At 59.6% G+C, this 103,815-nt stretch carries 101 protein-coding genes, 1 rRNA gene and 1 pseudogene (1 of these 103 cut by a window edge); 41 read left to right on the top strand and 62 right to left on the bottom strand.

Translation table 11 applies throughout. The features are described from left to right. Both HDE75_RS21155 and HDE75_RS21160 read left to right on the top strand, forming a co-directional pair. Positions 1 to 748, top strand: the end of a protein-coding gene (locus HDE75_RS21155; RefSeq protein ID WP_183680181.1) for a beta strand repeat-containing protein. 1,565 nt of this gene lie to the left of the window's left edge; only the last 748 of its 2,313 coding nucleotides appear in the window; its start codon lies beyond the left edge, outside the window; its stop codon occupies positions 746 to 748. 11 nt (positions 749 to 759) lie between these two features. After that, on the top strand, positions 760 to 1,905 hold the full coding sequence (locus HDE75_RS21160; protein ID WP_183680183.1) for an OmpA family protein: 1,146 nt from the start codon (positions 760 to 762) through the stop codon (positions 1,903 to 1,905). Positions 1,906 to 1,958: 53 nt separating this feature from the next. On the opposite strand, the gene HDE75_RS21165 is transcribed toward HDE75_RS21160, so the two are convergent. The 11 genes from HDE75_RS21165 to tyrS form a co-directional block, all read right to left on the bottom strand. Continuing rightward, entirely contained in the window at positions 1,959 to 2,417 is a 459-nt protein-coding gene (locus tag HDE75_RS21165; RefSeq protein ID WP_183680387.1) for a YaiI/YqxD family protein, read from the bottom strand. A gap of 32 nt (positions 2,418 to 2,449) precedes the next feature. After that, positions 2,450 to 3,505: a Holliday junction branch migration DNA helicase RuvB gene (gene ruvB, locus HDE75_RS21170; protein WP_183680186.1), complete on the bottom strand. Its 1,056-nt coding sequence runs from the start codon at positions 3,503 to 3,505 to the stop codon at positions 2,450 to 2,452. Between the two features lie 7 nt (positions 3,506 to 3,512). After that, entirely contained in the window at positions 3,513 to 4,091 is a 579-nt protein-coding gene (ruvA, locus tag HDE75_RS21175; protein WP_183680187.1) for a Holliday junction branch migration protein RuvA, read from the bottom strand. 34 nt (positions 4,092 to 4,125) lie between these two features. Next, entirely contained in the window at positions 4,126 to 4,665 is a 540-nt protein-coding gene (ruvC, locus tag HDE75_RS21180; RefSeq protein WP_183680189.1) for a crossover junction endodeoxyribonuclease RuvC, read from the bottom strand. Positions 4,666 to 4,785: 120 nt separating this feature from the next. Further along, positions 4,786 to 6,372, bottom strand: a complete 1,587-nt coding sequence (purH, locus tag HDE75_RS21185; protein WP_183680191.1) for a bifunctional phosphoribosylaminoimidazolecarboxamide formyltransferase/IMP cyclohydrolase — start codon at positions 6,370 to 6,372, stop codon at positions 4,786 to 4,788. Positions 6,373 to 6,469: 97 nt separating this feature from the next. Continuing rightward, positions 6,470 to 6,703, bottom strand: coding sequence for a helix-turn-helix domain-containing protein (locus HDE75_RS21190; protein ID WP_008445162.1), 234 nt, complete (start codon positions 6,701 to 6,703; stop codon positions 6,470 to 6,472). Positions 6,704 to 6,816: 113 nt separating this feature from the next. Beyond that, a complete protein-coding gene (gene dusB / locus HDE75_RS21195; RefSeq protein ID WP_183680193.1) occupies positions 6,817 to 7,860 on the bottom strand; it encodes a tRNA dihydrouridine synthase DusB in 1,044 nt (347 codons plus the stop codon). A 139-nt stretch (positions 7,861 to 7,999) separates the two neighbouring features. Further along, positions 8,000 to 8,644, bottom strand: coding sequence for a histidine phosphatase family protein (locus HDE75_RS21200; RefSeq protein WP_183680195.1), 645 nt, complete (start codon positions 8,642 to 8,644; stop codon positions 8,000 to 8,002). A gap of 6 nt (positions 8,645 to 8,650) precedes the next feature. Continuing rightward, entirely contained in the window at positions 8,651 to 9,313 is a 663-nt protein-coding gene (locus HDE75_RS21205) for a YbhB/YbcL family Raf kinase inhibitor-like protein (protein WP_183680197.1), read from the bottom strand. A gap of 40 nt (positions 9,314 to 9,353) precedes the next feature. After that, positions 9,354 to 9,800 carry a D-aminoacyl-tRNA deacylase gene (gene dtd / locus HDE75_RS21210; protein WP_183680199.1) on the bottom strand — a complete coding sequence of 149 codons (447 nt, stop codon included), beginning with the start codon at positions 9,798 to 9,800 and terminating at the stop codon, positions 9,354 to 9,356. Continuing rightward, positions 9,797 to 11,062: a tyrosine--tRNA ligase gene (gene tyrS / locus HDE75_RS21215; protein WP_183680201.1), complete on the bottom strand. Its 1,266-nt coding sequence runs from the start codon at positions 11,060 to 11,062 to the stop codon at positions 9,797 to 9,799. The genes dtd and tyrS overlap by 4 nt, the downstream gene beginning before the upstream one ends. A 151-nt stretch (positions 11,063 to 11,213) precedes the next feature. Between tyrS and HDE75_RS21220 the strand changes: the two genes are divergently transcribed. Beyond that, on the top strand, positions 11,214 to 12,581 hold the full coding sequence (locus tag HDE75_RS21220) for a M23 family metallopeptidase (RefSeq protein WP_183680203.1): 1,368 nt from the start codon (positions 11,214 to 11,216) through the stop codon (positions 12,579 to 12,581). A 93-nt stretch (positions 12,582 to 12,674) separates the two neighbouring features. Continuing rightward, entirely contained in the window at positions 12,675 to 13,766 is a 1,092-nt protein-coding gene (locus tag HDE75_RS21225; protein WP_183680205.1) for an anhydro-N-acetylmuramic acid kinase, read from the top strand. A gap of 77 nt (positions 13,767 to 13,843) precedes the next feature. Here HDE75_RS21225 and erpA read toward each other — a convergent pair whose 3' ends face one another. The 5 genes from erpA to rplM form a co-directional block, all read right to left on the bottom strand. Continuing rightward, entirely contained in the window at positions 13,844 to 14,206 is a 363-nt protein-coding gene (gene erpA / locus HDE75_RS21230) for an iron-sulfur cluster insertion protein ErpA (protein ID WP_183680207.1), read from the bottom strand. Between the two features lie 92 nt (positions 14,207 to 14,298). Further along, positions 14,299 to 14,688, bottom strand: coding sequence for a bactofilin family protein (locus tag HDE75_RS21235; protein ID WP_183680209.1), 390 nt, complete (start codon positions 14,686 to 14,688; stop codon positions 14,299 to 14,301). 95 nt (positions 14,689 to 14,783) lie between these two features. Continuing rightward, entirely contained in the window at positions 14,784 to 15,821 is a 1,038-nt protein-coding gene (gene argC / locus HDE75_RS21240) for an N-acetyl-gamma-glutamyl-phosphate reductase (protein ID WP_183680212.1), read from the bottom strand. 177 nt (positions 15,822 to 15,998) lie between these two features. Then, entirely contained in the window at positions 15,999 to 16,391 is a 393-nt protein-coding gene (gene rpsI, locus HDE75_RS21245; protein ID WP_038496320.1) for a 30S ribosomal protein S9, read from the bottom strand. Positions 16,392 to 16,400: 9 nt separating this feature from the next. Next, entirely contained in the window at positions 16,401 to 16,829 is a 429-nt protein-coding gene (gene rplM, locus HDE75_RS21250; protein WP_010393282.1) for a 50S ribosomal protein L13, read from the bottom strand. A gap of 224 nt (positions 16,830 to 17,053) precedes the next feature. Here rplM and HDE75_RS21255 point away from each other — a divergent pair, with 224 nt between their 5' ends. Continuing rightward, positions 17,054 to 17,482: an OsmC family protein gene (locus HDE75_RS21255; protein ID WP_183680214.1), complete on the top strand. Its 429-nt coding sequence runs from the start codon at positions 17,054 to 17,056 to the stop codon at positions 17,480 to 17,482. Between the two features lie 160 nt (positions 17,483 to 17,642). Here HDE75_RS21255 and coq7 read toward each other — a convergent pair whose 3' ends face one another. Together coq7 and HDE75_RS21265 are read right to left on the bottom strand one after the other, a co-directional pair. Continuing rightward, positions 17,643 to 18,287, bottom strand: coding sequence for a 2-polyprenyl-3-methyl-6-methoxy-1,4-benzoquinone monooxygenase (gene coq7 / locus HDE75_RS21260; RefSeq protein WP_183680216.1), 645 nt, complete (start codon positions 18,285 to 18,287; stop codon positions 17,643 to 17,645). Positions 18,288 to 18,374: 87 nt separating this feature from the next. After that, positions 18,375 to 18,806, bottom strand: a complete 432-nt coding sequence (locus tag HDE75_RS21265; protein WP_183680218.1) for a hypothetical protein — start codon at positions 18,804 to 18,806, stop codon at positions 18,375 to 18,377. Between the two features lie 153 nt (positions 18,807 to 18,959). On the opposite strand from HDE75_RS21265, the gene HDE75_RS21270 reads away from it, so the two are divergent. The 4 genes from HDE75_RS21270 to HDE75_RS21285 all read left to right on the top strand — a co-directional run bounded on the left by HDE75_RS21270 (position 18,960) and on the right by HDE75_RS21285 (position 25,604). After that, entirely contained in the window at positions 18,960 to 19,739 is a 780-nt protein-coding gene (locus HDE75_RS21270; protein WP_183680221.1) for an ATP-binding cassette domain-containing protein, read from the top strand. Between the two features lie 4 nt (positions 19,740 to 19,743). Then, positions 19,744 to 20,940 (top strand): ABC transporter permease, encoded by a 1,197-nt coding sequence (locus tag HDE75_RS21275; protein ID WP_183680223.1) that lies wholly within the window; start codon positions 19,744 to 19,746, stop codon positions 20,938 to 20,940. 182 nt (positions 20,941 to 21,122) lie between these two features. Then, positions 21,123 to 22,016, top strand: a complete 894-nt coding sequence (locus tag HDE75_RS21280) for an ABC transporter ATP-binding protein (protein ID WP_183680225.1) — start codon at positions 21,123 to 21,125, stop codon at positions 22,014 to 22,016. A gap of 9 nt (positions 22,017 to 22,025) precedes the next feature. Then, positions 22,026 to 25,604, top strand: a complete 3,579-nt coding sequence (locus HDE75_RS21285) for an ABC transporter permease/M1 family aminopeptidase (protein WP_183680227.1) — start codon at positions 22,026 to 22,028, stop codon at positions 25,602 to 25,604. Between the two features lie 60 nt (positions 25,605 to 25,664). On the opposite strand, the gene HDE75_RS21290 is transcribed toward HDE75_RS21285, so the two are convergent. Further along, positions 25,665 to 26,039 carry a hypothetical protein gene (locus HDE75_RS21290; protein WP_183680229.1) on the bottom strand — a complete coding sequence of 125 codons (375 nt, stop codon included), beginning with the start codon at positions 26,037 to 26,039 and terminating at the stop codon, positions 25,665 to 25,667. 289 nt (positions 26,040 to 26,328) lie between these two features. On the opposite strand from HDE75_RS21290, the pseudogene HDE75_RS21295 reads away from it, so the two are divergent. Beyond that, positions 26,329 to 26,970, top strand: a pseudogene (locus HDE75_RS21295) (transposase). A gap of 184 nt (positions 26,971 to 27,154) precedes the next feature. Here HDE75_RS21295 and HDE75_RS21300 read toward each other — a convergent pair. The 5 genes from HDE75_RS21300 to HDE75_RS21320 all read right to left on the bottom strand — a co-directional run bounded on the left by HDE75_RS21300 (position 27,155) and on the right by HDE75_RS21320 (position 31,978). After that, on the bottom strand, positions 27,155 to 27,478 hold the full coding sequence (locus HDE75_RS21300; protein WP_183680231.1) for a hypothetical protein: 324 nt from the start codon (positions 27,476 to 27,478) through the stop codon (positions 27,155 to 27,157). A 351-nt stretch (positions 27,479 to 27,829) separates the two neighbouring features. Next, positions 27,830 to 29,293, bottom strand: coding sequence for a catalase (locus HDE75_RS21305; RefSeq protein WP_183680233.1), 1,464 nt, complete (start codon positions 29,291 to 29,293; stop codon positions 27,830 to 27,832). A 101-nt stretch (positions 29,294 to 29,394) separates the two neighbouring features. Beyond that, complete coding sequence (locus HDE75_RS21310) at positions 29,395 to 30,051, bottom strand: DsbA family protein (protein WP_183680235.1); 657 nt, start codon at positions 30,049 to 30,051, stop codon at positions 29,395 to 29,397. Between the two features lie 42 nt (positions 30,052 to 30,093). Further along, a complete protein-coding gene (locus HDE75_RS21315; RefSeq protein ID WP_183680236.1) occupies positions 30,094 to 30,960 on the bottom strand; it encodes an MBL fold metallo-hydrolase in 867 nt (288 codons plus the stop codon). A 97-nt stretch (positions 30,961 to 31,057) separates the two neighbouring features. Then, on the bottom strand, positions 31,058 to 31,978 hold the full coding sequence (locus HDE75_RS21320) for a LysR family transcriptional regulator (RefSeq protein ID WP_183680238.1): 921 nt from the start codon (positions 31,976 to 31,978) through the stop codon (positions 31,058 to 31,060). A 97-nt stretch (positions 31,979 to 32,075) separates the two neighbouring features. On the opposite strand from HDE75_RS21320, the gene HDE75_RS21325 reads away from it, so the two are divergent. From HDE75_RS21325 to HDE75_RS21355, 7 genes are all read left to right on the top strand, one after another. After that, positions 32,076 to 33,098: an NADP-dependent oxidoreductase gene (locus HDE75_RS21325; protein WP_183680240.1), complete on the top strand. Its 1,023-nt coding sequence runs from the start codon at positions 32,076 to 32,078 to the stop codon at positions 33,096 to 33,098. After that, positions 33,095 to 33,559: a hypothetical protein gene (locus tag HDE75_RS21330; RefSeq protein ID WP_183680242.1), complete on the top strand. Its 465-nt coding sequence runs from the start codon at positions 33,095 to 33,097 to the stop codon at positions 33,557 to 33,559. The genes HDE75_RS21325 and HDE75_RS21330 overlap by 4 nt, the downstream gene beginning before the upstream one ends. A 275-nt stretch (positions 33,560 to 33,834) precedes the next feature. Next, positions 33,835 to 34,263 (top strand): cupin domain-containing protein, encoded by a 429-nt coding sequence (locus HDE75_RS21335; RefSeq protein ID WP_183680244.1) that lies wholly within the window; start codon positions 33,835 to 33,837, stop codon positions 34,261 to 34,263. A 197-nt stretch (positions 34,264 to 34,460) separates the two neighbouring features. Continuing rightward, positions 34,461 to 35,171 (top strand): hypothetical protein, encoded by a 711-nt coding sequence (locus HDE75_RS21340; RefSeq protein WP_183680246.1) that lies wholly within the window; start codon positions 34,461 to 34,463, stop codon positions 35,169 to 35,171. Positions 35,172 to 35,261: 90 nt separating this feature from the next. Further along, a complete protein-coding gene (locus HDE75_RS21345) occupies positions 35,262 to 36,707 on the top strand; it encodes an alkaline phosphatase (RefSeq protein WP_183680247.1) in 1,446 nt (481 codons plus the stop codon). Positions 36,708 to 36,735: 28 nt separating this feature from the next. Then, the gene (locus HDE75_RS21350) at positions 36,736 to 38,163 is read left to right on the top strand and encodes an alkaline phosphatase (RefSeq protein ID WP_183680249.1); all 1,428 of its coding nucleotides are present in this window, start codon (positions 36,736 to 36,738) and stop codon (positions 38,161 to 38,163) included. A gap of 76 nt (positions 38,164 to 38,239) precedes the next feature. Continuing rightward, on the top strand, positions 38,240 to 38,941 hold the full coding sequence (locus HDE75_RS21355) for a hypothetical protein (RefSeq protein ID WP_183680251.1): 702 nt from the start codon (positions 38,240 to 38,242) through the stop codon (positions 38,939 to 38,941). A 74-nt stretch (positions 38,942 to 39,015) separates the two neighbouring features. Here HDE75_RS21355 and HDE75_RS21360 read toward each other — a convergent pair whose 3' ends face one another. The 3 genes from HDE75_RS21360 to dprA form a co-directional block, all read right to left on the bottom strand. After that, a complete protein-coding gene (locus tag HDE75_RS21360) occupies positions 39,016 to 41,676 on the bottom strand; it encodes a DNA topoisomerase III (RefSeq protein ID WP_183680253.1) in 2,661 nt (886 codons plus the stop codon). A gap of 316 nt (positions 41,677 to 41,992) precedes the next feature. Further along, positions 41,993 to 42,457 carry a Smg family protein gene (locus HDE75_RS21365; RefSeq protein ID WP_183680255.1) on the bottom strand — a complete coding sequence of 155 codons (465 nt, stop codon included), beginning with the start codon at positions 42,455 to 42,457 and terminating at the stop codon, positions 41,993 to 41,995. 94 nt (positions 42,458 to 42,551) lie between these two features. Further along, positions 42,552 to 43,667 (bottom strand): DNA-processing protein DprA, encoded by a 1,116-nt coding sequence (gene dprA, locus HDE75_RS21370; protein ID WP_183680257.1) that lies wholly within the window; start codon positions 43,665 to 43,667, stop codon positions 42,552 to 42,554. A gap of 377 nt (positions 43,668 to 44,044) precedes the next feature. Here dprA and def point away from each other — a divergent pair, with 377 nt between their 5' ends. Together def and fmt are read left to right on the top strand one after the other, a co-directional pair. Further along, the gene (gene def, locus HDE75_RS21375) at positions 44,045 to 44,587 is read left to right on the top strand and encodes a peptide deformylase (protein WP_183680259.1); all 543 of its coding nucleotides are present in this window, start codon (positions 44,045 to 44,047) and stop codon (positions 44,585 to 44,587) included. A gap of 26 nt (positions 44,588 to 44,613) precedes the next feature. Continuing rightward, positions 44,614 to 45,570 (top strand): methionyl-tRNA formyltransferase, encoded by a 957-nt coding sequence (fmt, locus tag HDE75_RS21380; protein WP_183680261.1) that lies wholly within the window; start codon positions 44,614 to 44,616, stop codon positions 45,568 to 45,570. A gap of 71 nt (positions 45,571 to 45,641) precedes the next feature. Here fmt and HDE75_RS21385 read toward each other — a convergent pair whose 3' ends face one another. Further along, the gene (locus tag HDE75_RS21385) at positions 45,642 to 48,131 is read right to left on the bottom strand and encodes a hypothetical protein (RefSeq protein WP_183680263.1); all 2,490 of its coding nucleotides are present in this window, start codon (positions 48,129 to 48,131) and stop codon (positions 45,642 to 45,644) included. Between the two features lie 674 nt (positions 48,132 to 48,805). Between HDE75_RS21385 and metH the strand changes: the two genes are divergently transcribed. Both metH and HDE75_RS21395 read left to right on the top strand, forming a co-directional pair. Continuing rightward, complete coding sequence (gene metH, locus HDE75_RS21390; RefSeq protein WP_183680266.1) at positions 48,806 to 52,600, top strand: methionine synthase; 3,795 nt, start codon at positions 48,806 to 48,808, stop codon at positions 52,598 to 52,600. Positions 52,601 to 52,715: 115 nt separating this feature from the next. Then, positions 52,716 to 53,087, top strand: coding sequence for an SPW repeat protein (locus HDE75_RS21395; RefSeq protein WP_183680268.1), 372 nt, complete (start codon positions 52,716 to 52,718; stop codon positions 53,085 to 53,087). A gap of 58 nt (positions 53,088 to 53,145) precedes the next feature. Here HDE75_RS21395 and HDE75_RS21400 read toward each other — a convergent pair whose 3' ends face one another. The 8 genes from HDE75_RS21400 to rsmB all read right to left on the bottom strand — a co-directional run bounded on the left by HDE75_RS21400 (position 53,146) and on the right by rsmB (position 61,402). Beyond that, positions 53,146 to 54,426: an EAL and HDOD domain-containing protein gene (locus HDE75_RS21400; protein ID WP_183680270.1), complete on the bottom strand. Its 1,281-nt coding sequence runs from the start codon at positions 54,424 to 54,426 to the stop codon at positions 53,146 to 53,148. A gap of 149 nt (positions 54,427 to 54,575) precedes the next feature. Next, entirely contained in the window at positions 54,576 to 55,346 is a 771-nt protein-coding gene (locus HDE75_RS21405) for a class II glutamine amidotransferase (RefSeq protein WP_183680272.1), read from the bottom strand. An 87-nt stretch (positions 55,347 to 55,433) separates the two neighbouring features. Further along, positions 55,434 to 55,691: a BTH_I0359 family protein gene (locus HDE75_RS21410; RefSeq protein WP_183680274.1), complete on the bottom strand. Its 258-nt coding sequence runs from the start codon at positions 55,689 to 55,691 to the stop codon at positions 55,434 to 55,436. 147 nt (positions 55,692 to 55,838) lie between these two features. Continuing rightward, positions 55,839 to 56,240 carry an SRPBCC family protein gene (locus HDE75_RS21415; protein WP_183680276.1) on the bottom strand — a complete coding sequence of 134 codons (402 nt, stop codon included), beginning with the start codon at positions 56,238 to 56,240 and terminating at the stop codon, positions 55,839 to 55,841. Between the two features lie 30 nt (positions 56,241 to 56,270). Then, a complete protein-coding gene (locus tag HDE75_RS21420) occupies positions 56,271 to 56,993 on the bottom strand; it encodes a response regulator (RefSeq protein ID WP_183680278.1) in 723 nt (240 codons plus the stop codon). 113 nt (positions 56,994 to 57,106) lie between these two features. After that, positions 57,107 to 59,380, bottom strand: coding sequence for a sensor histidine kinase (locus tag HDE75_RS21425; RefSeq protein WP_183680280.1), 2,274 nt, complete (start codon positions 59,378 to 59,380; stop codon positions 57,107 to 57,109). Continuing rightward, positions 59,380 to 59,886: a DUF4390 domain-containing protein gene (locus HDE75_RS21430; protein ID WP_260174238.1), complete on the bottom strand. Its 507-nt coding sequence runs from the start codon at positions 59,884 to 59,886 to the stop codon at positions 59,380 to 59,382. Before HDE75_RS21430 ends, HDE75_RS21425 begins: the two co-directional genes overlap by 1 nt. A gap of 97 nt (positions 59,887 to 59,983) precedes the next feature. Continuing rightward, positions 59,984 to 61,402 carry a 16S rRNA (cytosine(967)-C(5))-methyltransferase RsmB gene (gene rsmB / locus HDE75_RS21435; protein ID WP_183680282.1) on the bottom strand — a complete coding sequence of 473 codons (1,419 nt, stop codon included), beginning with the start codon at positions 61,400 to 61,402 and terminating at the stop codon, positions 59,984 to 59,986. A 432-nt stretch (positions 61,403 to 61,834) separates the two neighbouring features. On the opposite strand from rsmB, the gene argS reads away from it, so the two are divergent. The 7 genes from argS to HDE75_RS21470 are packed head-to-tail and all read left to right on the top strand — an operon-like array spanning position 61,835 to position 68,038. Further along, the gene (gene argS / locus HDE75_RS21440) at positions 61,835 to 63,544 is read left to right on the top strand and encodes an arginine--tRNA ligase (protein WP_183680284.1); all 1,710 of its coding nucleotides are present in this window, start codon (positions 61,835 to 61,837) and stop codon (positions 63,542 to 63,544) included. Positions 63,545 to 63,564: 20 nt separating this feature from the next. Beyond that, positions 63,565 to 64,296 (top strand): SPOR domain-containing protein, encoded by a 732-nt coding sequence (locus tag HDE75_RS21445; protein ID WP_183680285.1) that lies wholly within the window; start codon positions 63,565 to 63,567, stop codon positions 64,294 to 64,296. A gap of 9 nt (positions 64,297 to 64,305) precedes the next feature. Further along, positions 64,306 to 64,977: a thiol:disulfide interchange protein DsbA/DsbL gene (locus HDE75_RS21450; protein WP_183680287.1), complete on the top strand. Its 672-nt coding sequence runs from the start codon at positions 64,306 to 64,308 to the stop codon at positions 64,975 to 64,977. Positions 64,978 to 65,001: 24 nt separating this feature from the next. After that, on the top strand, positions 65,002 to 65,793 hold the full coding sequence (locus HDE75_RS21455) for an SDR family oxidoreductase (protein ID WP_183680289.1): 792 nt from the start codon (positions 65,002 to 65,004) through the stop codon (positions 65,791 to 65,793). Between the two features lie 11 nt (positions 65,794 to 65,804). Continuing rightward, entirely contained in the window at positions 65,805 to 66,596 is a 792-nt protein-coding gene (locus HDE75_RS21460; RefSeq protein ID WP_183680291.1) for a biotin--[acetyl-CoA-carboxylase] ligase, read from the top strand. A 3-nt stretch (positions 66,597 to 66,599) separates the two neighbouring features. After that, the gene (locus HDE75_RS21465) at positions 66,600 to 67,355 is read left to right on the top strand and encodes a type III pantothenate kinase (protein ID WP_183680293.1); all 756 of its coding nucleotides are present in this window, start codon (positions 66,600 to 66,602) and stop codon (positions 67,353 to 67,355) included. Then, positions 67,349 to 68,038, top strand: a complete 690-nt coding sequence (locus tag HDE75_RS21470; protein WP_183680294.1) for an SPOR domain-containing protein — start codon at positions 67,349 to 67,351, stop codon at positions 68,036 to 68,038. Before HDE75_RS21465 ends, HDE75_RS21470 begins: the two co-directional genes overlap by 7 nt. On the opposite strand, the gene HDE75_RS21475 is transcribed toward HDE75_RS21470, so the two are convergent. From HDE75_RS21475 to HDE75_RS21500, 6 genes are all read right to left on the bottom strand, one after another. Continuing rightward, entirely contained in the window at positions 68,039 to 69,079 is a 1,041-nt protein-coding gene (locus HDE75_RS21475) for a septal ring lytic transglycosylase RlpA family protein (protein ID WP_183680296.1), read from the bottom strand. It lies immediately after the preceding gene. Positions 69,080 to 69,109: 30 nt separating this feature from the next. Then, positions 69,110 to 70,225 (bottom strand): rod shape-determining protein RodA, encoded by a 1,116-nt coding sequence (gene rodA / locus HDE75_RS21480; RefSeq protein WP_183680298.1) that lies wholly within the window; start codon positions 70,223 to 70,225, stop codon positions 69,110 to 69,112. A gap of 67 nt (positions 70,226 to 70,292) precedes the next feature. Further along, positions 70,293 to 72,263, bottom strand: a complete 1,971-nt coding sequence (mrdA, locus tag HDE75_RS21485; protein WP_183680300.1) for a penicillin-binding protein 2 — start codon at positions 72,261 to 72,263, stop codon at positions 70,293 to 70,295. Between the two features lie 14 nt (positions 72,264 to 72,277). Further along, positions 72,278 to 72,790, bottom strand: a complete 513-nt coding sequence (mreD, locus tag HDE75_RS21490) for a rod shape-determining protein MreD (protein ID WP_183680302.1) — start codon at positions 72,788 to 72,790, stop codon at positions 72,278 to 72,280. Continuing rightward, positions 72,787 to 73,848, bottom strand: a complete 1,062-nt coding sequence (mreC, locus tag HDE75_RS21495) for a rod shape-determining protein MreC (RefSeq protein WP_183680304.1) — start codon at positions 73,846 to 73,848, stop codon at positions 72,787 to 72,789. Before mreC ends, mreD begins: the two co-directional genes overlap by 4 nt. 103 nt (positions 73,849 to 73,951) lie before the next feature. Further along, on the bottom strand, positions 73,952 to 74,995 hold the full coding sequence (locus tag HDE75_RS21500; protein ID WP_010393186.1) for a rod shape-determining protein: 1,044 nt from the start codon (positions 74,993 to 74,995) through the stop codon (positions 73,952 to 73,954). Positions 74,996 to 75,347: 352 nt separating this feature from the next. Between HDE75_RS21500 and gatC the strand changes: the two genes are divergently transcribed. The 6 genes from gatC to HDE75_RS21530 all read left to right on the top strand — a co-directional run bounded on the left by gatC (position 75,348) and on the right by HDE75_RS21530 (position 81,652). Continuing rightward, positions 75,348 to 75,650, top strand: coding sequence for an Asp-tRNA(Asn)/Glu-tRNA(Gln) amidotransferase subunit GatC (gene gatC, locus HDE75_RS21505; protein WP_183680306.1), 303 nt, complete (start codon positions 75,348 to 75,350; stop codon positions 75,648 to 75,650). 55 nt (positions 75,651 to 75,705) lie between these two features. Beyond that, positions 75,706 to 77,190 carry an Asp-tRNA(Asn)/Glu-tRNA(Gln) amidotransferase subunit GatA gene (gene gatA / locus HDE75_RS21510; RefSeq protein WP_183680308.1) on the top strand — a complete coding sequence of 495 codons (1,485 nt, stop codon included), beginning with the start codon at positions 75,706 to 75,708 and terminating at the stop codon, positions 77,188 to 77,190. Beyond that, entirely contained in the window at positions 77,160 to 78,707 is a 1,548-nt protein-coding gene (gene gatB, locus HDE75_RS21515; protein ID WP_260174250.1) for an Asp-tRNA(Asn)/Glu-tRNA(Gln) amidotransferase subunit GatB, read from the top strand. The genes gatA and gatB overlap by 31 nt, the downstream gene beginning before the upstream one ends. Before the next feature lie 186 nt (positions 78,708 to 78,893). Beyond that, complete coding sequence (locus HDE75_RS21520; protein WP_183680312.1) at positions 78,894 to 79,277, top strand: BlaI/MecI/CopY family transcriptional regulator; 384 nt, start codon at positions 78,894 to 78,896, stop codon at positions 79,275 to 79,277. Next, positions 79,274 to 80,521, top strand: coding sequence for a M56 family metallopeptidase (locus tag HDE75_RS21525; protein ID WP_183680314.1), 1,248 nt, complete (start codon positions 79,274 to 79,276; stop codon positions 80,519 to 80,521). Before HDE75_RS21520 ends, HDE75_RS21525 begins: the two co-directional genes overlap by 4 nt. A 93-nt stretch (positions 80,522 to 80,614) precedes the next feature. Further along, on the top strand, positions 80,615 to 81,652 hold the full coding sequence (locus HDE75_RS21530; protein ID WP_183680316.1) for an oxidoreductase: 1,038 nt from the start codon (positions 80,615 to 80,617) through the stop codon (positions 81,650 to 81,652). A 3-nt stretch (positions 81,653 to 81,655) separates the two neighbouring features. On the opposite strand, the gene HDE75_RS21535 is transcribed toward HDE75_RS21530, so the two are convergent. From HDE75_RS21535 to HDE75_RS21555, 5 genes are all read right to left on the bottom strand, one after another. Next, the gene (locus HDE75_RS21535) at positions 81,656 to 82,006 is read right to left on the bottom strand and encodes a hypothetical protein (RefSeq protein ID WP_260174237.1); all 351 of its coding nucleotides are present in this window, start codon (positions 82,004 to 82,006) and stop codon (positions 81,656 to 81,658) included. Continuing rightward, on the bottom strand, positions 81,979 to 82,437 hold the full coding sequence (locus HDE75_RS21540; RefSeq protein WP_183680318.1) for a carboxypeptidase-like regulatory domain-containing protein: 459 nt from the start codon (positions 82,435 to 82,437) through the stop codon (positions 81,979 to 81,981). The genes HDE75_RS21535 and HDE75_RS21540 overlap by 28 nt, the downstream gene beginning before the upstream one ends. A gap of 108 nt (positions 82,438 to 82,545) precedes the next feature. Continuing rightward, positions 82,546 to 82,737: a YqaE/Pmp3 family membrane protein gene (locus tag HDE75_RS21545; RefSeq protein ID WP_183680320.1), complete on the bottom strand. Its 192-nt coding sequence runs from the start codon at positions 82,735 to 82,737 to the stop codon at positions 82,546 to 82,548. A gap of 101 nt (positions 82,738 to 82,838) precedes the next feature. After that, on the bottom strand, positions 82,839 to 83,717 hold the full coding sequence (locus HDE75_RS21550) for a lysophospholipase (RefSeq protein ID WP_260174236.1): 879 nt from the start codon (positions 83,715 to 83,717) through the stop codon (positions 82,839 to 82,841). Between the two features lie 17 nt (positions 83,718 to 83,734). Further along, positions 83,735 to 84,628, bottom strand: a complete 894-nt coding sequence (locus HDE75_RS21555; protein ID WP_183680322.1) for a LysR substrate-binding domain-containing protein — start codon at positions 84,626 to 84,628, stop codon at positions 83,735 to 83,737. A 124-nt stretch (positions 84,629 to 84,752) separates the two neighbouring features. Between HDE75_RS21555 and HDE75_RS21560 the strand changes: the two genes are divergently transcribed. Further along, the gene (locus tag HDE75_RS21560) at positions 84,753 to 85,496 is read left to right on the top strand and encodes a sulfite exporter TauE/SafE family protein (protein WP_183680324.1); all 744 of its coding nucleotides are present in this window, start codon (positions 84,753 to 84,755) and stop codon (positions 85,494 to 85,496) included. Continuing rightward, complete coding sequence (locus HDE75_RS21565; RefSeq protein WP_183680326.1) at positions 85,496 to 85,735, top strand: GNAT family N-acetyltransferase; 240 nt, start codon at positions 85,496 to 85,498, stop codon at positions 85,733 to 85,735. The genes HDE75_RS21560 and HDE75_RS21565 overlap by 1 nt, the downstream gene beginning before the upstream one ends. On the opposite strand, the gene pyrE is transcribed toward HDE75_RS21565, so the two are convergent. Further along, on the bottom strand, positions 85,732 to 86,394 hold the full coding sequence (pyrE, locus tag HDE75_RS21570) for an orotate phosphoribosyltransferase (RefSeq protein WP_183680328.1): 663 nt from the start codon (positions 86,392 to 86,394) through the stop codon (positions 85,732 to 85,734). The genes HDE75_RS21565 and pyrE overlap by 4 nt on opposite strands. A gap of 100 nt (positions 86,395 to 86,494) precedes the next feature. Between pyrE and HDE75_RS21575 the strand changes: the two genes are divergently transcribed. Beyond that, positions 86,495 to 87,271, top strand: coding sequence for an exodeoxyribonuclease III (locus tag HDE75_RS21575; protein WP_183680330.1), 777 nt, complete (start codon positions 86,495 to 86,497; stop codon positions 87,269 to 87,271). 54 nt (positions 87,272 to 87,325) lie between these two features. On the opposite strand, the gene HDE75_RS21580 is transcribed toward HDE75_RS21575, so the two are convergent. The 13 genes from HDE75_RS21580 to HDE75_RS21640 form a co-directional block, all read right to left on the bottom strand. After that, positions 87,326 to 88,237 (bottom strand): pseudouridine synthase, encoded by a 912-nt coding sequence (locus tag HDE75_RS21580; protein ID WP_183680332.1) that lies wholly within the window; start codon positions 88,235 to 88,237, stop codon positions 87,326 to 87,328. 1 nt (position 88,238) lies between these two features. Then, a complete protein-coding gene (locus HDE75_RS21585; RefSeq protein ID WP_183680334.1) occupies positions 88,239 to 89,141 on the bottom strand; it encodes a M48 family metallopeptidase in 903 nt (300 codons plus the stop codon). After that, positions 89,122 to 90,378 carry an AmpG family muropeptide MFS transporter gene (locus HDE75_RS21590; protein ID WP_183680336.1) on the bottom strand — a complete coding sequence of 419 codons (1,257 nt, stop codon included), beginning with the start codon at positions 90,376 to 90,378 and terminating at the stop codon, positions 89,122 to 89,124. The genes HDE75_RS21585 and HDE75_RS21590 overlap by 20 nt, the downstream gene beginning before the upstream one ends. Next, on the bottom strand, positions 90,378 to 90,989 hold the full coding sequence (gene metW, locus HDE75_RS21595; protein WP_183680338.1) for a methionine biosynthesis protein MetW: 612 nt from the start codon (positions 90,987 to 90,989) through the stop codon (positions 90,378 to 90,380). The genes HDE75_RS21590 and metW overlap by 1 nt, the downstream gene beginning before the upstream one ends. Further along, positions 90,986 to 92,188, bottom strand: coding sequence for a homoserine O-succinyltransferase MetX (gene metX / locus HDE75_RS21600; protein WP_183680340.1), 1,203 nt, complete (start codon positions 92,186 to 92,188; stop codon positions 90,986 to 90,988). The genes metW and metX overlap by 4 nt, the downstream gene beginning before the upstream one ends. Before the next feature lie 136 nt (positions 92,189 to 92,324). Further along, a complete protein-coding gene (gene ptsP, locus HDE75_RS21605) occupies positions 92,325 to 94,067 on the bottom strand; it encodes a phosphoenolpyruvate--protein phosphotransferase (protein ID WP_183680395.1) in 1,743 nt (580 codons plus the stop codon). Positions 94,068 to 94,111: 44 nt separating this feature from the next. Continuing rightward, positions 94,112 to 94,381, bottom strand: a complete 270-nt coding sequence (locus tag HDE75_RS21610) for an HPr family phosphocarrier protein (RefSeq protein WP_183680342.1) — start codon at positions 94,379 to 94,381, stop codon at positions 94,112 to 94,114. A 93-nt stretch (positions 94,382 to 94,474) separates the two neighbouring features. Further along, positions 94,475 to 94,879: a PTS sugar transporter subunit IIA gene (locus tag HDE75_RS21615; RefSeq protein ID WP_183680344.1), complete on the bottom strand. Its 405-nt coding sequence runs from the start codon at positions 94,877 to 94,879 to the stop codon at positions 94,475 to 94,477. Positions 94,880 to 94,894: 15 nt separating this feature from the next. Further along, positions 94,895 to 95,845 (bottom strand): glutathione synthase, encoded by a 951-nt coding sequence (gene gshB, locus HDE75_RS21620; RefSeq protein ID WP_183680345.1) that lies wholly within the window; start codon positions 95,843 to 95,845, stop codon positions 94,895 to 94,897. A 109-nt stretch (positions 95,846 to 95,954) separates the two neighbouring features. Beyond that, on the bottom strand, positions 95,955 to 97,253 hold the full coding sequence (gshA, locus tag HDE75_RS21625; protein ID WP_183680347.1) for a glutamate--cysteine ligase: 1,299 nt from the start codon (positions 97,251 to 97,253) through the stop codon (positions 95,955 to 95,957). Positions 97,254 to 97,466: 213 nt separating this feature from the next. Then, a complete protein-coding gene (locus HDE75_RS21630) occupies positions 97,467 to 99,011 on the bottom strand; it encodes an ammonium transporter (protein WP_183680349.1) in 1,545 nt (514 codons plus the stop codon). An 11-nt stretch (positions 99,012 to 99,022) separates the two neighbouring features. Further along, entirely contained in the window at positions 99,023 to 99,361 is a 339-nt protein-coding gene (locus tag HDE75_RS21635) for a P-II family nitrogen regulator (RefSeq protein WP_010393464.1), read from the bottom strand. A gap of 11 nt (positions 99,362 to 99,372) precedes the next feature. Continuing rightward, on the bottom strand, positions 99,373 to 100,143 hold the full coding sequence (locus tag HDE75_RS21640; protein ID WP_183680351.1) for a TorF family putative porin: 771 nt from the start codon (positions 100,141 to 100,143) through the stop codon (positions 99,373 to 99,375). Between the two features lie 280 nt (positions 100,144 to 100,423). Between HDE75_RS21640 and HDE75_RS21645 the strand changes: the two genes are divergently transcribed. From HDE75_RS21645 to HDE75_RS21660, 4 genes are all read left to right on the top strand, one after another. Continuing rightward, positions 100,424 to 100,672: an accessory factor UbiK family protein gene (locus HDE75_RS21645; protein WP_183680353.1), complete on the top strand. Its 249-nt coding sequence runs from the start codon at positions 100,424 to 100,426 to the stop codon at positions 100,670 to 100,672. A gap of 99 nt (positions 100,673 to 100,771) precedes the next feature. Continuing rightward, on the top strand, positions 100,772 to 102,289 hold the full coding sequence (locus HDE75_RS21650; RefSeq protein ID WP_183680355.1) for a YifB family Mg chelatase-like AAA ATPase: 1,518 nt from the start codon (positions 100,772 to 100,774) through the stop codon (positions 102,287 to 102,289). 42 nt (positions 102,290 to 102,331) lie between these two features. Continuing rightward, a complete protein-coding gene (locus HDE75_RS21655; RefSeq protein ID WP_183680357.1) occupies positions 102,332 to 102,877 on the top strand; it encodes a hypothetical protein in 546 nt (181 codons plus the stop codon). 199 nt (positions 102,878 to 103,076) lie between these two features. Further along, complete coding sequence (locus HDE75_RS21660) at positions 103,077 to 103,421, top strand: DUF1840 domain-containing protein (RefSeq protein WP_183680359.1); 345 nt, start codon at positions 103,077 to 103,079, stop codon at positions 103,419 to 103,421. 61 nt (positions 103,422 to 103,482) lie between these two features. On the opposite strand, the gene rrf is transcribed toward HDE75_RS21660, so the two are convergent. After that, positions 103,483 to 103,595 (bottom strand): 5S ribosomal RNA (gene rrf / locus HDE75_RS21665). Between the last annotated feature and the right edge of the window lie 220 nt (positions 103,596 to 103,815).

A 103,815-nucleotide genomic window follows, 5' to 3' on the forward strand; every position in this document is an offset into this window, starting at 1 on the left:
GAGCTCGGGCAGCATCGCCAACGCCACCGTACTGAACACGGGTATCGCCACCGGTGTGGCGGCCGGCACCAGCACCATCACCGCCACGGCGGGTGGCCATTCTGGCAGTGCGCTGCTGACCGTGACCGCTGCCGCCATCCCGCCCGTGCTTAATCCCATCGATCTCGGCCGCGCGGCGTCCTTCGGCGTGCTGGCAGGAACTTCGATCACGAATAACTCGGGCGGCACCACCCTCATCACCGGCGATGTCGGCTCCCCTTCGCAAACGGTCGACCCGACCCAGGCAGCCGGCTTCAATAACTACAAATCAGGCGCGATCCTGGCCGGCGCCATGACCGACCTGCAAGCGGCGATTACCGATGGCAACAGCCGCAACTGCGACGTCAGCTTTGCCGGCGGCGTTGACCTCGGTGGCTTGACCTTTGGCCCAGGCGTGTATTGCTATGCTGGCGCGATCAGCATCACCGGTACGGTGACGCTCAACGGTCCTGGCGTGTATATCTTCCGCACGGCATTGACCCTGAACTCGACCGTCAACTCGGTTGTCGCCCTGAACAACGGCGCCACTGCCGACAACCTTACCTGGCTGCCTGTCGGCCCGACCACCCTGGCCGCGAACAGTGTCTTCAAAGGCAATATCCTGGGCCAGTCCGCTGCCATCACGGTGGGCGACAACACCACTTTGCTCAACGGCCGCGTGCTGACGGCTGCCGCCGTTACCCTGCGCAACAACCAGATCACCAAATAAACGGGATGACTATGACGATCGCAAAAACACTGGGCGCCCTGGGCGTGATGACCGGCGCGCTGCTGGCAGCGCAAGCGGCGCAAGCGCAGGACAACACCTTTATCAACCCGGACTGGGCCAACAGCGCCTGGTACATCGGCGCGGGCGTGGGCCAGTCGCGCGCCACCATCGACGAGCCACGGCTGCGCGCCAGCCTGGCCGCGAATGGCGAAACGGTGACAGGTTTCAGTAAGGACCAGCGCGATACCGGCTATAAACTGTTTGTCGGCCGACAGCTGAACCAATACCTGGCCGTGGAAGCGGGCTATTTTGATCTGGGCAAGTTCGACTTCAAGTCGACCACCAGCGGCAACGGCGCGCTGAACGGTGAAGCGGGCTTTCGCGGCGTGAACCTGGACTTGCTGGGCCAGTTGCCGCTGTCCCAGCGTTTGTCCCTGCTGGGCCGGGTCGGCATGCATTACAGCAAGACAAATACCGAGTTCGGCGGCAATCGCCTGCTGGGATCGGCGAATACGCAAGCGGGCGAGCGCAAGCTCAATGCCAAGCTGGGCCTGGGCCTGGAATACAAATTCAGCGAAGCGCTGGCCTTGCGCGGTGAAGTCGAGCGTTATCGCCTGAACGACGCCGTCGGCAACCGCGGCGATGTCGACCTGTATTCGGTCAGCCTGGTCTACAAGCTGGGCCGCCCGGCCAGCGCCACGCCGGCCTACCAGCCGCCGCCACAGGAAGCGGCGCCAGCCCCTGTCGTCATGCCGGCGCCAGTCATCGTGGCCAAGCCGGCGCCGGCCCCCGTATCGGAAAAAGTCAGTTTTGCCTCCGAAGCCCTGTTCGATTTCGACCAGTCAATCATCAAGCCGCAAGGCAAGCTGGCGCTGGACAAGCTACTGGGCCAGCTGCAAGGCATGGATCTGGAAGTCATCGTTACAGTGGGCCACACGGATGCCGTCGGTTCAGACGCCTATAACCAGGGCCTGTCGCTGCGCCGCGCCAATGCCGTCAAGGCGTATCTGGTGATGCAGGGCGTGGATGGCAGCCGCGTCTATACGGAAGGCAAGGGCAAGACGCAGCCGGTGGCCGACAATAGCAGCAGCGCCGGCCGCGCCGCGAACCGCCGTGTGACGGTGGAAGTGGTGGGGACGCGTAAGGTTGCGAACTAAATCGAACCATGCATGAAAAAACCGGCTTGCGCCGGTTTTTTTTCCCCTGGCGATTACGCCAGCTTGCGGTGGTGCTTGCTTAAATGCCTATCCAGGCTATTGGCAAAACTTTGCCGGTCCGACTGGCTGAACGCGGCCGGCCCACCCGTATCGACGCCGCCGCTGCGCAGCTCTTCCATGAAGGCGCGCATGGTCAATTGCTGGGCGATATTGTCCTCGGTATAAAACTCGCCACGCGGGTTCAGGGCAAAACCACCCTTCTTCAATACATCGGACGCCAGCGGAATATCGCCGGTGACCACCAGGTCGCCGGGATTGAGCAGGCGCACGATTTCCTGGTCCGCCACGTCTGCGCCGGACGGTACTTGCACCGTGCGGATAAAGCGCGACGGCGGCACGCGCAAGCCCTGGTTCGCCACCAGGGTCACGGACAGTTCCAGACGGTCGGCCACGCGGTACAGGATCTCCTTGATGACGACGGGACAGGCGTCGGCGTCGACCCATATCTGCATAGCCGGCATGCCCTCCAGGCTCGCCTCGGGCATCACACTTCCCACGCTTCGCCGTTCGGGCCGATGCGCGGTGCGGCCACGCCAAAGTGTTGATAAGCAGCTGGCGTGGCGACCCTGCCACGCGGCGTGCGCTGCAAGAAACCTTGCTGTATCAGATACGGTTCCAGCACGTCTTCGATGGTGTCGGCTGCTTCGCCGATGGCTGCCGCCAGGTTGCCGATGCCGACCGGGCCGCCGCCAAACTTGAACAGCACGGCTTCCAGCAGCTTGCGGTCCATCACGTCGAAACCGACGGAATCGACGTCGAGCATGGCCAGTGCGCGGTCGGCCACCAGCTTGGTGATCTCGCCATTACTTTTTACTTCGGCGAAATCGCGCACGCGGCGCAGCAGGCGGTTGGCGATACGGGGCGTGCCGCGCGCGCGCCGGGCCACTTCATGCGCGCCTTCCGCATCGATCGGCGCCTTTAACAGCGCCGCGCTGCGGCTGACGATCTTGGTCAGCTCGCTGGTGTTATAAAACTCCAGGCGCGCGACGATGCCGAAACGGTCGCGCAGCGGATTGGTCAGCATGCCGGCGCGCGTGGTGGCGCCCACTAATGTAAACGGCTGCAAATCGAGTTTCACGGAACGGGCGGCCGGGCCTTCGCCGATCATGATATCGATCTGATAATCCTCCAGCGCCGGATACAGAATCTCTTCGACCACCGGTGACAGACGGTGGATTTCATCGATGAACAGCACATCGTTCGCTTCCAGATTGGTCAAAATAGCCGCCAGATCACCGGGACGCTCCAGCACGGGGCCGGATGTCTGGCGCAGGTTGACGCCCATTTCGCGCGCAATGATGTGGGCCAGGGTCGTCTTGCCCAGGCCAGGCGGACCAAACAGCAAGGTATGGTCGAGCGCTTCCTTGCGCTGGCGCGCCGCCGTAATAAAAATTTCCAGCTGGTCGCGGATTTTTTCCTGCCCCACGTACTCATCGAGCTGCTTGGGCCGCAAGGCCCGTTCGATCGCCTCTTCGTTATGCGAAATAGGCGCGGCATCGATGATGCGCTGTTCCGTGAAAATATCAGTCTGGATGCTCATGCTCGCCCTAGCCTTTCGACAGCGCTTTCAGCGCCAGTTTGATGCCGTCCGAGACACCGGTGCCGGCTGGCATGTTTTTCACGGCTGCCAGCGCTTCCTTCTCCGAGTAACCGAGCGCCAACAAGGCGTTCAGGATATCCGAGTGCGCATCGGGCGCAGCATGCGCACCCAGCGGGCCCAGATCCGCACCGATCTTGCCCTTCAGTTCCAGCAGCAAACGCTCAGCCGTCTTCTTGCCGATGCCGGGCACTCTCACCAGGCGGCCCGAGTCTTGCAAGGTAATCGCCTGCGCCAGGTCGGCGATCGTCATGCCGGACAGGATAGACAAGGCCATGCGCGCGCCCACGCCCGTGATCTTGATCAACTGGCGGAACACGGCCCGTTCGGCGGCATTGCCAAAGCCGAACAGCAAATGCGCATCTTCGCGGATGGCCTGGTGCGTGAACAAGACCACTTTTTCACCCACATGGGGCAGATTGTAAAACGTGCTCATCGGCACATCGACTTCATAGCCGACACCCTGGCAATCGACCAGCAATTGTGGCGGATTTTTTTCAAGCAAAGTACCGGAGAGACGGCCTATCATCGTGTGTTCCTAAATAATTATGAGTAATGTTACTTTAACCGACCAGGCGGCCACGCTTCATGCGCAATCCCTGCAATTGCGGCGCCACCGTACTCAGCATGGCCAAGGTATCGACGCTGTTGGCATGACAGATGGCCACGCCCAGCGCATCGGCCGCATCGCTGCCGGGCAAGCCTGGCAGTGTCAGCAGCCGGGAAACCATATCCTGGACTTGTTCCTTGGCCGCCTTGCCATGGCCCGTGACGGCTTGCTTTACTTGCAGCGCCGTGTATTCGGCCACCGGCAAATCCGCATGGACCAGCGCGCAGATGGCGGCGCCACGCGCCTGGCCCAGCAGCAAGGTCGATTGGGGATTAACGTTGACGAAGACTTTTTCGATGGCGGCGCAATCGGGTTGATAGGTGCGCACAATTTCGCCCACGCCCTGCAGGATGATCTTCAGGCGTGGCGGCAATTCGCCCTCGGACGCCGTCTTGACGGTACCCGACGCGATATAGCGCAGCTTGTTGCCGAGTTTTTCGATGACCCCGAAGCCCGTGGTGCGCAGGCCAGGATCGATGCCGAGAATAATCATCGCCAGATTCTATAATGAATACGGCAGGCACCGGTGGAAACCGGTGCCTGCCGTAAAGTTAGCGCTCGCCTGGGGTCAGACGGGGACGCCGAGTCCCGTCGGGTCTGACCCCGGCATTTATTAATGGCGGAAGTGACGCGTACCCGTGAGCAACATCACCACGCCGCGCTCGTCCGCTGCATCGATCACTTCCTGGTCGCGCATCGAGCCACCCGGGTGGATGACGCAGGTCGCGCCCGCATCAACGACAACGTCGAGGCCGTCGCGGAACGGGAAGAAGGCGTCCGACGCCACCACCGAACCGGCCAGCGACAAGCCGGCGTTTTGCGCCTTGATCGAAGCGATGCGGGCCGAATCGATACGGCTCATCTGGCCAGCGCCCACGCCCAAGGTCATGTTATTGCCGCAGAAGACGATGGCGTTCGATTTGACGAATTTCGCCACTTTCCAGGCAAACATCAGGTCTTGCAATTGCTGTTGTGTCGGTTGCAGCTTGGTCACCACGCGCAAGTCGCCGATGGCAACGTTTTTAGCATCCGGCGCCTGCACCAGCAAACCGCCGCCGACACGCTTGAAGTCCATCGCATTGACGCCGGCGCCGAGCGGGATTTCCAGCATGCGCACGTTTTGCTTGCTCGACAGGATCTGTTTCGCTTCGGCCGAGAAAGATGGCGCGATCAGCACTTCCACGAACAGCTTGGCGATCTCGCCGGCGGTGGCGCCGTCGAGTTCGGTATTGAAAGCGATGATGCCGCCAAAGGCCGAGGTCGGGTCCGTTTGCAGGGCGCGTGCATAGGCTTCTGCTGCATTCTTGCCCAGGGCTACGCCGCATGGGTTGGCGTGCTTGACGATCACGCAGGCGGCGCTTTGCTCGAAACCGCCCAGGCTCTTCACGCATTCCCAGGCTGCATCGGCGTCAGCGATATTGTTGTACGACAATTCCTTGCCTTGCAACTGGCGGTAATTGGCCAGCGCGCCTTCGGTCGTGACCAGGTCGCGGTAGAAGGCGGCGCTCTGGTGCGGGTTTTCACCGTAACGCATGTCTTGCACTTTTTCAAATGCCACGTTCAGGGTTTGCGGGTAGGCGCCACGCTCGGCGTGTACCTTGGTCGGGCCCAGGCTGGTCAGGTAATTGGTGATGGCGCCATCGTATTGCGCCGTGTGCGCAAAGACTTTTTTCGCCAGCATGAAACGGGTGTCATAGCTGACCGTTCCAACTGCACCGTCAGCGGCCTTGATTTCTGCCAGCACGACGTCGTAGTCCGATGGATCGCAGATCACGACCACGTCCTTGTGGTTCTTGGCTGCCGAACGCAGCATGGTCGGGCCGCCAATATCGATGTTCTCGATCGCGTCTTCCAGGGTGCAGCTATCCTTGGCCACCGTGGCCTGGAACGGGTACAGGTTGACCACCACCATGTCGATGGTCGGCATGTCGTGCTCGACCAGTTTCGACATATGCTCAGGGAAATCGCGGCGCGCCAGGATACCGCCATGCACTTTCGGGTGCAGGGTTTTTACGCGGCCATCGAGCATCTCGGGGAAACCCGTGTAGTCGGCGACTTCCGTCACGGGAACACCGTTGTCTGCCAACAATTTGGCGGTGCCGCCAGTCGACAGGATGTTGACGCCGAGGGTAGACAGGGCGCGCGCAAAATCGAGGACGCCGGTCTTGTCGGAAACGGAGATGAGAGCTTGTTTGATCATGGCTGAGGCTAGGTGGTTAAGTGTTCTTGGCGAATGCGCAGGACCCCTTCAGGCCACTGCGGCGGATTCAAATCTTGGCGTCACTTGCAAGCCAGCATTACAGCAAACCGTGCTCCTGCAATTTCTTGCGCAAGGTATTGCGGTTAATGCCCAGCATTTGCGCGGCATGCGACTGGTTGCCATCGGCGCGTGTCATCACGACTTCCAGGATGGGCTTTTCCACGGTCAACACGACCATGTCGTAGATATTCGATGCTTGCTGTTCGCCCAGGTCATTGAAGTAATCTTCTAGACTTTTCTGTACGACTTCCTGAATGCTTTCTTTGCTCATTTTGCTGTTCAACCGGCTAATTAATTTGTCGTGATGCTGTCAATCATGACGTCATCATCCGCGTAACGCGAGGCGTTCGCCCTGGTTCTGTCTTATCTTCTTGTCTTGTCTTCTTATACTGCTGCTGCGGCTGCTTCTATCAAACCGCTATCGCCAACTTCGGAGAGGCGGTATTGTAACCGTTCGCCAAATTTCCATTGCGACTCAAAAAATTGATCGACGGCCAGCAACTGCGCGTCCGTCGACTCCAGCAAATTCATTTGCTGCCGGAACTCTTCACCGCCTTCCAGGTCTTTCACATACCAGCCGATATGCTTGCGCGCCGTGCGCACGCCGAGGAATTCACCATAAAACGCATAATGGGCGCGCAAATGCTCATCCATCAGGGTGCGCACTTCATCCACATACGGCGCCGGCAACAAAGTGCCGGTGCGCAAGAAATGGTCGATTTCGCGGCAAATCCACGGCCGGCCCTGCGCTGCGCGGCCTATCATGACGGCGTCCGCCCCCGTCTGGTCCAGCACATAACGGGCCTTTTGCGGGCTGGTGATGTCGCCGTTGGCGACCACCGGGATACCCACCGATGCTTTCACGGCGGCAATAGTTTCGTACTCGGCGTCGCCCTTGTAGCCATCGGCCCGCGTGCGGCCATGCAGGGTCAGCATCTGGATGCCAGCCTGCTCGGCGATACGGGCAATTTTCAGGGCATTCTTGTTTTCACGGTTCCAGCCCGTGCGAAATTTCAAGGTGACGGGCACATCGACGGCATTGACCACCTCGTGCAAAATCTTTTCCACCAGGCTTTCGTTTTGCAACAAGGCCGAACCGCACCAGCTGTTGCAGACCTTTTTCACCGGGCAACCCATGTTGATATCGATGATCTGTGCGCCACGGTCCACATTGAACCTGGCGCAATCGGCCAGGTCTTGCGGATCGGCACCGGCGATCTGCACGGCTTTCGGCTCCATCTCACCATCGTGGTCGGTGCGGCGCGAACTTTTTTCCGTCGCCCATAGACGCGGATTCGACGCCGCCATTTCCGACACGGCATACCCTGCGCCCAGCTGCTTGCACAACTGGCGGAATGGCCGATCCGTCACGCCCGCCATGGGAGCGACGAAAACGTTGTTACGCAGAATGTGAGGGCCGATTTGCACTGAGGGAACCTGAAGGGGACGGAGGAACCTGCTATTTTAACCGATTATCTGCCTAAATAATAAGCACTATTTTTCATGGCACAGTGCGTCTGGGCGGAAAACGTCTTGTGCAAAGCAGCAAAATAGTCGCCTGCCAACCTTAGCCCAGCTCGTCCATCGCGGGCGTTTGCAAATGCTCCACATCGCCCCACTGCAGCAGATGCAATTGGCCATCGGCAAATGAAAAACGGTTCACGCTGGCATTTTTTACCTGGAAGTCGCGCGGGCTGTCGAGCGACATGCCGACCGCTGCCCGGTACGCGCATTCGAGCACGCCACCGTGGGCCACGATGGCGATGGTCTGGCCCGCATAGCGGCTAGCCCACTCGGCGATGGCGCCCGTGCTGCGCGCATAGAACTGGCGAAAGCTCTCGGCCTGGCGCTCGCCCGATGGCATCACGGCATCGATCTGGCGCGCCTGCCATTGTGCATATTCATGCGGGTAGCGCGCGGCGATATCGGCATACAGCAAGCCTTCAAAAGCGCCATAACAGCGTTCGCGCAGCAGCGCATCCGTCTGTACGGGCAGATCTTGCAAGCCGGCAATGGCTTGCGCCGTTTGCTGCGCGCGCGACAAGTCGCTGGCGATCACGGCCGTCAATGGCTCGTCTGCCAGCGCCTGGCCCAGCGCGGCCGCTTGTGCCAGGCCCGCAGGATTGAGGGCGATGTCGATATGGCCCTGCAGGCGGCGTTCCGCATTCCAGGCCGTTTCGCCATGGCGTATCAATAAAATCGTGGTGGTCATGAAGTCTTATTTTTTGAGGGTAGAGGCCACGGCGGGATTCAGGGAATAAGCGGCGATCAGCTGCGCTTCATCGATGATATGGCCATAGATGGCGTCGTGCGCATCGCGCGCCGTGAAGCGTTCAGGCAAGGCCAGTTGCGGCACATCGAGCGCATACAGGCGAAAGATGTAGTGGTGCAAACGCTCGTCATTCCACGGCGGACAAGGGCCATCGTAGCCATGATAGTCGCCCGCCATGGCCGGGTCGCCGCTAAACCATAAGGTGTAATCGTTGATACCCTGACGCAACTGGTACGGGCCGCTGCCATCGAGCCAGCCGACCGTGGCCGCCTGCTTGCCGCGCGCCGTGACGCCGCTGGAAAACTTCCCGGCATCGAGAGCACCCATTGCAGAAGGAATATCGAGCAGGCTCCAGTGAAAAAAATCGCCGCGTGGCGCTGTCAAGGGCAGCATGCTGTCGGCACGGTTGGCCAGGCTAGTCTCTTGCGGCGCATCAGGGTCCAGGCAGAACAGGGCCAGCGATTCGGTGCCGTTCGGCACGTCATCCCAGGCCAGATGCGGATTACGGTTGCCCGCCAGGCGTACGCGATTGACCGGATCGATCTCGGCAAACGCGCACTCGGCGGGCATCAGGCCGCCATCACGGAATGTTTCGCTCCACAATTTCATCTGCCCATCTCCCTTTATTATTGTATTTTTTAGCACCGCTTTATTTGCCGCTCACCTGCAGCCAAAAGGTGACAGGGCCGTCGTTTGTCAGCGACACTTGCATATCGGCACCAAACTGTCCGGTCTGCACTGTCGCATGACGGCTGCGCGCCTGGCGCACGACATGTTCAAACAGACGCAAGCCATCTTGCGGGGCAGCTGCTGGCGTGAACGATGGCCGCGAACCGGACTTGGTGTCGGCCGCCAGGGTGAACTGGGGCACCAGCAGCAAGCCGCCAGCCACGTCCGTCACGCTGAGGTTCATCTTGCCGGCGTCGTCGGAAAATACGCGGTAGGCCAGCAGCTTGGTCAGCAGGGCGTCGGCGTCTCTTTCCGTATCGCCCCGCTCCGCGCACAGCAGCACCATCAAGCCGGCATCGATGGCGCCGATGGTGGCGCCATCGACCACCACCTTTGCCTGGGTGACTCTTTGCAGCAGCGCGATCATGCCGTCAAAGTGACGCGAGCAAACTTGCGCTTGCCAACTTGCAGCACGAATACGCCAGTCTCGACTTTCAATGCCTTGTCGCTGATGACGGTGCCGTCGATGCGCACGCCGCCCTGATCGATCATGCGCGCCGCCTCCGAGACGGATGGGCACAGGCCAGACTGTTTCAGCAATTGCGCAATCGCCAGCGGACCGCCAGCCAGGCTCACTTCCGGCACGTCGTCAGGGATACCGCCTTTCGAGCGGTTGACGAAGTCGGCCAGCGCATCTTCGGCCGCTTGCTGCGAGTGGAAGCGGGCAACGATTTCTTGCGCCAGAGCCACTTTCGCATCGCGCGGGTTGCGCCCTTCTTCCACTTCGCGTTTCAGCTGCGCCAGTTCGGCGATCGAGCGCCACGACAGCAGCTCGTAGTAGCGCCACATCATGACGTCGGAAATACTCATCAGCTTGGCGAACATGGTGTTGCCAGGTTCCGTGATGCCGATGTAGTTATTCTTCGACTTCGACATTTTCTCGACGCCGTCCAGGCCTTCGAGCAGCGGCATGGTCAGGATGCACTGCTGTTCCTGGCCGTACTGCTTTTGCAGTTCGCGGCCCACCAGCAGGTTGAACTTCTGGTCGGTGCCGCCCAGTTCCAGGTCCGACTTCAGGGCCACCGAATCGTAGCCTTGCATCAGCGGGTACAGGAATTCATGCACGGAAATCGGCACGCCCCCCTGGAAACGCTTGGTGAAGTCGTCGCGCTCGATCATGCGCGCCACCGTGTAGTGCGAAGCGAGCTGGATGATGCCGCGCGCGCCCAGCGGATCACACCATTCCGAGTTATAGCGAATTTCCGTCTTGCTCGCGTCCAGTACCAAAGATGCTTGCGCAAAGTACGTCATCGCGTTAATCTCGATCTGTTCTTTTGTCAACGGTGGACGCGTGACGTTGCGGCCCGATGGGTCGCCGATCATCGACGTGAAATCGCCGATCAGGAAAATGACTTGATGGCCGAGGTTTTGCAACTGGCGCATCTTGTTCAGTACCACGGTATGGCCCAGGTGCAAATCGGGTGCGGTTGGGTCCAGGCCCAGTTTGATGCGCAAAGGCACGCCAGTCTGTTCGGAACGGGCTAATTTTTGCGCAAATTCGCTTTCGATCAAGAGTTCGTCGACGCCACGCTTGGTAATCGCGAGGGCTTCTTGTACTCTGTCCGACAGCGCAAGCGCCGGTTGAGTGGCGTTAGCCTTGGCAGGCGATGCGGTGGTGTTGATTTCCATAAAATTTGACAGTAGATCTCAAAATGGTAGTAGGTTTGCGGAGTTTGTTATAATGCCCGATCCCATCAATCTTGCCGTATGAAAACGAAACAAAATAACAATAAAGAGCGCTAGTTCAGGCATCGTTCAAGGGCAAATTTTAACTGATTGCATGAACCCTATACATAAAATCACAGGCTCGCGCCTGTACACACAGCTGGCGACGACCCGCAAAGCACGCATTATCGGCGTCTCTGCGGTGCTGCTCGCCGTGGTCGCCTTTGGCGCCGCTGGTGTTGCTCCACTGGCGCCCGACGCGTCCGACCTGCCGGTCAAGTCGATTGCCCAGAACCTGGAAATGCCCGATCTGTCGGCGCAAATCTCGGCAATGGAGCAGGTAGACCAGAATTTCACCCACGAAGAAAAAGTCCGCGCCGGCGATACCCTCGCTACCTTGCTGACCCGTCTTGGCGTGGATGATGCGGCTGCCACCAACTTCATCAAGTCCGACAAGGTCGCGCGCGGCGTGATGTTGCTGAAAACAGGCAAGCGCGTGCAAGCGCAAACGGCCGAAAACGGCGAGCTCAACTGGCTACGCGCCACCCTCGTCGACAGCACGGATAAATCGGTCAAGAACATCCTGATCACCCGCAAAGGTGACAAGTTCGTGGCCTCGGAAGTACCAGCCCAGCTGGAACGCCGCGTTGAAATGCATGCCCGCAAGATCAATTCCACCCTGTTTGCCGCCATCGATTCCAGCCTGGACGGTACCCGCCTGCCAGATTCGATTTCTGCTCAAATCGTGGAAATGTTCTCGACCAATATCGACTTCCGTTCCGATATCAAGCGCGGCGACAGCTTCAACGTGGTCTATGAAACATTCTGGCAAGATGGCGAATTCGTACGAGCGGGCCGCATCCTGGCCGGCGAATTCACCAACCGCGGCAAGACCTACCAGTCCGTATGGTTCGAAGACCCAGCCAGCAAACAAGGCGGCGGTTATTACAGCTTCGACGGCAAGTCCCTCAAAAAAGCCTTCCTCAAATCCCCACTGGAATTCTCCCGTATCTCGTCCGGCTTCTCCATGCGTGTGCACCCGATTTCCGGCAACTGGAAACAGCACAAGGGCATCGATTTCGCCGCAGCAACGGGTACGCCTATCCGCGCTTCCGGCGATGGCGTGGTGGACTCGGTCGGCATGCAAAATGGTTATGGCAACGTAGTCGTCCTGAAACACTGGGCCAACTACAGCACCGCTTACGCCCACATGAGCCGCTTCGCAGCCGGCCTGAAAAAAGGCCAGCGCGTCAGCCAGGGCGATGTGATCGGTTATGTCGGCACCACCGGCTGGTCGACGGGCGCCCACTTGCACTATGAATTCCGCGTCGGCGGCGTGGCGCAAGACCCAAGCAAAGTGAACGTACTGGCGCAAGCGCCATTGACGCCAGCCGAACTGTCGCGTTTCCGCCTGGTGTCCAACGACATGATGCACCGCTTCACCCTGCTGCGTCCTAACGACACGGCAATCGCTTCGCGCTAAGCGCACCGCACCCCACGGGGTAGAGAACAAGGCACCGCCCGTTTCGATGGCCGGTGCCTTTTTTATTGATCTACCTGATTACGAAGGAAGAATATGCTTTATATCGGTCTGATGTCCGGCACCAGCCTCGATGGGGTCGATGGCGCCCTGGTTGATTTTTCGGACGATGGCGTGCGCAGCCTCGGTGACGCCTACATCCCATTCCCTGCCAGCTTGCGCAGCGACCTGATGGCGCTGCAAGGCCCGGGCCAGAATGAAATCGAGCGCGAAGCGCTGGCTGCCAACGCACTGGTGCGCCACTACGCCGACTGCGTGGCCATGCTACTCGAGCAAGCAAACATCGGCCCCGACGCCATCACCGCCATCGGCGCGCACGGGCAAACCATCCGCCACCGCCCCGAACTGGGTTTTACGCGCCAGCTGAATAATCCTGCCCTGCTGGCAGAACTGACCGGCATCGACGTGATCGCCGACTTGCGCAGCCGCGACGTGGCAGCTGGCGGCCAGGGTGCGCCGCTGGTGCCGGCCTTTCACCAGGCAATATTCAATCAGGCGGGCCAGACGCGCGTGGTGGCCAATATCGGCGGCATCAGCAATATCAGCGTGCTGCATGCCGATGGCGCGGTCACGGGCTACGATACGGGCCCGGGCAATGCCTTGATGGATGGCTGGATCCTGCAGCACCAGGGCCTAGCGTATGACGCCGGCGGCGCCTGGGCGGCAACGGGCACGGTGATCCCTGGTTTGCTGGCCGACTTGCTGGGCGAGGCGTATTTTGCCTTGCCTGCGCCCAAAAGCACGGGCCGCGACCTGTTTCACGCCGAGTGGCTGGCCGGCAAGCTGGCCAACTACCCGAACGCCCTGCCCGCCGACGTGCAGGCGACCCTGACGCGCTTGACAGCTATCAGCCTGGCGCAAGCCATTACGCGCGACGGCGCACAAGCCGATGCCGTGTATGTGTGCGGTGGCGGCGCGTACAACGCTACCTTGCTGCAGGAGCTGGCGAAAGAGTTGCCAACGATGGGAGTCGAATCGACGCAGGCCCTGGGCGTGGCGCCCAGCCAGGTCGAGGCGCTGGCGTTTGCCTGGCTGGCCTGGCGCTTTACCCAGCGCAAGCCGGGCAATTTGCCGGCCGTGACGGGAGCGCAGGGATTGCGCGTGCTCGGTGCGCTGTATCCGCGCTGAAGGCTGATCGAAACTGATTTTAGAAACACAAATAGCGGATCAATGATCCGCTATTTTTTCACCCGCTCAGTCTGCTTTTAGACGGAGAACGAGGAACCGCAACCGCAAGTCGAAGTCGCCGTTGGGTTTTTGATCACGAATTGTGCACCCTCCAGGTCATCCTTGTAGTCGATTTCCGCGCCGACCAGGTACTGGTAGCTCATGGAATCGATCAGCAGCTGGACGCCGTTCTTGACCATGGTGGTGTCATCTTCGTTGACGATTTCATCGAAGGTGAAGCCGTACTGGAAACCGGAACAGCCGCCACCCTGCACGAAAACGCGCAGTTTCAGGTCGGGATTGCCTTCTTCTTCGATCAGCTGCGCAACTTTGTCAGCGGCGCTATCGGTGAAGATAATAGGGCTAGGGATCACATCTTGCATTTCAGCGACGGCATTCATTTCAGACTCCTGAGAAAACATGGCTTCATTATAGACGGTTGGCGCAAGTCGCGCTGTGGCCGGCTTGGTCACGGCCAGCGGCCGTTGTTATTTCACATTTCAGAGACGGCCAGGTGCAGCACGGGATCGGCACCCTCGTGGCGGCTCAGCTTGCCTTGCACCAGCGCACCGCTGTGCATCTCCAGCACCTTGTAATAGACTTCCCCACAGATGCGGGCTTTGGGCTGGATTTCAAGCATTTCAGACACATACACCGGGCCGTTGATCTCGCCGCTGACCACCAGGCTGGAACAGCGCACCTCGCCATCGATGCGTCCGCCCTCGCCCAGCACCACATACGTGGGTTCGCCCGGTTCGCCCGTCACATTGCCGCGCACATGGCCATCGATGCGCAATCCGCCGGAAAACAGCAAGTCGCCCTGCAGCTGCGTCGAGGCGCCGATCAGGGTGTCGATGGGGTTTTTAGCGTTGCGCTCGAACATGAACGCCATCCTTTCGGTAAACGTGACAGTTCAATCTATCACAGGTCCGGGATTCAGGCCCCGGACCCGCACAACAGCCGTGCCGAAGCGGCTACTTACGGCAGCAGGGCAATATGTTGCAAGCCAGCCGTTTCTTTCAAGCCAAACATCAAGTTCATGCACTGCACGGCCTGGCCCGAGGCGCCCTTGACCAGATTATCCTGCACCACCAGCACGATCACGGTATTGCCGCCTTCCGGACGGTGCAAGGCCAGACGCAACATGTTCGAGCCGCGCGTGGAGCGCGTTTCCGGGTGTGAGCCGAATGGCATCACGTCAACAAAGGGCTCATCCTTGTATTGCTCTTCGAACAAGGATTGCAACTCTTCATTGCTGACATCCTTGTTCAGCTGCGCGTACAGGGTCGAATGCATACCGCGTATCATCGGCACCAGGTGCGGCGTGAAGGTCAGCGCGACTTTTTCATCCGTGAAACGCTGCAATTGCGCCGTGGTTTCCGGCAAGTGGCGGTGGCCCGCTACGCCATAAGCCTTGAAGCTGTCGCTGCTTTCCGAGAACAGGATGCCGATCTCGGCCTTGCGGCCGGCGCCGGACACGCCCGATTTGCAGTCGGCGATCAAGCCGCCCGCATTGACCAGGCCAGCCTTGAGCAGCGGGCAAAAGCCCAGTTGCATGGTGGTTGGATAGCAACCCGGGTTGGCGATCAGCCTGGCTTGCTTGATATCTTCACGGTTCAATTCCGGCAAGCCGTACACGGCTTCGGCGATCAGTTCTGGCGCCGTGTGGGGAATCTTGTACCACTGTTCGAACCTGGCCTGGTCTTTCAGGCGGAAATCAGCCGCCAGGTCGATCACTTTCACGCCGGCAGCCAGCAGGGCTGGCGCTTGCGTCATGGCCACGCCGTGCGGGGTGGCAAAAAAGACCACATCGCATTGCTCCAGGTTCGCCTTGTCTGGCGACGAGAAAGCCAGTTTCACGTGGCCACGCAAGGAAGGATACATGTCAGCAACCGGCAAGCCATCTTCCTTGCGCGAGGTAATCGCCGTCAACTCGACATCGGGATGATTTGCCAACAAACGCAGCAATTCCACGCCCGTGTATCCAGTGCCGCCGACGATGCCAACTTTGATCATTTTCTTTCCTTGTGTGTATAAATTCTATGAATAAATAAGGGTGCTGCAGCATATGCCTGGATGGCAATGTGCATATTTTACAGCGCAACGGCATGTCACGCTGAAATGCAAAAAAGCCGCCAGACCTGCGTCCAGCGGCTTTTCGACCAGCGCCAGAGAGGCGCTGTAGCGTGAAAATTAACGCTTCGAGAATTGTTTTGCGCGACGTGCTTTGCGCAGACCAACTTTTTTACGCTCAACTTCACGTGCATCGCGGGTCACGAAGCCGGCTTTGGCCAGATCCGATTTCAACGCTGCATCGTAGTCGATCAGTGCACGGGTGATACCGTGACGCACTGCGCCAGCCTGGCCGGACTCGCCGCCGCCGTGAACGTTGACTTTGATGTCGAAACGCTCAACATTGCCGGTCAGTTCCAGTGGTTGACGAATGACCATCAGACCGGTTTCGCGCGAGAAGTATTCGTTTGCTGGTTTGCCGTTAACAACGATCAAGCCTGTGCCAACTTTGATAAAAACGCGAGCCACTGCACTTTTGCGACGGCCGGTTCCATAATTGTAATTACCGATCATGTCAGTTCCTTAGAGAACAAGTGCTTTAGGTTGCTGAGCAGCGTGCGGATGGGAACCTTCCGCGTACACTTTCAGCTTCTTGATCATTGCGTAGCCGAGTGGGCCTTTAGGCAACATGCCTTTGACCGCTTTCTCAAGCGCGCGACCTGGAAAACGCTGTTGCATTTTCTGGAAGTTGGTTTCGTAGATGCCGCCTGGATAGCCAGAGTGACGGTAGTAAATTTTCTCAGTAGCTTTGGTACCGGTCACACGCAGTTTGCCTGCGTTGATGACGACGATGAAGTCGCCGGTATCGACGTGAGGAGTAAATTCTGGTTTGTGTTTGCCGCGCAGTCGGAGTGCCACTTCGCTGGCAACACGTCCGAGGACTTTGTCCGTCGCGTCAACCACGAACCAATCGCGCTGGACTTCATGTCCTTTAGCGGAAAATGTTTTCATGTTGACTTCCTAATAGATTACACGCTCAAATGGTGGTTCCGCCGGTAAAACTGTGCGGACTCTGCCTTATTTACTTTTCCTGAGCGAACGGAAAGCCGACAAGTATAAGCGGCTTTGCCGTGCCGCGTCAAGCCCAAAGACAGCGCTGCCGCGGCCTGGCGGGCCAAACATGGAGCGGCCTTCCTCTATTACAATACAAAACGCTTATAACTTCGGAGAGTACGATGGAATGCAAAGTTAGCTGGAATGGCCCGTCGGGCATGAGTTTTCGGGCTGAAACCGGCTCCGGCCATCTGGTGACCATGGATGGCGCGCCCGATGGCGGCGGCCACAACCTGGCGCCGCGCCCCATGGAAATGGTGCTGCTGGGCACAGGCGGCTGCACCGCATATGACGTGGTACTGATCCTGAAACGGGGCCGCGAAGCCGTCAGTGGCTGCGAAGTCACCCTCAAGGCCGACCGCGCCGACACCGATCCGAAAGTGTTTACCAAGATCCACTTCCACTTCACCGTGCGTGGCAAAGCCTTGAGGCAAAACGTCGTGGAACGGGCCGTAGCCTTGTCGCATGATAAATATTGCTCGGCTTCTATCATGCTGGCCAAGACCGCAGAGATTACGCACTCGTTTGAAATCATCGAAGAAAGCGCCTGACCAAACCTACTGCGCGTCGGTATAGGCAGCCTGCGATGCTCACCGTACTAAAGTACGGTTGCGCTTCTCGACCACCTCTCCCTTCCGCTCGCTACGGTTTTGTCAGACGTTTCACGACGTAGGTAGGAATGAAAAAGGCGCTCTTCGAAGCGCCTTTGTTTTAAATGTAATAAGCAGTCTTGGTCATGACTTTGCCCATCAGCCCCATCAAGGCCTTCACCGGCGCTGGCGTATCGATGGCCCCCAGCCGCTGCGCTGCCGCGCCATGCTCCACCTCATCGATCTGCATCTGACGCACGATGGCGCGTGACTTGGCGTCTTGCGGCGGCAATTCTTCCAGGTGGCTGGCCAGGTGCGCTTCCACCTGACGCTCTGTTTCCACCACGAAACCCAGGCTGCGGCCGTCGCCCATGCGGGCGGCCAGCGTGCCGAGCGCGAACGACCCGGCATACCACAGCGGGTTGAGCAGGCTCAAACGCGAACCCAGTTCCGTCAAACGCTGCGCCGTCCAGGCCAGATGATCTTCTTCTTCCCGGCCCGCTTCATCGAACTGGGCGCGGATCGCCGGGCTGTGCGCATAACGCGCCTGCGAGTTGTACAGCGCTTGCGCGCACACTTCACCGACATGGTTGACGCGCATCAAGCCGGCACTATGACGCTGTTCGGCGGCGCTCAGGGTGGCGTCGGGCGCTTGCGCGGCAGGCGTCGGACGCGAGGCTGAAGCGACCCCAGCCATCACGCGCAAGGCCTTGTCGGCGCCAACAATCAAACGATCCAGGGGGTGAAAGTAACGGTTCGCGGTCATCGTCGCTATGCTCATGTGTGGGAAAACATGAATTATAGGACGATCAAGGCCAGCCGTCGCCACGCCGGCAACAGGGTGACTGGGGCTTTATTGACCTGTGCGCGCTTTTTCCTGCTCGATCCAGTCCACCACGGGGCCGATGGCGTCGAGCCCGGACAGGCTTTTGGCCACGCCCAGGTTGAGCGAAATCAAAAAGGAAATACTGTCGATGGGAATATCGGGACAGTGTTCGGCAAACGCAGCCAGGAAGCGTTCCGATTGCAGCACGCGCAAGACTTTCTCGCCGCTCATGAACTGCAGCACGCTGGCGATGCTGTGCCCGCCACCGAGGCTGTGATAAATAAAACGGTTGTACTGGGCGTCCACCTGCTTGAAATCGATCTCTTCCTGCCGCATCAGCCCCGCCAGATAATACAGTCCCAGGCTGACACGAAAGAAGCCGATAGCTTCCGCGCTGGTCATGCCGGCGCGCGCCACGGCCAGCACTTTATCTTGCGTGGCCTGATCGATGCTATTCATGGTCCTGCCCTCCTTATGCGCCAGCTGGCAACGCTCTCTGAACCAGCTTGCATGAAGACGCTGATTTTTTCAATAAGCTTTTCGATATTTCCACCTTGCAAGTTACATTTTTCACATGCTACTCTGTCTTCCCTGACAACTTGGATACATCCCATGATAGAGGTCAAGCATCTGGCAAAACGTTTCCGCATGCCTCCCAACAAGGGCAAGGCACCGCAGGCACGCGATCCCCGCGAACACGAAGGCTGGTTCCATGCCGTGCGCGACGTCAGTTTCAGCTGTGCTCCCGGCGAAGTGCTGGGCTTGCTTGGCCCCAACGGGGCAGGCAAAACCACCACCTTGCGCCTGCTCTCGACCGCCTTGCAGGCCGATGCCGGCAGCGCCTTCGTCAATGGCGTCGATGTGCTGCAGCAACCGCTGGTGGCGCGCCAGAGCATCGGCTTCCTGTCGGGCTCGACGGGATTGTACGGCCGCCTGACGGCGCGCGAGAATGTCGAATATTTCGGCCGCCTGCACGGCATGCCGGCCGATCAGCTGAAGCGGCGCTGTGATGAATTGTTCGCGCTGCTGCAAATGGAAGAATATGGCGACAAGCGCGCCGACCAGTTGTCGACCGGCATGAAGCAGAAATGCGCAATCGCCCGCACCGTCGTGCATGCACCGCAAGTGGTCATCCTCGACGAGCCGACCACCGGCCTCGATGTGATGTCGTCCAAAATCTTGCTCGATTTCATCGCCAGCTACAAGGCGCTGCGCGTGCCGCTGATCTTTTCCACGCACCACCTGCACGAAGTGGAAAAGCTGTGCGACCGCGTCTGCATCATCAACCGCGGCACGACCGCCTTCAACGGCACGGTCGACGAGTTGCGCCACCTGGGCGGCAGCCACGATTTATACGATGCCTTTGTCGGCGTCATCAACCAGGGAGCTTGAGCGCATGTGGACGATTTACCTGAAAGAATTGCTGGAACTGACACGTGACCGCAAGACCCTGATCTTCACCATCCTGATCCCCATCTTCGCCATGCCCTTGATTTTTGGTGGTTTTGCTTATGTATCAAGCAATATGTTCAAGAACGCCAAGCTGGCGGACATGAGCTACGCCATGTTCGGAAAGCAACACTCGCCAGGCTTGAGCGAGCGCTTCAGCCAGCAGGGCAATCTGCACGAAGTGAGCCTGACCAGTGAAAGCGAGATCCGCCAGGCGATTGCCGACGAACGCATCAAGTTCGCCGTGGTGATCCCGCCCAACTTCGATACTGCCCTGCAACAGCAGCAGCAAGCGCGCATCACCCTGCATTACAACAGCGCCAGCACGGTCGATGTGACCCAGCAGCGCGTGCGCGAGATCGTCGATGCCTACAACACCAGCCTGCGCTCGACGGCGTTATCAGCCTTGGGCCTGAACGCCGATCAACTGGCGTTTGCGCTGAACCCCATCGTGCTCGACAAACAATCGACGGCCAACCAGCGCGAACAGATGGGCGCCATCGTCGGCGGCATCCTGCCCTATCTGCTGCTGATGGTGTGCCTGACGGCCGCCATGTACCCGGCGATCGACCTGGGCGCTGGCGAAAAAGAGCGCGGCACCCTGGAAACCCTGCTGCTGGCCCCGGTGCCGCGCGGCGCCATCGTGCTGGCCAAATTCCTGGTGCTGTTCACGGTCGGCATGACCTCGGCCGTCCTGATGGTGGGCAGCATGGCCGGCTTGCTGCTGTACTTCGGCAACTCGCTGGAAGGCAACCTGGCCTTGCTGGTGCGCAGCATCGGCTTGCCGGACCTGGCCATGGTGACCTTGATGCTGGTGCCGACGGCCGCCATCTTCGCCTCGCTGCTGCTGTCAATCTCGATCTATGCGAAAAGCTACAAGGAAGCGGCCGGCATGATCACGCCGCTAATGCTGCTGATCATCCTGCCAACGGTGGTGGCCATGCTGCCTGGCGTGGAGCTGAACTGGATGTGGTCGATGGTGCCGCTCACCAATGTCTCGCTGGCCATGAAGGAATTGGTCAAGGGCACCATGGATTACCGCATGTTCGGCGTCATCCTGGCCTCGACCACCGTCATCGCCGGCGCCCTGCTGCTGCTGTGCCGCTGGTGGTTCAAGCGCGAATCGGTCTTGTTCAGGAACTGAGGATCACCGGGGCGGCCACGGCGCGCCGTCCGCCCCCGCCCATTGCACTCTGGACCCGCGAAAATACCGTACATCGCATGCAACTGCCCAGTACGTCTTAAATTCAATACAATGCCACCATACGATAGCCCCGCGTCACTTGTCTGGCGCCGGGCTGCAACACAGCATGAGTAAGGAGTTGTATGGAATTGCAGATCCGCAAATTATCCAAGACCTACGCCAATGGCGTGGTGGCGCTGGATAACATTTCGCTGACGATCCCGCCCGGCATGTTCGGCTTGCTGGGCCCGAACGGCGCCGGCAAGTCGACCCTGATGCGCACCCTGGCCACCTTGCAGGAGTGCGATTCCGGCTCAGTCTTCTTTGGCGATTACGATGTCCTCGACGACAAGGACGAGGTACGCCGCATGCTCGGCTATCTGCCGCAAGACTTTGGCCTGTATCCAAAAGTGACGGCCTATGAGCTGCTGGACCATTTTGCCAACCTGAAAGGCTTGTCGAACCGCGCGCGCCGCCGCGAAGTGGTCGACGGCTTGCTGCAGCAAACCAATCTGTTCGATGTGCGCCACCAGCGCCTGGGCGGTTTTTCGGGCGGCATGCGCCAGCGTTTCGGCATCGCGCAAGCCTTGCTGGGCGACCCGAAACTGATCATCGTCGACGAACCGACGGCTGGCCTCGATCCGCAGGAACGCGTGCGCTTCCACAACCTGCTGTCCGACATCGGCGAAGACAAGACAGTGATACTGTCGACCCACATCGTCTCTGACGTGGCCGACCTGTGCGCCAACATGGCCATCATCAACAAGGGCAATCTGCTGGTCTGTGGCAAAACGCAGGACTTGATCGATGACGTCAGCTGCAAGATCTGGGCGCGTTTCGTCGACAAGAAAGAGCTGGCCAGCTTCCAGCAGCGCCACGCCGTCATTTCCACCCGGCTGCTGTCGGGCCGCACCCTGATCCACGTGTATAGCGATGACGACCCGGGCGATGGTTTCGAGGAAGCCATCGGCGACCTGGAAGACCTGTATTTCGCCACCATCACGGGGCGCCACCACGTCGACCCGGCGTGCGATTAAGGAGCGGCCATGTTTGCCATCGCCAGCTTTGAAGCGCGACAACGGCTCAAGCTCTTGTCCACCTGGGTGTATTTCCTCATGTTCCTGGCGCTGGCCATGCTGTGGATGGCCACAGCGGGCGGCGTCTTCAAGGAAGCCACTATCTCATTCGGCGGCAAGTTCCTGATCAACGCGCCCCGCTCGCTGGCCTTCACCAGCAGCATCCTGGGCTGCTTCGGCGTGGTAGTGGTCGCTGCCATGATGGGCCGTTCGGTGCAGCAAGACTTCGAATATGGCATGCAGCACTTCTTCTTCAGTGCGCCGCTGAAGAAATATCAATACGTGTTCGGCCGCTTCCTGGGCGCTTATGCCGTGCTGGCCATCATATTTTCCAGCATCGTGCTGGGCGCCTGGCTGGGCAGCTACCTGCCCGGCATCGATCCAGACCGCCTGGGACCGCAGCGCGCGCAAGCCTATCTGATGCCGTATGTCTTCACCCTGCTACCCAATCTGTTCATCTTCGGCGCCATCTTTTTCATCATCGCGGCGCTGACGCGGCGCATGCTGCCGGTCTACATCAGCTCGGTAGTCATGCTGATCGGCTACCTGGTGGCGCCATCGCTGGCGCGCGACCTCGATTTCAAGACACTGGCCGCCCTGATCGACCCGTTTGGCACCACGGCCCTGATACGGCTGACGGAATACTGGCCGAATGCGGAACGCAACACGCGGCTGATCACGCTCGACGGCGTGTACCTGCTGAACCGCGTCATCTGGTTCGGTTTCGCGCTGGTGGCGCTGCTGCTGGGCTACTGGCGTTTTCACTTCCATGCCGCCCCTGACAGCGGGGCGGGCAAACGCCACGGTGAAGGCGAAGTGCCGCTGCGCCTGTCGAACGCCTCACTTGCCACGCATGAAACGCCGGATTTTGCGCAGCGCAGCCTGGCTGGCTTGCTGTTCCAGATGAGCTGGCTGAACTTGCGCGAAACCATCAAGAATATTTATTTTGTCGTCATCGTGCTGGCCGGCGTGCTGACCATGTATGCGGGCGCGATCGACATCGGCTCCATGTATGGCACGAATACCTATCCCGTGACGGAAGCGGTGCTGGAACTGGTGCATAACTCGTTCACCTTGTTCATGCTGGTCATCACCACCTTTTATGCGGGCGAACTGGTATGGCGCGAGCGCGAAGGCAGCATCCATCTGATGCTCGACGCCCTGCCCGTGCCCAACTGGCTGCCATTGCTGTCGAAACTGCTGGCCCTGATCGGCCTGCAAGCCTTGCTCAGCGTAGCCATCATGCTGTGCGGCATGTCGATCCAGATCGTCAACGGCTATTACCATCTGGATCCAGGCCTGTATCTGCAGTCGCTATTGCTGACCTATTTGCCGTCGTATGCGCTGACGGCCGTGCTGGCCATTTTCGTGCAGGTGCTGTTCAACCAGAAATACCTGGCCTATTTTGCGATGATTCTGTACTACATCGCCAGCATCACCTTCTCGTCGCTGGGCCTGGACGACCCCTTGCTGTTATATGGCAGCACGCCTGGCTTCATCTATTCCGCCATGAACGGCGCCGGCCACTACCTGTTGCGCGAACGCTGGTACTTGCTGTACTGGAGCGGCGCGGCCGTGATGCTGACCGTGCTGGCCCTGCTGTTCTGGCCGCGCGGCGCGCAAGACAGCTGGCGCATCCGCCTGCGCCTGGCCCGCCATGCACTGACGCAACCGGTGCTGGCCAGCTTCGCCGCCGGTTTGATCATCTTCCTGGGCGCCGGCGGCGTGCTGTTTTACACCTTCCACGTGGCCAACGATTACAAGTCTGACTACGCCGTCGATGCAGACCGGGCCAGTTTCGAGCGGCAATATAAAAAATTTGCCGCCACGCCACAGCCGCGCATCACCGACGTCAAGCTTGACGTCGCCATCTACCCGGACCAGCGCAGCCTGGCTGTCAAGGGGCGCTACCTGCTGGAAAACAAGACCAGTGCGCCCATCAGCCAGATTCTGGTACAGCAAGATCCGAAGGCCAGCATGCGCCTGCGCTTCGATACGCGCGTGCACCCGGGCCTGGACGATAAACGGCTGGGCTTTTACAGCTACCGCCTGGCCGCGCCGCTGGCGCCTGGCGCCACCCTGGGTCTCGATTTCGACATCGATTATGGACCGCGCGGCATACTGGGACTGGGCCAGGAAACGCCGGTAGTGGCCAATGGCACTTTCTTCACGAATGCCGTGCTGCCGCATATCGGCTACCAGCCGCAGCTGGAGCTGACGGATGCGCGCGACCGCAAGAAACATGGCTTGCCGGCGCAGGAGCGGGCCTTGCCGCGCAACGATCCACGCGGGCTGGCCAACAACTACATCGCCAACGATGCCGACCGCATCCGTTTTGACGCTACCGTCAGCACGGTCGATGGACAGACGGCCATCGCGCCAGGCATGCTGGACAACGACTGGATCGCCAGGGGCCGCCATTACTTCCATTACACGATGGACCAGCCCATGCTCAATTTCTATTCCATCCAGTCGGCCCGCTATGCCGTACGGCATGAGCGCTGGCAAGACGTGGCCATCGACGTGTATTACCAGCCTGGCCACGAATACAATCTGGACCGCTTTATCCGCGGCAGCAAGGACGCGCTCGAGTACTACACGAAAAACTTTGGCCCTTATCAATACAAGGTCTTGCGCATCGTCGAGTTCCCCCGCTACGCCAGCTTTGCGCAATCGTTCGCCAACACGATTCCTTTCTCGGAAGGGCTGGGCTTTATCGCCAAGGTCGACGACAAGAATCCCAAGGATCTCGACTACCCGTTCTACGTGACGGCGCATGAAGTGGCGCACCAGTGGTGGGCGCATCAACTGGTAGGCGGCAATACGCGGGGCGCCACCGTGCTCAGCGAAACCCTGGCCGAATATTCAGCCTTGATGGTGATGAAGAAAACCTTCGGCCCGGACAAGATGCGGCGCTTCCTGCGTTATGACCTGAGCCAGTACCTGATGGGCCGCAGTGGTGAACGCAAGAAAGAATTGCCGCTGGCCGAGAATGAAAACCAGGATTACATCCATTACAACAAGGGCAGCCTGGCCATGTATTTGCTGCAGGATATCGTCGGCGAAGACAAGATCAATGGCGTGTTGCGCGACTTGCTGCTGAACTACGGCCAGAAGGGTCCGCCCTACGCCAGCGTGACGGCGCTGATCGATGGCTTGCGCAAGGTCACGCCGCCCGACCAGGCCTACCTGATTGACGACCTGTTCGAAAAAATCGTGCTGTTCGATAACCGCGCACTATCGGCCACGGCGCACAAACGGGCCGATGGCAAGTATGACGTCACCATCAATGTGCAGGCAGGCAAGCTGCATGCGGGCGAACAGGGAGAAGAGCAGGAAGTGCCGCTGCACGACCTGATCGAGATCGGCGTGGACGACAAGGATGGAAATTCCTTGCTGCGCGAACGCAAGCTGATCACCACCAAGCAGAATAGCTACACGGTGGTAGTCAATAACCGGCCGGGCAAGGCGGGCATCGATCCCGACAACAAGTTGATCGACCGCAAGCCGGACGACAATATGATGACCGTCGACGTCAGCGACAAATAAGCAGGGTAAAAACAAAATGGCCGCCTCATCATCAATGAGGCGGCCATTTTTACCACTGCGTCAGGCGGGGCGCGTCAAGATGGACAGGCTGATGCCCATCTCCGTCAGTGCCAACAAATCGGCCAGGGAAAAGTCCAGTGATTCCTGGCCAGCATCGGCACGCAGTTCCAATTGCAATTCAGCCACAATGCGCGGCATATCGAAGCTGACGCCACGCGAGGCGCACTCAGCCAGGTAGCTGCGCAAGCGCGAAGGCAAGACTTGCGATTGCGATGCCTGCGCCACCAGCACCTCGAAACCGGAATCGAGATACACGCGGCCCCCCTCCTTCGTCTCGCCCTTGCGCCACTGGCGTTCGGGGTCACTGGGCAAGACTTCGATTACCGATGTCAGGGTGGCGTCATCACCGTGCACGATCAACTTGGCGATATTCATATTGCAAGACTTTCTTTTCGCAGCGCCGCCAGGGTTGGCGGCGCCGTCATCCATCCGACAAGTCTACGCATGCATGGCAAATATGTCTGCAAGGCAATATTTGATGCCGCTTAGAATCTTCATCCTGAGGTCACGATTACACTGCAATAACGCCTAGTTAAACGCTGATTAATTCAGGACGGACCGTCCCCTGCGGCAGTCCGACTTGAGGCAATATCGGTATCACCAACGTCCGAGATCGACCATGTAAAAAAGCTTTTCCGACCTTGAATACGCCGCCAAGAAGAAGCTGACGCGGCGCGACCGCTTCCTGGCCGAGATCGACAGCGTGACGCCATGGGGCAAACTGCACAAATTGATCGCACTATTCTACCCGAAGGTCGACGGCGCTGGCCGTCCGCCGATTGGCTTGGCCCGCATGTTGCGCATGTATGTGACCCAGCAATGCTTTGGTTTGTCGGACGAAGGCATCGAAGACGCGATCTACAACAGCCAATCCATTCGCGCCTTTGTTGGCATCGATCTGGGCCATGAGTCGGCGCCGGACGCGACGACTTTGCTGAAGTTTCACCATCTGCTGGAAGCGAACGGGCTGACGCGCCAGATCTTCGACACGATCAATGGGCATCTGGCCGAAAAGGGACTGATGATGCGCGAAGGCACCATCGTCGACGCCACGCTGATCGCCGCGCCGCCTTCGACCAAGTAAACTGGGGGGCTGGACGGAAAAGCTGGAGCATTTGAAGGCCGGCGTCCGAGCAAAAGTCGAGCATCCGTTTCATGTCGTCAAGAACCTTTTTCGTCATCGTAAGACGCCTATCGCAGCCTGGCCAAGAACACTGCACAGCTCTTTACGCTGTTCGCCTTTGCCAATCTGGTGATGGCCGGTAGGCGCTTTACGATCACCGAATCGCGCAGTCCGTCCAGATGACAGAAAGACGCGAAACATCGCGTCGAATGGAGCGAAAAACGGTCTTGAGCGACTCGCCGGTCGATGATTTGGCACGCCAAACTCGCTACGAAAACGAATTGATCAGCACTTCCCTAGTGAGCCATTGAGCAATTCATTTTCTGAGATAGGAATTGAGCTCCGAAGGGGCGAACATCCTTCGAACTTATCGCGTTAACCAAACTCCTTCAATTTCCTGGAGACTATTACAATCAACTTTATCTGCACTATGTCGGACTGTTATATCTTTTTGTGTATTTATAGCAAGCAAAAGAAGCGCATAAATTGATTTGAAGTCTGCGCTGTTCTGGTTTATTTTTGCTTGTCCACCGGCTTGAAATACAACCCATGCAAGACCATCACCCACATATATCGAAATCGGCGTTTGCCTGCACTCTGTAATTGCGGCGGCTGGTAATGCAGCAAAAGTCAATGCAAGTCCGGCAAGCACGGTACACAAAGACCTCACAAGAGATCTTTTTTTCGTCATGATATTTATCATATTTATTGATAGTTCAAGTGATGATTTTTATAAAATATTTTACTTAAATCGATTGTACACTTTAAATATCATAAAACAACAAGGACCAGATAAATATTGAATTCATATGTACCCCTTCATCGGCGAGCGAGCGGCCTTCCGAATTTAAAATGGCTCACTAAGCTGCTGTGTTCCATGGCGTCATGTTTTTGTCGACCTCGTCAAAAGCGTCAATTTCTCTCTGGCGGCGCAAGCAAGGGCGGAAATGCTCTGGCATGCTCAATCGCTGGCGGTGAAGTCACTACCATGTTCTTTGTCGGAGAAAGGTAAAAACCAACGCCAGGGAATGCATGACTGCCTTTAACCATCGATGCCGCGTGCCTTCAACGCTGCCCGCACGCCGGCGCCGTAGGCTGGGTCGGCCTTGTCGAAGTGGCCCAGTTGACGCTGCAAGGTTTCTGCCCGCACCTGGCTCAAGGGACCAGCCAGGTTGTCGAACAGGTTTTGCTTGCCCTGCGGCGTCAGCAAACGGAACAGATTACCGGCTTGCGTGTAATCGTCTTCCACACCACGGCCATCGTAGCGCGCCGCGCCGCCATGCAATTCCAGCGTTGGCTCGCCATTGCCCAGGCCTTGCGGGGCACTGCCGGACGCCGCCACGTTGGCATAGTTTTGCGCCGCGCCGCCATTGTGGATCGCCATGCTGCCATCGCGCTGCTGGTTGTGGAAGGGGCAGCGGGCTGCATTCACCGGCAAGTGCTGGTGGTTGGTGCCAACGCGGTACAGCTGGGCGTCATGGTAGCCAAACAAGCGGCCTTGCAGCATTTTGTCGGGCGAGTAACCCATGCCCGGCACGGCGTTGGCTGGCGAAAACGCGGCTTGCTCCACTTCTGCGTGGTAATTGTCTGGATTGCGGTTCAGCTCAAACACGCCTACCGGCAACAGCGGGAAATCCTTGTGCGGCCAGACCTTGGTCAAGTCAAACGGATTCCAGCCCGTACGCGCTTCCCATTGCGCCAATTGCTCTTCCGTCGCCACTTGCAGCTTGACTTCCCATTGGGGGAAATCGCCGCGTTCGATGGCGCCAAACAAGTCGCGCTGGGCGTAGTCGGGGTCGGCGCCGGCCAGGCGGCCTGCTTCTGCCGCACTCAGGTTCTTGATGCCCTGGCGGGTTTTCAAATGCCACTTCACGTACACGCGTTGGCCATCGGCATTGATCAGGCTATACGTATGGCTGCCGAAGCCATCCATGTGACGGTAGCCGTCTGGCGTGCCGCGGTCCGAAAACAGCATGGTGACCTGGTGCAAGCTTTCCGGCGCATGGCTCCAGAAATCAAACATCATTTCAGCCGATTTCAGATTGCTTTGCGGATCGCGCTTTTGCGTGTGGACAAAGTCCGGGAACTTGATCGGGTCCTTGATGAAGAACATCGGCGTGTTATTGCCCACCAAATCCCAGTTGCCTTCTTCCGTGTAGAAGCGCATGGCAAAACCGCGTGGATCGCGTTCCGTGTCGGCACTGCCGCGTTCGCCGCCCACCGTGGAAAAACGCACGAAGGTGGCGGTTTTTTTGCCCACTTCGGAAAACAGCTTGGCCTTGGTCAAGCCGGAAATGTCATGCGTGACGGTAAAAGTGCCGTAGGCGCCAGAACCCTTGGCGTGCACCACGCGCTCAGGAATACGCTCGCGGTTGAAATGCTGGAGTTTTTCGATCAGATGAAAGTCTTGCAGCAGCAAGGGGCCGCGGGAACCGGCGCTGATCGAGTTTTGATTATCGGCGACGGGGATGCCCGAGGCGGTGGTGAGTGGCGGCTGTTTGCTCATGGCGGCTTTTCCTTCGTTGTTAAGTGATTAGCTGATGGACTCAGTGTACCGAGCGCCACAACAAAGGAAAAGCTAATTGATTTTATTGATTCGATAGGTATTTACAATGAACAACTATTTTCATCACAAGTCTGGCCCAGCATGGCCGTCCATTTGTCGGCCTGGCCCAGGTAAGCACCCACATCGATCTGCCCTACCGTACCGTTGCCATCGTCGAGTACAAAAGTAGGGAAACCCTGGCCGCCCGCCTTGGCCAGCAAGACGCGGCTGGTAGCGATATGGCTGGCAGTAGGTCCACCGGCCAGCAAGCCATATTGCGACTCGAACGCGGCGCCGCCCAGTCCCAGTTCCTGGGCCAGCGCCACCAGCACAGGCAGGTCGGCAATGCGCAAGCCATCGACATAGTGGGCGCGCTGCACCTTGTGCAGCATGTCCAGGCCCTTGCCGGCCAGTGCTTCGGCCGCCAGGATGGCGGTGGCCGGCGGTTCGGAATCCATCATGGCAGTAGTGTCGTTCAGCAAACCATTCATATAAGCATCGCCAAACGGCTGGCCCGTCAGCTGGCCGATACGGCGGTCGTGCGGCAAGACATAGCTGCGCCATTCCGGCGTGATCTGGCGGCGATTGCTGCCCGTCATCATGCCGCCGCCGTGAAAGACCACCGTCAGGCCGGGCACGGCGCGCGCCGCCGCCACCAGCGGCGCGGCGGCATAACACCAGCCGCACAGGGGATCGAAAATGTAATGCAATGTGGCCATGGATTTATCCTTGAATGGTTGAGTATCTTGAAAACTGGGGGCTTACCACTTCATCTCGCCCTTGGCGACCTTGGCGCTGATATCGAGTCCGCTATCGAGCCCCAGGTTCGGGTAGTGCTGTTTCATGGCTGCAATCAGGGCGGTGGCATTGGCTGCCTTGGCCGTTTCCGCGTCAAACGTCACCAGATAGTCGCGGGTAAAAGCGATGCTGTCGGGCGTGAATGGCGAACCGGGCTTGAAATGGCCAGGCACCACGGTGACGGGCTTGAGTGCGGCGATGCCGTCCAGAGTCTTGATCCAGTCCTGGCGCGATTGCAGGGTTTGCGTATCGGCCGTCCACACGTGCAGATTGTTGAACAGCACTACGCCGCCGACGACCGCCTTGATCGACGGTATCCACACATAGGTGCGCGCTGGCGTCGGGCCGGCAATGTGCAGCGACTGGCCTTCAAGCGTGATGCGCTTGCCTTGCAAGGCTTGCGGAATCACGATGGCTTGCGGCGCATTGTCTTTCAGGATGGGGCCCCAGTACGCCACCTTGGCCTCGGCCTTGCGCTTGATCTCGGCCACGGTGTCGGCGGTGGCAACAATCTTTGCCTGTGGGAACGCAGCCTTGATCACATCGAGGCCAAAATAATAGTCGGGGTCGCTGTGGCTGATGTAGACGGTGGTCAGTTTCTTGCCACCGGCGCGTATCTTTTGCACCAGCTTTTCCGCCTCGCCGCGCGAAAACTGCGCATCGATCAGCACGGCGTCGTGCTGGCCGCTGACCAGTACGGACGCGACCGGGAAGATGGCCGCCTCGCCGGGATTGAAGACGTCCAGTGTCAAGGGAGCAACAGCGGCGGCGTGGGCTTGCACGGCGAAAACGGCGCTGCCCAGGATAAGGGTCGAAAAGAAAGCTTTCATGGTCTTGCCTTTGCGGGTAATGGGATGAGCACATCTTACGTTGCTCAAACCGAACGAAAAACCGGCTTATCCGCAATGGTTAATTGCATGAATCGATCTAATTGACATTGCTTTCCAGTATCTGCGCCAGACGCTGCAGCCAGCCACCCGCCTGATTGCGGTTCCACACCAGCGCCACTTGTTCACGGCATTCAAAGGCGCAATCGTCGACCTGGATACGCAGCAGCTCCTGGTCTTCAAGCGCAAACTCGGGCAGGTAGGCCAGCGCGTCGCCCGACTTGACGAAACCGAGCAGCAATTGCAGGTCGTCGCTCCAGTAGCGTATCTTGCGCGGCAATGCATCGTCGCGCCAGCCATCGGAACGGGAGCCGCGCTGGGCGCCGCAAAACAGCGAACGGGACGGGCAGGCAAAGTCATGCTGCAGCACCTCGGCGCTGCTGGCGTGCAGCAAGCCATCGTCACCGTTTGACAACTGCGCCACCAGTGGATGCGAACGGCCCGCCACCAAGTGCAAGGTCACGCTACCGAGCGGCGTGGCTTGCCACTCTGGCGACCAGTGTTCGCCGCGCCCATCGAGCACCTCGCCCGTCACCAGCGCCGCATCGATATCGCCACGGGCCAGCGCAGCGAGCGCTTCTTCTTCAAACATGGCCAGCATGCGCAAGCTCGCTTGCGGATAGTCGCGCAAAGCGCCAGCGAGCACTTTTCCCTGGCGCCACAGCAGAATGGCCGGGCCGCCGAGCCGGCAATCGAGCGTCGCTTTTTCGCCCATGATGTCGCTGCGTGCCTGATCGGCCAGCGCCAGCAAGGTGGCGGCGCGGTCCAGCAGCAGCTGGCCGCTGGTATTGAGCACCAGTTGCTTGGCGGAACGGTCGAATAGCGGCGTGCCCAGGCTGTCTTCCAGGCGCTTCAAGGCTTTCGAGACAGCCGAAGGCGTCAAATGCATTTCCAGCGCAGCCGCGCCCAGCGAGGGGCGGCGCGCGGCGCTGACGAAAATGCGCAAGTCAGACAAGTTCATAATGTCCTGATGGGATACGAATAGTGAATTTAAGTTGCTTTACGGGATACAAACAACAGTCTACCATCAAAGCATCCGAATTTTTAACGAGACCGCCATGTCCCTGATCCAGCAACAATGGATATACCGCCAGCAGCCACTGGCCGCCATTACCCCAGAACACTATGAACTGGTCGAACAGACCCTCGACACCAGCCTGGCGACCAATGAAGTGCTGATCGCATCGCGCTACTTCAGCGTCGATCCGTATATGCGTATCGGCCAATCGAGCAAACCGACCTACGATACGGAAGCGCATCCGCTCGATATCGTGCAGGCAGGCGCCGTGGTGGCGCAGGTGCTGGCGTCCAACAGCCCCGCGTTTGCAGAGGGCGACTGGGTCAGCGCCTACACCGGCTGGCAGACGCATGCCAAGGTCAACGCCAGTATCTTGACGAAAATCGATCCGCAACAGGCGCCCGTCACCACCGCGCTGGGCGTGCTGGGCATGCCGGGCCGCACGGCCTGGTTTGGCCTGACCGAATCGGGCAAACCGCACGCGGGCGAAGTGGTGGTCGTATCGGGCGCGGCAGGCGCCGTGGGATCGCTGGTGGCGCAATTTGCCAAGCGTCATGGCGCGCGCGTGCTGGGCATCGCCGGTGGCGAGGCCAAGTGCGACTGGCTGCGCGATACCTTAAAGCTGGACTGGGCCATCGATTACAAGGCGTTCACGGATGCCGATACCCTGGGCGCAGAAATCAAGCGCCTGACAGGCGGCGTGGACGTATACTTTGACAATGTGGGCGGCATGATCACGGACGCCATCATTCCGCTGATCAACCGGCGCGCACGCATCGTGATTTGCGGCCAGATCAGCCAATACAGCGGCGGCCTGGAAACCCCGGAACTGGGCCCCCGCCTGCTGCACCATCTGCTGTACCAGCGCGCCACCATCCAGGGCATGCTGGCGCGCGACTATCTGCACCGCATGGATGAGATGCGCCGCATCGTGGCGCCATGGGTACAGGCAGGCGAAATCGTGTTCGAGGAAACCATCATCGAAGGCTTCGAGCAATTGCCGAACGCCCTCAATTCCCTGTTCGGCGGCGAACACCGCGGCAAACTGCTGGTGAAGGCATGAAGAGAGCCGTCTTGATGCTGGGCGGCGCGCTGCTGTCGCTCAGTGCGCTGGCGGCCGAACCGGCCGTATCGAACATGATGGGTATGAGCATGCCGGCCGACAATCAGCACATGCCGACCTGGGGCACGCATGGCATGGCCATGTTTGGCGGCAAGAGCGAACTCTACGCCGCGCACTTGCCGATGGCCCATCCGCCGCACGATTACCAGGCCATCTTTACCTTCCATGTGGCCGACGCGAAGATCGATGCGGCGCTGCGCCAGCGTCTCGCCGCCAGCCATACCCTGTGGACCATTGCGCCGGAGAAGTTTGAGCTCAACAGGCTGGACCCGGCCTCAAAAAATCCCTTGAAGCAGTTCAAGGCGGATCTGGTGCTCGGCCATTTCGAGCAGGATGGCAAGACCGAATACCATGACGTCACCATCGTCGTCGATCAAATCGAGTTTTATTTAAAACTATAAAAATATATACTTATTTAGATATTTTAAAATAATAAAACCGGAGGCGTGAAACAGGCATTGCATTATAAACAGCATTGCAAATTGGCGGGACTAGGAATACAGTATAAAAAGCATAGCGCATTATCGGACCATGATGAATGCGCCGCAAATATACGTATTACTACATAGTCAGAACAATTAAACACTCACGCCTGAATCGAATGAAAACGAAAACCACTTTAGCTATTTTCTCCTTAATGTCGTTGCTGAGTTTTGGCGCGGCTTCGGCCAAAGACATGAACGCCACGACCACGGTCGGCAACCAGACGGCGGCCAGCCACCACGAAGAAGAAGCGCCAACTTACCTGAAAGCCGTGCGCCTGATCAACCTGCCCAATGGCGACTGCGCCTTTGAGTATGGCAAGCTGGAAACCAAGGTCCACATGCCGGCCACCAGCTTCTTCGCGCAAACCAAGGTTGACGCCTATGAAAAAGTGGCCCACCCGGCGCCACGCATGCAGTACGTCGTGACCCTGAAGGGCAAGCTGCAGTTCAAGGTCACGAATGGCGACACCTTCATCATCGAACCAGGCACCATCCTGATCGCCGAAGACGTGAAAGGCAAAGGCCATACCTGGGACTTGCTGGACGGCGACAAGTGGGACCGTTTGTATATCCCGATCCCAGCCGGCGCGGATGACCATTTCATCGCCGACAAAAAATAAGATGATCTGACTCAACTCAGACTGTCATAGCCTCAAAGCCTGAAGTGAAAACTTCAGGCTTTTTTTATTCTCGAAACAAAACCCTGATAATCACCATTATTTATAATGCCCATTCACGAAATGGCATAATCAGTTTTTATTTTCACGATTTTCAGATAATATCCATATTACTTATAAATCATATCAATCAGCATAATATGTCGAACTCCATTTCTCCCGTACCAAAGTCTTATCAGGGTATCTGGCGGCGCACCGGTATTTTCCGCAGCGATGGCCGCGTCGATTTGACGACCAGCGTCTGGTGGTTCCAGTCAGCGCTGTTCCATATCGATTTGCGCATACCGCAAGACCGCCCCCGCGTCGACGGCCCGGCCGCACTGGCCAGCCTGCCGCCCGCACAACTGACCCGCTTTGGCGCCCAGACCGGCTTTGCCGGCGTGACCGTGGTGGAAAAAGACCGTTGCGAGTGGCGCCCGGAAATCGCCTTCCCCGCCATCAGCGATGAACTCGATGCTGGCCTGATGCGTTTCGACACGCCGGACAATCTGCATGAAAGCGGCATCGACGCCAGCTACCAGGAAGACTGGCTGCGCGTGGTCTCCGGCCCCGTCACAGGCGTGCGGCTAGATAGCCTCGACCACAGTGGCAAGGTCGCTTACCTGATCATCAGCGGCCAGCAGGCAGCCTGGGCTTGCGGGATCGCGGATGCGCAGTTTCCGGCCACGGCTGGCAGCGAATTTTCCTTGCTGCGGCGCGCCCACGCGGCTGGGCCATGGCGCATCGTGGCCTCGAATCATGGCTGGCTGGAACATGGCGCAACGATGATGCTGCCTTCCTTGGCCGACAGCCAGCCTGGCCAAGTGATCAGCGTAGGCAGTGAACGTTGGCGTATCGATAAAATCGGATAGTTGCGGACGCCATAAAAAAATACAGTGTCATTATTACGTAACAAATAATTGTTATCTTGCCAGCTTCTTTAACCGAGCTGGATCGATCACATGACACGCAGAAAAACTTCCGTCGCTGCCTGCAGCGTCGCAATCACCTTGATGCTGGCCGCTTGCGGCAGCGACAATAAAGAAGTCGTGGTGGAGGCCCCACCGAAAAACGTCATCTTCTTCCTCGGCGATGGCATGGGACTGACCACCATGACGGCGGCGCGCATTTACTCGGTGGGCGAAGAAGGTTCGTTGACCATGGACACCTTGCCGGAAACGGCCTTCGTCAAGACTTTCTCGAACGACGCGCAAGTGACCGACAGCGCGCCATCGATGGCTGCCTACATGACGGGCGTCAAGATGAACAATGAAGTCATCTCCATGTCGGCCAATACGGTCGCCATCGAACCAGGCGTGGACGCCAACGGCAACAAGCTGGTCAACAAATGCGGCACCGGCAACGGCACGCCAGCGACCACCCTGCTGGAACTGGCCAAGGCCAAGGGTTTTGCGGCAGGCGTCGTCAGCACGGCGCGCGTCACGCACGCCACGCCAGCGGCCACCTATTCGCATATCTGCCACCGCGACCTGGAAAACGATATCGCTGCGGCACTGGTGCCAGGCGGCGCAGGCTACAACAGCGCCCTGGGCACGACCGGCCTGGAAGTGGTGCTGGGCGGCGGCGCGCAATTCTTCACGCCATTCAAGAATGGCGGCAAACGCGCCGATGGCCGCGACCTGGTGGCCGAGCTGAAAGCGAAGAGCTACACCATCGCCAGCACGGGCGCCGACTTCAAGGCCGTCGATGGCACGAAAACCGACCGTCTGTTCGGCACGTTTACTTCCAGCCACATGAGCTATGACCTGGACCGCGATGCTGCCAAGGAACCTAGCCTGGCAGAAATGACCACCAAGGCCATGGACGTGCTGGCCAAGAACAAAAAGGGCTATTTCCTGATGGTCGAAGGCGGCCGCATCGACCATGCGCTGCATGAAACCACCGCCAAGAAAGCGCTGCAGGACACCGTCGCTTTCGACAACGCCATCAAGGCTGCCATCGACAAGGCCAAGCTGACCGACCCGACCCTGGCCAATACCCTGATCGTCGTCACGGCTGACCATGACCACACCCTGGTGTTGAACGGCTACGCCAAGCGCACGGGCAAGACGGCCGCCGGCAATCCTGGCGTGCTCGGCCTGGTGAAAAACTACGTCACCGGCGCCATCGAGAAAGACCTCGACGGCGCACCGTATTCCATCATCGGTTTCGGCAATGGCGAAAACCGCACGCAAGCGAGCCGCGCCACCATGGTCGGCCTCGACGAAACCGTCACCAGCGCCAATACCTACCACCAGGAAGCGGTGATCCGCGTCTCGGCCGGCAATGAAACGCACGGCGGCACCGACGTCTTCCTGGGCGCCATCGGCAAGGGGGCAGACACCTTCCTGGGCACCATCGACAACACCAAAGTATTCGGCCTGGTCAAGAGCGCCGGCGGTCTGTAATCCCCAAGATAAAGAATTGGACTAGCATATGAAACTCGCATTGAAATCCGCCTTGAAACCTGCCTTGAAGCTCTCCTTGCTGACCACCCTGGTGGCCGCCAGCGTGGCCAGCGCCTACGCCGCCGACGCCAAGAACGTCATCTTCTTCCTCGGCGATGGCATGGGCCCATCCGTCGTGACCACCGCGCGCATCTACAAATACGGCGAAGATGGCAGCCTGAACATGGACAAGCTGGAACGCACCGCGCGCATCAAGACGTTCTCCAACGATGCGCAAACCACGGACAGCGCGCCGTCGATGGCCGCCTACATGACCGGCGTCAAGATGAACAATGAAGTCATCTCGATGTCGCAGGACACCATCGCCAAGGAACCCAGCCGCGACGTCAACGGCAACCTGGGCGTGGACAACTGCCCGGCCAGCGGCAATGGCAAATCCGTGCCAACCATTTTGGAACTGGCGAAAGCCAAGGGCAAGGCCGTGGGCGCCATCACCACCACGGAATTGACGCACGCCACACCGGCCACCACTTTCTCGCACATCTGCAACCGCAATGCGCAATACGCGATCGCTGCACAAAGCGTACCGGGCGGCGCCGGCTACAACACCGCCCTGCTCGATGGCGTCGATGTGCTGATGGGTGGCGGGCGCAACCACTACACGCCATGGTCGGCGACCAATAAATATGGCCGCGCCGATGGCCGCAACCTGCTGACCGAATTTGCCGCCAAGGGCTACACCGTGGCCGCCACCAAGGCGGACATGCAAGCGGCGCCAAACAACAAGAAATTCATCGGCCTGTATTCCACCCGCAGCCACCTGGAATATGAACTGGACCGTACCGCCACGCCACCGCTGGGCGAAGGCGCGACCCAGCCTAGCCTGTCGGAAATGACGGTCAAAGCCATCGATCTGCTGTCGCAAAACAGCAATGGCTACTTCCTGATGGTTGAAGGCGGCCGTATCGACCACGCCTTGCACGGCATCAATGCCAAGCGCGCGCTGAGCGACACCATCGCCTTCGACGACGCCATCAAGGCGGCCATCGACAAGATCAAGCTGACCGACCCGACCCTGTCGAACACCCTGATCATCGTCACAGCCGACCATGACCACACCCTGGCCTTCAACGGTTATGGCAAGCGCGGCAATCCTATCCTCGACATCAACCGCGACTACAAGTCCGGCCAGCCGAGCAAGGATGCCGATGGCAATACCTACACCACGCTGGTATTCGGCAATGGTCCGAACCGTCCCAACCTGCGCACCAACGTCGACAGCGCCACCGCACTGGCCGACAACTACCTGCAAGAAACGGGCGTGCGCCTGGCCAGCGAAACCCACGGCGGCGGCGACGTCAAGCTGCTGGCCACGGGCGCCGGCGCCAAGACCTTCAAGGGCACGCTGGACAACACCAAGGTCTTCGACTTGCTGAAGGCCGCATTCGGCTTTTGATGGACATCAATAAATAGTCAGACCGGGGCGGACAGCAGAAATGCTGTCCGCCCCCTTGCACATGTAAAGGAAGACCATGAAAGCTACTTTGATCGCCATCGTGCTCGCGGCCGGCTTTGCCGGTGCAGCACAAGCCGCCCCGGTGGATCTGGACCTGGGCATCAGCTATTACAACCGCGTGCTGACGCCGGAAGGCGTGACGCGTGAAAGCCGCTATGAAGAAAAGATGCTGCGGCGACCCGGCCACGTATGGGTAGAGCGCGTCTTGCCGGCCGCCCATGGTTCGCACGATGAGCATGGCGGCAACAAGAAAGTCGCGCTCAAGAGCTCTCAGCATGAACACAAGCATTTCAATCCGGTCGTGATACCGCGCCATGTGATGCTGGAAAAAAACATCGTCAAGGTGGAATACATCGATGCCCATGACAAGGTGGTGGTGGCGATCCCGAAAGCCGAATACGAGAACGTCAATTTCGACGGTTCCTGGGAAAACAGCTTTTATTTGCTGGACCCGAAACTGGTGGCCGCCATGCCGCTGTCGAAACAGGTCTCGAACGTCGCGGGCGCGCGCTGGCGCGAGGTGGAAAAGAATGGCGTGTTCCAGCGGGTGCTGTGGGATGAGCAAAAACAGATTCCGCTGATCATCGAAAGCGGCGACCGCGCCAACACCTTTTATCGCCGGGTCGACGTCAAGCTGCAGCCCACTGTGAGCCGGGCCCAGCCCTGGGCCAATCTGAAAAATTACGCCCAGCGCGAGTATTCGGATTATCTGGATTAAGGAAACGTAAGGACAACAAAAAAGCCAGGGTAACTGACGTTCCCTGGCTTTTTTTCTGACAGCTGGCTAGCGGATTACTCGGCCGCCACCGCCTTTTTCGCCGGCGCCTTCTTGGCTGCCGGCTTTTTCACGGCCGCCGCTTTCTTCGCCGGTGCTTTCTTGGCGACCGCCTTCTTGGCTGGCGCCGCGCCTTCTTCACCTTCGACCTCGGCAGCCGCCGCCTTGCCCTTGGCTGGCGCCTTGGCGCCCGGCTTGGCCTTGCGCTCTTCAAACTCGAAGCTCACCTTGCCATCCTTGCCGCGTACCAGGAAAGCCTTGAATGGACGTCGCGTGCGTTGCGAGATAAAGCCAGGCAACAGATCGGTCTTGCCATCGTTGAGCAGTTTTGCCATTTGTTCCGGCAAGATTTCCTGCTGCAAGATGATGCGGCCGCTGCGGAAGTCGCACGTCTTCGGCTTCGCCACGCTGTGTTCGCAAACATAGGCCAGACCCATTTCATACACGCCAGCGGCGCACTTGGGACAAGGTCCCAGCGCTGTCTGGCCCGTGAAATCGACGCCTTCGCCATCTTCGCTGTCATCGTTTTGACCGAAATCAAATTCCAGCTTGAAGTTCTTGATTTCTTCATCGCGCACGATGCGCAGGATGGCGGCGAATGGACGGCCCATCTTCGAGCGGAAACCTTGCAGCGGGCCGATGGTGCGGTCCTTCAGCAATTGTTCCACTTCTTCGATTTCAAACTGGCGCGAACCTGGCGTCTTGCTCATCGAAAATTCGCACTTGGTGCAGGCGAAACGGCGGTAGTTTTCCTTGACCACGCCGCCGCAATTCGGGCATGGCGTGTGCAGGGTGGCGTAATCGCCAGGAATCGTGTCGTTGTCGTATTCCTTGGCGCGCTTGACGATGATTTGCGTCATTTGCGCGATTTCACGCATGAATTCGTCGCGTGAAATCTTGCCCTTTTCCATCTGCGACAGCTTGTATTCCCACTCGCCTGTCAGTTCCGGCGCCGTCAATTCATTGACGCCCAGGCCTTTGAGCAAGGTCATCAGCTGTGAAGCCTTGGCGGTCGGCATCAGTTCGCGGCCTTCGCGCAGCAGATAGCGTTCCGTCAGCAAGCCCTCGATGGTGGCGGCGCGCGTGGCTGGCGTGCCCAGGCCCTTGCCAGCCATCGCATCGCGCAGCTCGTCGTCGTCGATCAGCTTGCCAGCGCCTTCCATGGCCGACAGCAAGGTCGCTTCCGTGTAGCGTGCGGGCGGTTTGGTCACCAGGCCGTTGGCGCTGACGCTTTCCGTCTGCACTTTTTCGCCCTTGGCGACTGGCACCAGGTTGCCATTGCCATTGTTTTCCTTGTCGGCGTCGGTCGACGCTTCCTTGCCATAAATAGCCAGCCAGCCCGGATTGGTCATGACCTTGCCTTCAGTCTTGAACTGATGGCCGGATACTTCCGTGTAGCGCGTGGTGACCTGGAATTCTGCCGGCGGGAAGAATACGGCCATGAAACGGCGCGTGACCAGGTCGTACAGCTTTTGTTCCGGCTCGGACAGGTTTTTTGGTGCGATCGTGGTCGGGATGATCGCAAAGTGGTCCGAGATCTTGGTGTTGTCGAAGATACGCTTGTTCGGCTTGACCCAGCCCTTGTCCAGGATTTGCTTGGCAAACTGGTGGTAGTTGCTGTTTTCCTTGACCACTTCCAGCGCCTGCTTGACGGTCGGCATGTAGTCTTCCGGCAAATGGCGCGAATCGGTACGCGGGTAAGTCAGCACCTTGTGCTTTTCATACAGCGCCTGGGCCAGGCCCAGGGTATTCTTGGCCGAGAAACCAAAACGCGAGTTTGCTTCACGCTGCAGGCTGGTCAGGTCGAACAGGCCAGGCGCCATCGAGGTGGTCGGTTTCGATTCTTCCGTGACGATGCCCTGGCGGCCGCGGCAGGCGGTGGCGATCGAATCGGCAGCCGTCTTGCTCCACAGGCGCTCGGCGCGCTTCTCGGGATCGTTTTCGTCTTTCTTGAACTTGGTGTCGAGCCAGCGGCCTTCATAGATACCGGCTGCGCAAACGAATTCGGCGCGTACTTCCCAGAAGTCGCGCGGCACGAATTTCTTGATCTTGTCTTCACGCTCGACCACGATCGACAGGGTCGGCGTTTGCACGCGGCCCACGGTGGTCAGATAAAAGCCGCCCTCTTTCGAGTTGAAGGCCGTCATGGCGCGCGTACCGTTGATACCGATCAACCAGTCCGCTTCCGAACGGCAGCGGGCCGCATCGGCCAGCGGCAACATTTCTTCATCGCTGCGCAGATTGGAAAAACCGTCGCGGATGGCGCCCGGCGTCATCGATTGCAGCCACAGGCGCTTGACCGGTTGCTTGGCCTTGGCGTTTTGCGCGATCAGGCGGAAAATCAGCTCGCCTTCGCGCCCCGCGTCGCAGGCGTTAATCAGGGTGGTAACGTCTTTGCGCTTGATCAGCTTGTTTAATACTTTGAGGCGCGCTTCCGTCTTGGCGATCGGATTGAGCGCGAAATACGGTGGAATCATCGGCAAGTGCGCGAAACTCCATTTGCCGCGCTTCACGTCGAATTCTTCCGGTACGGCGATCTCCAGCAAGTGGCCCACCGCCGACGACAGGACGTAGTCATCCGATTCAAAGTACTCATCGTGCTTGGTAAAGCCGCCAAGCGTCTTCGCGATATCGTTCGCGACAGAAGGCTTCTCGGCGATGATGAGGGTTTTTGTCATATTTTTTAGTCTCGAAAAATGCTCTAGGATAGTTTCAGCATGCGCATCATACAGTGCATTGCCCGGCGTCGACGCTTTTGTCTTTACCTGGCATTGTGACTTGTGGTCTTGTCAAGCGGCCAATGATAAGCGCGTAGCCAAGAATTCGGCAAGTTATCTACAAGCAAGAATGCGCAAGAACAAATGCGATTATCTAATGCTTGTGACAACGACTGTCCACATGCATGGCATATTAAAGGGGATGCGGCGGGAATGGCGCCGTGATCAGATAAAAAAGTTCATGGCCAGGCTTTGCAATGCCGCCATGAACACTTTTTTAGTGTAGCAGGCGGGGCGGCAAGTCTTCGTCGTCGATAAACAGATCGTCAAACATCAAGGCATCCGGCTCCTTGCCCTGGCTCCACAACAGCATCAGCACGATCACTTTCAGCTTGCCCAGCGACACCGGCGCTTCATCGAGCGCCAGCGCGCGTTCGATGACGATTTCGCGCTGCAGTGGCGACAGTATCCTGGCGCTTTCAAGGAACTGGATGAAGCCGATGGCGTCCGCGCCCAGCACGTCACTTTCTTGCTGGACATAGAAACGCGTACCCGTCGAAGTCGCTGTCAAGGTGTGCTCGACACCGGCCATGGCCGTCAGGTCGGTCAGCCAGACCAGGGCTTCGGAAATCTCCACATCGTCAAAACCGACGGCCGACAGTTTGCGCGCCAACGCAGCCGGCTCGGGGCAGGCATCGGGGCGGTAATAGGTCTCGTAGAGGTACACCAGGATATCGAACATGGCTCTACTCTATCAGCTAAGCTCGCCACGACACAAGGGTGCATCCCGACAAAGCGCGCCCATGCGGCGTAGCCGCCACACTAGTGGCAGACTGTCATTTGCAACGCTGAAATAGTCCACCAGGCAAACGTTCCACCAGGCCCGCCATCTCCAGCGCCAGCAACTGCCCCATCACGGCCCCCACGGCCAAACCACTGCGCTCGGCCAGGGTATCGGCGCCGTGCGGATCGTGGCCCAGCGCGGCCAGCACCTCATCCACAGGCTCGGGCGCTGACCCGGCGGCCAGCGCCGGGAAGGCGCCCTGCCACTGCAGTTCCTGCAAGACATCCTCGACCGACTCGACCAGCTTGGCGCCCTGCTTGATCAGCGCATGGCAGCCCTTGGCCAGGGTCGAATGGATGGAACCGGGCAAGGCATAGACATCGCGCCCCTGCTCGCCCGCCAGGCGGGCCGTGATCAGGGAACCGGACAGGGCAGCCGCCTCGATCACCAGCACGCCGCGCGCCAGGCCGCTGATCAGGCGATTGCGTCGCGGAAAGTTAGCCGGCATAGCGGGCAAACCCAGCGCGTACTCGCTGACAACACAACCTTGTTCGGCAATCCTTTGCGCCAGATCAAGGTTACGCTTCGGATACACGAGATCGGGACCGGTACCGATCACGGCCACCGTGGAACCTGGACCGCGCAAGCCGCCTTCATGCGCTTGGGTATCGATGCCCAGCGCCAGCCCTGAAATGATGGTCAAGCCTGCCCTGCTTAGCGACTCGGCAAACGCGGCCGCGTTCTGCATGCCCTGCGCGCTGGCGTTGCGGCTGCCGATAATGGCGATCCCCGGGCGCGACAGCAGTTCGGCCCGGCCCCTGACATATAAGAGCAGCGGCGGATCGGCAATTTCCAGCAGCAAAGGCGGATAAGCGGCATCGGCCAGGGTCAGCACGGCATTGCCGGGACGCTGCAGCCACTGCAAGGTCAGTTCCAGCTGGCTGTTGGACACGCGCCGGGGCGGCTCGGTAATCGTGCGCGCCAGGCTGGTCGACACCACTTCGCGCAAGGCTTCGAACGAGGCGGCAAAGATTTGCCCCGGCAAGCCGAAACGGGCCAGCAAGGCGCGCGCCGCCACCGGCCCCACGCCAGGCAGATGCTGCAGGCGCAGCCAGGCCGCCAGGTCGTTCGCTGCCTGCTCGTTTTCCACACTTGCTTCTGCATGCATGACGCGCTCGCTTTTTATCAGGATCTGCCCTGTTCATGGTAGCGGTGCGGCAGGCAAGCGATATCGAACCGCACAAGAAGTCGCCGCAGTCCTGGCTGAAAAGCCCGCCCGCCACAGCGGCATGGGCTCTGTGATAAAATTTCTCTTTACTGCAGACATTTAATGCAGGCATCAAGACGCATCACGGCGGACTAGCGCAAGCTGGTACAGCACGCAACCGCCCCCTTGCGCCTTGCGCGCACTGAACAAGCGTACCAATAAGACCTCGCCGCGCCATCACCGGCATGGTCCAGGCATCAACAACCCGGCGCACCGGCGCCCATCTGCACCGGCGCCAGCCTTAACCAGTTATCAACAAGTTAACCAGTCGAATTCGTATGTCCATATTAAATATCTTGCGTTACCCCGACCCGCGCCTGCACACGGTCGCCAAACCCGTCACGGCCTTCGATGAACGCCTGCAAACCCTGATCGCCGACATGGCAGAAACCATGTACGACGCACCTGGCGTTGGCCTGGCCGCTTCGCAAATCGACGTGCATGAGCAATTGCTGGTGATCGACGTGACGGAAACCAAAGACCAGCTGCAAGTGTTCATCAACCCGGAAATCATCTGGGCCAGCGAAGAAAAGCAAGTCTATGACGAAGGCTGCTTGTCCGTGCCTGGCGTGTATGACGGCGTCGAACGTCCATCGCGCATCAAGGTGCGCGCGCTGGACCAGCACGGCAAGCAGTTCGAACTGGAAGCCGATGGCTTGCTGGGTGTATGTATCCAGCATGAGATGGATCACTTGATGGGCAAGGTTTTTGTCGAATACCTGTCGCCGCTCAAACGCAACCGCATCAAGACCAAGATGATCAAGGAAATCCGTGGCCTGGAACGCGAAGCAAGCCTGCGCGCCCAAAACCGTCGTTTCTAAGCCAGCCTCATACGAACAGGAAGCATATGAAAGTGATCTTCGCAGGCACGCCTGAATTCGCCGCCACCGCCCTGAAAGACTTGCACGAAGCCGGTTTCACGATTCCGCTGGTATTGACCCAGCCGGACCGCCCGGCCGGACGCGGCATGCAGATGCACGCCTCGGCAGTGAAGCAGTACGCGCAAGAGCATGGCATCGAAGTGCTGCAGCCATTGTCCTTGCGCATGGATAGCAAGGACCCGCAGCGCGCCGCCGAAGCGAAGGCCGCCCATGAGCGCCTGCTGGCGACCGACTACGATGTGATGGTGGTGGCAGCCTATGGCTTGATCTTGCCGCGCAGCACACTCGATATTCGCCCCTGCATCAATATCCACGGCTCCCTGCTGCCGCGCTGGCGCGGTGCGGCGCCTATCCACCGCGCCATCGAGGCGGGTGACGATGAAACGGGCGTCACCATCATGCAAATGGAAGAAGGCCTGGACACAGGCCCCATGCTGGCCATCGAGCGCACGCCCATCGAAGCCGGCGATTCCACCGCCACCTTGCACGACAAACTGGCCGCGCTGGGCGGCAAGATGATCGTCGAGACCCTGCGCAAGATGCAGCAAGGGCCACTGGAAGCCGTGCCGCAGCCGGAAGCGGGCGTGACTTACGCAGCCAAGATCGCCAAGGAAGAAGCGGCGCTGGACTTCAGCCTGCCCGCGCTGGAACTGGGCCTGAAAATCCGCGCCTTCAACCCCTTTCCCGGGGCCAGCGGCCAGGTCGATGGCGTCACCGTCAAGATCTGGGCTGCCGATGTCCTGGAAGCGGATAGCAAGCAGGAGCCGGGCCAGGTGCTGGCGGCCGACGCCCAGCATGGCATCGTGGTTGCCTGCGGCAATGGCTCGCTGCGCCTGACGCAACTGCAAAAACCGGGCGGAAAACGCCTGCCCGCTGCCGAGTTTATCAAGGGTTTCCCGCTCGAAGGCAAGCGTTTTACCTGATTTTCACAACCGTCTGTAGCATGAAAAAAGGGCTTGCCGCGGCAAGCCCTTTTCTTTATCCATCACCTTGATCAGCGGCGCTGCACCTTCATCAAACGGGCGCGCACCGACGACGACAGGCTGACCTCGAAGCGGCCGCCGGCGGGCAAGGCGCTCACGTCGACACTGGCGCTGCCACCGGTCAAACCGCTGGCAACGACTTGCTTGCGGCCATCGGCGCCCACGTACAGCACCGCTGCGTACGGTTCCGTTTGTGCATCCCACGTCAAGGCCAGCTTGCCATCGCCTTGCGTGGTATCAAACGTCACGGCGCTGGCGGTCACGGCTACCTTGCTGCTGCGGGTCGCTTTGTCCAGCTTGGCCAACGGCTTTCCTTGCGACAGTATTTCCACATCCTGGATATCGCCAGGATTGGCCAGGGTGACACGGAAGTGGCTGACGACGCCGCTATGGTCAGCGATTTTCATGCTATCGAATGGCACGTCGATAGTTTTGCCGGACGCCGTCAGCACGCGCAGCGTATAAGCAGCATTCGCACTGGCAAGCGGCAAGCTGGCTGTGGTGGATGCTTCAGCGGGGCGCAGTTGCACGCCGGCTGGCGTGATGCGGCCGGAAATGGTCAGGTAGCCATTCTCCGGTGGCAAGGTGCTGGCGCCGATTTGCACACTGCGTGCAAGCAGAACGTTACGTTTTTCCAGGAATTGCTGGACGCGCGTATAGCTATAGTCCGAGAACCAGGCACCGCTGCAATAGCTCATCACGTCTTTCATCTGCTTGCTGGTATTGCCGCTGGTATAAGCAGCCTGGCTCAGCTGGCCGATGGTGCCCGCATAATTGCTGTTGTACAGTGGTTGCGGTCCCAGATCGCCGTTGTTGTACGGATAATCGGTCACGGCACCGGCCGGCGAGCCACAATTGACATGGTACAAGCCATGGTTGTGCCCCAGTTCATGCACCATGGTGGCCAGCCATTGCGGCCAGGCATTGCCGAAAGGATCGATCGACGCCGTACCCTGGAAGGTGGCGTCCAGGCCAAGCGCGGATGGGTTGGAGCCGCCCGTCGTGCGGTCGCTGATGTAAGCCAGGCCAGCCGTGCGGCTGGCCGACAGCTTCGATACAAAACCAAAGTAGAACGCCGTATTGTTTTCGCTGGCGCGCGCCGCTTCCAGTTTCTGCAACGTATCTTGCCACCAGCTATCGACGCTGCTGCTGCCGGCAATGGCCAATGGTGCACGGGTGCTGATCGTAATGTTTTCCGCTGCATAAGGATAGACGCGGGTCAATGCCGCACGGATCACATCGGCATCAGGCACTTGCGAAACGCCATCGTCGGTACTCAGGGGCACCAGCACCAGATTGATTGCTGCCGCACTCGAGATGGCCGGTGTGGCTTGCTGGCTCACTTGCGTGCCATCGTTACCCACCGCCGTCACCCTTACTTGCAAACCCGGAGCGATCCAGCTCGCCGGCAAGACAGCGCTGAAATTGCCATTGAAACTGTAGGTATTGAGTGCCGTTGGCAAAGTTGCAGGGCCGCTCATGGCGATGCTGCCCAAATTGGCGCCAGTGGCCGAAATAGCGTTCAAGGTTACAGCCGGGCTGCTGCGGCCCGCTTGCGTGCCAAGCACGGATACGCGCACGGCTGCTGCCTTGCCGCGCGTCAGGTGCAAGGACGTATCGGTGGCGTTAAAGTCCAGCACCTGGGCAAAGTCGATGCTGCCCAGGGTAAAGGCCGCTACCGTACCGGCATTGACGGCGATGCGCGACGGCGCTGACAGCAGCACATTGCCGGTCGCCGTGGCAGGTACACTCAAGACCAGCTGGCTGGCAGTGGCGCTGACGATGGTCGCCTGCGTATTGCCGACCGAGGCCGTACTCACCTGATCGAGATTGCTTCCGAGCACCGTTACCGACATGGTCGCGCCGTTGACCGCCGTCGCAATCGACGTCACGGCCACCGTCGGCAAGATCGTAAAGCTATCGCTGGTGATGACATCGTTGTACGGGCCACGCACCGTCAATGGCCCCGTTGCCGCCCCCACGGGCACCACGAAGACCACGCTATTGGCGCCCTGGCTTTGCAAGGTAGCCGCCGTGCCATTGCTGAACAGCACCGCCGTCACAGCACCCATGCCATTACCCGTCAAGCTCACGCTGGAACCGACGCCACCAGTCGCTGGCGCAATACTGCTCACCGTCAGCGGCACATACACATTCACGTTATAGCTGGTCGTTGCCGTAGCGCTGGCAGTCACCAGGCTCAGCACGCCTGACACCGGCACGCCAGGCATCATCAGGGTGGCGCTGGTATCACTGACGGCGCTGGTCGACACCGTCACGCCAGCAATCTGGAAAGCCGTCACCCGGCTCAGATTCGTACCGGTCACGACCAGGCTGCCACCGACGGCGACATTGCTTGCCGACACAGCCGTGGCAGTGGGCGTGACGACAGGACTGGTCGAGCTGGTTGCCACCACGGTATCGCCACCGCCACCGCCGCCGCCACCGCATGCGGCCAGGCCGAGCGCGACGAACAGACAAACTAGCAGACGGTATTTCATTGCTGCCCCCTGGTTCCGCGTGGCGCGCAGCCAGGCAGCAAACATAAGAAATGTGACATATTGGTGACTTTTGGTGAGAATTTGAATTCAGAAAGCCATTATTATCCGCGAATTTAATTCCAAAAGACAACTATCAGTGCTTTTGGTTTAATGAATTTTAATAATGAGTTACATGAAACAAAAAACAAAGTTTATTTAAAACATGCCCGTTCTCACTCTGCATTGCCATACATCAAGCTTGGTTTTTTTATCGGCAATGCCATAAAAAATAAATGCCGAAAATCATGAAGTGTGGAAGATTTTCCACACAGCAAAACTACAATCTTGCCTCATACGCCAGACGGATAGAACTGAAATAATTAACATTTTCAGGAAGACAATATCGAATCGATAGTCGGCAATCAGAAAGGAAAAAGAGCGGCGCGGACGGCCGGGAGATAAACTATATGTGGCACGGCAACATCAGCTACGGCGAGTATCGACAGCCGCAATTGCCGGACGGGAAACCAAAGCAGTCTGATGCCGTATAATTTTAGACCCGGTGTCTCCAGGCTTGCCCGCATTTGCCAACCCTTGCCAGCCTACCCGGCCGGCACTCTCCGTCAGCCGATCAGGCTAGCCCGCAAGCACCTTGCCGCCGCGCCACACCGCCCGTTGCCTATTGAAAGCTTGAAATGAACGATACCGTGATCCCTGCCCTGTCCCCCACCGAAGCCACCTTGCGCGCCATCATGGCGCGCCGGATCATGATTCTGGACGGCGCCATGGGCACGATCATTCAGCAATACAAGCTCGACGAAGAAGCCTACCGCGGTGGCCCGCAAGGCCGCTTCATCGATTTCACGGCGCCCGCCGACAGTGGCGCACGCGAACTGTTCGTCAAGGGCAATAACGAGTTGCTGACCCTGACCCAGCCGCACATCATCCAGGAAATCCACGAACGCTATCTGGCAGCCGGCGCCGACCTGATCGAAACCAATACCTTCGGCGCCACCACGATCGCCCAGGACGATTACCACATGGCCCACCTGGCCTATGAAATGAATGTGGCAGCAGCCAAGCTGGCGCGCGCAGCCTGCGATAAATATTCCACGCCAGACAAACCACGCTTCGTCGCCGGCGCCCTGGGGCCCACGCCGAAGACAGCTTCGATCTCGCCAGACGTCAACGACCCCGCCGCGCGCAATATCACCTTCGACCAGTTGGTGGCGTCCTACCTGGAACAGACGCGTGGCCTGGTAGCCGGCGGCGCGGATGTCTTGCTGGTGGAAACCATTTTCGATACGCTCAACTGCAAGGCAGCCCTGTTCGCCATCGACCTGTTCTACGAGCAAAACCCGGAGGTGGTGCGCCTACCCCTGATGATTTCCGGCACGGTGACCGATGCTTCGGGCCGCATTTTGTCGGGCCAGACGGTGCCGGCCTTCTGGAATTCCGTGCGCCATGCGAAACCGCTGACCATCGGCCTGAACTGCGCACTCGGTGCGGCCCTGATGCGTCCGTACGCGGAAGAACTGTCGAAGATCGCCGACACCTTTGTCTGTATCTACCCGAACGCGGGCTTGCCCAACCCCATGAGCGATACGGGCTTCGACGAGTTGCCAGCCGACACGTCCGCCCTGCTGCGCGAATTCGCCGATGCGGGTTTCCTGAACATGGCCGGCGGCTGCTGCGGCACCACGCCCGAGCACATCGCCGCCATCAGCGAGTTGCTGTCCAAGAACACGCCGCGCACCGTGCCAGCGCCCTCGCACGACCTGCGCCTGTCCGGCCTGGAACCGTTCGTCGTCAATGACGAGTCCTTGTTCGTCAACGTGGGCGAGCGCACCAACGTCACGGGCTCGAAGGCGTTTGCACGCATGATCCTCAACGAACAATACGACGAAGCTTTGTCCGTGGCGCGCCAGCAAGTGGAAAACGGCGCGCAGGTGATCGATATCAATATGGACGAGGCCATGCTCGATTCGCTGGCCGCCATGACGCGCTTTTTGAACCTGATCGCCTCCGAACCGGATATTTCACGCGTGCCCATCATGGTCGACTCGTCCAAATGGTCGGTGATCGAGGCAGGCTTGAAATGCGTGCAGGGCAAGGCCATCGTCAACTCGATTTCCATGAAGGAAGGCGAAGCGGAATTCCTGCGCCAGGCCAGATTGTGCCGCCGCTATGGCGCGGCCGTGATCGTCATGGCCTTCGATGAAAAAGGCCAGGCCGACACCTTCGAGCGCAAGATCGAGATTTGCGCGCGCGCCTATCACTTGCTGGTCGACGCGCTCGATTTCCCGCCGGAAGACATCATTTTCGATCCAAACATCTTTGCCGTGGCGACCGGTATCGAAGAGCACAACAATTACGCCGTGGACTTTATCAACGCGACGCGCTGGATCAAGGAAAACCTGCCGTACGCGAAAATCTCGGGCGGCGTGTCGAACGTGTCCTTCAGTTTCCGTGGCAACGACCCAGCCCGCGAAGCCATCCACACGGTCTTCCTCTACCATGCCATCAAGGCCGGCATGACCATGGGCATCGTCAACGCGGGCATGGTGGGCGTGTACGACAACCTCGATCCGGAATTGCGCGAACGCGTGGAAGACGTGGTACTGAACCGTCGAGAAGACTCGACCGAACGCATGATCGAATTTGCCGGCACCCTGAAAGCGGGCGGCAAGGCGGAAGCGCAAACCCTGGCCTGGCGCGAAGGCACGGTACAGGAACGTTTGTCGCATGCGCTGGTGCATGGCATCACGCAATTCATCGTGGAAGACACGGAAGAAGCGCGCCAGCAATTGCTGCACAATGGCGGCCGCCCGATCCACGTAATCGAAGGTCCGCTGATGGCCGGCATGGATGTGGTCGGCGACCTGTTTGGCCAGGGCAAGATGTTCCTGCCGCAAGTGGTGAAATCGGCGCGCGTGATGAAGCAGGCCGTGGCCCACTTGATACCGTTTATCGAAGAAGAAAAGCTGTTAGAGGAAAAGCGCACCGGCATCGTCGCCAAGCCCAAGGGCAAGATCATCATGGCGACCGTGAAAGGCGACGTGCATGACATCGGCAAGAATATCGTCACCGTGGTCTTGCAGTGCAATAACTTCGAAGTGGTGAACATGGGCGTGATGGTGCCGTGTTCGGAAATCCTGGCCCGCGCCAAGGTGGAAAACGCCGACATCATCGGCTTGTCGGGCTTGATCACGCCATCCTTGGAAGAAATGGCGTATGTCGCCAAGGAAATGCAGCGCGACGAACATTTCCGCATGCTCAAGATTCCCCTGTTGATCGGCGGCGCCACCACCAGCCGCGCCCACACGGCCGTCAAGATCGCGCATAACTACGAAGGCCCCGTGATCTACGTGCCGGACGCCTCGCGTTCCGTGTCAGTGGCGCAATCGTTGCTGACGCCGCAACAGCGCGACAAATACGTGGAAGAAATCGAACTCGATTACGCACGCATCCGCGAACAGCACGCCAACAAGAAGGCGCTGCCCATATTGCCATTGGCGCAGGCGCGTGCCAACCGCATGATCGTGCCGTTCGATGGCGCCAGCACGCCCGTGAAACCGAAATTCATCGGCCGGCGCCTGTTCAGGAATGTCGATCTGGCCACCCTGGCAAACTATATCGACTGGGGTCCGTTCTTCCAGACGTGGGACCTGGCCGGCCCCTTCCCCGCCATCCTGACCGATGAAGTGGTGGGCGACGCGGCCACCAAAGTGTATGCGGAAGGCCAGGCCTTGCTCAAAAAACTGATCGACGGCCGCTGGCTGACGGCCAATGGCGTGGTGTCATTGCTGCCCGCCAATACCGTCAACGATGACGATATCGAAGTCTATACGGACGACACGCGCACCACCGTGGCGTTTACTTACTATGGCACGCGCCAGCAAGGCGTGAAACCCATCGTCGATGGCGTGCAGCGGCCAAACCAATGCCTGGCCGACTTTATCGCGCCGAAGGACTCGGGCATCAAGGATTACATCGGCATGTTTGCCGTCACGTCCGGGCTAGGCATCGAAAAATATGAAAAGCGCTTCGAAGATGCGCACGACGATTACTCGTCCATCATGCTCAAATCGCTGGCCGACCGCCTGGCCGAAGCGTTTGCCGAATACCTGCACGAGCGCGTACGCAAAGACTTGTGGGGCTACGCGCCCGACGAGCACCTGAGCAACGACGACATGATCGCCGAAAAATACGTCGGCATCCGCCCCGCCCCCGGCTACCCTGCCTGCCCCGAGCACACCGTCAAACGGGAAATGTTTGAGGTCATGCAAGCCGAGGAAATCGGCATGCTGCTGACCGAATCGTATGCCATGTTCCCCGGCGCGGCCGTGTCCGGCTTTTACTTTGCCCACCCCGAGTCGAAATACTTCGTGGTCGGCAAGATTGGCATGGATCAGGTAGAAGACATGGCCAAGCGCCGCAACGCCAGCATCGACGATGTCGAACGCTGGCTGGCGCCGAATTTATCCTGATCTTTGTTGCCAGCGGCGCGTGGAACTTTCTGCGCGCCGCAGACACTAACGCAGTATGCCGGTCGGCATGCTGCATGCCCGCTCCGGCCCGTTCACTCAACGTCAAGGAGCTACCATGGCAAACAATTTCACATTCAAACGCTGGCAGGATCAGGTGATCCTGCTGCTGGGCCTGTGGCTGATCGTGTCGCCATGGGCATTTTCCTATCCCGACGGCTCGGCGCAGATGCTCAACGCCATCATCTCGGGCCTGGTAATCGCCGTGCTGGCCGCCTTCGATTTGTACAAGACTTACTTCTGGGCCGTCGTCGTCAATCTGCTGGTGGGCGTCTGGGTCGCCGTTTCGCCATGGATATTACAGCTGGCCAATCAACGCGTGATGATGTGGAACGAGCTGATCGTCGGCATCGCCGTCGCCATCCTGGCGCTGTGGGAACTGCGCACCGACCCCGAACTGCACAAGCACTGGCCCGGTGCAGCCGCATAAGTAAAAAGCCCCGCTGGACAATGCCGGGCGGGGCTTAAAATGCATATTACGAACGCCCTCAGAGAGCGTATCTGACGACGTTATCGCTCCATTCGTAGGCAGCCATTTCCAGTTCGACCAGGTCGTCCGGCGACATCGCCAGGTCGCGCAGGGTCGGCACGATTTCGCCTTCCAGGTCTTCGATGCGCTCGATGCATTCGGCCAGGCGCAGTAGGTCGCCATAGAAACCACTGCGCGACAGCAAGGCTTCGCCCACTTCCTCTATCACTTCGATCTGGGAAAGGATTTCCGACATCGGCACGCCGAACAGGGTATCCATCAGCGACATGATGCCGACCGTAAAGGCGATGTCGGCAGAGTGCGCGTGGTTGGGACGTAGCTTGTGGGCCAGCAATTCCAGCAGACGGCCGCGCGTGGTGGCCAGCATCAGCAGTGGCGTCATGCTATGGCCGCGCTTGCTTGGCTCAGCGTACAGCATGATTTGCAGCCAGCGCTGCAGTTGGCGGCGGCCCAGCACGGTGACAGCCTGGCTCAGCGAATCGATGCGCTGGCGCGCGCCCACGGCTGGCGTATTGACCAAACGCAACAGATTCAGGGCCAGCGAGACGTCGCGCTTGATGGCGCGCTCGATATCCATATTGTCGGCGTCGGAGGTGACCAGGGTCATCAGCTCCATCACGGCCAATTGTGACGGCGACAGTTTTTTACCAGTGATAATGGCGGGCTTGGCGAAATAATAGCCTTGGAAATAATCGAAGCCCAGGTCCAGGCCCGTCTTGAATTCTTCGCGCGTTTCAACCTTTTCGGCCACCAGCTTTTTCTGTTCCTGCTTGAAGCGGGGCGCCAGGCTGGCCAGCACTTGCGGGTCAACGGTGCGCATGTCCATCTTCACGTAGTCCACCAGCGGCAGCAATTGCTGCACCTGATTCGTGTCCGAGACCACATTTTCCAGCGCAAAGGTGTAGCCGTGGCCCACCAGCTCGCTGATGCGCGTGCGCAGTTCCGGCGTCACCGTCATCGACTCGACGATTTCCAGCACTACTTTTTCGCGCGGCAGGAAAACAAAGATATCGCTCATGATCACATCGGCATCGACATTCACGAAACCGAGTGCATCGCCGATGACCTTTTCCATGCCCAGCTGCGAGGCATGCGCGATCACGGCAGCGGTGGCGGACAGGTCGCTGCTAATATTGGCAGGACCGACCGGGGCGTTGCGGAATAGCAACTCATAACCGAACAGGGCCTGGTTACGGTCCAGTATCGGTTGGCGGCCCAAATAAAACTCGCGTACACGCAAGGGCTTGGGAGAAATATCGTTGCTGGAAATATCGATCATTAATTAGTCATCAATCACGTCGAGTGACGCCGGCCTTGCCTCATGCGCCCGCATCTAGGTTCAATATTGACAATACTTTACCGGAATTTATTTGTTTCGGATGTATTTTGGCAGCAATTGCTACTATTGTCGTCAACAAATTATGCGGATCACCGCTCCTGTACTGCCCCATCGACAAATAACTTCAATTCGCCCGGCGCAAATGCCGTCCATGACTCATTGGTGGTCAAAGGCTGGGTAACAATGACGGCGACCCGGTCCTGTGGCGTGGTGACCTGGGAAAAGTCCACGCTCAAATCATTGTCAGATAGTTTAGCAGTGGGAAACGGATGCTGTCGCACCAGATAGTGCAAGCTGGTAGAGCAATGGGCAAACAGCGCTTCGCCGCTGGACAACATCATATTGAAGGTGCCATGGGCAGCGATGCCAGGTAGCAGCTCGGCCAGTGCCGTGTGCAGCTGCGGCAAATCTGGCGGGGCATCGCCAAAGCGCGCGTGCAGTTCTTGCAGCAGATAGCAAAAAGCCCGTTCGCTATCGGTGCAGCCGACGGGGCGGTAGCTGCCCGTCAGCACGGGATTAAAATCTTTCAGGTCGCCATTATGGGCGAACACCCAGTAGCGGCCCCACAGTTCGCGCACGAAAGGATGGCAATTTTCAAGCGCCACCTGGCCTTGCGTAGCCTTGCGGATATGCGCGATGACATTGCGTGACTTGATGGGATAGCGTTTGATCAGTTCAGCCACCGGCGAGGCGATGGCTGCCTGGTGGTCGACAAAATGGCGCACGCCGGCGCCTTCGAAAAAAGCGATGCCCCAGCCGTCATGGTGGGTATCGGTCTGGCCGCCACGCATGGCGAAGCCGGTAAAACTAAACACAATGTCGGTAGGGACATTGCAATTCATTGCTAGGAGTTGGCACATGGTCTGTTTGCAGCGAGGTAACGCCACCACCATACCATGCCCGCTTGCCAATTGGTATGGTGGCGATCGCCATCAAACAACGTCACCTTAGTGCAGCAGCACGGGCTGGCTCATCAGGGAGTCGTAGCTGCCCAGGAATTCATCGATCTCTTCCATGCTGGGCTCGCTGGCGATCAGTTCCGTGACATCGCGGCGGAAGTTTTGCGCCAGCACGCCGGCGATAAAGGTTTCGCGCTTGCCGCCCTTGTCGACGATTTCATAACCGCCAAAACGCAAGGCTTCAAGCTCCCGGTCGGCGCCGAATTCGACGACGCTATATTGCTCGCTGTTATAGATCAGGTTCATTTTGCGTCCTTCGCTCAAGCAGGAGAAACTCCTGCGGTTTCAGAACTGAGGTGGGGTCCACCCGGCGCCATTTCAAGCGCCACACCCATCTCTACGGGTCACATTTTGTAACGAGATGCAAGAACGATCAAAGTAATGAGCAACGGTTTATGTCAGTAGCAGATCTTGCTCCAGCGCCAGCCAGACGTCGTAGGGACTGGCGGACAGCCAGGTGCGCAATTGTTCGATATGCGTGGCGTCTGCCAGGCTGATGAACAGGCGCGAAGGTGGATGGCGCAGGAGACGATTCAATGTTACACGCAATACCAGATTGCCGCTGCAGCACAAACAGCCTGGTGCAATACGCAACAGTTGCAAGGGTAACGATGAAGAAGGAGAAATTTGCTCGGCCAGGTCGGCCAGTATCGAGTTACCAGTCGCCATGCCTTCCAGGATGACTGCGGTGGCTTCTTCGGGCATCCAGGCTTGCGCAATGGCGGCCTCGCGCTCAATGGCGCGCCCGCCGCTGACCAGGGTCAGCCGCGTGGCGCGCTGGGGGAGATTACTCAATGTGAATCACACCGTTTATCACAACATGAGTCACAGGTTTTTCTTGGCCAGCTTGCCCGGTTCTACGCCCAGCTGTTTCAGCTTGCGGTACAAATGGGTACGCTCCAGGCCCGTTTTTTCCGCCACGCGCGTCATGCTGCCGCCTTCACGGCCCAGATGGTGCTCGAAATACATGCGCTCGAAGGCGTCACGCGCTTCACGCAAGGGCAGGTCAAACGACAGATTATAGCCATGGCCTTCTGCGGCCACCGGCGCTGCGATGCCAGGACGCACCATCATTTGCTGTGGCGCACTGCCGCCAAAACTGGGCGCTGGGTGGTGGCTGCTTTCCTCGACCGGCGCCGGTATGGCGGGACGTGGCGCAACGCTCGGGGCACGGACGGTTTCCTGGGCCCGCGTCAAGCCTTGCTGGACTGCTTTCAGCAGCTTTTGCAGGGCAATCGGTTTTTCCAGGAAGTTGAGCGCACCGATGCGTGTCGCTTCGACGGCGGTATCGATGGTGGCATGGCCCGACATCATGATCACGGGCATGGTCAGCAAGCCATCGCGCTGCCACTCCTTGAGCAAGGTGACGCCATCGGTATCGGGCATCCAGATGTCCAGCAACACCAGGTCGGGTGCACCGGCCGCACGGGCCTCGCGCGCCTGCTGCGCATTCTCGGCCAGCTGGATCGCATGTCCTTCGTCGCCCAGTATCTCCGAGAGCAACTCACGGATACCCATTTCATCATCCACTACGAGTATGTTTGCCATTCGTGTATTGCCTTCCTCATTTCGCCGCCCCCCGCACACAACAGGCGCACGGCGGACAGCTATGATTTTATTAGTGTTTTAAATACTAAACCAGACTTCCCGTACAGCAAATGCTAGGCCGGGGTGTCGGGAGCTAACTTTAACAGCAAAATGACCACGGAAGCGCCATTGCCGTCCTCGCGATTCTCGATATCGATGCGCCCCCCATGCTCATCGATGATTTTTTTCACCATCGCCAGGCCCAGACCCGTGCCACGCGCCTTCGACGTGACGTAAGGCTCGAAGGCGCGCGCCAGGATCTTCGGCGCAAAACCCAGTCCATTGTCGGTGATTGCCAGGCGCACGGCGATATTGACGCCGCCGTCCGCACTGCGATAATGAATTGCTTCCGTCCTCACGTCAATGCGGGGATGTGGGGAGTGCGGTGGCAACTCCGCCATGGCGTCCTGTGCATTCTGCAGCAAATTGTGGATTACCTGGCGCAATTGCGTGGGATCGCCCATCACCAGCGGCAGATTCGGCGCCAGTTGCGGGTGGATGATATCGCCATCATCGCCACGCAAATACAGGTTCAGGATTTCTTCGATCAATTCATTCAAGTGCAGCGGCGCCAGTACGGCAGGCGGCGTGCGCGCATAGTCGCGGAAATCGTCGACCATGCGCTTCATCGCATCGACCTGCTTGACGATGGTGCTGGTGGCGCGGCCCAGCAAATCGGCATCGGGCTGCTCCAGCTTGCCTTCCAGTTTCATCTGCAGGCGCTCGGCCGACAGCTGGATCGGCGTCAGCGGATTCTTGATTTCATGCGCCAGGCGGCGCGCCACCTCGCCCCAGGCGATCGAACGCTGGGCGGAAATCACGTCCGAAATATCATCAAAGACGACGATATAGCCGCTACCCGATTCCAGCGGCAAACGCGAACCGCGCGCCAGCAGGGTGATATCGTGCTCATCGGTGGTGCTGCCCATGCGGCGCGGAATTTCAATCTGCTGCTGCCAGTGCAGGCGCTGCAAATTGCGGCCCGAGGCCGATTGCGCGCTCTGCGCCGTGAAGGCGTTAATGATGGCTTCGCCAAACACTTCCATTCCAGCAATACTTGCCAGTGGCAAGCCCACCATGCTGATGCCCGAATGCTGCAAGATGCGCTCGACCGACTCATTGCAGGTCACCAGTTTGAAGTCGCCATCGAGCACCATCACACCTGCCGACATATTGGCCAGCACCGATTCCAGGTGGGCCTTGGCATTTTGCAGCGCGGCGCGGTTGCTTTCGACCGAGGTGCGGGCATCGAGCAACTGGCGCGTCATGATGTTGAACGACTGCGTCAGGGTGCCCAGTTCATCCTTGGTGGCGACGATGGGGCGCGGCGACAGATCGCCTTCGGCCACGGCGCGCGTGCCTTCGGCCAGCAGCAGCAAAGGCTGGGCCAGCTTGCCGGCGATCAGGAAGGCACTGCCGATGGCGCCAAAAATAGCCAGCAGCAAGGTCAGGGTGAGGATTTCGATATACATCTTGCGCAGTCCCACGCGCGCGACGAACCGTTCCTTGTATTCGCTGTAGGCGGCGCGCAGCATTTCGCCGTTCGTGGCCAGCTTGGGCGGCACCGATTGCAACAATTGCAGATAACGCGGCGATACGGATGGCCCCGGCACAGCCACCAGCACGCGCAGGCGCAGGCTGGCGGCCGCATCCATGGCTGTCGGCGGCGGCCGCGTGGGGCCAGGTTCCATGCTTTCATCATGCAATTCCAGGCCGCCCTCGGCGGACGCATAGCCAGCCGGCAAGGCTGCCTGCGCCAGCATGGCCGGCGTCGGCAAGTCCGCCTCGCTGTGCGGGCCAGCGCTGGCCATCAGCACGCCATCGCCGCTGACCAGCATGACATTTTGCATGCCCTCTTCGCGTAGCAGGCTGGTCAGCACAACAGGCACGGCGGCCGGATCGCCCGCCAGTTCCTCGACCACCTTGTGGCCGCGCTTGTCCAGTTCCACCAGCGCCGTATCGAGCGCCTCGCGTCCCAGTTCCACGCCAGAAAACAAGGCCGACTCAATCTTGACGTTGAACCATGATTCGATCGAATGGGAAACGAATTGCACCGACACGAAGAAAATCACCAGGCCGGGCAAGATGCCGACGATGGCGAACAGCATCACCAGGCGCGCCATCAGCTTGGAGCCGAACTTGCCGCTCTTGTAGCGGGCATACAAACGGCCCAGCGAAATGCCGACCAGGGTCAGCAACGACACAGCCACCGCCGCGTTCAAGCCCAGCAGCCAGGAATAATAACGGTCAAAGAAGCCGGAATTGTCCGAGGCGGACGCCAGCAGGAAGAGCAGGATACTGACAATGCCGCCGCCCACCACCAGCAGATAGCGCAATGCTTGTGTCACTACTCCGCCGTATACAAGAAGGTTTTTTTATTCGACGCCAGACGCCAGTCGCTATTATTGAAGGCGTTGACCTGGATCGGCTTGGGCAGGTAGTCACGGTCCATGCCCATGCGCAAAGTGACGTTATACGTCTGCCCCGGCTTCAGCGCACCGCGCGGCGCCACCAGCCAGCGGCTGGGCCGCCGGATCAGGAATAGCGCATCATCGAGACTGGGGAAGCTTTGCTGCAAGCCGCCGATGGAGACGTGGTATTGCCGGGTCAGCACGTTATACGACAGCCGGCTGGTCTGGCGCGCCACGATGGCTTTTTCATCGAACCAGTACCAGCGGGGCCGGGTCAGCTCGATTTCCGTGGTGAAAAACAGCGGCACACCATGCTGCACGGCGTCATCCAGATCGTGATTCAGATCAAAGGAATAGGCGGCAGCCAGCTTGTAACCATCTTCACCGGACTCGATATAGGCGCGCGTGATCTCAACCACATCCGCGGCATGCGCACGTGGCATCAGACATGCCAGCATCAGCAGCAAGGCCAGGAGTCGGAAGAGTCGTTTTGTCACAAGTGTGCCGGTGTAGTCCGTAGGAAAAAAATCGACGTATCGTTCAAGCCGCATTTTTTTGGAATAGCGCATAGAACAAACCGTCATGGTCCTGTTCCGCGCTGCCGGTGGGCAAGAGCTGGCCAGGGGCTGTCAAACGGGTCGCATTATTACGTACCGCAAAGGCCGCCGCTTGCGCTTCGGACTCTTGCGGCCACAAAGAGCAAGTCACGAACAGCAATTTACCATCGGGGCGCAGCATCTGCCACAGGTTGTCCAGGATTTTCGATGAAAGTGTTGCAAGTTGGAACGCGTCACCCTTGCGGCGCAGCCAACGGATATCGGGATGGCGGCGCACGATACCGGACGCGGTGCACGGTACGTCGGCTAGAATGCGGTCGTATTGCTGGCCATCCCACCACGCGTTTGATTGCGCATCCTGCGCCTTCAAGGTCGCAGTCAAGCCCAGCCGTTCAAGGTTTTCGGCGATGCGCGGCAAGCGCTTGGCGTCCGCGTCGATGGCGGTCACTTGCACGTCAGCCATCTCCAGGATATGGCAAGTCTTGCCGCCCGGCGCCGCGCAGGCGTCCAGCACGCGCATGCCATCTTGCAAGTCCAGCAAGGGAGCAGCCAGTTGCGCGCCGGCATCCTGCACCGACACATGGCCTTGCTCAAAGCCGGGGATCAGGTGCACGCCGATCGGTTTTTCCAGGCGCACGGCAAACGGCCCCACCTGGCGCGCCGCGATGCCGGCCTCAGCCAGCACGGCCAGATACGCTTCCACCGTGCTCTTGCGGCGGTTCACACGTAAGGTCAGTGGTGGCGCAGCATTGCCTGCGGTCAAAATTGCTTGCCAATCGCGTGGGTACGCCAGGCGCAAGGAATCGATCCACCACTGCGGATAGTTCCATTGTGCCAACGGTTGCTGCAAGGCTGCTTCCAGCAAGGACTTGCGTTCACGCAAGAAACGACGCAGCACCGCATTGACCATACCCTTGGCGTGCGCCAGGTCCGGATGCGACGTGGCCACCGTGACGGCCTGGTCCACCACCGTGAATTCTTCATACGGCTGCTCGCCCGGCTCGGGCGACATCAAGGACAGTGCACAGCACAGCAACGCGGCCAGCATCGGCGGCTCAGGCGCCTTGGACGTCATCAAGCCGACCAGCGTTTCGCTGCGGCCCAGCTGACGCATGGTACGGTAGGAAATATCCTGGATCGCGCCGCGCGCCTGCGGGCTGGCGTTCGATTGCGTAAACACCTTGGCCAGCGCTTGCGGCAAGGCGGTGCCGGTGCGCACTTGCGCCACCGCATTGGCGGCGCCCAGCAGGCAAAATGCCAGCGAATCGGCGCGCAGATCAGGCTGGAAGCCAGGCTGCAAGACGGGTTTCAAATCGGGATGGTAGCTGGGGCGCAATTTCGGCGCCGTCGCCGGGCCTGGCGCCGGCTTGGTTTTCAGTTTCAGCGTGGGGCGCTTGATCATAGAGTATCCGGTGTGGCTACGCGCGGCGGGCAGCATGGTGGCACTCGCGGCCGCGCGTCATCAATAAAGGGTCGATTGTAGCGTTTGTGGCGCGCTCTGAACCAGACGATTGCAGCGATCCGGGTAATTTGCGGCAAAAAACTGCATATATACAAGCAGAACAACAAGCGATGATGTTTTCTCGCATCGCTGTCAAATAGAAAAAATGCCAAACAAGCAATGTCGATGCCAGCATGCCGCTCTGATAAGATAGTGAAAAACACCAGCACACGGGCGCCATGCGCTTGCGTATTGTTCCTGACAGCAAACCAGTATAATTAAGCTGTCCGGGCGGCGGCGCATGCCAGCCGTCCGTTTGCTTTTGTTGCACCTTGTTGCTACATCCTTATTCATTCTATTCATTCTTAACGCGGTTCCGCCGCCATCCTGCTCATGCTCGCCCAACAGAAACAAGAAATCATCGCCCTGTTCCAGGCCGCCCTCGCTCCCGTCCTGGCCGGCACCTCGCTGACGCCAATCGTGGTGCTCGAGCGACCCCGCGATGCATCGCATGGCGACGCCGCCTGCAATATCGCCATGCAACTGGCCAAGCAGCTGAAACAGAATCCGCGCGAACTGGCACAAACCATCGTCAACGCCGTGCTGGCCAATCCGGCCGGCAAAGGCTTGATCGAAGCGGTGGAAATCGCCGGTCCCGGCTTCATCAACGTGCGCGTCTGCGCCGCCGCCAAGCAAGCCGTGGTCAAGACCATTTTGGCTGAAGGCGATCGCTATGGCCGCAGCACGGCAGGCGCAGGCAAGCAAGTCATCCTGGAATTCGTCTCGGCCAATCCAACCGGACCGCTGCATGTGGGCCACGGCCGCCAGGCAGCCCTGGGCGACGCGCTGTCGTCGCTGTTCGACGCGCAAGGCTATCAAGTGACGCGCGAGTTTTACTATAACGACGCCGGCGTGCAGATCCAGACCCTGGCCAATTCCGTGCAGGCGCGCGCGCGCGGCTTCAAGCCCGGCGACGCCGAATGGCCAGAGTCAGCCTACAACGGCGACTACATCGCCGAGATCGCCGAAGACTTCAAGGCCGGCAAGACCGTATCGGCCAGCGATGGCTTGCCCGCCACGGCCAATGGCAACGTGGACGATATCGATTCGATCCGCCCGTTCGCCGTCACTTACCTGCGCAACGAACAGGACATCGACCTGCAGGCCTTCGGCGTGAAGTTCGACAATTACTACCTGGAGTCTTCGCTGTACGCCGATGGCAAGGTCAACGCCGCCGTGGAAAACCTGGTCAAGGCCGGCCACACCTACGAGCAGGATGGCGCGCTGTGGCTGCGCACCACCGACTATGGCGACGACAAGGACCGCGTGATGCGCAAGACCGACGGCGGCTACACCTATTTCGTGCCGGACGTGGCTTACCACCTGGTGAAATGGCAGCGCGGCTACCACCAGGCCATCAACATCCAGGGCAGCGACCACCACGGCACCATCGCCCGCGTGCGCGCCGGCCTGCAAGCGCTCGACATGGGCATTCCGCAAGGCTACCCAGACTACGTGCTGCACAAGATGGTCACCGTGATGAAAGACGGCGAAGAAGTGAAAATCTCCAAGCGCGCCGGCTCCTACGTCACCGTGCGCGACCTGATCGAATGGTCGGGCGGCGGCGATATCGCCAAGGGCCGCGACGCAGTGCGCTTCTTCCTGATCTCGCGCAAGGCTGACACCGAATTCGTGTTCGACGTCGACGTGGCCCTGAAAACCACCGATGAAAACCCGGTGTATTACGTGCAGTACGCGCATGCGCGCATCTGCCGCATCCTGGAAAACTGGGGCGGCGATGAAAGCACCATTACCGGTGCCGACCTGTCTGCATTGACGGCGCCGACCGAAGCGACCTTGCTGGCGACCCTGGCCTCCTACCCGGAAATGCTGGCCCGCGCGCAAAGCGAACTGGGGCCGCACCAGGTGGCGTTCTACCTGCGCGACCTGGCCGCCAACCTGCACAGCTTCTACTTCGCCGAAAAAGTGCTGGTCGAAGATGAAGCCGTCAAACTGGCCCGCCTGGCGCTAGTGGTGGCTGCACGCCAGGTGCTGCGCAACGGCCTGGCACTGATCGGCGTATCCGCGCCAACCAAAATGTAATCGCGAAAGTCTAACCGCCAATGAACCACGCCTCTCCTTGTGCTTCCCGTTTTTCTCCTGCCCGTCGCCAGCGGGGCAATACCCTGGTCGGCATCATCATCGGCCTGGTCGTCGGCCTGGGTATCGCCGTGGTGGTCGCCCTGATGATCACCAAGGGCGCTTCGCCCTTCACCGACAAGTCGGGCGGCAAGGCCGGTAAATCGGCCGAGCCGACAGCTGGTCAGATCGCCGACCCGAACAAGCCGATGTACGGCAACAAGGAAGCAGCCAAGGAGGCGGCGCGCGATTTCTCGAAAGAGCCACGCGAACTGTCCACGCCCGGTACGCAGACCGCCACGCCAGCCGTTGTGACGCCGGCAGCGCCGGTACCCAAGGCGCCGCCGGCCGATCCGCTGCAGGAACTGATCGGCACACTGAAAGACAAGCCGGCGCCGAAAACGCCGGCCGCCGCCCCGGCGCAGCAGGCCAAGGCCGATGTGAAGACCGAGTCCAAGGCAGCCGATGCAGCCAGCGACAAATGGATTTATTATCTGCAGGCTGGCGCCTTCCAGAACATGGCAGACGCCGAAAGCACGCGCGGCAAACTGGCCTTGCTGGGCTTTGAAGCGGCCATCAGCGACCGCAGCACCGATAACGGCGTGCTGCACCGCGTACGCATCGGGCCCTTCAACCAGGTCGATGCAATGAACCGCGCGCGCACCAAGCTCTCTGAAAACGGCGTCGATGTCGCCGTCGTCCGTAACCAAAAATAAGGAATCAGCATGCGTTTTCTGAATAAAGTCTTGCTCGCCGCCGCCCTGTGCAGCGCCGCTCTGGGTGCCCATGCCTCGCCGGCCGATCCAAAAAACGGCGTCGAGTATGAAACCCTGGCCACGCCACAGCCAACGGATGCGGGCAAGAAGGTCGAAGTCACGGAGTTTTTCGCCTACTACTGCCCACATTGCAATGCGCTCGAACCGCAACTGTCGGCATGGGTCAAGAAACAGGGCGACAATATCGTCTTCAAGCGCGTGCACGTGTCGCGCGATGAAAGCGTCGCGCCGCAACAGCGTTTGTTCTTCACCCTGCAAGCCATGGGCCTGGTCGACAAGCTGCATGCCAAGGTTTTCCAGGCCATGCACGTGGAGCGCAACCGCCTGAACACCGATGAAGCCGTGTTCGACTTCATCACCAAGCAGGGTGTCGACCGCCAGAAATTCATCGACACGTACCGCTCGATGGGTATCTCGGGCCGCATCCGCCATGCCGACTCCATGATGCAGGCCTATAACGTCACCTTCTGGCCGATGATCGCCATCGATGGCCGCTACATCACCTCGCCGTCGCAAGCCGACCAGGGCAGCAAGACGGCAAAGAATGAAGAGCAGTTGAACACCCAGGCCTTGACCGTGATGGACATCCTGGTGGCGAAAGCCAAAGCGGAAAAGAAATAAGCATGCACACCACCCTGGCGCGCCGTGCGTAATAACGTATTTAGCGTATTCATCACCGGCGCGTCGAGCGGACTGGGCGCCGCCCTGGCGCTGCAGTACGCGCGCCAGGGCGCCCGGCTGGGCTTGCTGGCCCGCCGTGGCGAAAGCCTGGCCCATCTGATTTCCACCCTGCCCCAGCCTGAACTGCACCGCGCCTACGCCGTCGATGTCTGCGACCACCCAGCCCTGAAGCTGGCGGCCGAAGATTTTTTACAAGCGGCTGGCCGCATCGATGTCGTCATCGCCAGCGCCGGCGTATCCTACGGCACCCTGAGCGAACACGCGGAAGACCTGGACGCGTTTGCCAAACTGATGGCCATTAACGTCACGGCCACTGTCGCCACCTTCGCACCGTTTATCGCGGCCATGAAAGCCCAGGGCAGCGGCCGCCTGGTCGGCATCGCCAGCGTGGCTGGCATTCGTGGATTGCCCGGCGCCGAAGCGTACAGCGCCTCGAAGGCGGCCGTGATCAGCTACTGCGAATCGCTGCGCCTGGAATTGAAACCGGCCGGCGTCAAGGTGGTCACCATCACGCCCGGCTATATTGATACGCCGATGACGCGCCATAACGCCTACCGCATGCCCTTTCTGATGCCGGCTGAAAAATTCGCCGCCCGCGCCGCGCGCGCCATCGCCGACGGCGACAGCTACCGCGTGATCCCGTGGCAAATGGGTCTCGTCGCCAAGCTGCTGCGCGCGCTGCCCAATACCCTCTATGACCTGGCCTTCGCCAATGCGCCGCACAAAGCGCGCAAGCCGCCAGGCGCAAGCAAGTAATACCTGACACCATGACCAAGCATACTGACCTGACCAGCGCAGCCATTCGCGCGCATTGTGCCACGGGCGCCTCCCACGTGGCCATCGAAATAGTCGATGAAACCGGCTCCACCAATGCCGACCTGCTGGCCCGTTGCGCAAGCCTGCCTGGCCCTACCCTGCGCATCGCCGGCCAGCAAACGGCTGGCCGTGGCCGCGCAGGCCGCCCATGGCTGTCGCAGCCCGACGCCACCCTGATGTTTTCGCTGGCCTGGCGCTTCAAGGGACCGCTGCACCAGCTGGTTGGCTTGCCGCTGGCCGTCGGCGTGGCACTGGCCGAAACCATGTGTGCACTGGGCGTACCGGTGCAATTGAAATGGCCGAATGATCTGATGAAGGATGGCAGCAAGCTGGCCGGCATCCTGGTCGAATCGCAGCAGACGCCCGATGGCGTGTGGGCGGTGATCGGCTGCGGCATCAACCTATTGATGCCCGACGCGCTGGAACAGCAGATCGGGCGCAGCGTATCGGCCGTGCCGTGGCTGGCGCAGATGGAGCGCAACACCCTGGTGGCAGCCCTGCTCAGCCGCCTGGCGGGCGTGCTGGCCGAATTCGACGACACCGGCTTCGCGCCATTTACGGAACGCTGGAACGCCCTGCACGCGTGGCAGGGGCAGCATGTGAAAATACTCGATAATGGCCAGCTGCTGCAGCAAGGCATCGCCAGCGGGGTCGACCATCTGGGCCGCTTGCTGCTGCGTACCGACGCGGGTTTAACCGAGATCATGTCCGGCGATATCTCGCTGCGCCTGGGCCAGGAGTAAGCCATGCTGCTATTGATCGACGCCGGCAATACGCGCATCAAATGGGCCCTGGTCTCAGCCGACAGTGCGGCCGGCGCCTGGCTGGCCAGCGGCGCCGTGGAGCACGCGCAGCTCGACGCATTACAATCGGCCTGGGCCAACCTGGACATCTCGGAAGTGCTGCTGTCGAATGTGGCGGGAGCGGCCATAGCCGCGCGCCTGCAAGCCATGCTGCCCGTTGCAGCGCAACTATTTGCTTCGCTGCCGCAGCTGGCCGGCGTCGTCAACGCCTACCGCGACCCGTCACAGCTGGGCTGCGACCGTTTTGCCGCCGCCATCGGCGCCTACGCGCTGGCACCCGGCCAGGCCGTCATCGTCGCCAATTGCGGCACCGCCACCACCATCGACGCCATCACGGCTGATGGTGTATTTTTGGGCGGGATGATCTTGCCCGGCCTGGACTTGATGGCCAGTTCGCTGGCCCGCAACACGGCGCAACTGCCGCAGATCGGTGACGGGAACAAGGCGCCGCACGGCTTTGCCAACAATACCGATGATGCTATCCTCAGCGGCTGCCTGGCCGCGCAGGCGGGCGCCATCGAGCGGGCCGTGCGCATGCATGGCGCTACCGCCTGTTTGCTGTCGGGCGGCGCGGCGCCGCGCATCGCTTCAGCCCTTTCCACTGTCTTCCAGCTGGTGGACAATATCGTCATGATCGGTTTGCAAACGGCCGCGCAGGCGGGCTTGCAGGCAGACTATCAAGGAGAGCAGGCATGCTGAAATTCGTCTTCTGGCTGCTGGCCGCCATCAACCTGCTGGTGCTGGCCATCGGCCAGGGCTACCTGGGCAGCTTTCGCAGCGAGACGCGCGAACCGGCGCGCCTGCAATCCCAGCTCCAGCCCGGCAAGATCAAGCTGCTGAGCGAAGCACAGGCGCAGGCGATCGTCACGCCGCCTGCCGCCACGCCAGAAACACCTGCTACACCGGCCGCACCGCAAAGCTATGCCTGCACTGAAGTGGGCAACTTCGTGCTGGCCGATGGCCGCCGTTTTGAAGCGCAACTGGACGCGCTGGCACTGGGCGACCGCCAGTCGCGCCGCAATGTCGCAGGCCAGGAAATTTCCAGCTATATGGTGTACATCCCGTCGCAAGGCAGCAAGGAAGGCGCCGACCGCAAGGCCGGCGAATTGAAGCAGTTGGGAGTCACGAATTACTTCGTCATGGGCGAAGGCAGCCCCATACGCTGGGGGATTTCGCTAGGCGTATTCAAATCGGAAGACAGCGCGCAAAGCCAGCTGGCGGCGCTCAACAAGCGGGGCGTGCACAGCGCCCGCGTCGGTCCCCGCTACAGTTCCAGCAAGCTGCTGTCCTACCAGTTCCGCGACCTCGATGCGGCCACGCATGCGCGCCTGGTAGAGATCAAGGCGAAGTTCCCGGAGCAGGAACTGCGCAGCTGCAAATAATCAGCGTTGAATGACAATCGGCTTGACACCCGCCGATTCCGGCAAGCTGGCCGCCGCCCGTGCCGCATCGGCGCGGCTGGCGAACGGTCCGCCGTATAAACGGAACAGCGGGCCGGCCGGCACCACTTCCAGCTTGCCCAGGCTGGACGCATACGGCGCCAGCAGCGAGCGGCCCGTTTCCGCATTGTCGGCGCGCGAATACGCCCCCAGCTGCAGATAAAAACCGCTGGCCAAGGCGGCCGGTGCGGGCGCAGCGACGGTAGCGTCGACCGCCTGCGCAGTCACTTCCGGCTGCACCACGGCGCTCGTCTCGGGTGGCGTATCGATGGAAATGGCCACCACCGACGGCGTTAAAGGCGCTGGCTTGGGCGCCGCGCGCGACGCCAGGATCGCGTCGATATCGGCCGGCAGCAAACGTTCGACGATCACTTCGTGGCTACCCTTGCCCAGGAAGCCCAGTTTCAGCGCCGCCGTGTACGACACGTCGATCACGCGCGTGGCGTGGAACGGGCCACGGTCGTTGATACGCACGATCACCTGCTCGCCGCTCTCGGTACTGGTCACGCGCGCATACGACGGGATCGGCAGGGTCGGATGGGCCGCCGTCATCTTGTACATATCGTAGATCTCGCCCGACGAGGTGCGCTGGCCATGGAATTTCTTGCCATACCAGGTGCCGATGCCGCGCTGTGTGAACGGCTGGTTATCGGTCATCGGCGTATAGGTTTTGCCGAAGACCACATACGGACGGTTGGCGCGCGTGGAATAAGGTTCATTGCGCACTTCGGCATCGGGCACGTCGCGCAGGTTGGGCGGCGGATTGTCGCCAGGACCATCATCCTTGTAATAGCCGCCACGGCCAGAGCCTGCCGCCGGCAGCGCTGGCAAGGTGGGGTCCTGGCGCACGGGTACCTTGACCTTGCCGCCACCAGGCGGCAGCGGCACATTGGACGACTTTTGCGGCGTCGTGCCGCAGGCGGTCAATACCAGCACGGACAGCACCGCGGCAGCGTTTCGGATATTACTTCGGTTCATAGGCATGTCCTTATTGTTTTTCCGGCCCGCCGGCCATCAGGTCTGCACCAGCTTGCGGTGGCGCTGTATGCTCATCAGGATGCCTGCGGCCACGCCCAGGGTCAGCAGCGCGGTGCCGCCGTAGCTGAGGAAAGGCAGCGGCACGCCGACCACCGGTACGATGCCGCTGACCATGCCCATGTTCACAAAAGCGTAGGTGAAGAAAATCATGGTCAGGGCGCCGGCCAGCAAACGCGTGAAAAAGCTCGGCGCGTTGGCGGCGATCATCATGCAACGTCCTATCAGCAGCAGATACATCAGCATGAGGATCAGGTTGCCGATCAGGCCAAATTCTTCCGAATACACGGCGAAAATGAAGTCGGTCGTGCGTTCCGGGACGAATTCCAGGTGGGCCTGCGTACCGTGCGTCCAACCCTTGCCCGTCATGCCGCCCGAGCCAATCGCGATGATGGACTGGATAATATGGAAGCCTTTACCCAGCGGGTCCTTGGTCGGATCGATCAGCATCATCACGCGGTCGCGCTGGTAGTCGTGCAGGTGCGACCAGACGATAGGCAGGCTGCAGACTGCGGCCAGCAGCAAACCGGCCATGACTTTCCACGACAGGCCGGCCAGGAAGATCACGGCAAAACCCGCCGCCACCACCAGCAGCGCCGTGCCCAGGTCAGGCTGGCGCGCAATCAGGTAGACCGGCACCAGCAGCAGTACGGCTGCCGCCACAAAGGACTTCCAGCGCAGCGCACCGGCACTGTGCTGGAAAAACCAGGCCAGCATCAGCGGCGAAGCAATCTTCAGGAATTCGGATGGCTGGATATCGATCACGCCGATATGCAGCCAGCGCCGCGCACCGAGCTTGATGGTGCCGAACAGGGCCACGGCGACCAGCAGCAGCACCGATATCGTATAGGCAGGCACGGCGATGCGCATCAGCATTTGCGGCGTGACATTGGCCGCCAGCCACATCACGAAAAAGCATAGCAGGATGTTGCGCAGGTGGTCTTCGATCTTGCCGGGGATGCCGATACTGGCAGAGTAGAGGGTCACGAGACTGGTCGCCAGCAGCATCAGGATGATCAGCATGAGCGGCAGGTCGAACACCATCAGATAGGGCTTGGCGCGCCGCCACAGCGAGCGCCTTTCGTTAATGGACATGTATTTCCTTATTGCCTTGGGGTCTGGCGCGCCGCCATAGCGCGCGCCTCTCGTAATGAGAAACGCTTCATTGTTGCCTGGCAGGCGGCGGGGCGGCCTGCTCGTCATTGATTTCTTCCAGCGTGCGCACTTCATCGACGTCTTCCTTCGGCACCTTGGTTTTGTCTTTTTCCTTGTCGCTCGGACGCTTGCCCAGCAGGTAGTAATCGAGCGCCTTGCGCGCAATCGGGGCCGCCACGCCGGCGCCGAAACCGGCGTTTTCCACCACGATGGCAATCGCGATGCGCGGCTTGTCGGCCGGTGCGAAAGCCGTGAACAAGGCGTTGTCGCGCAGGCGTTCAGCCAGCAGCTTGGCGTTGTACTTTTCGTTTTTCTTGATGCCGACCACCTGCGCGGTACCCGTCTTGCCACCCACCGTGTACGGCACGCCGGCGAAGATGCGCGCTGCCGTGCCGCCCGCTTCGCTGGTCACGCCGACCATGGCCTTCTTGATGATGTCGATATTTTCCTGCTTGAGCGCAATGCGGTAGCTTTCCTTCGGCACCGTCAGGGTGCGCGCATGCGTGCCGCCATCTTCGATGATTTTCACCAGATGGGGTTTCATGACCACGCCATTGTTGGCCAGGTTGGCAACCGCGTGGGCGATCTGTAGCGGCGTGTACGAGTTATAGCCCGAGCCGTTACTGACCGAAATCGTGTCGCCGCCCTGCCATTTTTTCTGCGCCGCCGTCTTGAAGCGGTTGCGTTTCCACTCCGTCGATGGCAACACGCCGGTCTTTTCATTACTCAGGTCGATACCGGTCAACTGGCCGAAACCAAACGGTTTCATGAAGTCGTGGATGGCGTCGATGCCCATGTCGCGGCCCAGCTGGTAATAATAGGTATTGCACGAAACGACGATGGATTTATGCATGTCGACGATACCGTGGCCGCCCACTTTATCGTCGCGGAACATATGCCCGCCCAGCATGAAGTAACCAGGGTCGACGATCGACTGGCTCGGCGTGCGCTTGCCCAGTTCCAGCGCGGCCAGCGCCATGAAGGGCTTGAAGGTCGAGCCAGGCGCGTAGGTACCGGAAATCGGCCGGTTCACCATCGGCCGGTCCAGCGAGGTATTCAATTCATTCCAGCTTTGCTGGTCGATGCCGTCGACAAACAGGTTAGGGTCGTAGCCGGGCTTGGAAACGTAGGCCAGGATATCGCCGGTTTCCGGGTCGATCGCCACGGCCGCACCGCGCCATTCGCCAAACGCTTCTTCCAGTACCTTTTGCAGTTCGATATCGACCGACAGGATCAGATTGCTGCCGGGGATGGCCGCCGTGCGCGACAGGGTACGCATGGCGCGCCCACCGGCCGACACTTCCACCTCTTCATAACCGGTGGTGCCGTGCAGCTGCTTTTCGTAGCTTTTTTCCAGCCCCTCTTTACCGATATGGTCGGTGCCATTGTAGTTGGCGGCGTCGTCGCCCTCTTCCAGCGCCTTCGATTCATTGCGGTTGATGCGGCCGATAAAACCGACCACGTGCGAGGCGATCTCGCCCATCGGATACTGGCGGAACAAACGCGCCTGCACTTCGACGCCAGGAAAGCGGAAGCGCTGGGCCGTGAAACGGGCCACTTCCTCATCGGTCAGGCGCGTGCGCAGCGGCACGCTGACGAAGTTCTTCGATTCTTCCAGCAGTTTCTTGAAGCGGCGGCGGTCCTTGATGTCCACCTGGATCAGGGTCGACAACTCGTCGATCACCGAGTCGAGGCTGGCGCTGAGTTTCGACGGCGTGATTTCCAGCGTATAGGCCGAATAATTACGCGCCAGGACCACGCCATTGCGGTCCAGGATCAGGCCACGCGTGGGCACGATGGGCACCACCGAGATGCGGTTATCCTCGGCCTTGGTCGCATAGTCTTCGTGCTTGATCACCTGCAGCCAGATAAAGCGCGCCAGCAGCAGCGAAAAGCAGATGAAGACGAGCGCGCCCAGCGCGGTCAGGCGCATGCGGAAAAAATGCAGTTCGCGCTCGGTGTTCTTGATTTCAGTCATGGCGAGGTGAGCGCTTAAATCGGCCGGTTATGGTCGCGGTCCACGGCACGGCGCTGCGGCGCCAGCAAGACCCAGGTAATCACAGGCCACAGGAGCACGGCCACCAGGCTCTCGATGAAATTGAGCCAGCCGGGGAAACGCCCGGAAACGATCAAGCGCGTCACCATTTGCAGCAGCTGCGTCAGCAGCAGCAACGGCAGCACGTGCAAGGCTTGCGTCATGACGGGGAACCACAGCACGCGGCGGTGCATCATGATGGCGAAGTAGGACAGCAGGGTGTAGGCCAGCGCATTCTCGCCCATCAGGGTCGAATCATGCACGTCCATCATCAAGCCCATGAAGAACGCCACGCCGATACCGACCTTGCGCGGCTGGTGGATGCCCCAGAAGACCAGCACCAGCGCAACAAAATCGGGCACGCCGACAGTCTGCCCCCAGGGCAGCAGGTTCAGCAAAAATGCGCACAGCAGGGAAAAGCCGATAAACACGGGGCTGACCGGCAGCAGGATGTAATGCGGGCGGTTCATGGTGTCGTTTCTTTCGGTGCAGCGGTAGCGGGCGCAGGTGCTGGCGTTGGAGCCTGAGGTTTCTGTGCCGCTGGTTTCTGTGATGCGGGCGGTGTCGTGGCCGGCGTAGCGGCCGGTGGCGCCGCAGCCGTTGCGGGTGCAGCAGCATTGTCCTTGATCGGCGCCATCTTGCCGGCGATCTTGCGGCCCGTCTTGATGTCTTCCGCCGGTGGGCGCGGTGCAATCTGCGGCGACGTCATCAGGATCAGCAACTGGGTATTGCGTTCGATGCCTGCCAGCGGCTGGCACACGACGCGGCCAAACGGGCCATGCGCATTGCGCTCGACCAAAGTCACGCGCGCCACGGCCAGGCCGGCCGGATACAGGCCGTCGAGGCCAGAGGTAATCACGATGTCGCCGATCTGGATGTCGGCGCTGGGCGCCGTGAAGCGCAATTCCATGGTGCCGGACTTGCCGCGGCCATAGGCCACGCTGCGCACGCCATTACGCAACAGCTGCACCGGTATCGCCTGCTCTTCATCGGTCAGCAAGGTCACTTCCGACGTAAACGGGAACACACGCGTAACCTGCCCCACCACGCCCAGGTTGTCGATCACCGGGCGCCCCAGTTCGACGCCATTCTGCGTGCCGCGATCGAGCACGATCTTGCGGGTGGCGGCGTCGCGCGTGTCGTACAGCACTTCGGCCAGCATGGTCTTGACTGGCACGCGCTCGCGCGCATCCATCAATTTACGCAAATGGTTGTTCTCGACCAGATTCAACTGCGCCTGCTGCAACAGCTGCGCCGAAGTGATCTGCTCCTGTTTCAGGTCGCGTACCTGTTTTTCCAGCACGGACAGCGAAGAAAAATAATTACCCACGCCCTGGGCCACGTCGCGCGGCATCAGGGCCAGCATTTGTACCGGATACAGCGCGGTACCGACCGCCTGGCGCACGGCGGTCAAGGCGTGCATGCGGGAATCGACCAGCAGCAGGGCGATCGAAATGCCGGCGAACACCATCATCTTGACGCGGGCAGAGGCGCCTTGTTTGAAAAGTGGCGGAGGACTGTATTCCATGACATCCAATAATCAGGCGCAGTGCGCCAACGTGCGGACCCCGGTCAAACGCCGGAGCCAAAACCAAAAAAAGGCCGGAAACATATCCGGCCCTTCTGTCAGATTATTCGTAGGAGAAGATCGAGCCGAGCTTGTCCATACGCTCCAGCGCCATCCCGGAACCGCGCACCACGCAGGTGAGCGGGTCCTCGGCCACCAGCACCGGCAGGCCGGTTTCTTCCATCAGCAAACGGTCCAGGTCGCGCAGCAAGGCGCCACCACCGGTCAGCATCATGCCTTTTTCGGCGATGTCGGCGCCCAGTTCCGGCGGCGTCTGTTCCAGCGCGTTCTTCACGGCCGAGACGATGTTGTTCAGCGGGTCGGTCAGCGCTTCGAGGATCTCGTTGCTGGAAATGGTGAACGAGCGCGGAATACCTTCGGACAGGTTGCGGCCCTTGACTTCCATTTCCTTCACTTCCGAACCAGGGAAAGCCGAACCGATGGCCTTCTTGATCGCTTCGGCCGTTTGTTCGCCGATCAGCATGCCGTAATTGCGGCGGATGTAATTGACGATCGCTTCGTCGAACTTGTCGCCGCCCACGCGCACCGAACCTTTGTAGACCATGCCGCCCAGCGAGATGATGCCCACTTCGGTGGTACCGCCGCCGATGTCGACCACCATCGAACCGGTCGCTTCCGACACCGGCAAGCCGGCGCCGATCGCCGCAGCCATCGGCTCTTCGATCAGGTACACCTGCGATGCACCGGCGCCCAGTGCCGATTCGCGGATCGCGCGGCGTTCAACCTGGGTCGAACCGCACGGTACGCAAATGATGATGCGTGGCGATGGACGGAAGAATTTCGAGTCGTGCACCATGCGGATGAATTGCTTGAGCATTTGCTCGGTCACGGTGAAGTCGGCGATCACGCCGTCTTTCATCGGGCGGATGGCTTCGATATTACCCGGCACCTTGCCCAGCATCTGCTTGGCTTCCTTGCCGACTGCCTGAATGGTCTTTTTGCCATTCGGACCGCCTTCTTGACGGATTGCAACAACGGACGGCTCGTCCAGGACGATGCCCAGGCCGCGTACATAGATCAGTGTGTTGGCCGTGCCCAAGTCAATGGCCAGATCGGTGGAGATATACCTGCGTAAAAAACCAAACATGAGTGTCCTGTAGCGCATCGAGCTGCGCAAAAGCTGTTTATAGGGAGTTTCAAAGCGGGCGCTTTCCGGCCCCTTAAAAATCCGATAAGGCGATTTTTCCGGGTTTCACTTGGCGCTTGCGCAATCTTTTCTATGCTGCGGCAGCAGTCCATCAGCGCCGACAACGCATTAACCCGCCATTCTACCTTATAATTTGAATGCGATTTGCTCAAAAACCATGGAAAAGTGCGACGCTTGCCGCCGCGAGTTACGCGGCATTCCAGAGTTTTTGTGAGCAAAAGAGCAGTAAATACCCGCGTTTTATCAAAGCGCCAACTTAATATTATCTGCGCGGCACTCCGCGCCATTCGACATGTCCCTGACACTATCCGACGTAAAACGCATCGCCCATCTGGCACAACTTGACATGGCCGACGAGCAGGCGACGGCGTCGCTCGAACAATTGAACAAAATTTTTGCCTTGGCAGAACAAATGCAAGCCGTCAATACGGATGGCGTCGCCCCCCTGAGCCATCCGCTGGCCGCCCACATGGACAAGATCGCCCTGCGCCTGCGCGAAGACGTGGCCACCGAACCGAACCGCCGCGACGACTATCAGACCGTGGCGCCGAAAGTGCAAGACGGCCTGTATCTGGTACCGAAAGTCATCGAGTAATCGATACGCCGCACCTCGATACCCACCTTCGCCGAATAGACTAAATAGAAACGCCATGCATACAAAATCCATCAAACAGCTGTCCACGCTTTTGCAGAACAAGGAAATTTCCGCCGTTGCGCTGGCGACGCATTTCCTCGACCGCATCGAAGCGGACAGCTCGAACGCCTTTTTGCACGTCGACCGTGCGCTGACCCTGGCCCAGGCCGCTGAGGCCGATGCGCGCATCGCCAACGGCACGGCCACACCGCTGACGGGCGTGCCGATCGCCCACAAGGATTTGTTTGTCACCAAAGGCTGGCGCACCACGGCTGGCTCAAAGATGCTGGGCAATTACGTCAGCCCGTTTGACGCCACCGTGGTGGAAAAATTCCAGGCAGCCGGCATGGTCAGCCTGGGCAAGGTCAATTGCGATGAATTCGCCATGGGTTCGGGCAATGAAAACTCGGCCTTCGGCGCAGTGCAAAATCCGTGGGACAAAAACGCCGTGCCTGGCGGCTCGTCCGGTGGTTCGGCTGCTGCCGTGGCCGCCGGCCTGACGCCAGCAGCGACCGGTACCGATACGGGCGGCTCGATCCGCCAGCCGGCTGCCTTCTGCGGCATCACCGGCATCAAACCGACCTATGGCCGCGTCTCGCGCTTCGGCATGATCGCGTTTGCCTCATCGCTGGACCAAGGCGGCCCGATGGCCCGCTCGGCCGAAGACTGCGCCCTGCTGCTGACCGCCATGGCCGGCTTCGACGAGCGCGACTCGACCAGTCTGACGCCGGAGCAAGGCGGCATAGCGGAAGATTTCTCACGCGACCTCGATCAACCATTGACGGGACTGCGCATCGGCGTGCCGCGCGAGTACTTCGGCGAGGGTTTGTCCAAGGATGTGGAAGCGGCCGTGCGCGGCGCGCTGGCGCAATATGAAAAGCTGGGCGCCACCCTGGTCGACATTTCGCTGCCCAACACGGCGCTGTCGATCCCTGCCTACTACATGATCGCCCCAGCCGAAGCATCGTCCAACCTGTCGCGCTACGACGGCGTGCGCTACGGCCACCGCGCCAGCGAGTACAAGGACTTGCAGGACATGTACAAGAAGACCCGCGCCGAAGGTTTTGGCGCCGAAGTCAAACGCCGCATCCTGATCGGCACCTATGTGCTGTGCCACGGCTACTACGACGCCTACTACCTGAAGGCGCAAAAAATCCGCCGCTTGATCGCGCAAGACTTTGAGGCTGTACTGAATGGCCCGAACGCCGTCTGCGACGTCATCATGGGACCGGTCGCACCGACCGTGGCCTGGGACCTGGGCGACAAGACGGACGACCCGGTCGCCAACTACCTGGCCGACATCTACACCCTGTCGACCAGCCTGGCCGGCTTGCCTGGTATGTCGATTCCTTGCGGTTTCGGCAGCGGCGAGAAAAATAGCGCCCGCCCGGTGGGCCTACAAATCATCGGCAATTATTTTGCCGAAGCCAAGCTGCTCAACGTCGCCCACCAGTTCCAGCAAGTGACGGACTGGCACACGCGCAGCCCTGCCAGCGTTTAACACAAAGAACAGATTCGCGCCGCCCAGGCGGCGCCACCAAACTAAGCGAGAACACTATGCAATGGGAAGTCGTCATCGGTCTTGAGAACCACGTGCAGCTCACGACCGACTCCAAAATTTTTAGCGGTTCGCCGATCAAGTTCGGCGCCGACGCCAACACCCAGGCCAGCCCGGTCGACCTGGCGCTGCCAGGCGTGCTGCCGGTAATGAACAAGCAAGCCGTCGACCGCGCAATCCGCTTCGGCCTGGCCGTGGGCGCCACAGTCGCGCCGCAATCGGTCTTCGCGCGTAAAAACTATTTTTACCCTGACCTGCCGAAAGGCTACCAGATCAGCCAGTTCGAAGATCCGGTCGTCATCGGCGGTGCGCTGACCTTCGGCTACGAAAAAGATGGCGAATTCGTCACCAAGACCGTCAACCTGACGCGCGCCCACCTGGAAGAAGACGCTGGCAAATCGCTGCATGAAGACTATGCGGGCATGAGCGGCATCGACTTGAACCGCGCCGGCACGCCGCTGCTGGAAATCGTCTCGGAACCGGAAATCCGCAGCGCCGCCGAAGCCGTGGCCTACGCCAAGGCCTTGCACTCGCTGGTCATGTGGCTCGGCGTTTGCGACGGCAATATGCAGGAAGGCTCGTTCCGCTGCGACGTCAACGTCTCCGTGCGCCCGGTCGGCCAAAAGGAATTCGGTACCCGCTGCGAAATCAAGAACCTGAACTCCTTCCGTTTTATTGAAGAAGCCGTGCACGTCGAAGTGCGCCGCCAGATCGAGCTGATCGAAGACGGCGGCAAGGTCGTGCAAGCGACCCGTTTATACGACCCGGACCGCAAGGAAACGCGCGAAATGCGCAGCAAGGAAGACGCCCAGGATTACCGCTACTTCCCCGATCCTGACCTGCCGCCGCTGACGATTTCGCAAGAGTGGATCAACACGGTCAAGGCTTCGATGCCGGAACTGCCAGCGGCCATGCGCGCGCGCTTCGTCAGCGAGTACGCGCTGCCGGAATACGACTCGCTGGTGCTGACGCAATCGAAAGCGATGGCGACCTATTTCATCGCCGTAGTGGAAAAAGCCGGCAAGGAAAACGCCAAGGCCGCCGCCAACTGGCTGATGGGCGACGTGGCGTCGACCCTGAACCGCGAAGGCGTGGACCTTGATGACGCGCCCGTCTCCGCCGCCCAGCTGGCCGCGCTGTTGAAACGCATTGCCGACGGCACGATTTCCAACAAGGCCGCGAAAGAAGTCTTCGCCGGCATGTGGGAAGCCAAGTCGAGCGACGAAAACCTGGTCGACACCATCATCGATGCCAAGGGCCTGAAGCAGATTTCCGACTCGGGCGCCTTGGCAGCCATCGTCGACGAAGTGCTGGCAGCGAACGCCAAATCGGTCGAGCAGTACCGCGCCGGCAAGGAAGCAGCCATCAACGCGCTGATCGGCCAGGCCATGAAAGCCTCGAAAGGCAAGGCCAACCCGGCCCAGCTGACGGAACTATTGAAAGCCAAGCTGGCAGGGTAATTCCTACCTCCTCTCCCCAAAAAAGACGCTATGGCGTCTTTTTTTTCGTCTGCAATCTAAACAAGCTTGTCTAGAATTTTTATGCTTCAATAAAAGGAACTTTCGGCAAATTTGAAATTAAAGTATACATTTCTGTCTACAACGATTAATCTAGCCATATTGAAATTCCAGCAAGATGAAAACAACATGGCCAAGACTTCCGACATTCCAAAACCGACAGCAGCCGAACTCGACCTGCTGCAAGCACTGTGGCCCCTGGGCGCGGCGACGGCCAAGCAGGTGCATGAGGCGATGGCGCTGGCCAAGCCGGCCATCACGTACGGCACGGTGCTACGTCTGATGCAGATCATGCATGGCAAGGGTTTGCTGATACGCGATGAGAGCCAGCGCTCGCATGTGTATGCGCCGGCCCAGGCGCAGGACAGCCTGCAGACCAATCTGCTCAAGGATCTGATGCAGAAGGCCTTTTCCGGTTCGGCCAAGGCGCTGGTGCTGGCGGCGCTGCGTACGGGCGTGTCGCGTGCCGAGCGCGAGGAAATTGAAAAAATGCTCAAGGATGAACAATCATGAGCACCCTCGTGCAAGCGCTGGGCTGGACCCTGCTGCACTTCCTGTGGCAAGGCTTGCTGATCGGCTGCGCCACTGCGCTGGCTTTGGCGGCCCTGCGTAACGCCCGCCCTGAATCGCGCTATGCAGTCGGTTGCGGCGCCCTGCTGGCCTGCCTGTGTTGGCCAGCGGTAGGGCTGTATCTGCGCCTGGCCAGCGGCGACGCCGCCAGCCCTGCGTTTGCCGGTCCCTTGCTGTCCACAACACTATTGGCGCCCGAAGGCTGGCCCGGCCTGCACACCGCCCTGAGCGTCATCGTCGGCGTGTGGGCACTGTGCGCCGCCGCACTGGCCTTGCGCATGGCGCTGGGCATGCTGTGGATAGAACGCAGCGCCAGCCGCACCGGCGTCACGCACGCCGCGTGGCAAACACGCTTGTCGCAGATGGCACAAGCAGCTGGCGTGCCGCAAACCGTGCGCTTGCGCGTACTCGATGGTATCGCCAGCCCTGTCACGGCCGGCGTCTGGCGCCCGGTGGTGCTGGTGCCCGCCTCGCTGATCACCGGCATGCCGCCCGACCTGCTCGCTGCGCTGCTGGCGCACGAACTGGCGCATATCCGCCGCCATGATTATCTGTTCAACCTGCTGCAAAACGCCATCGAGGCGCTGCTCTTCTTCCACCCTGCCGTCTGGTGGATTTCACGCGGCGTGCGCATCGAACGCGAACATATTGCAGATGATTTCGCAGCAAGACAACTAGGCGAACCGCGGCGTCTGGCTCTTGCACTTTCGGAACTGGAACGTCTCCAGTTCTCACACCACCACCTGGCCCAGGCGGCCAACGGAGGAGATCTTATGTCACGTATCAAACGATTACTGCGCCCCGCACCACAAGCATTGAACTGGAAGGCAGCCATGCCGCTGCTGGCCCTGGCCGGCGCCTGCCTCGGCATCTACGGCCAGGCCATCGCCGCAGCCAGCGCGCCAGTCATCCAGAGCAAGGCCATCGTCGACTTTGGCAGCTGCGCCAAACCCGTCTATCCAGCCGCATCGATACAAGCCAGGGAAACGGGCACCGTCCGGTTGTCCTTCGATGTCGCTACCACTGGCAAAGTCCAGGGCTCGAGCGTGGTCAAGAGCAGCGGCCACCCTGCCCTCGATGAGGCAGCGCGCAGCGGCATCGCCAAGTGCATCTTCAAGCCGGCACTGGCCGACGGCAAGCCGGTTGATTCCAGCGTGCAAGTGCAATACGTCTGGACACTGGATTAATGCAACGGCGGCGGCATCGCAGCGCATCACGGCAACGATGCTGCCGCCCGCTTGCAGGTATGATCATGGATTCTTCCACGCCCTGAACATGCCATGAAAAAGATCAAAATCGGCCTGGTTGGCTACGGCTTTGCCGGCGCCACCTTCCACGCCCCCGTCCTGTCCACCGTCGCTGCCCTCGAACTGACGGCTGTCGCGTCCAGCAAACCCGAACTGGTGCACAAGGATTGGCCACAGACCACCGTGTACGCCGATGCGGCGCAGCTGTTTGCCGATCCCGAAATTGAACTGGTGGTGATCGCCGCGCCCAATGAAGTCCATTTCAGCCTGGCTCAGGCAGCCCTGCAGGCAGGCAAGCACGTGGTGGTAGACAAGCCTTTCACGATTAGCAGCGCCCAGGCGCAAACCCTGATCGATCTGGCGACAGAACGCAAACTGGTGCTCAGCGTGTACCACAATCGTCGCTGGGATGGCGATTTCCTCACCCTGAAAGCGTTGCTGGCGCAAGGCACCTTGGGCCGCATTGCCAGCTTTGAATCGCATTTTGACCGTTTCCGCCCCGAGATCCGCCAGCGCTGGCGCGAGTCGGCAGCACCGGGTGGCGGCTTGCTGTACGACCTGGGGCCGCACATGCTGGACCAGGCCATGCAGCTGTTCGGCACGCCGGAAAAAATCTATGCCGATATCGATCTGCAGCGCGATGGAGCGCAAGCCGTCGACTACATGCATATCGTGTTGTACTACGACCGGCTGCGCGTGGTGCTGCAGGCAGGCTGCCTGGTAAAAACGCCCACGGCGCGCTTCGCCGTGCATGGCGACCAGGGCAGCTTCGTGAAGTTTGGCCTCGATCCGCAGGAAGACGCCTTGAAGGCGGGCGGCAAACCGGGCCAGCCTGGCTGGGGACTGGACCCCGTGCGTGGCGCGCTGCATCTGGGCACGCAGCCCGATGGCCAGTTCGACCATCTGCAAATGCAGGCGGGCCGCTACCAGGATTTTTACCAGGGCATGGCCGACGCCATCAGCCATGGCGCGCCGCCACCTGTCGCGCCGGAAGATGGACTGGCGACGATACGCCTGATCGAACTGGCTTTGCAAAGCTCACAGGAAGGCCGCGTGGTCAGCCTAAAGTAAAGTTCAACTCACCAGAAAGGCCAGCACCACCGCGCCCAGCGCCAGCATGGCGAGCGAGCAAATGAAAACCAGCTCGCCCCACCATTCGTAGCGCTGGCGCGCATGGCCGGGGCGCAGCGACATGAAGGACAGCACGGCGCTGACCAAAAATAGCAAGGCGTCAGCCGCCAGCAGCTTGTCGACAATCACGCGCAACTCGCCGCGCGGCCCCAGGTGGCCGATCGACAGCACCGTCATGCACACGCCGATCATGGTGGCCGACGTTGGCAGGATATGCGCCGACAAACCCCGCTCGCGGGCCTTGGCCGCGTCGTCCGGCGTCAAGGCTACCCCTGGTTCGTCCCTGCCGGCCATACCAGCTCCACGCGCGCCGAACTGCCCGCCTTGACTTCCACCTTACGTTCCAGCGTCTTGCCCGCCAGGGTGGCGTGCAGGCTATAGCTGCCCGGTGCCAGCCGCGCCAGCAGGTACGGTCCGCTGGCGGTGGTCTGCAGCACGACCGCGCCCTTGGCGTCGCGCACTTCCAGCTTCACATCGGAAGCGAATTGCGCACGTCCCGCCGCCTGCACGGAAAACACCAGGCTCAATGGCCACTGCCGGCTGGCGTTCTTGATGGCGGTCGATTCATCGAGGCCGATGCCGCCGCTCAGATACTCGACCGTGCCGCTTTTATGTATGCGCGGCAGTGCGCTGTCGTTCTGCGCGTAAACGATACCGGCAGCCAGACTGGCGACCAGAAACAGCGCAGCCAGCCCAGAACTCTTGTTGCGTAGATTGCTTTTCATCTCACTCTCCTCACGTCATGCGGTTTGGATCAAAGGTTTGAATCAAAGGTTGGACTCAACATACGCAGCGAAGCTTAGGCCGGTCTTACGGTCAGGCTTGAAACCGGCTTAACGGCGGCGCAGCGCGTCAGCGATCTTCTGGTCGGTCTTGTACTGGCTCAGCGAATATACGGCCCATATCGCGGCAGGCAGCCAGCCGATCAAAGTAATCTGCAGTATCAGGCAAATGATGCCGGCGATGGGGCGGCCGATCGTGAAAAAAGTCAGCCACGGCAGTATCAGGGCGATCAGCAAACGCATAGTTATCCTTTGATATCCCCCGGTACCGCGGGGGCCGGTCCGGCGAACGCCGACAGTAAATCCCTAGCAATCATTATAACAATAGTAATGATAGCGGCCACTTAAATGGCGGCTGGTTTTTGCCATTTTTCCATCCAGGCCAGGATGCCTGCAAAGATGATATCCCGGTTCACCTCATTGAAATTCTCGTGAAAATTGGCCGGATATAAATGGTAGTCGAGCAAGCCGTCCGGCACGCTGCGCAGCATGGCTTCGGTGGCGCGGCTGCTGGCCAGCTTGTCGTCGCCAGCCACGACCGCGAACAGGGGAAACGACCAGGCCGACAAGCCGCCGGACAAGGCTTTTTGCGCCGTCGTCAGGGCATGGGCAAAACGCACGGTCACTTCGCTGGCGCGGATGCCGTCGCGCTCATCCTGGAAGTGGCGCTCGGTAATCGCCTGGTCGTGCGTGAGCAGCATGGTCAAATTCCCCAGCGGGACTTTCATGGTGGGAAAGCGGCTGGCCAGCCAGCCGGAGAGCATCTGCAGCACTTTCGGCACGGGAATCGCATTCACATAGTAGGGCGACGAGATGATGAAGCCGGCAATCGCCGGGTCGCCGGCGAAACGCTGCAAGCCCAGGTGCGTGGCGATCAAGCCACCCATCGAGTGGCCCATGACGAAGATGGGCAGACCCGGATAGGTCTGTTTGACCCAGGCCAGGAACAGTTCGGCGTCGTCGAGAAAGGCATCAAACGATGGGATATCAACCCTGCGCTGGCCATTGTGACCCACCATGTCGAAGCTGACGGTGGCGTAACCATGCTGGCGAAAATACAGGGCTGGCGTGACGTAGTCACCCGCATGCGCCATGCCGCCGTGCAGCGCCAGGATCACGGCGCGCGGCTGCGCAGGTGCCGGCGGCTGCCAGATATGAATCGGGCGCGCTACCTGGTCGCTGCACAGCAAACTGTCCATCTTGTCTTCTGAAAACCGCATCATGACTCCTGTTTTCCCCGTCACGCCTTCAAATGCTCGATCAACTGGCGCGCATACAGGGGTAGTTCACTGAACTGGCGTACGCAGATGGTGAGATTGCGTACCGACCAGGGATCGGATAATTCCAGGCAGCGCAGCGCCATCGTCTGCTGGCAGCGGCGCGCCGCCGCCAGCGGCACCACGCTGATGCCCACGCCATTGGCCACCATGCGGCACACCGCATCGAAACTGCGCAGGCGCACCCGCACCTTTAGCGGGCGGCCCGCACGCGCCGCGTGCGAAATCAGGTACTGCTGCATTGCGCTGTCATCGGCCAGGCCGATAAAATCGTGGTCGAGCACCGTGGCGAAATCAACGGCGCCGTGCTGGCCAATGGCGCGGTGATGCAGACCATCGTCCGCAGCGATCACCACCAGGCGGTCGGGCCGGAACAAAAAGGTTTGCAAGCCGCGCATGTCGACCGAATCGGAGACGATGCCCATGTCGGCCAGCCCTTCCGAGACAGCCTTGACGATATCGTAGCTGAGACGCTCTTCCAGGTCGACCGTCAGGTTGGGATGGCGGTCCAGGAAAGTACCCAGCGCCTCGGGCAGGAATTCGCTGAGCGCCGCCGTATTGCATAGCAGCCGCAACTGCCCTTTCAAGCCGCGCGCAAACTCGCCAAGTTCGCCGCGCATTTTTTCCATCTGCTGCAACACCAGGCGCGCATGGTGCAGCAAGGTTTGCCCCACGGGCGTAGCCTCCACGCCACGCCGGCCGCGCAGCAGCAGCGGCATGCCCAGCGCCTCTTCCATGCCGCGCACGCGCGCACTGGCCGAGGCCAGCGCCAGATGACTGCGCTCAGCGCCCGCCGTCAGGCTGCCCGCTTCCACCACGTGCACGAATAACTGCAAATCGACCAGATCAAAGCGCATCGTTCCTCCATGACCTCATGCTATCAGACTATGGATTTCACTGAGGCTGACTCAAGATAATCCATCTTTGCAATTACAACAAGGAAGCGCAAAATTCGGCCATTCTCATTCTTTATTCAAGATCATGGACACGACGTTCCTGCTAGTAATCTGCGCCAGCTTTCTGCTAGCTGGCTTCGTCAAAGGCGTAGTGGGCCTGGGCTTGCCGACGGTGGCCATGGGCACGCTGGGCCTGATCATGCCGCCGGTGCAAGCGGCCGCCCTCTTGATCGTGCCATCGATGGTGACGAATGTGTGGCAACTGGCAGCCGGGCCGGGCCTGCGCGCCCTGCTGCGCCGCTTGTGGCCGCTGCTGCTGTGGGTGATGGCGGGTACGATAGCCGGTGGTGCGCTGCTGCCGCGTGACGGCGGCGACTGGGCCGTGGTCGCCCTGGGGGTGGCGCTGATGCTGTATGCGCTGGCGGGGCTGCTGTCGCTGCGTTTGCACGTGCCACCACGACATGAACGCTGGCTGGCCCCGCTGGTGGGCGCAGCAACGGGCCTCGTCACGGCCGCCACCGGCGTGTTCGTGATACCCGCCGTGCCTTATCTGCAAGGGCTGGGACTGGCGCGCGACGAACTGGTGCAGGCGCTGGGCCTGGCGTTTACCGCGTCGACCATCGCGCTAGCGGCCAGCCTGGCCCTGCAGGGCAATTTCAGCCTGGGCGCGGCAGGCGCTTCGGCCTGGGCCCTGCTGCCGGCGCTGGCCGGCATGCTGGCAGGCCAATGGCTGCGCGGACGCATCGCTCCCGATCTGTTCAAAAAATGCTTTTTTATTGGCTTGCTCGCCCTGGGTCTGCATGCAGCCCTGAAACCATGGCTGGGGTGATGAAAATAGATTGGCAGAGCGATCACGCCCTGTGTGCATGGATCGATGGCCAACAAGTGGCCATGCTCGATATCAGCCAAGAGGCGGATGACGTGACAGTCAATATGCTGTTCGTGAAACCGCCGTTTCGGCGGCGCGGCATCGGCCGAGCGCTGTTGCAGCAACTACTGTTATGCCATCCGCAAGCGGGATTGGTTTGCAGCGACCCGCGGCTGCGGGCGCTGCTGGGTAAGGCTTAAATACCGTAACGGGTGCGGTAAGCCGAAACTGCCTCTTTAAATTTCAGCAGTTCCGGATCGGCGCCGTCGCCATTCAAATAGCCGAACAAATCGTCCAGGTTACCGATCGAGATAACAGGAATGCCATACTGTTTCGACACTTCCTGCACTGCCGAACTAGGCGACAGCTGGCCGTCCGGGCCCGAACGTTCCATGCGGTCCAATGCGATCAGCACGGCGCACGGTTCGGCGCCAGCCGCGCGTATCATGTCCACCGATTCACGCACCGAGGTGCCGGCCGAGATCACATCGTCAATAATGACAACCTTGCCCTGCAATTTGGCGCCGACGATGGTGCCGCCTTCGCCATGGTCCTTGGCTTCCTTGCGGTTGAAGGCAAAAGAAGTGTTGCGGCCCTTGCCAGCCAGCGCCACGGCGGTGGCCGAGGCCAGGGTAATGCCTTTGTAGGCGGGGCCGAACAGCATGTCGAATTCGACGCCCGAATCGAGCAGGGTCTGGGCATAGAACTGCGCCAGCTCGGCCAGGGTAGCGCCGTCGTGGAACAAGCCGGCGTTGAAAAAGTAAGGCGATTGACGCCCGGCCTTGGTGGTGAACTCGCCGAACCGCAAGACTCCCTTGGATACTGAAAACGCGATAAACTGCTGGCGTAAATTATTCACATGAGCCTCATTATTTGAAAGTGCCTGTATTTTAATCCGCGCGCACCGCCGAGACAATCCGTTCCGCCGCCCTGCTCCGCCCCATTTTTCCTGAAGACCTATGCCAAAAATTATCTCCGCCAACCTGAACGGCATCCGTTCCGCCGCCAAAAAAGGCTTTTTCAACTGGATGGGCACACAGACGGCCGATTTCATCTGCGTGCAGGAATTGAAGGCGCAACTGCCGGACATGACGCCGGAATTCCTCAACCCGCACGGCTACCATGGCCATTTCCACTACGCCGAGAAAAAAGGCTATTCCGGCACGGGCGTGTACAGCAAGGTCGAGCCGGACGCCGTGCATATCGGCTTCGGCAGCCCTGAATTCGATGCCGAAGGCCGTTATGTGCGCTGTGATTTTGGCAATCTTTCCGTGATTTCCGTGTACTGCCCCTCCGGTTCATCGGGTCCGGAACGCCAGGAAGCCAAGTTCCGCTTCATGGACGTGTTCCTGCCACACTTGCTGCAATTGAAAGCAGAAGGCCGCGAAATCGTCATTTGCGGCGACTGGAATATCGCCCATCATGAAATCGACTTGAAGAACTGGAAAGGCAACAAGAAAAACTCCGGCTTCCTGCCTGAAGAGCGGGCCTGGCTGACACGCGTGTTCGACGAACTCGGTTACGTCGACGTGCACCGTGGCCTGGACAAGCGTGAAGAACAATACACCTGGTGGAGCAACCGCGGCCAGGCGTATGCGAAAAACGTGGGCTGGCGCATCGACTACCACGTCGCCACCCCCGGCATCGCAGGCCAGGCGCATACGGTCAGCGTGTACAAGGACGAACGTTTTTCAGATCATGCGCCCTTGATTATCGATTACACGCCCAGGGCCTGATCGTCTCGCACGTAGGTCGGCTTAGCGCATAGCGCGTAAGCCGACATGCACGGCTTAGGCCTGGAGTTTGCGCTTGCTTGTAAAGCGGCGTGCTGCTCCCGTCAAAGGATCGGTAAACGCAATCGCCCGCGCCAGCAGTTGCAGCGGCTGCGACATATCGTCTTCCTTGCACGGCAAAGCCACCGGGTAAAAGACATCGTTGACAATCGGGATGCCCAGCGACGCCAGGTGCACGCGTAACTGGTGCTTGCGGCCCGTATGCGGAAACAATCGGTACAGATTGAATTCGCCGCGCTGCTCGATCACGTCGATGATGGTTTCCGAATTCGGCTCGCCCTCTTCCTCACGCATCAGGAAAAACTTGTCGCCATCGACCATGCGGCTGCGATAGGTGAATGGAAAAGCATGATCCTGCAGGCGCGGCGCCAGCGCTTCGTATTCCTTGGCGATTTCACGGCGCTGGAACATTGATTGATACGCGCCACGGCTGGCCTGCTGGCGCGAAAAAATCACCACGCCAGCCGTCTCACGGTCTAGCCGGTGGATAGGCGTCAGCTCGGCGATGCCCAGCGTCTTTTTCAGCCGCGTCAGCAAGGTCTCTTGCACGAAGCGTCCGCCCGGGGTCATGGGCAGGAAATGCGGTTTGTCGACCACTACCAGATGCTCGTCCTGGAACAAAATCTCTTCCTGGAATGGAATCGGCGTTTCATATTCCAGTTCGCGGTAATAAAAGATGCGCATGCCGCGCTGGTAAGCGCTGGCAGGTGTCAGCACTACACCCTCGCTACTCACCACTTCACTACGCGCCATGCGGTCTATCCACTGCGCCGCACTGATTTGCGGATAACGTTCGACGAGAAAGCTCAGCATGTCTGGCCACTGCCCTTGCGGCAGCCACAGATAGCTGGGCGCGACACCGTCGCGTACCGGCAAGGGCGGCACCAGCTGATTGCTACGCGAAGACATGCTAGCGTGTAGCGACCACGTTGCTGCGGTATGGCGGCAAGGCGTCCACGCTGACACCCTTGGTGCGCGCGTACAGCGGCAGCACCTGCGCCATATGGTTATTCATTTGCGCGATACGATCGTTGCCCGACGGGTGAGTCGACAGAAATTCTGGTGGCGCACCCTTGCTCACCGCTGCCATTTTCTGCCACAGCACCACGCCGGCGCGCGGGTCGAAACCAGCGCGGGCTGCCAGGTCCATGCCGATCAGGTCCGCTTCGCGCTCGTCGTCGCGCGAAAATTTCAGCATCACGCCTTGCGCCGCCATATTGGTGGCGGTGCTGGTGAGATTTGGATCCACGCCCAGCCAGGCAGACAGGCCAGCGCCAGCCAGCTTGGCGCCGACAGCGGCCAGGTTGCCCTTGCCAGCCTGCGCCTGCGCATGTTCACGCAGCGCATGCGAAATTTCATGGCCCATCACGACGGCCACTTCATCGTCAGTCAAGTTCAGTTTATTCAGGATGCCGCTGTAAAAAGCGATTTGCCCGCCTGGCATGCAGAAGGCATTCACTTCATCCGAGTTCAGCAAATTGATTTGCCACTGCCAGCTGCTGGCCGCATTGTTCCAGCGGGCCGCAAACGGGATGATGCGCTGGGCGATGGTCCGCAAGCGTTTGACTTGCGGATCGTTGTCGCTGACCAGCGTATTTTTATCCTTGGCCTCGCGCAGCAGTTGTGTGTACTGAAGTTTTGATTTTTCATTGAAGTTTTCGCCACCGGCGAAGATGCGCGTGTTCGACAGTGGACGCACCTTGATGCCATCCTGGACCGTCGCCTGCTGGGCAAAAACAGGCAGCGGCGCCAGCACCGTGGCCGCGCACAGGCTGGCCACCAAGGCGAGATGTTTAAACGGGTGTCGTGTCACGTGTCCTCCATGGAGCAATTTTTGGCAGCATCATCATGGCCGGGAAGGCCAAAAAGAAGCAGACGATAAAAAACGAAAACCAGCCCAGTTCCGCGACCAGAAAGCCCACCGAGGCATTGATCAGGGTGCGCGGCACGGCGCTGAGGCTGGAAAATAGCGCATATTGGGTGGCCGTGTAGCGCGGGTCCGTGCTGCGCGACAGGAACGCCACAAAGGCGGCCGCGCCCAGGCCCAGGCTGGCGAAGGCTTCAAAGCCGATCACGGCACTGAGCAAAATGGTATTCGGTCCCACATGCGCCAGCCAGGCAAAACCCAGGATGGCGCAGGCTTGCAAGGCGCCGAACACCCACAAGCCACGGTTGATGCCCAGCTTGAGCATCCACACGCCGCCGACGATGCCGCCAGCCAGGCTGGCCCAGAAACCGGTGGTGTTGGCAGCCAGGCCGATCTGCGTCATGCTGAAACCCAGGTCCAGATAAAACTTGGTCGCCAACGCGGTAGCCATGCTGTCACCGATTTTATACAGTAGCACAAACGCCAATATCCACATGGCGTTGCGCCAGCCATCGCGCGCGATGAATTCCTTGAATGGCAAGATGATCGCTTCGCGCATGGTGCTGGGCGGCGCACCATACACGCTCGGTTCCCTGATCAACAGTGTGCACAGCAAACCTGGCAGCATGAAGGCGGCCGTGATCCAGAATACGGCTTGCCACGGCATGCGGTCGGCCAGGATCAGCGACAGCGCGCCCGGCACCATGCCCGCCACCTTGTAGGCATTGACGATGACAGCCGCGCCCAGGCCCTGCTCGTTATCGCTGAGGATTTCGCGGCGGTAGGCATCGATGACGATGTCCTGGCTGGCCGACAAAAAAGCTACGCCACCAGCGGCAGCCGCAATCAAGCCAATCTGCGTAAGCGGATCGAGCATGCCCATGGCACCGATGGCGAAAAACAACGCCAGCTGGGTCAGCGCCATCCAGCCACGCCGCCGTCCCAGCCCCAGGATGGGGTAGCGGTCCATCAAGGGCGCCCACAGGAATTTCCAGATATACGGGAACTGCACCAGGGCGAACAAGCCCAGCGCCTTGACGTTCAGCCCCGACTTGGCCAGCCACGCCTGCAGCAGGTACAGCAAAATAAACAGCGGCAGGCCGGAACTGAAACCCAGCACCAGCACGGCCAGCATGCGGCCGTTGGCGTAGCTACGCCAGCCTGGCGCCGGGCTGTTTGTCATCAATGCACCGCTTTTTTACGCAGGCGGAACACGGCCAGGTCGCCGCGCAGATTCGGCAGCACGGATACTATCTTGCCTTCGGCCAGGGCCACGCACTCGATCACTTCCAGGCCGCATTCCTCGGCCAGTTCGCGGAAATCCTTGATGGTTGCGCAGCGCACGTTCGGCGTGTCATACCACTGGTAAGGCAGCGATTTCGACACTGGCATGCGGCCCTTGAGCAGCGCCAGCCGGTGCGGCCAGTGGGCAAAGTTGGGGAACGATACGATCGCTTCTGTGCCCACGCGTACGATGTCGCGCAACAACGGCTCGACCTGCTTCATCATCTGCAAGGAAGACAGGCACAGCACCGTATCGAAGCTGTTGTCGCCAAAGATGGCCAGGCCCTTTTCCATGTCTTGCTGGACCACGTTCACGCCGCGCTGGGTACTGGCCAGCACCTTGTCGTCGGCGATCTCGATGCCGTAGCCACTGCATTCCCGGTCGCTTTGCAGGTATTCGAGCATCACGCCGTCGCCGCAGCCGACGTCGAGCACATGGGCGTTTTTCGGCACCCAGTGGGCGATGAAAGCCAGGTCGGGACGCAGCGCGCTCAATTCATCAAAAGTCATGCTGTCTCCTTCTCGCCCTGGCGGGCCGTCTGCGATTGCCGTGCCGAGGCGGGCGTACCTGCCTCGATGTCATTCCATACCTGGCCATAATAGGCGCGCACCATGTTCATGTAGCGCGGATCTTCCAGCAAAAAGGCGTCGTGGCCATGTGGCGCGTCGATCTCGGCATATGTCACCTGGCGGCGGTTGACCACCAGCGCTTCGACGATCTGGCGGCTGCATTCGGGTGAGAAGCGCCAGTCGGTGGAAAACGAGGCCAGGAAAAACTTGGCTTTGGTGCCAGACAGCGCCTTGGCCAGGTCGCCGCCATGGGCGCGCGCCGGATCGAAATAATCGAGTGCCTTGGTGATCAGCAGATAGGTGTTGGCGTCGAAGTATTCGGAGAATTTGTCGCCCTGGTAGCGCAGATAGGATTCAATTTCGAAATCGATGCCGAAGCCGAATTTGTAGTCGCCCGTCTGCGCCGCATCGCGCAGCTTGCGGCCAAATTTTTCAGCCATGTCGTCATTCGACAGATAGGTGATGTGGCCGACCATGCGCGCCACGCGCAAGCCGTTTTTCGGCACCACGCCGTGCGCATAAAAATCGCCGCCCCGATAATCAGGGTCGGACAAAATCGCCTGGCGGGCGACGTCATTGAAAGCGATATTCTGCGCCGACAGCTTGGCCGTCGAAGCGATCACCACGCAGTGGCGCAGGCGCTCGGGGAACATGATGCTCCAGGCCAGCGCCTGCATGCCGCCCAGCGAGCCGCCCATCACGGCCGCAAACTGGGTGATGCCCAGCTGATCGGCCAGGCGCGCCTGCGCACTGACCCAGTCTTCCACCGTCACGACGGGGAAGGCGGCGCCATACGGCTTGCCGGTAGCGGGGTTGGTGTGCATCGGGCCCGTCGAGCCAAAGCAGGAGCCCAGGTTGTTAACGCCGATGACGAAGAATTTGTTGGTGTCGAGCGGCTTGCCGGGACCAACCATATTGTCCCACCAGCCTGCGCTTTTCGGTTCGTCCGCATACACGCCAGCCACGTGGTGCGAGGCGTTCAGGGCGTGGCAGACCAGCACCGCGTTCGATTTGTCCGCGTTCAGGGTGCCGTAGGTTTCATACATCAACATATAGTCCAGCAGCGATGCTCCGCTTTGCAGCTGCAGGGGTTCCGCAAAATACATGGTTTGCGGTGAAACGATTCCAATAGATGACATGTTCGTGTCGGTTTATAAAGGGGGTTGGCCCCACGGGCCATGATCGATGCAAAACCGCGATGATAGGCTCTGCAACTTTGACACCCGGGTACGGCTTGCCGCGCGCGCTGTACCCGGGTGCTGATAAGCTGACAGTTTACATGAGCTGCAACTGTTGTACCGCCTCGGCGATTACATTTGGCTCCATCGAGCGCATAATTTTGCGTATTTGTGGCGCAATCAGCCCCAGATCGCTGTTCAGGATCTCTTGTTTGACCGCCAATAGCTGCGCCGGGTGCATGGAGAATTCCCGCAAGCCCATGCCGAGCAGCAAACGCGTGAGCTTGACGTCGCCCGCCATCTCGCCGCAGACGGCCACGTCGATGCCCGCCTTGTGGCCGGCGGCGATCGTCATCGAGATCAGTTGCAGCACGGCCGGATGCAGCGGATTGTACAAATGCGCCACTTCATAATCGACCCTGTCGATCGCCAGGGTGTACTGGATCAGGTCATTGGTGCCGATCGACAGGAAATCCATGCGCTTGACGAACATGGGCAGCGCCAGCGCAGCTGCCGGAATCTCGATCATGGCGCCCACTTCGACTTCTTCATCGAATTTGACACCCTCTTCGCGCAAGCTGGCCTTGGCTTGCTCGATCATCGCCAGCGACTGGTCGATCTCGAACGCGTGCGCCAGCATGGGGATCAGGATGCGCACCTTGCCAAAGGCTGAAGCGCGCAAGATCGCCCGCAACTGCGTCAGGAACAGCTGCGGTTCGGCCAGGCAGTAGCGGATCGCGCGCAGGCCCAGAGCAGGATTGAGTGCCGTGTGGTCGGACTGGTCGAGCGGCTTGTCGGCGCCGATGTCGAGCGTGCGGATAGTCACCGCGCGCCCCTTCATCGAGACCACGGTATTGCGGTAGGCCTCGAATTGCTCGTCCTCGGACGGGATCTTGTGGGCGCGGCCCATGAACAGGAATTCGGAACGGAACAGGCCCACGCCGCTGGCGCCCGACTCCAGCGCAAACGGGCAATCCTCGGGCAGTTCGATATTGGCCAGCAGGGTAATCGGCGTGCCGCACTTGGTGACGGCCGGGGTTTTTTTCAGCTTGCCCAGCTTTTTGCGCGCACGCTGCATGGCCAGCTGGCGCTCGCGGTACTGTTCCAGCACCAGCGCACTGGGGTTGGCGATCACCACGCCGGCGTCACCATCGATGATGATCCAGTCGTCCTGCTCGATCAGGGTCGATGCCTGCGACATACCGACGGCCGCCGGAATGTCCAGGCTGCGCGCGACGATGGCCGTGTGCGAGTTTTGTCCGCCCACGTCGGTGATGAAACCGATGAAGGAGCGGTCGCGGAACTGCAGCATGTCGGCCGGCGAAATATCATGCGCGACGACCACCATCTGCGCCATCAATTCATCTTCGGCAGCGGCCACGGGCAGCAATTGTTCTGTGCCCAGCAAGACCTTCAACACCCTCTCGGCCACTTGCTGGATATCGGCCTTGCGCTCGCGCAGATAAGGGTCTTCGATTTCATCGAACTGGGCCGACAATTCATCGATCTGCGTCAGCAGCGCCCATTCGGCGTTGTAGTGGCGCGTGCGGATGATGTCGAGCGGCGCTTCGGAAATCATCGGGTCGGACAGGATCAGCGCGTGCACGTCGATGAAGGCGCCCAGCTCGGTGGGCGCATCCTTGGGCAAATCGTTCCACAGGGTTTGCAGTTCCTTGTGGACGGTAGCGAATGCATGTTGCAAACGCAGTACTTCGGCTTCGATCTGTTCCTGGGCGACCAGGTAATGTTTGACGTCAAGGGCGGCCGGCGCCAGCAGATGCGCTCGGCCAATGGCGATCCCGCGGGAGACCGGGATGCCGTGGAGCGTGAAGGATGCCATGGGTTGACCTGTCGGGATGCGGCTGCGGCTGCGTTCGGCGGGCATTACTCGCCTTCGCCAAACCTGTCGTTAATCAGGATGGTGAGCGCGTCGACGCAAGCCTGCTCGTCTTCGCCATCAGCCTCCAGTGTCACTTTGGCGCCCTTGCCGGCGGCCAGCATCATCACGCCCATGATGGACTTGGCATTGATGCGGCGCGCGTTGCGGGTCAGCCACACATCGCTCTTGAACTTGGCGGCCAGCTGCGTAAATTTGGCGGAAGCGCGTGCATGCAGTCCCAGCTTGTTGATGATTTCGAGTTCTTTTTGAATCATTTTTGTATAGTCTCTATCCCTGAATACTACGCTGATGACAGTTCACTTATAAAATCCGCCGCCTTCAGGGCGGCGGCCATGGCACTTCCTTCCTTACTCGCCGACGCGAATACGGTTATCGACGCGCACGGCGCCGCTTTGCGCACCGGCCAACGCCATTTCCACCACCACATCGAGCGTATCGCGGCGATACGTGATCGCGCGCAGCAGCATCGGCAGGCTGATGCCGGCGATGACTTCCACCCGGCCAGCGTCCGCCAGCTTGTTGCAGCAATTGGACGGCGTACCACCCTTCACATCGGTAATCACCAGCACGCCTGAACCATCATCGAGGCGGCAAATCGCTGCCGCGGCCAATTTCTGTACTTCGGCCAGATCCTGATCGGCCAGCACATCGATTGCTTCAAAACGCTCGGTCGGCCCGCGGAACACATGGGCGCAGGCGGCAACAAAAGCCTGTCCCAGTGGGGCGTGGGTCATGAGCAAGATCCCTACCATAATCATTTCACCTTATTAACTTTGCTGGGCAACGCCGTGCTCGACCGCATCGATAAACATGGCAGCCACATCAAAACCAGTCTGCTGCATGATTTCCTGGAAGCAAGTCGGGCTGGTGACATTGACTTCCGTCAGGTAGTCACCAATCACATCCAATCCTACCAGCATCAGGCCACGGCCGGCCAGGATAGGGCCAAGCTTTTCAGCGATTTCCAGGTCGCGCGCCGTCAATGGCTGCGCCACGCCCGTGCCGCCCGCGGCCAGGTTGCCGCGCACTTCGCCCGCCTGCGGGATACGCGCCAGGGAAAACGGCACCGGCTTGCCGCCGATTACCAGGATGCGCTTGTCGCCCTTGGCGATATCGGGAATAAAGCGCTGGGCCATGATGGTTTGTCCACCATTTTCCGTCAGCGTTTCGATGATGGCGCCCAGATTCAAACCATCGGCCTTGACGCGGAAGATGCCCGTGCCGCCCATGCCGTCGAGCGGCTTGAAGATCACATCCTGGTGCTTGGCGTGAAAAGCACGCAAGCGCGCTTCGCTCGACGTCACCAGGGTCGGCGAGGTGAATTCGGAAAACTGGGCAATCGCCAGCTTTTCATTGTTGTCGCGGATGGCAGACGGCTTGTTGAAGACGCGTGCGCCCTGCTTTTCCGCCAGTTCCAGCAAATAGGTGCCGTACACATATTCCATGTCGAACGGCGGATCCTTGCGTTCGATGATCGCGTCCAGGGTCGACAAACGCACTTCCTCGCGGGACACGACCTGGTACCAGTCGTGCTCGTGACCCGTCAGCACGATGTGTTGTACCTCGGCCGTCACGATGCCTTCTTCCAGCGCCATGTCCTTCTGTTCAAATGCATAGATGGCGTGACCGCGCCTGGCAGCCTCGCGCATCATGGCAAAAGTGGAATCTTTATATGTCTTGAAGCCCGCCAGCGGGTCGGCAAGGAATGCGATTTTCATGTACGGTCCAGTCGAGATGCTTGAGATGAATGCTTGATTCTAGCCGAGATCGCCAGGCGGGGTTGCGCCGCGCCTGGCGACCCCGGCTGCAAGGATCGATCACCCTCGATCAATACACCTCGGGATTCGGGTCGGTGCGTTCCATTTCCAGCGACGCCGCCAGCAAGGCCAGCCGCGCTACCACGCCATACACATAAAAACGGTTCGGCGCCGCCGTGCCCGGCTTGGCCTTCAAGTCCGGTACCGCGTGCTGCTGGGCAAATGCCAGCGGCACATATTGCGAACCGGGAGCGTTAAGGTTCTGGTCCACGCCCTTTTCCGCGTGCACACGGTAGAAACCGCCCACCACATAGCGGTCTATCATGTAGACCACCGGCTCGGCCACGGCATCCTTGATGCTTTCAAAGGTCGGCACGCCTTCCTGGATGATCACGTCGGTGACCACCTTGCCATCCTTGACGATGGACATGGTGTCGCGCTGCTTGCGCGACAGATCACGCACTTCGCTGGCGTCGCGCACGGTCATGATGCCCGTGCCATAGGTGCCGGCGTCGGGCTTGACGATCACGAATGGTTTTTCCTTGATGCCGTATTCCTTGTACTTCTTGCGGATCTTGGCCAGCAGCACGTCCACGCTGGCGGCCAGCGCATCTTCGCCCTCGCCTTCCTGGAAGTTGATATCGCTGCACTTGGCGTGGAAGGGGTTCAGCATCCAGGGATCGACATCGATCATCTTGCCGAACTTTTTCACCACTTCATCGTAAGCCGTGTAGTGATTGCTCTTGCGGCGCAAGGCCCAGCCCGCGTGCAAAGGCGGCAGCAGGCTTTGTTCATGAATATTTTGCAAGATATCGGGGATACCGTCCGACAAGTCGTTATTCAGCAAGATCGTGCAGGGGTCGAAATCCTTCAAGCCCAGGCGGCGACCATTGTTCAGGCGCACCAGCGGCTCGATCACCAGCATATTGCCATCTGGCAACGCCAATGGTGTCGGCTGGGTAATTTCAGGCGACCAGGAACCCAGGCGCACATGCAAGCCTGTCTGGCGGAAAATCTGCATCAGCCGCGCCACGTTTTGCAAATAATGCGGCGTGTTGTTATTCAACTCCGGAATCATCAGCAGATTGCGGGCGTCCGGACAATATTTGTCGATGGCGGCCATCGCTGCCTGCACCGACAAGGGCAGCATTTCCGTGGCCAGGTGATGGAATCCGCCAGGGAACAGATTCGTGTCGACGGGCGCCAGTTTATAACCGGCATTGCGTAAGTCGACTGAGCAATAGAAAGGCGGCGTGTGCTCTTGCCACTCCATGCGGAACCAGCGCTCAATGGCCGGCGTCGCGGCCAGGATCTTTTTTTCTAGGTCGAGCAGCGGTCCAGTCAGGGCCGTGACGAGATGGGGAACCATAGTTACATCCTTAAATTATGTGCAGTCATCGAAAAGCACACAGAACTGCCGACTATATTACCGTGTAAGTAGCCCAAATCGGGGCAAAAGCCTTGTTTTAAAGACCTTTTGCATTCGTATAAGGAAAAAAAAGGCGCCTCAATGAGGCGCCCTTACAAGCAAAACAACGTTGACACGGTGCGCCGGGGCGCCGCCATATCAAAGAATTAATAATTATCCGTGATAAGCCTGCTCACCATGGCTGGTGATATCGAGGCCTTCGCGCTCTTCTTCTTCCGGTACGCGCAGGCCGATGACGATGTCGACCAGTTTATAGGCGATCAGGGATACCACCGCCGACCAGATGACGGTCGTGCCGACGGCTTCCGCCTGCACCAGCACCTGGTGGCCGATCGAATACGGGTCAGCCGACATCTTGTTGGTGACATAGTCGAAAATGCCCTGTCCGCCCAGTTGTGGTGCAGCAAAGACACCGGTCAGCAAGGCGCCCAGGATACCGCCCACGCCGTGAACGCCGAACACGTCGAGCGAATCATCGACGCCCAGCAGACGTTTCAAGCCATTCACGCCCCACAGGCACACCACGCCAGCAATCAAGCCGATCACCAGGCCGCCCATCGGACCGACGAAACCGGCTGCCGGGGTGATTGCCACCAGGCCAGCGACGGCGCCCGATGCGCCACCGAGCATGGAAGGCTTGCCCTTGGTGATCCATTCGCCAAACACCCATGACAAAGTGGCGGCGGCGGTCGCCAGCAAGGTGTTGACGAAGGCCAGTGCCGCCACGTCGCCAGCTTCCAGGGAAGAGCCGGCGTTGAAGCCGAACCAGCCTACCCACAGCAAGGAAGCACCGATCATGGTCATCGTCAGCGAGTGTGGCGCCATCGATTCACGGCCCAGACCGACGCGTTTGCCGATCATGATGGCGCCCATCAGGCCGGCGATAGCAGCATTGATATGCACCACGGTGCCGCCGGCGAAATCCAGCGCGCCTTTCTGGAACAGCCAGCCCGCTTTCAAGGTTTCACTGGCCGAGGTCGCTGCATTGGTGATGGCGTCAGGGCCGGTCCAGAACCAGACCATGTGCGCCACTGGCAAATAGCCAAAGGTAAACCACAGGACAACGAAGGCCAGCACAGCGGCAAACTTGGCGCGCTCGGCAAAGGCGCCGACGATCAGGGCGCAGGTGATGGCGGCAAACGTGCCCTGGAAGGCAACATAGACGAACTCGGGAATCACCACGCCCTTGCTGAAGGTAGCGGCGGTGGCAAACGTGCCTTTGACCGGATCCCAGATCCCGTTCAGGAACAGGCGGTCAAAGCCACCGAAGAAGGCGGTTTTTTCCGTGAAGGCGATCGAATAGCCATAAATGCACCACAGCACCACGATCAGGGCAAACACCATGAACACTTGCATCAGCACCGACAGCATGTTCTTGGAACGCACCAGGCCACCATAGAAAAGGGCCAGGCCGGGGATCGTCATCAAGATCACCAGCAAGGTGGACAGCATCATGAAGCCGGTATCGCCTTTATTCGGAACCGGTGCGGCTGCAGGGGCCGCAGCGGCAGGGGCTGGCGCAGCAGCGACAGGGGCAGCATCCGGTGCAGGCGTCACGGCAGGCGTAGCGACAGCCGACGTGGTGGCAGCAGCCGACGTGGTGGCAGCAGCCGGCGCATCGGCAAAACTGGGCGCGGCCACGCCAAAGGCAAACAGACAGGCTATCCCAGCAAGTACTTTTGTTATATTTTTATTCATTAAGATTCCCCTTAGAGCGCTTCGTTGCCGGTCTCGCCGGTACGGATGCGGATAACTTGTTCCAGGTTGTAGACGAAAATCTTGCCATCACCGATTTTACCGGTGCGCGCGGCGCCCTCGATCGCTTCGATGGCCTGGTCGACGATGGCATCATCGACGGCAGCCTCGATTTTGGTTTTTGGCAGGAAATCGACGACATACTCGGCGCCGCGGTACAGTTCCGTGTGGCCTTTCTGGCGGCCAAAGCCTTTGACTTCAGTGACAGTTATCCCTTGCACATTGATAGCCGACAAGGCTTCACGTACTTCGTCCAGCTTGAACGGTTTAATGATCGCGGTAATCATTTTCATGGCGGTCTCGTTTAAAAGGTTTTGGAAACAGTGAGTACTAGGCCGGTTTTGGCCAGATTTTTGCCGTTGGGCGCCAGCGAGGTGATATTGGCCTTGACAGCAGCCAGCGATACGGTGGCAAAGCCGGTGAAATCCTTGCTCACGCCCAGCTTGTAGTCGTAATAACTGAGCGAGTCATTGTGTTTCACGCTTTGATGGCCCACATGCAGGTTCAGCGTATAGTCGTCGTACACGGGCCAGTTCAAACCGGCATCGAGATAGCCGCTGTGCTTGCTATCGGCCACGCCGAACAGATTCGTGGTTGCATGCGAATACTTGATGTAGGCCGGACCGTAACTGAGCTGGCCATAAAGTTCAAAGGTATTGGCATTCGTGCTCAAGCCATTCGAAGGATAGTAGTAATACAATCCACCGACATCGTATGTGATCCCCGACCCGAGGTCGCCCTTCTTGCCGCCATAAATATCCCACTCCAGGTTGTCATCGCCACCACCGTCCTTGATCCACTTGATGCTCGACAGCCACGTACCCACATACAGTCCGGTGGGATTATGCGTATAGTCGACACCACCGCTGACGGCTGGATCGAGACGGCTTTGCGAGATTCCGCGATAACGGTAATCGCTGGTCAAGGCCACGTTATAGCTCACCACGTTATCTGGCACAGTTTCCGCTACGGCAGTTGCAGGGCTTGTTGCCTCCTGCGCCATAGCATTACCGCACAGGACAGCCATGGCCGATGTCAACGCTGCTAGAGTCATGCTGTGAGACAGATTCTTCATGGCGATTTCCTTTTATTGAGCTTTTAAAGCGGTTGAGGTTTAAAATCTTGCCTGGAGATCACAAAGCGTTTATGAACTCTTTAGCAGAATGTGTGCCAGCTACCTTGCCACCTTGACAGCTGTGTTTATGCCCATACATGGCTCACAAGCGCGATGAATAGCGGACATGGCATGCTGAAGCGTTATAAATTTGCTCAGCTGCGCACCAGATTAAGGCTGAAGTGCACCGCAATGGTGCGATGCACCTGCCGCACCCCGAAGAACACCTAAAGGATTCACCATGGACATGAATAATTTCTTTAATGATTTGCAAGGCAAAATCCATCAAGCCATCGAAAACTCGCCGGCCAAGGATATCGAAAAAAATGTGAAATCGATGATGACCCAGGGCTTCGCCCGCCTGGACCTGGTCACGCGTGAAGAATTCGATATCCAGGCGCAAGTGCTGGCCAAGACCCGCGCCAAGCTGGATGCACTGGAACTGCGCGTGGTAGAACTGGAAGCGCGCCTGAACGAGCCGAAGGCTTAAGCGGCTTCCTTTCAACGGCCTTGCTGGCGCACCGCAAAACCTGCGCCACCACGACCGCTAGACTGAACCTGCCCGCTTGCTGCGGTGCAGGGAGTCAAAATGAGCCTGGCAGTCCTGAAAAGCCGCGCCCTGGCCGGCATGGATGCGCCAGAGGTAAACGTCGAAGTCCATCTGGCCAATGGCTTGCCCTCGTTTACCATCGTCGGCTTGCCCGATACGGAGGTCAAGGAATCACGCGACCGCGTGCGCGCCGCGCTGCAAAACTGCGGCTTTGACATGCCCGCGCGTCGCATCACGGCCAACCTGGCGCCTGCCGACCTGCCAAAAGAATCAGGACGTTTCGATCTGCCGATCGCACTCGGCATCCTCGCAGCCTCGGGCCAACTGGCTGGAGATCAATTACACCGCTACGAATTTGCCGGCGAACTGTCGCTGTCTGGCCAATTACGCCCTATCCGTGGCGCGCTGGCCATGACCTTTGCCATGCAGCGCAACCATGATGGTGCAAGGCGAGCCTTTATCCTGCCCTTTGCCAACGCCGACGAGGCGGCGCTGGTGCATGACGCCTGCATCTATCCAGCCCACACCCTGCTTGAGGTGTGCGCCCACTTTGCCGCGCGCGACAGCCAAACCGTCTTGCAACGCCACCAGCCGCAACTAGCGCAGGCGCCCTTTCAATTTCCCGACTTCATGGACGTGAAAGGCCAGCAGCAAGTAAAACGGGCACTGGAAGTTGCCGCGGCAGGTGGCCATAGCCTGCTGATGGTAGGTCCGCCCGGCGCCGGCAAAAGCATGCTTGCCTGCCGTTTTCCCGGCATCTTGCCGCCCATGAGCGAGGAAGAAGCACTGGAATCGGCGGCGGTGCATTCCTTGAGCGGCAATTTCAAGGTAGAAAACTGGAAGCGCCGGCCCTATCGCGCCCCTCATCAAACGGCGTCCGGCGTGGCCCTGGTAGGCGGTGGCAATATACCGCGGCCAGGCGAAATTTCACTGGCGCATTGCGGCGTGCTATTTTTAGATGAAATCGCCGAATTTGACCGCAGGGTGCTGGAAGTCTTGCGGCAACCCATGGAGTCCGGTCTCATCAGTATTTCGCGCGCAGCCCGCCAGGCCGAGTTTCCAGCCCGCTTCCAATTGATTGCCGCCATGAATCCTTGTCCCTGCGGCTACCTGGGCCATGCTTCCGGCCGCTGCCGTTGCACGCCCGACGCGGTGCTGCGCTATCACGGCCGTTTGTCGGGCCCCTTGCTCGACCGCATCGACATGCAGATCGAAGTGGCCGCCATGCTGCCCTCGTCACTGGCACGCCAGTCGGCCGGAGAAAGTTCCGCCATCATCGCGGCCCGCGTGGCAGCCGCCTTTGCCTTGCAGCAGGAACGCCAGGGCAAGAGCAACCAGCAACTGTCCAGTATCGAAATCGAGCAGCACTGCCAGCTCGACCAGAGTGGCGAGCAACTTTTGTTGAGCGCCATGCTGCGTCTGCACTGGTCAGCCCGCGCCTATCACCGCGTCTTGCGGGTCGCGCGCAGCATCGCCGACCTGGAAAATAGCCGCAAGATTGCTCAGCCGCATGTAGCCGAAGCGATACAGTACCGGCGCGTTCTGCGCGAACATTGAAGCGTGATTGCCAGTTGTGTATGACACTGCTACCATGAAGTGATGAAAAAAACATCAATCGCCACGGTTTTTGCCGCGCTGGCCACCGCCAGCATGCTGTCCGCCTGCAGTCCGAAATTCGACTGGCGCGACTATCGCAGTCCTGACGGGCAATTTAGCGCCCTCTTTCCAGGCAAGCCCTCGCGCCTGACGCGCGACGTGGACCTGGATGGAACGAAAGTCGGCCTGACCATGACCGCCAGCGAGGCTGAAGGTAGTACTTTTGCCATTGGCAATGCGTTGATGCCGACGCAAGCACAAGCCGAGGCAGCGCTGCCCGCCATGAAGACCGCCTTGCTTAACAATATCAAGGGCAGCGTGCGTAGTGAAAAATCAGCCTCTGCGGCCAGCAGCACGCCGGCGGGCACGCGGCAACAAAGTTCATTGAGCATCGAGGCAACAGGCACGCAGCAAGGCAAGCCTACCGTACTGATAGCGCGCTTCATCGCACAAGACAAACGCATCTTCCAGGTCGTCATCATCGGCGATGAAAAGAAACTGCCACGCGAAGCGATCGATACTTTCATGGATTCGGTCAAACTGGAGTAAAAAATTAACCAGAAAGCAATACTTAGTTTTAACTTAAAGAAAGAGTTATTGCTGGTCGAAGGGCTTGTAAATAAGTACGCTGTCCAACAGATAAGCTCAGCTGGGTTACCAGCATGCGGGTTCAGTGAGCCGACGCCCTGTGCGAATTTTCAAGTCGTGCTACTGTTTCGACACCAATAACAAGTTTCAGAAAGTTCTTATGTTGATCTCATTCAAATCCAAATCCTCCCCTGCCGTCCTGATGTACCAGGAACATGCCCAGCGTATCCTCGACATCCTGCACAAGAACCCGACCCGCGGCGTAATCACTCCAGCGGAAGCAGGTGAAGCACTGGCCTTGCTGGAACAGGAAGTGGCGGAAACCAAATTACACCCGGAAAATGACGTCGAGCATGATGTGCATACACCAGAGACGCGCGAAGCTGGTGAAACAGCCGAGCACGCACTCGCGCAAAGAGTCCATTTCTCGCAACGTGCTTATCCGCTGATGGAAATGCTGCGTTCGGCCAAGGCCGAAGGCGAAAGTATCGTCTGGGGTATCTAGGCAGATGAAAGTTGCAGACGAAAAAAAACCCCGCATCTAGCGGGGTTTTTTTATATAACAAGCCTGACAATAACCTACTTTCACACTGGTTGCAGCACTATCATCGGCGCAGAGTTGTTTCACGGTCCTGTTCGGGATGGGAAGGGGTGGTACCAACTTGCTATGGTCATCAGGCATAACTTTTTCGACAGCCTGCTCCCAACTGGGCAGCAAACCATCTGATCTGAGGAGGCGAATTATATAGCAGTTTGCCTGGCTGTGGTGATAAAACTGCTGTTTATACTAAAAATTCTCGACTAAAAACCACCAGACGAAAAAAAACCCCACCGGATACCGGAGGGGTTTTTCTCTACTACGAATAACAAGCCTGACAATAACCTACTTTCACACTGGT

Source organism: Janthinobacterium silvisoli, assembly GCF_014200725.1.
Classification (GTDB): domain Bacteria; phylum Pseudomonadota; class Gammaproteobacteria; order Burkholderiales; family Burkholderiaceae_D; genus Janthinobacterium.

Excerpts from the sequence above, each read along its gene's own strand:
- HDE75_RS21580 (WP_183680332.1), bottom strand. The coding sequence starts at position 88,237 with ATGTCTTCGCGTAGCAATCAGCTGGTGCCGCCCTTGCCGGTACGCGAC.
- HDE75_RS21355 (WP_183680251.1), top strand. The coding sequence starts at position 38,240 with ATGAAAGCTACTTTGATCGCCATCGTGCTCGCGGCCGGCTTTGCCGGT.
- HDE75_RS21400 (WP_183680270.1), bottom strand. The coding sequence starts at position 54,426 with ATGATCGATATTTCCAGCAACGATATTTCTCCCAAGCCCTTGCGTGTA.
- HDE75_RS21220 (WP_183680203.1), top strand. The coding sequence starts at position 11,214 with ATGAACCCTATACATAAAATCACAGGCTCGCGCCTGTACACACAGCTG.
- HDE75_RS21345 (WP_183680247.1), top strand. The coding sequence starts at position 35,262 with ATGACACGCAGAAAAACTTCCGTCGCTGCCTGCAGCGTCGCAATCACC.
- HDE75_RS21655 (WP_183680357.1), top strand. The coding sequence starts at position 102,332 with ATGAAAAAAACATCAATCGCCACGGTTTTTGCCGCGCTGGCCACCGCC.
- HDE75_RS21645 (WP_183680353.1), top strand. The coding sequence starts at position 100,424 with ATGGACATGAATAATTTCTTTAATGATTTGCAAGGCAAAATCCATCAA.
- HDE75_RS21530 (WP_183680316.1), top strand. The coding sequence starts at position 80,615 with ATGAAAAAGATCAAAATCGGCCTGGTTGGCTACGGCTTTGCCGGCGCC.
- HDE75_RS21520 (WP_183680312.1), top strand. The coding sequence starts at position 78,894 with ATGGCCAAGACTTCCGACATTCCAAAACCGACAGCAGCCGAACTCGAC.
- gshA (WP_183680347.1), bottom strand. The coding sequence starts at position 97,253 with ATGGTTCCCCATCTCGTCACGGCCCTGACTGGACCGCTGCTCGACCTA.
- HDE75_RS21535 (WP_260174237.1), bottom strand. The coding sequence starts at position 82,006 with ATGGCCGGCAGGGACGAACCAGGGGTAGCCTTGACGCCGGACGACGCG.
- HDE75_RS21365 (WP_183680255.1), bottom strand. The coding sequence starts at position 42,457 with ATGTTCGATATCCTGGTGTACCTCTACGAGACCTATTACCGCCCCGAT.
- HDE75_RS21610 (WP_183680342.1), bottom strand. The coding sequence starts at position 94,381 with ATGATTCAAAAAGAACTCGAAATCATCAACAAGCTGGGACTGCATGCA.
- metH (WP_183680266.1), top strand. The coding sequence starts at position 48,806 with ATGAACGATACCGTGATCCCTGCCCTGTCCCCCACCGAAGCCACCTTG.
- HDE75_RS21255 (WP_183680214.1), top strand. The coding sequence starts at position 17,054 with ATGGAATGCAAAGTTAGCTGGAATGGCCCGTCGGGCATGAGTTTTCGG.
- HDE75_RS21640 (WP_183680351.1), bottom strand. The coding sequence starts at position 100,143 with ATGAAGAATCTGTCTCACAGCATGACTCTAGCAGCGTTGACATCGGCC.
- HDE75_RS21330 (WP_183680242.1), top strand. The coding sequence starts at position 33,095 with ATGAAGAGAGCCGTCTTGATGCTGGGCGGCGCGCTGCTGTCGCTCAGT.
- HDE75_RS21450 (WP_183680287.1), top strand. The coding sequence starts at position 64,306 with ATGCGTTTTCTGAATAAAGTCTTGCTCGCCGCCGCCCTGTGCAGCGCC.
- gshB (WP_183680345.1), bottom strand. The coding sequence starts at position 95,845 with ATGAAAATCGCATTCCTTGCCGACCCGCTGGCGGGCTTCAAGACATAT.
- HDE75_RS21525 (WP_183680314.1), top strand. The coding sequence starts at position 79,274 with ATGAGCACCCTCGTGCAAGCGCTGGGCTGGACCCTGCTGCACTTCCTG.
- erpA (WP_183680207.1), bottom strand. The coding sequence starts at position 14,206 with ATGAATGCCGTCGCTGAAATGCAAGATGTGATCCCTAGCCCTATTATC.
- fmt (WP_183680261.1), top strand. The coding sequence starts at position 44,614 with ATGAAAGTGATCTTCGCAGGCACGCCTGAATTCGCCGCCACCGCCCTG.
- ptsP (WP_183680395.1), bottom strand. The coding sequence starts at position 94,067 with ATGGCATCCTTCACGCTCCACGGCATCCCGGTCTCCCGCGGGATCGCC.
- HDE75_RS21475 (WP_183680296.1), bottom strand. The coding sequence starts at position 69,079 with ATGCCTATGAACCGAAGTAATATCCGAAACGCTGCCGCGGTGCTGTCC.
- HDE75_RS21565 (WP_183680326.1), top strand. The coding sequence starts at position 85,496 with ATGAAAATAGATTGGCAGAGCGATCACGCCCTGTGTGCATGGATCGAT.
- HDE75_RS21190 (WP_008445162.1), bottom strand. The coding sequence starts at position 6,703 with ATGAGCAAAGAAAGCATTCAGGAAGTCGTACAGAAAAGTCTAGAAGAT.
- mrdA (WP_183680300.1), bottom strand. The coding sequence starts at position 72,263 with ATGACTGAAATCAAGAACACCGAGCGCGAACTGCATTTTTTCCGCATG.
- HDE75_RS21560 (WP_183680324.1), top strand. The coding sequence starts at position 84,753 with ATGGACACGACGTTCCTGCTAGTAATCTGCGCCAGCTTTCTGCTAGCT.
- metW (WP_183680338.1), bottom strand. The coding sequence starts at position 90,989 with ATGACTTTTGATGAATTGAGCGCGCTGCGTCCCGACCTGGCTTTCATC.
- HDE75_RS21650 (WP_183680355.1), top strand. The coding sequence starts at position 100,772 with ATGAGCCTGGCAGTCCTGAAAAGCCGCGCCCTGGCCGGCATGGATGCG.
- ruvA (WP_183680187.1), bottom strand. The coding sequence starts at position 4,091 with ATGATAGGCCGTCTCTCCGGTACTTTGCTTGAAAAAAATCCGCCACAA.
- rsmB (WP_183680282.1), bottom strand. The coding sequence starts at position 61,402 with ATGATCAAGCGCCCCACGCTGAAACTGAAAACCAAGCCGGCGCCAGGC.
- def (WP_183680259.1), top strand. The coding sequence starts at position 44,045 with ATGTCCATATTAAATATCTTGCGTTACCCCGACCCGCGCCTGCACACG.
- HDE75_RS21545 (WP_183680320.1), bottom strand. The coding sequence starts at position 82,737 with ATGCGTTTGCTGATCGCCCTGATACTGCCGTGGCTGACTTTTTTCACG.
- HDE75_RS21300 (WP_183680231.1), bottom strand. The coding sequence starts at position 27,478 with ATGACGAAAAAAAGATCTCTTGTGAGGTCTTTGTGTACCGTGCTTGCC.
- HDE75_RS21310 (WP_183680235.1), bottom strand. The coding sequence starts at position 30,051 with ATGGCCACATTGCATTACATTTTCGATCCCCTGTGCGGCTGGTGTTAT.
- HDE75_RS21615 (WP_183680344.1), bottom strand. The coding sequence starts at position 94,879 with ATGGTAGGGATCTTGCTCATGACCCACGCCCCACTGGGACAGGCTTTT.
- HDE75_RS21430 (WP_260174238.1), bottom strand. The coding sequence starts at position 59,886 with ATGCCACGTGCGCATGCCGCGGATGTGGTTGAGATCACGCGCGCCTAT.
- HDE75_RS21200 (WP_183680195.1), bottom strand. The coding sequence starts at position 8,644 with ATGACCACCACGATTTTATTGATACGCCATGGCGAAACGGCCTGGAAT.
- HDE75_RS21555 (WP_183680322.1), bottom strand. The coding sequence starts at position 84,628 with ATGCGCTTTGATCTGGTCGATTTGCAGTTATTCGTGCACGTGGTGGAA.
- mreC (WP_183680304.1), bottom strand. The coding sequence starts at position 73,848 with ATGGAATACAGTCCTCCGCCACTTTTCAAACAAGGCGCCTCTGCCCGC.
- HDE75_RS21470 (WP_183680294.1), top strand. The coding sequence starts at position 67,349 with ATGCTGAAATTCGTCTTCTGGCTGCTGGCCGCCATCAACCTGCTGGTG.
- rpsI (WP_038496320.1), bottom strand. The coding sequence starts at position 16,391 with ATGATCGGTAATTACAATTATGGAACCGGCCGTCGCAAAAGTGCAGTG.
- HDE75_RS21315 (WP_183680236.1), bottom strand. The coding sequence starts at position 30,960 with ATGAAAGCTTTCTTTTCGACCCTTATCCTGGGCAGCGCCGTTTTCGCC.
- HDE75_RS21575 (WP_183680330.1), top strand. The coding sequence starts at position 86,495 with ATGCCAAAAATTATCTCCGCCAACCTGAACGGCATCCGTTCCGCCGCC.
- gatA (WP_183680308.1), top strand. The coding sequence starts at position 75,706 with ATGCATACAAAATCCATCAAACAGCTGTCCACGCTTTTGCAGAACAAG.
- rodA (WP_183680298.1), bottom strand. The coding sequence starts at position 70,225 with ATGTCCATTAACGAAAGGCGCTCGCTGTGGCGGCGCGCCAAGCCCTAT.
- purH (WP_183680191.1), bottom strand. The coding sequence starts at position 6,372 with ATGATCAAACAAGCTCTCATCTCCGTTTCCGACAAGACCGGCGTCCTC.
- HDE75_RS21305 (WP_183680233.1), bottom strand. The coding sequence starts at position 29,293 with ATGAGCAAACAGCCGCCACTCACCACCGCCTCGGGCATCCCCGTCGCC.
- HDE75_RS21660 (WP_183680359.1), top strand. The coding sequence starts at position 103,077 with ATGTTGATCTCATTCAAATCCAAATCCTCCCCTGCCGTCCTGATGTAC.
- rplM (WP_010393282.1), bottom strand. The coding sequence starts at position 16,829 with ATGAAAACATTTTCCGCTAAAGGACATGAAGTCCAGCGCGATTGGTTC.
- argC (WP_183680212.1), bottom strand. The coding sequence starts at position 15,821 with ATGATCAAAGTTGGCATCGTCGGCGGCACTGGATACACGGGCGTGGAA.
- tyrS (WP_183680201.1), bottom strand. The coding sequence starts at position 11,062 with ATGGAAATCAACACCACCGCATCGCCTGCCAAGGCTAACGCCACTCAA.
- HDE75_RS21340 (WP_183680246.1), top strand. The coding sequence starts at position 34,461 with ATGTCGAACTCCATTTCTCCCGTACCAAAGTCTTATCAGGGTATCTGG.
- dtd (WP_183680199.1), bottom strand. The coding sequence starts at position 9,800 with ATGATCGCGCTGCTGCAAAGAGTCACCCAGGCAAAGGTGGTGGTCGAT.
- HDE75_RS21590 (WP_183680336.1), bottom strand. The coding sequence starts at position 90,378 with ATGACAAACAGCCCGGCGCCAGGCTGGCGTAGCTACGCCAACGGCCGC.
- HDE75_RS21385 (WP_183680263.1), bottom strand. The coding sequence starts at position 48,131 with ATGAAATACCGTCTGCTAGTTTGTCTGTTCGTCGCGCTCGGCCTGGCC.
- HDE75_RS21320 (WP_183680238.1), bottom strand. The coding sequence starts at position 31,978 with ATGAACTTGTCTGACTTGCGCATTTTCGTCAGCGCCGCGCGCCGCCCC.
- ruvB (WP_183680186.1), bottom strand. The coding sequence starts at position 3,505 with ATGAGCATCCAGACTGATATTTTCACGGAACAGCGCATCATCGATGCC.
- coq7 (WP_183680216.1), bottom strand. The coding sequence starts at position 18,287 with ATGACCGCGAACCGTTACTTTCACCCCCTGGATCGTTTGATTGTTGGC.
- HDE75_RS21360 (WP_183680253.1), bottom strand. The coding sequence starts at position 41,676 with ATGACAAAAACCCTCATCATCGCCGAGAAGCCTTCTGTCGCGAACGAT.
- HDE75_RS21350 (WP_183680249.1), top strand. The coding sequence starts at position 36,736 with ATGAAACTCGCATTGAAATCCGCCTTGAAACCTGCCTTGAAGCTCTCC.
- HDE75_RS21235 (WP_183680209.1), bottom strand. The coding sequence starts at position 14,688 with ATGTTCGAGCGCAACGCTAAAAACCCCATCGACACCCTGATCGGCGCC.
- HDE75_RS21265 (WP_183680218.1), bottom strand. The coding sequence starts at position 18,806 with ATGAATAGCATCGATCAGGCCACGCAAGATAAAGTGCTGGCCGTGGCG.
- HDE75_RS21225 (WP_183680205.1), top strand. The coding sequence starts at position 12,675 with ATGCTTTATATCGGTCTGATGTCCGGCACCAGCCTCGATGGGGTCGAT.
- metX (WP_183680340.1), bottom strand. The coding sequence starts at position 92,188 with ATGTCATCTATTGGAATCGTTTCACCGCAAACCATGTATTTTGCGGAA.
- HDE75_RS21280 (WP_183680225.1), top strand. The coding sequence starts at position 21,123 with ATGGAATTGCAGATCCGCAAATTATCCAAGACCTACGCCAATGGCGTG.
- HDE75_RS21290 (WP_183680229.1), bottom strand. The coding sequence starts at position 26,039 with ATGAATATCGCCAAGTTGATCGTGCACGGTGATGACGCCACCCTGACA.
- HDE75_RS21465 (WP_183680293.1), top strand. The coding sequence starts at position 66,600 with ATGCTGCTATTGATCGACGCCGGCAATACGCGCATCAAATGGGCCCTG.
- HDE75_RS21395 (WP_183680268.1), top strand. The coding sequence starts at position 52,716 with ATGGCAAACAATTTCACATTCAAACGCTGGCAGGATCAGGTGATCCTG.
- gatC (WP_183680306.1), top strand. The coding sequence starts at position 75,348 with ATGTCCCTGACACTATCCGACGTAAAACGCATCGCCCATCTGGCACAA.
- HDE75_RS21635 (WP_010393464.1), bottom strand. The coding sequence starts at position 99,361 with ATGAAAATGATTACCGCGATCATTAAACCGTTCAAGCTGGACGAAGTA.
- HDE75_RS21205 (WP_183680197.1), bottom strand. The coding sequence starts at position 9,313 with ATGAAATTGTGGAGCGAAACATTCCGTGATGGCGGCCTGATGCCCGCC.
- HDE75_RS21325 (WP_183680240.1), top strand. The coding sequence starts at position 32,076 with ATGTCCCTGATCCAGCAACAATGGATATACCGCCAGCAGCCACTGGCC.
- HDE75_RS21420 (WP_183680278.1), bottom strand. The coding sequence starts at position 56,993 with ATGGCAAACATACTCGTAGTGGATGATGAAATGGGTATCCGTGAGTTG.
- mreD (WP_183680302.1), bottom strand. The coding sequence starts at position 72,790 with ATGAACCGCCCGCATTACATCCTGCTGCCGGTCAGCCCCGTGTTTATC.
- HDE75_RS21540 (WP_183680318.1), bottom strand. The coding sequence starts at position 82,437 with ATGAAAAGCAATCTACGCAACAAGAGTTCTGGGCTGGCTGCGCTGTTT.
- HDE75_RS21335 (WP_183680244.1), top strand. The coding sequence starts at position 33,835 with ATGAACGCCACGACCACGGTCGGCAACCAGACGGCGGCCAGCCACCAC.
- dprA (WP_183680257.1), bottom strand. The coding sequence starts at position 43,667 with ATGCATGCAGAAGCAAGTGTGGAAAACGAGCAGGCAGCGAACGACCTG.
- ruvC (WP_183680189.1), bottom strand. The coding sequence starts at position 4,665 with ATGATTATTCTCGGCATCGATCCTGGCCTGCGCACCACGGGCTTCGGG.
- HDE75_RS21285 (WP_183680227.1), top strand. The coding sequence starts at position 22,026 with ATGTTTGCCATCGCCAGCTTTGAAGCGCGACAACGGCTCAAGCTCTTG.
- HDE75_RS21410 (WP_183680274.1), bottom strand. The coding sequence starts at position 55,691 with ATGAACCTGATCTATAACAGCGAGCAATATAGCGTCGTCGAATTCGGC.
- HDE75_RS21500 (WP_010393186.1), bottom strand. The coding sequence starts at position 74,995 with ATGTTTGGTTTTTTACGCAGGTATATCTCCACCGATCTGGCCATTGAC.
- HDE75_RS21275 (WP_183680223.1), top strand. The coding sequence starts at position 19,744 with ATGTGGACGATTTACCTGAAAGAATTGCTGGAACTGACACGTGACCGC.
- HDE75_RS21630 (WP_183680349.1), bottom strand. The coding sequence starts at position 99,011 with ATGAATAAAAATATAACAAAAGTACTTGCTGGGATAGCCTGTCTGTTT.
- HDE75_RS21270 (WP_183680221.1), top strand. The coding sequence starts at position 18,960 with ATGATAGAGGTCAAGCATCTGGCAAAACGTTTCCGCATGCCTCCCAAC.
- HDE75_RS21165 (WP_183680387.1), bottom strand. The coding sequence starts at position 2,417 with ATGCAGATATGGGTCGACGCCGACGCCTGTCCCGTCGTCATCAAGGAG.
- HDE75_RS21550 (WP_260174236.1), bottom strand. The coding sequence starts at position 83,717 with ATGATGCGGTTTTCAGAAGACAAGATGGACAGTTTGCTGTGCAGCGAC.
- HDE75_RS21460 (WP_183680291.1), top strand. The coding sequence starts at position 65,805 with ATGACCAAGCATACTGACCTGACCAGCGCAGCCATTCGCGCGCATTGT.
- HDE75_RS21405 (WP_183680272.1), bottom strand. The coding sequence starts at position 55,346 with ATGTGCCAACTCCTAGCAATGAATTGCAATGTCCCTACCGACATTGTG.
- argS (WP_183680284.1), top strand. The coding sequence starts at position 61,835 with ATGCTCGCCCAACAGAAACAAGAAATCATCGCCCTGTTCCAGGCCGCC.
- HDE75_RS21445 (WP_183680285.1), top strand. The coding sequence starts at position 63,565 with ATGAACCACGCCTCTCCTTGTGCTTCCCGTTTTTCTCCTGCCCGTCGC.
- HDE75_RS21160 (WP_183680183.1), top strand. The coding sequence starts at position 760 with ATGACGATCGCAAAAACACTGGGCGCCCTGGGCGTGATGACCGGCGCG.